Source organism: Microcoleus sp. S1D4, from assembly GCF_036700765.1.
Lineage (GTDB): Bacteria > Cyanobacteriota > Cyanobacteriia > Cyanobacteriales > Microcoleaceae > Microcoleus.
The window spans coordinates 115,343-219,517 of the sequence record NZ_JAUBPP010000010.1 but is presented as its reverse complement, the minus strand read 5'-3'; the positions used below and the strand labels follow the sequence as shown (position 1 = coordinate 219,517).

The window sequence follows — 104,175 nt, the reverse complement described above, 5'->3', positions numbered from 1 at the left end:
AATGGTTATTAAATGGGATCGAAAAATCAAAAATAAAGGCAATGCTATTTTATCCGGTTTAGCTGCGTAGCAGCTTAGTAATGCTGAGACTGAGGTTTCTGATTCTGAGTGAGTTAGCGGCAGCCACAATCCCGATACAAAAATTCCCCCTTTAATCAACAATCCTAGAAATATCAGGGCTAAAGCTTCTGGCGGCGCACCCTTTAAACCCTCAAAACGAAAGGAATTATGAGTTTGATAGACTAGTACCGCGCCCACCAGATAAAATAGCATGGCGGTGTTGGTGATAAATAGATAGCGCAAAGCTACCCATAAAGAGCGATCGGTGCGAGGATAGGCAATTAACAGAAAAGCAGCAATCCCGCTGACTTCTAAGGCGACATATAAACTGACAAAATCTGCACAGACAAAGGGAGCATTTATGCTGCCGTGCAAAATAATCATCATAGAGTAAAAAAAAGCTGTTTTACCGCTGTCCCAACAGTAGAAAATTACCGCAGCAGTTACGATCGCATTTGTCAAGATAAAGTAGGCGCTTAAATTATCTGCGACTAATTCGACACCGAAATTATCTAGTAATTTTAGCGTTAAGGGTGACTTTTCCAGAAATAGCAGCAGCGCGTAGCCAGCCGAAACAAAGGTGATACCCAAGGCAAGATATTTGTCAAGCTTTGGGATGAGAGCAATCACGAACCCAATAAAAAATGGTAGTGTCAGCCAAGCGATCGTCAGGATATTCATTAATGGGTTTTAGGGCGTGTTATTTTTTTCAATCGCATCAAAAACTGAATCAAAAAGTCGATCGGGGATGGAAATATGTTTGCCGGCGAGTTATATCATATCCGATCGATTAACCAGGTTCGTAGTGCGAACTTTATTTATTGTGGCTAATCCACCAGACAGGATCTTAGTCGATCGCCCTTTGATGAGAATGGTTTTACACTGTTGACAACAGACAACTCCAATAATTGTTGTGGAGCAGGCAGGATGCCTGCTCTTTACAGGCTTTTGAGGAGAAGTTTAATAGAGATTTCTATTTTTCAAGTAGCCAGCATTTTAATCGCTCCTGCTAAGCAATTATGAATGCTACAATCCATCACAACAAGCCGCGATAATGAATAAAAACTAACACCACCGCCCACGAACCCAAGGCAACTTTCAGCGCCACCAAAATATTCAACAAAGGAAGCAACCCACCACTAATTAATGCTCCAAACTCTCCATGCGGCAACTCTATCCCACATAAAGTTATCGCAGACAAAAGAATAAAAACTAGCACCGAAATCTTCTCCCATGTCGCCGCGTGCCATTTTTCATAAATCCGCTGCATCCACTCGGATGATGAAGTAATTGCTACCAAGCCGATCGCAGTTCCGCCCGCTACACCCGCCGCAAAACCGCCCCCCGGAGTCAAATGCCCGCGCAGTGACAATTCAATACTCACCAAAGCCGCAATAGTTGCTCCTAAACGGGATAAAATAATAGATGGTTGATCCGTAAACTGATAAATTGTGCAGGACGGGTTTTCTGTAGCCAACAGAAATTTAGCTCCCATAATGGCGATCGTAAATACCACCACTTCAAAAATCGTGTCATAGAGCCGATTTCTGAAAATAATCGCCGATACTGCATTCGGAATCCCGCTATCCTTGACAATCAATTCTACTATTGCCAATCCCGATACACCTGACGTTGGGTTCGCAAAAAACAGCATTTTGATGTAAAGCAATATCCCCGCCCCAATGTAAACCCATTTCATTGATAATCCTCCCCTGAACCTGAAGCAAGTTTATAATCGAGACTCGTGTTTATTGATGAAATTTCCGGCTGCATGATGTCATACAGCCGTTGGATTCTCGTGACAGTTTTATAATGTTTGGTTTCTGCCACACCTGCGCTATCGCTATCTACCACAGGCACACAAGTTGCATGAATTTCTTTCTCCATCAGGGCGCGGTGTAAAGCCTCCGCACAGGTGAAAGGTACTACCTCAATACGGAGATAATATTGACCAAAAATTCGCCGAAACTCCTGCATCAAGGAGTTAAAATCGCGGGGACTTTTTACGCTCATTACTACTTTCAAAACATCGCCCTGAGACTCGACTTTCTCCTCTTCCAACACGCCCAAACGCATCACCAAGGACGATCGCACCGCCACGGCATAAAGCGTTATTGCCAGCATCGTACCCATCAATGCTTCTGTCAAGGCCACATCCGCAGCCCCAAACACTGAATAGATCAACGCTGCGATCGCACCTAATATGCCGCGAATGACTAGGGCATGGTAGGGATTCACCTGAACTACCACCATGCAAGCAGCCAAGGGCAACAGTGCAGTTAAAATATAAATGTAGCTATCATCATTCATAATATCTCCGGTGGAAACTCCGTCTGATTTTCTTCCCCGTCACTGGAACAGTGTGCAAAAACATACCCCAGCATTGTATTCCAAATTGCTAAGGAAATAATCGCCAAAATTAGCAGGGGCCATTCACTGGGTATTTGTAGCAGCAGCGCCACGAGGATCGCCATCGATCCCAAGGTATCGGAAACTGAAAGACTGTGTAACTTAAATAATACCGATCGCTTGCCCAGTAGGTGAGAAGTTCCCCAAAACCAGAAGAATACTCCTACAACCATCAAAAAATAACTCAAAACATCAATACTCATAGGTTGTCAAGTCGTTTTATGATATGTGCCAACAGCATTAATCCCGCATTTCCTACGGTGAGGATAATCGCCCCCACAGCGCCAATCATCCAATCATCGCGCAAGACAGATATGAACAAAGTCATAATTCCTGCCTTTGTGGAAATACTGGCCAATGCCAACATTTTCTGCCAAATATCATCATCCTTCCATGCTTCGTACATGGGGATGAGCATAGCTGCAATCATTGCAATTAGTACCAAGTTCATGGATTTTTCCTCGTCGGCAGAACCCTGTGGACTTCGTAGGAACCTGCGTGGTTGTGTCTCACAACAATTGTTTTGGGTGTAAAGGTAATCACAAATACATCCAAAAATATCATGATCGGCGACCTTTTGAGTTTTACCCGTTCCAGAATCATGTCTTCTCCGTTGTGGGGATTGACAATAATTTCAAAGGCTTCAATGTATGCTACCGGAATCGCAATCATAATTTTTTTAATCATTTTTAGCCAATCCTTAAACCTTTCCGGGGATGTATAGCCACGGGGGAGGAGAAATGCAATCAGCACACCAATGATGATATTTGCTACGCTCAGATCGGAAGTTAGCAAAAACCAAATCGTCAATCGTAATATCAAAGTTCCAATCATGCTAATGCCATCCAAAAGAGTACGATCAAACTTAGACTCATCACACCGATCAGATGATCGAATTCCTCAACTACACGCGGCAGTGCGATCGCCAACCGTTTAATAACTAAAACATAAATCAGCCACCCGATCGCGATCGTGCCAATTGCTTTGATGATGCTCTCAACCGTATAAGCATCTAAGTACACCACATTTGCGATAATTAGCCCGCTCGTTAAAAGTGCGATCGCTAGCCACAAACCGATTTTGATTTCTTGTTTGTCTCCACGGGGCAGAAAGATGAATTTAGCGAAGGCTATGGCTGTGCCAAGTGCGGCGATATTCATCGGGATCGCCTGCCAAGGTGCTAAACTTTTTAATGTCAACACTTTAGACCCAAATCCTGCCAACAAAGGAAAGCCAGAAATCGAGAGACTAGCGATAATTAGGGCAATCCAAAGATTTCGCTCTATCGGCTTAGATTGCAGTTCTTTGAAGTCTCTACTTGGTAATGAGCCGGCAATTAAAAATAAATTTGATTTCACTAAACCGTGAGCCAGAGCATAAAATCCCCCTACTGCAGGTGCTGCGAGAATAAAGCCTAACTGGGAAATTGTGCTGAAGGCTAACATCCGTTTTGTATCTTTTTCAAAGATGGCATAAAGTACCCCCATCAAGGCTGTTCCTACGCCAAAAATCCTGACAATATTACCAAGCTCGTCGGAAATTAAAGCACAGCGCAAGAGAGGTAAAATACTGGCTTTGATGACAATTCCTGATAGTAATGCTGAGACTGAGGTTTCTGATTCTGAGTGAGTTAGCGGCAGCCACAATCCCGATACAAAAATCCCCCCTTTAATCAACAATCCTAGAAATATCAGGGCTAAAGCTTCCGGCGGCGCACCTTTTAAACCCTCAAACAGAAAGGAATTATGGGTTTGATATACTAGCACCGCGCCCACCAGATAAAATAGCATGGCGGTGTTGCTGATAAATAGATAGCGCAAAGCTACCCATAAAGAGCGATCGGTGCGAGGATAGGCAATTAACAGAAAAGCAGCAATCCCGCTGACTTCTAAGGCGACATATAAACTGACAAAATCTGCACAAACAAACGGAGAATTTATACTCCCGTGCAGAATAATCATTTGAGAGTAAAAGAAAGCTGTTTTACCGCTGTCCCAACAGTAGAAAATTACTGCAGCAGTTACGATCGCATTTGTCAAGATAAAGTAGGCGCTTAAATTATCTGCGACTAATTCGACACCGAAATTATCTAGTAACTGTAGTTTAACGGGTGACTGTTCGAGAAATAGCAGCAGCGCGTAGCCAGCCGAAACAAAGGTGATCCCCAAGGCGAGATATTTGTCAAGCTTTGGGATGAGAGCAATCACGAACCCGATCAAAAATGGTAGTGTCAGCCAAGCGATCGTCAGGATATTCATTGATTGGTTTTAGGGCGTGTTATTTTTTTCAATCTCGCTGGTTTCCAACGTGGGATTGTCTCGTGCTAACTTCATCACACCCACCAGCATCAGGGCTTGAATTGAAAAGCCTATGACGATCGCCGTTAAGATGATCCCCTGGGGGACTGGATCGGCGTAAGCTCTATTTTTGACTTCTCCCATAATTGGGGTATACAAGCCATTGAGGGATGCAATCACGACATAATAGGCAATTACACCGGTACTCATCACGTCCATAGAGACGATTTTCATTACCAGGTTCTTTTTGAGGATGATACCAAAAAATCCGCACAGTATGGTGGCAAATACGAAGGCTTCTAACACAGAAGTTTTTGTGGCTTAAGGTTTGGTGATCATCATACATTATTTAGGTCTACTAATGGGAAAAGCGTGTTAAATTGGAGTAGCGATTACAATCAGGGCGATCGCGCTGGTGATGCAGCGAAAGGGCGATCGCAATTTTTTCTTTTCTCGCCAGACAGCGGGTGTTCTTTGTGTATCGCGATCGACTACCGCTCCAAACTCACACCGCGATATAGCTCCTCGATCGACACATCAAGCTGTATACTCTGAAATATCGCTCTATCTCCCGCACCATAAACTACCGTTTCCCAACGTTCCCCGTTCTCATCTTGCACCTGACGGCGACATTCTACCCGCATCTCATCCTGGGAGATTAAAACATATTCTTCCAAGGATTTAAGCTGTTGATAATCTGCAAACTTATCGCTACAATCGAAGTTTTTAGTGGAAGGGGATAGCACTTCCGCAATTAATTTAGGATAGCGCTTCACATAACGATCGCGCGGATCGCAGGTGACAAAGGCATCTGGATAGTAGAAAAACGCATCGGCATAATTCACCTTGACATCACTGGAAAAAAACTGACAGTCGCCATCACGCAGGTGAAGATTAATTGCGGTTAAAAAATTAATACTGAGACGGCTATGATTATCGCTACTTCGGGCCATTGCGTAGACTAAACCGTGCCGATATTCATGTCCGATGATATTATCGCGTTCGAGGGAAAGGTAATCTTGGGGGCTAAATCCAGACGGAATCGCAATTATGATGTGGGAGAGCAAATCAATAGTGTAATTGTAGCGAGTTGGGTTTTTGAAACTGCTGACAATGGATTTAATGGTACAGCCAGTTGTTCGGGCGCTGACGCTCGCGACTATTTGACATAGATAGTTTGAGCGGTAGAGAGAATTTATTGACGACGAATCCAGTTGGAACTGCGCTCGATCGCCTGTTTACTGATTAAATCAACTGGTCTGCTTAGCAGTGCTTCGAGTTCTTCCTGCATTTGGGCGCGATCGAGTAGACTCCAGTTGGCTGTGGGGGCAAAAGCAACTAGGATATCGATGTCGCTTTCTGCATGAAAGTCATCATTTGGTAATTAGTAATTGGTAATTGGTAAGACGGAGAATGAGCGTTAAACTCCCCCTAATATTCTTCACGAAGTCAGTATCTTCTCAATACGCCGATCGGGGATCAGCCACACGATCGCAACTAAAACATACAGCATGAAAGCAAACAACGAGTTCACAAAGGAAAGCAGGATTGCTGCTGCATAAATCACTACTGATACCTTACCCTTAAAGTCTCGCCCAAGTGCAATTGCCAGAGTAGAATCTTTACCGTGGTAAGAAATAAGGACACGAGTAAGAATGAAGTAAGCGATCGCAGCCAACAACAGCACAGTGCCATAAAGCGCAACTGGCCAGGCCGCGAAGTGATTCTCGCCTGTCCAGGCAGTGACAAAGGGAATCAGTGACAACCAGAACAGCAGATGCAGATTAGCCCACAAAACATTACCATTGACGTGCCGAGTCGCCTGTAACAAGTGATGGTGGTTGTTCCAGTAGATACCCAGATAAATAAAACTGAGTACATAGCTCAGAAATACTGGAACTAGCGGACGCAGCGCAGCTAAATCAGCTTGATGGGGCACTTTCAATTCGAGCACCATAATGGTGATGAGGATGGCGATTACACCGTCGCTGAACGCTTCTAACCTGCCTTTACCCATTTTTGTATATCCTCCTTTTCTGCTTGCGCTGCCAATCGCTTGTACTTCCAACAATAATTTAGCATAAGGTCGGTTGCAGTGATGTGTGATACCTCGATCGGCGATCGCTTGCACTTACCCACAAAGCCCACCATTTTGCTTGCCTAATCTCGGCTGAAAACAGATAACCTTAACGGACTTTTCGCTCATCTGTGGTTTAAGCAGTCGATCGGCACGACTTCTTATAAATACCCGATCGAGCAACGAGTAGAACGGGAGAAGCAGTCGTTGAAAAAAAAGCGATCGATTAAGGAAGTGCGATCGCGGTTATTTGACATAAATAGTTTGAGCAGTAGAGAGAATTTATTGACGGCGAATCCAGTTGGAACTGCGATCGATCGCCCTTTTAGTGATTAAATTAATCACTTTTGTTGCTGGGCTGACTAACTCGCCCTCACGGTTCATACGCCTCACTGCGATGAGCGATCGCGCCATAACAAATACCTGCACCACTTCATCGTCGATCGAGTAAATGACTCTGCAGTCCCCAATTCGGTAGCGATAGTACCCTGCATAATCTCCTTTGAGGGCTTTAATATTAGGGTGTAACCGAGGAGTTTGCTCGCTTCTGCTCCAGACATCGGGCAATTTTTTTCGCTAGCGCTTTGTCAGCATTGACATAAACCTTTTGAGCATCAGGATGGAGAACAACTTCATACATCAGATCGAAGACTTCTCCAGTTTGTGCAATCAGTTTTAGGGGTTGCTTGATTTTGCTTAACTCGCTCTAGCAATCCAGAAATTTCCAAAAGTTCTTGAGTTGCAGCTTCGCTTTCAGCATTTGCTAAGTAAGCCGCAAAATCAGCAAGCACTTGTAATCGTTCTGGTGATAGTTGCTTGAGTAAGTCATTAAGCTGGCGGTGTAATTCTGCGGGTGATATCAAATCTGCTGAGGATCGATCGTTCATTTGGGAATTATCCGTGCTTTTTCCTCATTTTACCGCAGAGGATTTTTGTTTGTCAATCTCCACTGGCTATCGCGATCTAGCCAAAGTTTACTCATCAAAATCGACTGCTAGATTCTGTATTTCTTCTTCTCAATGTAATCATCAATATTATTCAGCAGATGAGTTAGATATTTTACCAATTTATCTTTGTCATCAACTAACTTGCTCCAAAGTATTTGACTCGAAGCATCACAAAACGAAACATTTCCATGTGCCAAATCACATCGAATCTTAACCACAAAATTCAGAATGTCATCTATTTTTCTACTCGCAACTCCTAAATTTCCAAAGAAGCCATACATATCTATGAGTTCTTTGATAGTTTTAGCATCCAAATTTCCCGATATGGGAATATTAGATGGATCTAACAAAACCATCTCATCATCCAAAACCGATTTAATTAATTCCTGAAGATTGTCAGCTACGTTATCCTTTTTGATATATGAGTCTCTGAAACTTTTACTTTTATCGTTCAGCAACCACAATCTCTTTATTTTCGGACTTAAATCTTTATAAGTTAATTGCTCGACTAAAATAACATCATGAATTGCAGTTATACCATTTCTGATAGAAGATTCGACAAGATTGTATAATAGCAAGTAACAATGAGACTGCAAGATTTTTTGAATCTCGCTATCAACAATATATTCACCTGATGGGAAGATGATTGATTTAGAAGATAATGCACCAATTTGTTCAATTTTATCTACTAATTCAAAATATTTCTGGATTTCTGCCACTCGCCTTTTAAAGTCTTTAATGAACTCTTTCATAGGCTTTGACTTAAAAGCTTATCCTTAGCACAGTCAATTCTTGGTTTCATATTCTCAGGCTTATGAGTTTGGTAGCAGACTATTAGAATTAGGAGTTAGATCGAGATTACTGGTGTTGATGCGATAGAAAATATCATTCTTTACTTTTTCATCAGCTTTGTCTGAGAGAACTATCATTCTAAGCGAAGTATATTTAAACTTTCTTTGCCGTGAGGGTGCGAGAACGTTAAAATAGGAACCATTTAGAGAATCTAATGTTTGGAGATTACTCAATTGCAACTGATTTGTCAGAAAAGCTGCCAGAGTCATCACCCTCTGAGCTCCATCCACAATTTCTAGTCTTCCAGTTTCATAGATTTCTACGACAATCATGGCCGGAATAGGAACACCAATAATAATGGATTCAATGAATCGAGATTGACGATCTATATCCCATATCAATTCTCTTTGATATTCAGGGATATAAATCTCACTGAACCCTCCATCATCTTGTTCCACGTATTTATCGACTATGAATTCGATGGTGTATTCTGTGGTATGGTAGTCAATCTTTTGCCTTATTTCGTCAATCTGCTCTTCGGCGATATTGATGATGTCTTGCCTAATTGCTTGAGACATAAGCACCTGCGTCTATAATAACAAGGATATAAAAAGATACTCCAACTTTTGTTGGTATCTATATTATAGTACATTGCGAAGACTTTTCCAGTTTGTGCAATCAGTTTTAGGGGTTGCTTGATTTTGCTTAACTCGCTCTAGCAATCCAGAAATTTCCAAAAGTTCTTGAGTTGCAGCTTCGCTTTCAGCATTTGCTAAGTAAGCCGCAAAATCAGCAAGCACCTGTAATCGTTCTGGTGATAGTTGCTGGAGTAGGTCATTAAGCTGGCGGTGTAACTCTGCGGGTGATATCAAATCTGCTGAGGAGCGATCGTTCATCTGGGAATTATCCGTGCTTTATTTCTAATTTTACCGCAGAGGATTTTTGTTTTTAAATCCCACGGGCGGTCGCTATTTCAATCAATCAAATCTTTGTGTATTACAATATTACCTCAGTATTATATTAATTTGTTTCATAAAGAACATAACGAACAACGGCCCCTTCATACTCAATTTTTACAGCAGATTGCCATAGCATTTCTTCTGACCAGAAAGGTTCATCATAGTAAACTATCTCTAATGACAGGCAGGACAAATTCTCTGCGAGGATTGCTTCAGGCGATAAAGGTTCGTCGTATGATATATCGTTAGAAATATCTCTAGACCAAGGAGGCGGAGGCTCACCTGTAATGTATTGATAGTCCTGATTGGTGAATTGTTTTTCTCTCCATTTCACTGCTCGATCGGAGAACAAATCTGTTGCGCCGATAAACTCACCTCGCTCGGAAAAAATTTCGATAAAGCTAGTATTGTTTTCCCAACCATCATCACACAAGCCTGCAACGAACAAAAAAAATGTGTCTTGTCCAGCGATCGGAATCTTTACCAGACATAATTCACTAAGCGTCCACTGGGAATACCAGAAGTGACGCTCGAAAGCATCAGAAACAGCTTGAGGAATATTCTGCTGCGCTCTTTGGATTTCTACACAATCAAAACCTGAACTAACAAACTTTGCCAACAATTTAAGACTGGCAATTTTTTGATAAATCGGGCAAACGTCAGGGCATTTATTACAAACTACTGTCTCGTATAAAGTCACTTCAGGGTTCGCTTTCCAAAACTGCTCGTAAAACTGCCTGACGGCAAACTTTCTTTCATCTAAATCCATAACCATGACTATTTTTACTCTCCGATCGATCGAAAGACAGGCGCGGCGAAGATGGGATGAGAATTGGAAAAATGGGTGTGCGTGCGATCGCCTTGAGCGACTGCAATGAGCCCAGCGGAATTACGATCCGGTACAGCGCCCTATTATTCCCTGATAGTTTATTGAGAGAGTTTTGCTTGAAGAGCCTGAAATATTTGTTCTAGCTCAACCCTTGCTTCAAGTTGAAGTCGATACTACCACAAGTAAGCTTAAATCCCCATCAGCGCTAAACTAAGTTAGGTAAACGATCTTATATACTCATGACTATTTTTACTCTGCGATCGATCAAAAAAGACTTCGGCATCAAGGAACTCTTGACAGATGCCAGTTTCAGCCTCGATGAAGGCGATAAAGTCGGACTCATCGGCACCAACGGTTCCGGGAAATCCACCCTGCTGAAAATGATTGCCGGTATGGAGTCGATCGACTCTGGCGATCGCTGGGTCAATCCAGGGTCTACAATTGTCTATCTCCCGCAACAGCCCGATTTAGACGAAAATCATACGGTTTTAGAGCAAGTATTTGCCGACAGCGGCGAACAAATGGCTTTAGTGCGCGAATATGAGGAAATTTCGGATCAATTGTCCCACGGAAAAGGCGATACCGACAAGTTAATGGCGCGCCTGTCTGCGGTGTCCGAACGCATTGATCAGGTGGATGCGTGGGATTTGGAAACCAAGGCGAAATTGATTTTGACTAAGCTGGGAATTGAGGATTTTCATGCGAAAATTTCCGATTTGTCCGGCGGCTACCGCAAGCGAATTGCTTTAGCAACGGCTTTACTTTCCGAACCCGATGTGTTGCTGATGGATGAACCGACAAACCACTTGGATGCGCTGTCTGTGGAGTGGTTGCAGAACTATTTGAACGGCTATCGCGGTGCACTGCTGCTGATTACCCACGATCGCTATTTTCTCGATCGCGTCACCAATCGCATCCTAGAGATCGATCGCGGCGACCTTTACAATTATGCTGGAAATTACGCTTATTACTTGGAGAAAAAAGCCCTAGCTGAAGAATCCGCCGCCAGCACTCAGCGCAAATTCTCGGGAGTATTGCGGCGCGAGTTAGAATGGCTCAAAAAAGGGCCGAAGGCGCGCAGTACCAAGCAAAAAGCCCGGATAGATCGCATTAAAGACATGAGAGCAGAGGAATTCAAAACAGCCAACGGCAAAGTCGAAATTGCCACAGCGGGCCGCCGGATTGGTAAGAAGGTGATTGAGTTACTGAATATCAGTAAAGCTTACGACGATCGCACTTTAATTAAAGATTTTACCTACAATTTCACTCCCGAAGACCGGATTGGAATTATTGGCTGCAACGGTGCGGGAAAATCGACATTGATGGATATCATCACCGGACGCATTCAGCCGGATTCGGGTACTGTCGAAATTGGCACAACCATTCATATCGGTTATTTTGACCAGCATTCAGAGGATTTGACACCGAATGAAGACCAGCGAGTTATTGAATATTTGAAAAGTGTGGCGGAGTTGGTGCAAACGGCGGACGGGGAAATCATTACCGCTTCTCAAATGTTGGAAAAGTTTCTGTTTCCGCCGATTCAACAGTATGCACCGATTAACAAACTTTCCGGCGGGGAAAAGCGCCGGTTATTTCTGTTGAAGGTGCTGATGAGCGCGCCCAACGTGCTGATTCTGGACGAACCGACAAACGACTTGGACGTGCAGACTTTGGCGGTTTTGGAGGATTATCTCGAAGATTTTAACGGCTGCGTGATTGTGGTGTCCCACGATCGCTATTTTCTCGATCGCACGATCGACATGGTTTTCGCCTTGGAACCAGGAGGCAATTTGCGTTTGTATCCCGGCAATTACTCGGTGTATTTGGACTATAAAAAAGCCGAAGAAGCCAAGGAAGTGCAAGAACAAAAAGAAAAAGAAAAACTTGCACGCACCGCAGCATCTAACAACTCAAAACCCAAAGCTGTTACTTCAAAGTCTACCAAAGTTTCGTTTAATGATAAGCGGGAATACGAGCAGTTAGAGACTAAAATTCCGCAGTTGGAATCTGAGAAAGCAGAGATTGAGAAGATTTTGTCTAACAATGCTCCGAGCGGGTTTGCTGAGGTGAAGAAATTATCCGATCGTTTGGCGAAATTGACTCAAGAGATCGATCGGGCGACGGAGCGCTGGTTGGAATTGGCGGAACTGGTGAGTTAATTTTGGGCAGTGCTACTATAGATACAAAACCGATCGCAATCCTTAGCCTGTTTGTGCTTGTCAAGATTTTGGTAGCACTTCCGCACGCTCCCCTAAAAACGTTTTTTCCGCAGTCAAAATTTGAGATAGATTAGCAACAGAATCTTTGATCAAACCAGTAGCTTGACTTGGTAACAAGACATGATATCGTGTCCCCACGCACAACCCGGTTCTTAGTGCGGACTGAAGTCCGCAACATGAGGGCGGACTGAAGTCCGCACTACGAGCCTCTATCATCAAATTCAAGTTTTATGTCAAAATCGGCGAATTACCGCTAAACGGGGTTGACAAATATGGTAAAAAGTGTATAAGCAGTCATTTTGAGTAAGCTCGGTAGCAAAAAAGCGTCAAAAAGCCCAAAAGTAAGTACAACAAAAGTCGATCGGGCAAAGTAAATTGATTGACCACTAAAATATGGTGAGGTTAAGCTACAATTGACCTGTTCTGAGCAAAGAATTGGTCAACATCACAAGTATCTTGTAGAAGTCTGAACCAGACAATCTCAGGGTTGTCGAGCGGGAGCAAACAGAAAACTATGTCTCAAAAAGTAATCGCCAAACAGATGCCTTTGGAATCAACGTCAGATCCGATCGCCGTAGTGGCGACAGTCGAAAAAGTTCCAGCCGAAGCAGTGGCAGTTGAGTCCTACGCCGATCGGTTGATGGACGAACTGTTTGAAGGAGTCGATCGAGCCTGCGACGGCAGCGGCGGACTGCCAGCCGAGCCGACACGGCCAGAATTCGTGGCGCTCAAATCGATCTCGGTACCTCAAATAGTTTTGTCGCAGTTGACACCCCAGTCTCCGCAAGCTAGCGAAAAAGACGTAGAAGCGCTCGCCCGCCAAGTCGCTCTAGAAACAACCAAAAAACAGCAGTCTAAACAATCATTCGACAAAATCCTGCTGGGAGCAGCATTTGGATCGCTGCTATTAGTCATGGGATTGTGGCTCGCCAGCAGATCTGGACTGGTACGCTTGCCCGCCGCCGTCGCCCCCGCACCAGAAACGCCAACTGCAAGCGGGAAAACAACACCAGACACGCAGTTTGTAGAATACGCGCAGCGCTCGCTAGTATCGATCGAACAAAACAAAGCACCCCAGTCCAAATCGCAACTTGCCGGACTTCCTGGAGCCGCCACACCAGGGACGCTGCCGAGCATTGCAATTTCCGGCGCGCCGCCACCAACCGCAGGTCTTTCCACAGCAGTCAACCGCATCGCTGATGCCCTAGAACAAGTCGCCGCGCAGCCGGGAGCACCCGCGCCCCAAGTCGTAGTCATCCCTCCCCCCGCTCAGGTGACGGTGGCTCCGGCTCCTCCAGCTCAGGTGACGGTGACTCAGGCTCCTCAAACCGTCGCAGGTTCTCCCTCGTCGGCTGCTTCAGTCTCGGGTAGGGCGATCGCAGCAGCCGGGAATCGAAGTCCCGTGGCCGCTGCCCCCGCCCAGTCGGAGGCTCCCCAGCCGAAGATTTTGGCTCGCGAAACCGAACCGGCACCAGCAGCAGGCCAATCTGCGCCGGCACCAGCAGCGAGGGAATCGGCACCTGCCGTCAGCAGCGCCTCGACTTCCGCGCACACGCTGGTGGGAATTTTGGAGTTGGGCGATCGATCTGCTGCTTTGTTTGAAGTAGACGGCGTAGCCCGCAGAATTTATGTGGGCGAAAGCATCGGCGCTAGCGGTTGGACTCTGGCAGAAATCAAAAATCAAGAAGCTGTGATCCGCAAGGGCGGAGATGTGCGATCGGTTTTTGTCGGTCAAAAGTTCTAATAGGTCATTAGTCATTAGTCATCAGTCATCCGTCATTAGTCATTAGTCATTAGTCATTAGTCATCTGTTACGGGTTGGTGATCGGTAATTGGGTAATCGGTAATTGGTAATTGGCAATTATGAGGCTGTACTTCACAAAGGTTGAAAAGAGTTATATATAGCCTTTCTCAAAAAAGTGAGGTATGTAATAAGGCTTTAAAGTCCCGATATTCAGGGAATAGGAGTGCACCTCATCTTTTTAAGAAAAGCTATAATAAGCCACAACAAATGATTGATGACTAATGACTAATGACTAATAACCAATAACCAATAACCAATAACCAATAACTAATAACCAATAACTAATAACCAATAACTAATAACCAATAACTAATAACCAATAACCAATAACTGAGGAATTATAAAAAAAATGGGCTTATTTGACGATTTCAGCCGCTTTCTAGAGACCAAATTAGAAGAATTTTTACGCAGCAATCCCCATCTGGAATTGCAAGCAATAGAAGAACAACTCAAGGAACAAGAAGAAGATACTCTGCGGCTGATTCTCGAAATCCAGAAACAAGAAAAAACACTGCAAGCAGAAATTCTCTCTGCCGCCCAAGAAATTCAACGCTGGAACGATCGAGCAAACAAAGCTAAAGCAGCTCAAAGGCTGGATTTAGCTCAAGCAGCCCAAGAGCGACAAGCGGCTTTGCTGCGTCAGGGAAATCAGCGCTGGGGACAAATGCAGGGCTGCAAAGAACGAATTGAAAGAGCAAAAGAACTGTACCGCCAAATTCAATTGCGGCGAAAAGAAGTTCGCTCAAAAGCAGCGGAAGCGGCTGTGGCCGCGGCCGCTCAAACTACTACTAAAGCAGAGCAGAATTGGGATACCAAGGGTTGGAATCAAACCTATAATTATAACAGTTTTAATGCTGCAGACCCTCTCGAAGACAAGTTTCAACACTGGGAAGCTCAGGAAGAACTCGATCGCATGAAGCGCAACATAGGCAGATAATTATCTATAGCGATCCGACTAAACGAACAGACCATTGTCACAAAAAAGGTTTGTAGTGCGGACTTGCATACGCTTGCTTGGCGGAGGACTTAAGTCCGCACTACGAACGAATCTGATTGCGGTCAATGGGACATCATATGACCGATAGATCAAAAATTTATGCAGCAAGTCTATTTGAGATTAAATAGCATTCTCAGATTGTAGGGACGATTTTGGCAAATCCAGCCTGTCACCCATAACATAGAGAAATAGTCGCCTTTATGGCATCATAGAAACTTGTCCCTCACATAACTGAAATTGATGACCGCTCAAAACTCCCCGGTTTCCCCCATCACTTGGAAAGAAGACAGAGTTCTGCTAATTGACCAAAACCGACTGCCTCAAGAATACGGCACTGTCGAAATTCGCCACTCTCAAGATATGGCTGAGGCGATTAAAACTATGATAGTCCGAGGTGCTCCGGCGATCGGCGTAGCGGCAGCCTACGGGATGTATTTGGGCGCGAGAGAAATTGAAACGGGCGATCGCACCGAATTTCTCGCTAAACTAGAACAAGTTGGTGAATTATTGCGATCGACTCGTCCCACAGCCGTTAATTTGTTTTGGGCGATATCCCGAATGCTCAAAACAGCCGAAAAAACTAGCGGTTCCGTCGAACAAATCCAAAAAACTTTGTTAGAAATGGCAAAAACCATTCAAGCCGAAGACTTGCAAACTTGCAAAGATATCGGCGACAAAGGCTTAGAAGTTCTGCCAGCAACACCCGAAAAATTGAACTTACTAACTCACTGCAACGCCGGTGCCTTAGCTACAGCAGGCTACGGAACAGCATTAGGTGTAATTCGTTCTGCTTGGCGAGAAGGCAGACTCGGTAGAGTATTTGCAGACGAAACTCGTCCCCGTCTCCAAGGTGCAAAACTCACAACTTGGGAATGCGTGCAAGAAGGAATTCCCGTCACATTAATAGCCGACAATATGGCTGCCCACTGCATGAAACTCGGCATGATTCACGCAGTAGTTGTCGGTGCAGACAGAATCGCTGCTAACGGCGACGCAGCCAATAAAATTGGTACTTACAGTTTAGCAATTGTTGCCAAAGCTCACAACGTCCCCTTCTTTGTCGCCGCACCTTTATCAACAATTGATTTTGAACTTTCAGACGGCCGCAAAATCCCCATTGAAGAACGCAATGCTGTGGAAATGTATCAAGTTGGAACTACGCGAATTTGTCCAGAGGGTGTAGAATTTTACAATCCCGCTTTTGACGTGACTCCGGCCGAATTAATTTCAGGAATTATCACGGAACACGGCACGGTTGCTCCTGGAAAATTGAAACAGTTTCAAGCAAAACAATTAGTTTAATTGTATGTTACTCACCCGCTCTATTCACGCAAAGTTGTTGCAAATAATCCCGCTTTTGTCAAGTAGGTTTGCCGATAAATTTCAGGGAAAGATTGAGGGAGAATTTTTAGAGGAACGCCAAACAACTGTTAGGACAAAGCAGTTCTGTTTTCCTAGCGCGACTCAAATTTGCAGCAATGCTACAAGCCGGATTCGTAGCTGTCGCAATCGGCAGAGGAAAGTTGCGATCGCAGCTATAACTTTGCCAGTAGTTTTTGCTACAGTCGCTCAGGCTCAATTGTCGCCAACCTTGAAAGCTCAGGAATCAGCAGCTAAACAATATGTGGCAGCGATGAATAAAGGTCAGCAAGCCTACTATGCAAACAATACGGGTTTTACAAGTTCTGTTGCCAATCTAGGTCTAGGTCGCATTAAAGCTGACACAGTTAATTACAAATATTCAATTAATACCGGCAACAAAGCTGTATTTAATTATGCAGTGTCGAATCAAGCTAATCTCAAAAGTTTTGTGGGAGGAGTTTTTTTAGTAGGCAACAAGAGGCAAACAATTTTGTGCGTAAATGTAGCTTCCGGCAAGATTAAACCAGCTAATCCCATTAATACTAATGGGGTTTTAAACTGCGCTGCTAAAACAGCAAAAATTGTTAAATAAACTATCTTTAATTTATGTGTAATTTGGCAGACAATTGGATTGTCAGCGCAGATATTGCTAAGCAATTGCTATTAGGAGGGGCGACTCTGCTTGATGCTCGCGAACCTGTTTTAAAGTGGTTTTGCCGTCTGCCGCCAGCTATTCCCGTAACTTGGCAGCAATTTGCCTGTTCCGACTTTCCGCAGCAAGGTAAAATTCTCGAAGATGATGCAGTTTTAACAGAAAAATTGCAAGCATTGGGGATTTGTCAAGACCAACCAGTCATTGTCATTGCGGATTCCGCGAAAGGCTGGGGCGAAGACGGGCGGATTGTTTGGATGCTGCGAACTTTGGGACACGAAAAAGCTGTGTTTGTCGATGGAGGATATCGAGCTTTTGTTAAAGCTGGAATCGATCGCACAAACCGCACAAATCATCCATCGCAGCCAGGAGATTTTATTGTATCTCGCCGCTCGAATTGGGAAATTAATCGGGATGATTTAAAAGCTATTTTAGGCAATGCTAATTTAGCAGTGATTGATGCGAGGGAACCGCGAGAATACGCAGGTAAAACGCCTTACGGAGAAACCAGGGGCGGTCACATTCCCGGTGCGGTGCATCTCTACTACAAAGAGTTAATGGACAAACAGGGAAAACTGCTGGAACGCCAGGAAATTGTCGCTATGTTGCAGCAGAAAGGAGTTTCGCAGTCAACTGAAATTGTGAGTTATTGTACTGGGGGAATTAGGTCTGCATGGTTAACTTGTGTCTTGACAAGTTTGGGATTTAATGCTAAGAATTATGCAGGTTCAATGTGGGAATGGTCGGCTGCGCCGGCGGATAGCTATCCTTTGGAAAAAAAACCTAGGGCGCGTTAGTTTGGAGCTTTTAATTTATAGTTGAAATAACGATAGGTGACGCACTTTAGAGTTTCAGTGGTAGGGAGCATCTCAGTTTTACAACAAGCATTTTTTTATTTATTATAGTGCGATCGTCCCTCCGAGCGAGTAGAATCCGCTCGCGGGGACGATCGCACTATAAATGCTTGCACACAGATGCTCCCCCGATCGCGATCGCAAGTTGTACAATACGCTCGCGGGGACGATCGCACTATATAATGCAAAACACCAGATGATCCCGGTGCGTCAGCTTGGAGTTTCTCAACTAACTCCTGCACCCTACAACTGACTTACCCTATTTTCGCTGTGACAAAACCGGCTAATTTATCGGGCATTTAACCTTGACAAACCGGCGGGTTTCACGTTGCAGCATCTCAACCGACTTGTTCGATATACTGAGCGAGATCGTCGCGCAGGCGGCTGAGTTCGGCTTCGGTGGTGACGCGCACGCGATCGTCCCTAACCGTAATCAGCACTTTCGCAGCAAAAGGAGTTGGCCAGATATTCGGGTTGCAAAAAACCTCCAAAAATACATCCCCCGCATACCGATATTCCATCGGTTTTTGGGGAGAAGCTTTAGCGCCAGCGGTTTTGGCTGCTACGGCTTTTAAGCTGTCCATCAAAGCTGCAATCTCGCTTTGCAAATCCCGCGCGGCTTGCGGGGAAAAGCTAAAGGAAACAGAACCTTCAATTAAATTCAGTGTCAGGGGAGAAAGAGACATGGGCAATGAAATTTAACATACAATTGTTAATGATAAAAGATATAGTAACCCAAAAGAAGTACCCGCCAGCTAAATTGGACTGCAAGAATGCTATTAATTACAATTTGTCTCAAGAAGCTGGGCAAAATTAATGAATGTAAATCTAACCGCAACCTAGATTCTACAATACTTTTAATTTGCGATCGCTCGATCGGCTTTAAACTAGAAGCAATAACACTTGATGGCCGATCGAGGAGATTTTATGGTTGCCGATAACCGTTCCGAAATCCGCAAGGTTTTAATAATTACCTTATTGCTAAATTTGCTGGTGATGGCAATTAAAGCAGCCGTGGGATGGCTGACTGGTTCCCTCAGTTTGCTGGCAGATGCTTTGCACAGCGTCACGGACAGCGCTAATAATATTTTAGGATTGGTAACTAATCATTATGCCAATCCGCAGCCCGATCGCGATCATCCCTACGGACACCAGAAATTTGACGCTCTCGGAGCTCTGGGAATAGCTGTTTTTCTGGGAATTGCCTGTTTTGAAATTCTCAGCGGCGCTGTTGAAAGGTTGCTCAAAGGTGGCACAGTTGTCAAAATATCCCCAAATGAACTGTGGATATTGCTGCTCGTACTGGGGATTAATATTTTTGTCACTTTTTACGAGCGCAGGGTTGGGAAACGTCTCGGTAGCGCGATTTTGGTGGCTGACGCTCAGCACACGATGAGCGATGTTTGGGTGACAATTATGGTAATTGCTGGGTTGATTGGTGTTTGGCAAGGGCAGGTTTGGAATATACCTCAATTGCAATCCCTAGACGTGTTTTTGTCTTTTCCTGTGGCTGTTTTGGTATTTAGCAGCGGTTGGAAAGTTTTAAGGGAAAATCTGCCTTGGTTGGTGGATGAAATGGCGATCGCCCCGGAAGCGATCCACGCGATCGCAATGGATGTACCGGGTGTTGTCAACTGTCACTCGATCGCCTCTCGCGGTGCGATCGGGCGTCAAGTGTTTATTGATATGCACATGATTGTGAATGCGGCTGATGTAGAAACTGCTCACCAGATTACAGAAGAAGTAGAAGCCCGTTTGGAAGAACGTTTCAGCCCTGTACGCATCTTAATTCACGTCGAGCCTCCGGCTTACGAGTCCGATCGAATTAGCTACGATTCTCAAGAGAATGAAGCAGGAAAGAGGATGCAGGAAGGAGGAAATATCTAGGCTGTACCGGCAGCAAACAGCAGACTCTGGGATTGAGCAAGAAAGCCTTTTTGGGCGATCGGCATTCCTAGATTTTTTGAAATTTTATCAATCGGATTCAAGCGAGCACACTTAATTTTGTGGCGCTTTTCCACAGGAAAAGGGGGGTTTTCCACAGGAAAAGGCAAGTTTTCCACAATAAATTTGATAATTATCGATCAAAAGACTATGGTAAGTAATTGGACAGAATTAATTACACACTGATTTTTTGCTGATTCTTTACTAGACAAGGCTTGTAGCCCAGAGTTTTGTGTAATTAATTGTGTCTTACTACTTACAAGTTGGTAGTTTTTTGGATTTATACGGCCATTTTCTGTCGCAAGTCCCAAGGTAGCAGAATTTCGACTTGGGAGCCCAAAGCTCCCAACCACCTCCGGGTCAGGCGTTGCTGATTTACGGTATGAAAGGCTAAATATGCAAGTCATAGAAACCAGAATCCACAAAACTTCTGAATTTTCAACTTATTTTTTTCATACCCTGATTAAGCAACGCCCCGGGTCAATTGTTGATCTATTTGCTATGGAAGGTTCCGGTAAATTGAAAAAGGGGGAAACTGCTAGGGTTTGTGGTCTGCCCATAGGTCGTGCGGAAGTCACGAATGCCGTCGGCGGTAAGTTCACCCATCTAACTTTGGTAAGTTTCATCCCATAACCAAGTCTAAATCACCAACCGCATTAGCCCCGGATCAATGACCTCCCGTTAGTCTAAAATCTCCTGATTTGTTTTTGGGCTATATCAGGCATATATTCCGCATTTATCTATAAAATAGTACATAGACACCTCTAATTATTCAGGTTGAGCTATGGATGATGCGTACAATATCCGAGAGGCTAGAAAGGGGTTTGGTAGGATGCAGAAACTCATTCTTCAATCGCTATATTTATCCTCTGAACCCATCAAAAAATTTACCTCTGTCAAAAGCACATTACTCAGTCTTCAGGATAGAGGTCTTGTTCAATTAAAAGAGGATCGATCGGGTTTCTCTAACCAATTTAGGGCAGGCTGTTTGTCAAATTTGGCAAGGGCAGAATGATGATGGAGGAGTAGATTTTTCACCAGAAGCAGAAAGTGAAAGCAAAAAATAATCATCTAAATTAACTAAAATTAGAGAGGCAAAACTTGAGAAAAGTAATCAGTTTCTATAACTCTACAAACAAGGACTCAGTTATCAAGAGATAGGTGATCAGCATGGACTAAGCAGAGAAAGAGTCCGGCAAGTTCTGAATATTAATCCTGCATTCCATGAGTATTTGGAAGAACGCAAGAAAGACAAACTTGCTGAAGAGAGAGTGAAAGCACTTGCTGAACAAGAGAAAGAAGAACGGTTAAAGAAAGAACTCTATTCAAGAAGCTTGGCTGTCCTCTATCCAGAACGAGTTGCAAAATTATGGGACTATGATAAAAATGGAGATCTAAAGCCTGAAGATGTTGTTTCTAGAACTTTACTCCAGGATATATGGCTTAAATGTCCTCTTGATGGACACTCTTGGAAAAAGAAAGTTGGTGATATTGCCGCCATCTGGAAAGATAAGGGAACAAGTGGATGCCCAATGTGTGCAGGTAGAAAAAAGAAGGCTGAAAAACAGGCTAGTTTAATAGAAGTTTATCCTGAACTTGTTAGTCAATACTGGGATTACGAAAAAAATAAAGGACTTAATTTAGACCCTGCAACCCTTTCTTTAGGTAGTAATAAAAAAGCTTGGCTTAAATGCCCCCATGATGGCAATGAATGGCAAACAAAAATTTCCATAACAATCAATCAACAATGGTCAAAGGGTAATCCCGGATGCCGAGTTTGCAATGGAACTGATGAGCGCAAGCGTGGTGAATGGCACCGTAGAGAGCCAATAGCAGTTGAATTTCCTGATGAAGTTGCGAAGTATTGGTTTTACGACGCAAATCATGAACTAGGACTTGATCCCATGAAATTAACAATGGGATCAGCAAAAGAAGCTTGGTTTAAATGTCCTATAGATGATTATGGGTGGGTAGCTCCTCTTTCTCAAATCAAAGTATCTTGGAAAAAAGGAAATAGTGGTTGTCCTAAATGTTCAGGAAGAACTGATAAATATAAAAAACAATCCAGTCTGATAAAAACCTATGCAGAATTGGTGGATAATTATTGGAATTACACAAAGAATAATGAATTAGCACTAGATCCAGCTAAAATTACTACTGGTAGTAGCAAAGAAGCTTGGTTTAAATGTCCTATAGATGGATATGAATGGAAAACTAAGATTAATAGTATTACGAGAGCTTCTTGGAGTCGAGGTAATAGCGGATGCGCTCGTTGTTTTGGCTGGTCTTTAGAAGCAATTCGTCAGTTTGTAGCTAGTTTAGAAGTTCACATTCCCAACCTAACCCAAGCAGAACTGTACAAAATATTTGAGCAATCAGGTGTTTTAAATACGCAGAATTCTGAAGGACTCAAGATTGTAAAAAATATTATCAAAGGTAAACTAGCAGGGCAAAAACTTCGAGATGTAATTCAAGGTAAGACCATCAAAACCTCAGAAGTCGAGAGTGTCTCAAATGATGATTTAAAAGCTGATTCTGAACTTAAAATTGTTGATAAAGCCTCTCAAACTTTTGAAACAAACAGTGATTCCACAGAACAACTTAATGAATCTAATCAACTGCCAAAAGTAAAAGTACAAAAAAGTCTAGAATTTCTAAGTAGTCAAGTTGTTGCTTCAGCAGATCAAGAGGCGATTGATTTCTTTATTGCTTCTAGGCTTAATCGGATTTGGGCAGAAGTTTTTGAGGATGAATCTGCTGTTGAAGGTGTAGAAGCATTTACTGATGAGGGTTATGGTCGTCAGGTGAGAGATCTATTTCTTGACGAATACAACCAAGCGCGGGATATGCAAATTCCGTCAGGTTGGGCATTCCGCATTAATGGCAAAATTACCCCTCCAAACTTAATGCAGAAGTTGACGGCGGTACAGCTACGCAATCGAAAGCGAATGTTAAATCTTTCGTTAACAGGAACAGGTAAAACAATTGGTGGTATTCTGAGCAGCCGTATTATTGATGCTCATCTCACAATAATTATTTGTCCATTAGACACAATTCCAAACTGGCATGGAGAAATCAAGCACGTTTTTCCTGATAGTCGAGTAACAATAAAAAATTTCAATCCTCATTGGTTAGAGATTGAGGAGGGACATCACTACATTCTGCTGAATCATGAAATGTTCCAGCAACCCTCAACACCTGGTCACATTCGACAACTGCTAGAACGATACAAAATTGACCTGATTATTGTAGATGAGATTCATCGTTGTAAACATCGTAGTGACGATCCATCTAAACGGCGACAGATGGTTCTTGCACTGATTACGAATGCAACTGAGAACAATCCTGAACTTCATGTGCTGGGAATGAGTGCAACTCCTGTAATTAATAATCTAAAAGAAGGTAAAAGTTTAGTTGAATTAGTAACAGGTATAGAACGATCTGATTTAGGTGAAAAAGCTACGCTTAACAACTGTATGCGTTTACATCAGGCACTTGTTACTCTGGGAATTCGTTCCAGAGTCAAGCCTAAGATCAAAATCAACAGGGTTACGATTCCAGTTAATTGTACTCACTTGGTTGATGAAATGCGAGAAAAAGCTACATCTCTTCTAAAGATGGAGCAAATCCTTACCCGCGCCAGAATTCCAGCGATTTTGAAGGAACTTCAACCAAAAACAATTGTTTATACTCATTACGTTGAGGGCATTGTCGATCAGCTAAAAGAGGCGATCGAGGGAGAAGGATGGACTGTCGGTTTTCACATGGGGGGAGATAAGAGTGGCCGTAACAATTTTATTGATGGCTCTACAGACATTTTGATTGCTAGTAGTGCAATGGCTACTGGTGTCGATGGATTTCAACGAGTTTGCGATCGCCTAATTCTGAATATTCCACCCTGGACAAGTGCTGAATTAGAGCAGCTAGAAGGGCGATTGAATCGTCAGGGGCAAATTCACGATACTCTCACTATCCTCATGCCTGTAACTTATGGTTTAGACAACGGAGAACGCTGGAGTTGGGATGAGGGGCGATTAGCTCGGTTACAAAACAAACAAACAGTTGCCGATGCTGCGGTTGATGGTGTGATGCCTCAAGGTCAGCTACGTACAGAATCTCAAGCATTTCGAGACTTGCGGCAGTGGTTAGAACGATTGAAAACAGGCGAACAAAAATCAATTATTCGCCCTAGAATCTTTGTTCCACTTCCAGATGTTGACCCTATAGATGTGCAGCGACGCAATTTTCAGTATGGTGATTTTAGCCGTATGAATGCTCGTTGGAATAGCAGCTACAGTCACACTACCTACGAACGCTTACAAGGCAATCCTGAAGAGTGGATGCAATACCATACGCTTTATCAAGAAGCTCGAAAAACCTGGTCAGTTACTCCTTATGAGGAGGCTATCAAGTGGCTTCAGAAGCGCTCGGATTTAGTAGTGGCTGATTTTGGTTGTGGGGAAGCACTGATAGCTAAAACTCTTACTGGTAAGCATACAGTTCACAGTTTTGATTTCATTGCTATCAATGATTCAGTCATCGAGTGCGATATGACTCGTGTGCCTTTAGAGGATAGCTGTCTGGACGTTGCTATGTTTAATTTGTCACTTATAGGTTTGAATATCTCTGATTATATTCGAGAAGCAGCCCGGACACTCAAACTTGATGGACAACTCTGGATTTATGAAGTAACTTCCCACATTAAAGATATTCAAAGGTTTGTAAGAGGGCTTGAACTAGCAGGTTTTAGAATAATTGAAAATACCGAGGTATGGAAATTCCGGTATATTCAAGCAATCAAATCAGAAGAGGTTGAACTCTCACAAATTAGAGTACAACTCTAGTGTACCGAGCGGGCTAACAAATCGTTGTCGCGCAATTTTGAGGGCGGATTTGCAAATTTCGCTTGAGTTTCAAGTTTTCTGGGGCCATACGGGCGATCGACTTTCACGAAAAAACTGCGGTAATCTAGAACCATAACAGATGCTTGCTAATATAGAAGTAGTAACTTGGTAGAGCCTATGACATTAGCAATTGCGATCGATTATTCAGCAAACCCTAAATATATTTAGAATACTTTCATCAAGATATCGGAATCAAAGAAGACGCTTCTGATTAAGATTTAATTTGATTGCTGGTATTTATAATTATGAATTTTCTTTGAAGATAAATTAGCCATCGCCTGAGACTTTCGCAAGAGGTCTATTGACGCTGTTGGCAACTACAGGAAAAGGTCAACAGCTCCAATGACATCAATTACTGTTGGAACAGGTGGCAACTAATTTACTCACGATTCGACATGAGCGTTATGAACAAGGAGTGTTGAAACGCAGACCGAAACCGTATTCTCGAATGCAGGAACCTCGCTCTCTCTTGAAAGCTAAGCTGACTGAGGGCGTAATTAAGCCTTTTTCAGTGCCATTTCACTTAAGTCCTCACTACAAATCTATATTGTCGTAGTTGGAGCGGGCGTCAGATTAATAGCGTGGCACGGTGCGATCGACTACCATTGAGTAAGCATCGATGCCGCCAACGATATTTTTAACGTTGGTAAATCCTCGATCGGTTAACCACTGGCACATTTGAGCCGATCGCACTCCGTGATGACACAGGACGAGGGTTTCTGTGTCGCGATCGAGTCTAGTGTCAATTTCACCAGACCATTCGGCAAACTCGCTAAGCGGAAAAACTACAAATCCCGGCAGGGCCGCGAGTTCAATTTCGTGAGGTTCCCGAACGTCCACAAGCTGAAATTTCTCAGCATCGGTCGTTTTTTCTGCTAAGTAGCGACCTAATTCTTCGACGGTAATTTGAGCAAAATTTTGTGACATTTGATTATTTAAAAAAGTCATTAATCAGTAGTCAGTAGTCAGTAGTCAGCAGTCAGTAGTCAGCAGTCATTAGTCATTAGTCATTAGTCATTTAACAGCTAACAGCTAACAGCTAACAGTTAACAGCTAACAGCTAACAGCTAACTGTCAACAGCTAACAGTTAACTGTTCGGACAGTTTCAGGGTTCACATACAAAAGCTCGAAACCGAGTTTCTGAGGTTGCAAGTGCGCCCGCAGATTGTGATGAGGACGATCGCACTCACTACAATTAGCAATTACTAATTACCAATTAGCAATTACCATTTCCCAATAAATAATTAATTGAGCCGCGAAGGCGGTGGCATTAGCTCGACGGGAGGAGTAGGTGCAGGACGCCCGTCCAACTGGCTCACTTTTTCCCTTGGATCGAGACAAGTTGCCAGCAACCTGTCAGTGGGAAAGTCGAGCCTGCCGCTCAACCCGACGACGCATTCAGCAAACTGTTCTGGTAATAAACTGCGGCGGCACCCATCAAGCACTAACAGGGGAGCTGCAGGTTGAGTTTTTGTTTTGGTGTGAATATTCACTACGCAAGTAGTCAATTCGTCTGGCCGCCTCACCTGCCGACAGGTAGAGAGGGCTTCGAGACCAGAAATATTTGTTTTGCGGTTGATTTGGAGGGCGCATCTAGATATGTCGCGGGGGTGGAGCGCGTCGGCACAAGCTGCTGCAGCTGCCTCGGCCCCTACTCCGGCTTCGATTAATTCTTTAGCGCAGACGCGATAGGAATTTTGAGTTCGGGGAAATCTCAGAGTGATGGCTGATGCTGGGGAGATTGGCAGTGCTACTGCCAACAAACTCAGGGCGACTAGGGGAGTGCCGAGAGCTAACATCCAGCGCGGTGCTGGCTTTGGGGCAGAAGTTAGGGAAAAATTGCGCTTTTGCATGGCTGATCGAGTTGTGAGTTTTTGGGCTGATTGGGGCGATCGAGCGATCGGCTTTTCCTTCAGAATTTACCGCACATTACGGTTCGCTGCGGTCGATCAATTTTTTTATTGATATTTGTGAGAATTTTGAGCGTTATAAACATATAATATAGAGTCTGCATAAAATTGCATACAGAGATTAGAGAGGAAAATAAATGTCTCGATATCGAGGCCCCCGATTAAGAATCGTTCGTCGCCTGAAAGAGTTGCCCGGTTTAACCCGCAAAACGCCCAGACGCGATTACCCGCCTGGGCAGCACGGTCAAAACCGCAAAAAGCTCTCTGAGTATGCGGTTCGTTTGCAAGAAAAGCAAAAACTCCGTTTCAATTACGGTGTGACGGAACGCCAATTGCTCCGTTACGTCCGCAAAGCCCGCCGTGCCACGGGCTCCACAGGTCAAGTGTTACTGCAATTTTTGGAAATGCGCTTGGACAATACTGTGTTTCGGATGGGAATGGCTCCAACCATTCCGTCCGCTAGACAATTGGTAAATCACGGTCACATCACTGTTAACGATCGTGAAGTCAATATCGCCAGCTATCAGTGCAAGCCTGGTGAAGTGATTGCAGTGAAAAATAGAGAGCGATCGCGCACGATGGTGGAAACCAATCTCAAAGATCCAGGCTTGGCTCACTTGCCCAGTCACTTGGAATTTGATAAGCAAAAACTGGTCGGCAAAGTCAACGGCGTTGTCGAACGCGAGTGGATTGCTCTTCAGATTAATGAACTGCTAGTGGTTGAATACTACTCGCGTCAAGCTTAATTTATTAGTCATCAGTCGTTGGTCATTAGTCATCAGTTAGTTGCTAGCAAAGAATTAAAAATTGGGTACGCACTCTGTGATTAGTTAATTGCTACTGAATAACTAGGGCTAAGGACTGAAGACTGATTTTTTAGACACAGCTATGCTGAAGGCTGAAAAAAGCTTTTTGACGGTCAACAATTAAGTGTTAATAGTTAACAGTTAATTGTTGGCCGTTAAATTATATCCCGATTGTTCGATGTTCGGGCTTTAGCTTGTAAGGAAGGAAAATTTAATAATTTAAACATCTGCCACACTCGTCTCTATACCCTTTCTCAAAAAGGTGAGGTACAGGTTGAGATTTGAGATTTGAGATTCTTCGGCTTCGCGAGCGTACAAGTTTTAGACTGGGGAATTGAGGGATTCAGGGATATATCGATCAATATAGCGGTTCTCAAAAAAGTGAGGATAGCCCGGTTTGGCCTATGCCCGGTTTGGCCTATGCCCGGTTTGGCCTATGCCCGGTTTGGCCTATGCCGGATAGTACCTCATGTGAGAGCACAGAAAGGCTATACCTCATCTTTTTTATGATAACTACTATATACCTCTTGCAAAAATTACAAATTATCTGAAATTATCTGCGTCGAACCGTGTTGCATCTGCTTTTTATCTGCGGTTTATGTATCGATTCCGTGACTTGTGCAATGCCAGTTTTTTCTCCCGAAGCCCAGGCCTCAAGAGAGGCAGAGCCTCCGGATATGCATTACCAGGCAGAGCCTGGTAAAGAGCAAAAATATTAATTTGCCGATTTAAAAACCTAGGTTTTAGGGCTTAACAAGGAAACGATGGCAGCATTTAGCCCGCCAAAAATTGCTCGAATTCCCGATCGAATAAATCGCCCCAAGGGCCAAAACAAATTTCGCGCGAACTCATCCACTCGGCTCTCAAATCTCTAGAGCTAGCTAAATCCATAGCATTAAAGACGATCGACTTGCCGAGTATAGCGGCTAACTCCAATCCTCGGGCGAGGGCGGCAATTCCCTCTGGCGCGACAGCATCCACTTGCTGCAGATCCACGACAACTCTCAGGGTGGCCGTTTCCAAAGCTTGCTCCAAATTAATTTGGAAATCTAGGACAGAGATGCCGCCGAGACAGCCCTTGAGTTGCAAAATAATGGTGTTGCATGGGGTGGTTCGGTGAGCTAGTTGAGAGGTTGAATCCGAAACAAATGCAGGCGTGAGGTTAGTAGCGGTCTTCATATTTCTTCCCCCTGCGAGACCGCAACATAACTCTACTCAATACGGGGTAAATGGGGGGAAAAAGGATGCAAGGTGTCTGGAAGATAGCTATAACCATCTGGTTTTAAAAATTTGTTTACAGTATTTGTACTTAATTCCTGGAATTTGTTTGTTACTCTTGGACGCGCTGGCGATTGGGCCCGCGAGGGATAGCTTCGCCGCGGCTGCGGGTGTTTTGTGAACATCTGCGGGCCAGTAAGGCTTCGGAGTCGGTGGTGGGCGATTCTGGAAGGTGGATAGTTATCCTACTCTTCACCGAACCGCTGCGGGGAACGGGAACGCGAGAGCGAACGATCGCCCGTTATTCTCAAAAAGTGTTGCTGGCTTCAAGGCAACTGGTAAAATAAAATTATCGCTTGACAAAAATCACCTGAACTGCATATCCTAGTAAACTCTAAAAACAAGCTTAAATGTTTGAGGGCGATCGCTGCTAGTAGGTGATGTCGATCGTCGGCAAATTTACGGATCTATGCACTCCATCGTGACACAAACTCAACCTTTATCCGGGTATACCCTGCCAGTATTTGCCTGTGCAGCAGCACTTGCAGCTTTGCGGTGCTTGCGTGGAGGTATTCAGTATGTAGATACTGTATCAGTAGATTTACTGGAACCGCAAGTAACTGCAGAAATTCCGATCGAACAAGCATCTGTACTCAAAACGGATACTGCTCTAGGCGTGACTCGCTCCGAGCCGGGAGACAACCTCGATTTGACTCGCAATACCCCCGTTTGGGCAATGGTGGAATTGCACAGAGGGGAGGGGGAGAGGGAGAGAGGGAGAGGGGGAGAGGGGGAGAATGGGGGAGAGAGGGGGAGAGGGGGAGAGGGGGAGAATGGGGGAGAGAGGGGGAGAGAGGGAGAGGGGGAGAATGGGGGAGAGATGAGGAGAGAGGGAGAGGGGGAGAATGGAAGAGAGGGAGAGCAGATTGTGATTGTTGGGGGTGAGGGAATTGGACATCACAAAGCAGGTGGAGGAGCGGCAATCTATGATTATGCGATGCGGCTGCTGCGATCGAATCTGAGCAGAGAACTCGCACGGGGAGAAAAAATTACTGTCACCCTGATTTTGCCTTCAGGGCGCAAACTGGCGGCCCGCACTTCTAACGCAGCTTTCGGTGTCGTAGAAGGACTTTCGCTGCTGGGTACAACGGGCATTTCTCAACCGCTGAGCGCCCCCGGACAGTTGGAAGTTTATCGCGAACAACTGCAACAAAAAGCCGAACTGTTTGACACTTTAGTTTTCTGCATTGGCGAAAATGGCTTGGATTTGGCGCGACAACTGGGGATCGATCCGCAGCGGCTGGTGAAAACTGCTAACTGGCTGGGCCCGCTGCTGGTAGAGGCTGGATTTCAGGGCGTGCGATCGATTTTGCTGTTTGGCTATCACGGTAAATTGATGAAATTGGCGGCGGGGATTTTTCACACTCACCACCACCTCGCCGATGGGCGCAGGGAAATTCTCACAGCTTACTGTGCTAAAGCTGGAATGCCCGCCGATGCCTGTTCCGCGATTTTTTCAGCAGCGACGGCCGAAGAGGCTCTCGGGCAACTGCGGGCTTTGGATGCGGCAACTGGTAGCAATTGGGTCGATCGAATTTACGGTGAGATTAGCCGAGAAATAGACTTGCGATCGGCGGATTGCATTTTTACTCACACCAACCAGCGTATTCCCGTGGGCTCAGTGATGTTTGGGCGCGATCGCAAAATTATTGTTAAAAGTGACATAGGAGATACATTTTTGACACAAATTTGTTAATGTAGTGTGAATATCCCGTAATTCTTTGTAAAAGATAGCTCAGGGATAATATTTAACAAGTAATAATTCTCAGTCCCTAGACCTTGATTATACTGGGTTGCGTCCTGAATAAATTTCTGATGCAATAGTTTAATTAATTAGGGTAAGGCTAGAAGTAAATTTATGCTTGTCGCAGACCCTATTAATTGACTGAGATCGCTGACAGCAATCTAGTATAAATCTTATTTATTCCTAGCGACTAAGGGTAGCTCGCTTCCATCAATTTTGGACTCAAGCAGCGACCAATACCTCCGCTACATTCTGCCCAACTAGCAATTAGCAATTACGCAATCACCGTGACTACTCAAATAGAAACTGACTCTGACCTCACAAACTCTTCTCTGGGGCAAATAGACCGCCAAATGATCGTGATTCTCGACTTCGGTTCGCAATATTCCGAACTGATTGCTCGCCGCATTCGCGAAACTCAAGTATATTCAGAAGTTATTTCTTACCGCACTACTGCAGAACAGTTAAAAGCGATCGCACCTAAAGGAATTATTCTGTCAGGAGGGCCGAGTTCTGTATACGATGAAAGAGCTCCCCAATGCGACCCGGAAATTTGGAATTTGGGAATCCCTGTGCTGGGTGTTTGCTACGGGATGCAGTTGATGGTAAAGCAACTCGGCGGGACAGTTGAGCGGGCTAAGTTGGCGGAATACGGCAAGGCATCGCTATTTATTGACGATCCTACGGATTTGCTGACAAATGTCGAGGAGGGCAGCACGATGTGGATGAGCCACGGAGACTCCTGTAGCGAGTTGCCGTCGGGTTTTGAGATCCTCGCTCACACGGACAATACTCCGTCTGCTGCTGTGGCTAACCATGAGAAAAGTTTGTACGGCGTTCAGTTTCACCCAGAAGTGGTTCACTCGATCGGCGGACAAGCTTTGATTCGCAATTTTGTTTACCATATTTGCGAGTGCGAACCGACTTGGACGACAGCTACTTTTGTCGAAGAAACTATTCGCGAAATTCGTGCCAGGGTGGGAGATCAACGAGTTTTGTTGGCTCTATCCGGTGGGGTTGATTCTTCGACTTTGGCTTTCTTGCTGCACCAGGCGATCGGCGACCAACTTACTTGTATGTTTATCGACCAAGGGTTTATGCGGAAGCAGGAACCGGAACGGTTGGTGAAATTATTTCAAGAGCAATTCCACATTCCGGTGCAGTACGTTCAAGCTCGCAGTCGCTTTTTGGCTAAGCTTGAAGGTGTTACCGATCCTGAAGTAAAACGCAAGCGGATCGGTCACGAATTTATCAGTGTATTTGAAGAAGAATCGAAGCGTCTGGGCCCTTTTGATTACCTAGCCCAAGGCACTCTTTACCCGGATGTGATTGAATCTGCTGACACGAATGTAGACCCGAAAAGCGGCGAACGAGTTGCTGTTAAAATTAAAAGTCACCACAATGTGGGCGGGTTGCCTAAAGATTTGTGCTTTAAGTTGATCGAACCGCTGCGAAAGTTGTTCAAGGATGAGGTGCGAAAAGTCGGCCGGTCGATCGGGCTTCCCGAAGAAATCGTCAACCGACAACCTTTCCCCGGCCCGGGATTGGCCATTCGGATTACGGGAGAAGTTACCGCAGAGAGACTAAATATTCTGCGGGATGCTGATTTTATAGTTCGCCAAGAAATTAACCGGCACGGATTGTACGGGGAACTTTGGCAAGCTTTTGCTGTTTTGCTGCCGATTCGCAGTGTTGGGGTGATGGGCGATCAGCGCACCTATGCTTACCCGATCGTTCTACGATTTATCACAAGTGAAGACGGGATGACGGCTGATTGGGCACGGGTTCCTTACGATTTGTTGGAACTGATCTCGAACCGGATTGTGAATGAGGTTAAGGGGGTAAACCGGGTGGTTTACGATATTACTTCTAAGCCGCCTGGTACGATCGAGTGGGAGTGATTTTCGCTTAGGACGGGTGGGCGGACAATTCTTTTGTCCGTCTCCTGGATTTGCGGGCGTTGCTTAATCAGGGTATGAAAAAAATAACTTGAAAATCCCGAAGTTTTGTAGATACTGGTTTCTCTGACTTGCATATTGAGCCAGTCATACCCTAAATCAGCAACGCCGACATTTGAACCATTATGGGACCAAGTAAGTGCATGGAAATGCTATTTTTATGTAACTGATGGATGGTCTGTATATCCCATGTTTATTCCTGATGGGGATCAGATTATTAGCAAGACTTATATGACCCGAGTTGAAGGGAAAAATACCAGACTAAGACATTATTTGGCTAGGCTACATCGTAAGACTCTTTGTTATTCTAAATGTGAGGAAATGCTCAAGCATTCTATTAAGTTATTAATAGATTACTTGAAGTTTGACGATATTCCCATGACCGGGGCATTCATACCTTGATTCAGCAACGCCGAAACCCGGTTTCTGGGATTTTGGTGGATTTAATTTGATCGCTGCGTGGCGATAAACCGGGTTTATATGAAGATTTAGGTTGAGTGGGAGAGCTCGGGGAAGAAACCCGGTTTCTGGGATTTTAGTGGATTTAATTTTATCGCTGTGTGTCTGGTAACGAGTAATTTAATTAATGTCTCAGCAACCGCAAACCACTCAATGTTACCAAAACTGTAGATCCTTCATGACCGATAACGCCGATCGGCATTGTGATATTTCCTAAAAAATTAGCAGCCAACAATAGTATAATGCAGCTTAGCGCAAAAACAATGTTTTGTTTGACTACATTTTGAGCGCGGCGGCCCAAACTAATTGCTTTACCTAGTTGTTCTAGTTTATCTGCCATTAATACGATATCAGCAGTTTCTAAAGCGACATCGCTACCGGAAATTCCCATCGCAATTCCCACGGAAGCTTGGGCGAGGGCTGGTGCGTCGTTGATGCCGTCTCCTACCATTGCGACGGTTTGATACTGGGTTTGCAGCTTTTTAATTAGGTGCACTTTGTCTTCCGGCAAAAGTTCGGCGTACACTTCGTTAATGCCTAGTTGTTGGGCGATGTATTGAGCGGTTTGTTCGTTGTCGCCTGTCAGCATTATGATATGTTCTACACCTAAATTTTGCAAGCGTTTTACTGTGGCTGCCGCTTCCGGGCGGACTGTATCTGCGACTGCAATGATGCCCAAAAGTTCATCGCCCTTTGCTACCCAAACAACTGTTTTTCCCTCTGCTTGCAATTGTTGGCTGATGTGAGTCAACTCCGAAGTTGCTCGCACAAAATCGGCTTTACCAATGGTAATCGTTTGATTGTTAACTTTGCCGACTATTCCGCGACCTATTTTTGCTTGTACGTCGATCGCGCTTGACAATTGTAACTTTTGCTGCTGGGCGGCTTGGACAATTGCTTGGGCGATCGCGTGTTCGGAATGAGTTTCGAGGGCTGCAGCCAATTGCAGAACTTCTGTTTCAGTATATCCGGTTGCTGGTACAATTTGGATAACTTCAGGTTTTCCCGTGGTGAGGGTTCCGGTTTTGTCAAAGGCGATCGCCCGGACTTTACCAACTATCTCCAATTGCGCGCCGCTTTTAAACAAAATTCCCTGTTTCGCCCCGTTAGCCATACCCGAAAGCAGCGCCGGCATAATCGAAGCCATCAGCGCGCAGGGGGATGCGACTACTAGGAAAATCAGCGCTCGATAGATGGTATCTTCCCAATTCCAGTTTAAAATAAAAGGCGGCAAAATTGCCAACAACAAGCCTAGACCGACAATTAATTTAGCATAACCGCGCTCGAACTTTTCCACAAATTGCTGAGAAGGAGGCGCTTCTGTTTGTGCTTGTTGTACCAGCCGAATCACTCGCTGAATCAAACTGCTTTCGGGAGTTTTGTGAACTTCTAATTGTAGCGCGCCGGCACCGTTAATCGTGCCTGCAAAGACTTCATCGCCAGCAACTTTTTCCACGGGCATCGATTCGCCGGTAATCGAGGCTTGATTGAGGGTGCTGTAGCCTTCGATAATTATCGCATCTGTAGGAATAATTTCTCCGGGCTTGACTAAAAGCCGATCGCCAATTGCCAATTTGTCGATCGCAACCAACCGTTCCCCATCGTACATTATCACCCTAGCAGTATCCGCCGTCAAACTCATCAAACTGCGGATGCTGCGTTCAGTCCGCTGCATCGCATAACCTTCCAGCGCGCCGCTAATTGCAAAGATTAAAATCAACACAGCGCCGTCAACAATTAAATGATATTCTTGCCGCCACAGCCCCAAACCAGCCGCACCTAAAGCAGCAACAATCATCAACAAATCTACATCTAATTCGCGTTCTTGAAAAAGCGTAGTCAAGCCTTCGCGGGTGCTGGAATAGCCGCCGATCACGTAAGCAGCGGGCAATATTAACACCGCTAAGCCCAGCCAACCGACTTGTAGGGCGATCGAACCCAAAATTACCAGAATTCCGCACAGGGCGGCAGTCACAGCATCTGGATGTTCTGCGGCGAGGCGCGACAGGCGCGAGGTGGGGAGGGAATTGGGAGTCATGGGAAAATTTGACTTGGTAGAATGACTCCTGCATCGTAAACCTTGACATTAATGTCAATGTCAAGCTTTTGGTCTAAATTCCCTGCGGGTAGGGAAACGGAACTGCCGTTTCCTGTATTTCGGGCGATCGCAAACCGCGATAAACTGTCGGTAAATCTGGTAAGAAAACAGCATTGCCATGTCCTGCACAAACAAACATAGTCCTGGACACATCAAGCCAAATAAACCCGGTTTTTCACCCAATCTGTCGGCTACAATCAAGTATTTTCCTAAAAACCAGGTTTCTGACCACCCGTGCGTCCAAGACTATATCTATCCCAATCTGGAAATCAATTCATCAGCCGATAACTGAGGCAATTGTTCCAACAACAATGTCAACTCTGCGACAGGTAAAGCCAACAAATTAGCAACCAGTGTAGGTAAACTATCGCCAAATTCATTTAAGCGCAGTGCCAAGACATTTTCTGCTAACAATCTCACCGCTTCTTGCCTGCCTGCTGCATCCACCGCGAGCATAGATATCGCCAGCAAAATTACCGTAAACTCGGCAGCAGGTATCCTGGACACGGGAGAGAGAAACGCTATCATCAACGAGTCTAGTTCTCCAAATCTCACTCGCAGAAAATTCTCTAAAATTAAGCGCTGTTGTTCTTGTCTTCCTTGTTCTAATCCTTGTTCTAATCCTTGTTCTAATCCTTGCTCTAATCCTTGCTCTAATCCTTGTTCCTGTGCTGCTTGTAACTGTTCTTGAAAGAGAGGTGCGATAGTCATAATTAACTCCCGGTCTTCTGTTTCTATGGGCTGTTCTAAATTTGCTACTAAGTTTGATTGCAGTCGATACAGCAATTCTAACGCATTAGTTCGCAGGGGGTTGTCTGTAGCCAAGGCGATCAACTCGGCCACTGCTTTTTCCTGCACCTTTCCTCTGCCCAAAATCCTCAGCCACAAGGTTTCGGGAGTTTTTGGCAACTGATGGATTACCACAATTGCCGATCGCAAATATTCCCCCAAAAAATAGATACCGGGCATCCAATTGGGTTCGTCTGGTTGTGCGCGAAACCCGTTTAACAGCGATTCTGAGGCTGTGGGAGTGAGAATCCACAATTTCGGAAAATCATTTTCGTTAAGTCGAATATTGTCTCTTCTGGCTTCTCGCTCTAATTCGCTCTGAATATCAAACAATTTGCTGATGCAACCGACAACTTCCCTGATAGTTGCCGGGTTGCGGAACGGTTCAAAAATTGCCGTCGCAGTTGCTAGTTGCCCCAACAATCCTAAGTTTTTGATATGTTCTGGGACTGTGGCTTCATGAGTAAAGTAAACATCGATTTCTTGCACTTCGGAAGTGACATCGCGACCGATATTGACTGTTCCTAATGGAGACAGCATTTCTTCTAGGTATTCTTTGGCAAAGCGATCGTGAATTAATCGAGTCATTCGATTTTATATTTAAGATTTTGGATTCACTGCATCAGTTAATTCTATCATGTTTTAAAGCGATATTTTCAATTTTAAATTAGAGTAAAATAGAAAGATATCACAAAATATAAATTACTTTTTTATCGCAATAACACTTCTAAAAATTGAGTATTTTAAAAATTAAACGCTATTCAATAAGAACATTAATTATAAAAATTGCATAGTCCCGCGCCGGACACGGCATTGCCGTTTACCTACAGATATCGGATATAATTTAGAAGATTTAGTCCTAGTTTGCAGAATTGGTGTTGTGCAACAAGAATACCTGACAATCAAACAACTTACTGAAGCGGTAAAAGGCACAATTACGCCTCGGATGGTGCGGCATTATCACGCTTTGGGGCTGCTATCTCCGGCCGTGCGATCGACCTCTAACTACAGACTTTACACCCGCAGCGACGTGCAAAGACTTCAAAGAATAGTCGCACTCAAGCAACAAGGCTTTCAACTGTCTCACATTCGCAAATTGCTAGAAACTGATGCGGATGCTTCTCCTGACGCGCTGGTGGCGGCTTTGCAACAGCAATATCTGTCGGTAATTCAGCAGATTGTTCGCCTCCGAGAAACGGCTTGTGCACTGGAAGGATTGCTGGGGCGGGATCTTTCCTGTCAAGCGGTGCAAGCGGGCGCACTGGCGCAATTGAGGCTGTTGCAGGCGCAAACTGACGGGGAGTTGGGACAGTTGGAACAACTTTGGGAGGGTTGGGATGCGGGGGCGCACACTCACCCGGAGGCGTTTGGGGAGTCGTTGCAGCATTTGTTGCCGGATTTGAGCGATCGCTCGGAAATTGAGGTAGACTTGCTTTCTAAACTGGTTTTAGCCTGCGGTGATTGTTCGCTGTTGCCGTTTGTGAAGTTGAGCCAAACGGCGATTAAATCGGCGCGGGAAGCTTTGAAAAATCAATGTCAAATTGTCGCTGATGTGCCGCCTGTGTTTGCGGCTTTGGATCACACAAGATTGGCGCATTTGGGAATAAGTATTGCAACTTTAATTGACGATCCGCACATCAATGCTGCGGCGGAAGCTGAACAGGAATTTTGGGCTGAGCGTGAGTGGTTTGAAAAGTTGTTGAAATTGGAAAAAAAATGTATATTGGTGATAGGATATGCGCCGTCTGTGCTGATGGCGGTGTGCGAGGCGATCGAGAACGGGCAACTGCAACCGGCTTTGGTGATTGGAATGCCGATCGGGTTTAGTCATTCTCCGGTGGCGAAACGGCGGTTAGTGCGATCGGGCGTTCCTTATATTACGACGGTGGGAACTTTTGGCGGTGGTTTATTGGCGGCGGTGGCTTTGAATGCTTTGGTTGAGTCTTTGATTGAAAAGCCGAATTGCCACTGTCATCTCAAGTGACTAAGGCAACAAATATAACTCACACAGCAACAAAGTTACATTAAAGAGTTTGTTCAGATTTATGTTAGATCAATTTGAAAGTTGGATTCAGGACAAACGTCAGGAAATTGAAAACTGGGGTTATCAATTAGAGATCGTAAAATCTCCGTCAGATGTAGCTCAACAAAGTCTACGCTTGGACTTAGATTCTGATAATTATATCGCTCGAATAACACTATGGGAATCGGGAGATTCTCAACTAGAAATTATAGATGTTGTTTCAGAAAAAATGGTGTTTGATGAATATTTAAAGATTCAGGCGAATTTTAACTTCAGCAAAGCTTGTGAAAACTTCTTCAATATTTTGAATTTAAACATTTGTTGAAAAGGAGTTAAATATATACATATTGAAACTCATTTGTATAAAAATATTGTAACTGGTCAAAAACTCGCACCCAAAATTACGATCTATCCAGATGTGAGGAATTAAAAAAATGGAAGAAATAAAGGCTAAAATCATCAAAATTGCTACCAATATCATTAACCAAGAAATAGATTTATTAGATGGATGTCGTACATTAGTGCATCTTCAACGTGAATTAGCAGAGCCACCTGAAGCCTTCTTTGTATTAAGAGGAATAGATTCCGAGACAGATATTTTTCCTATTGTCCCCGCAGAAAGAAAACAATGGGCTTCAGAAGCGTTGTCAAGATTAGATACAGAAAAAAATGAATATATTTCTTTAGTAAAAGAGGAAATAATAGAAGCCTGTAGGGAAATAATACAGCAGATTCCACATTTATGAAGTACACCGCGCGATCGTTAGCTCACCGTAGGGACACGGCATTGCCGTGTCCCTACATTTCATAAACTGGAATACGCTGTAACTAGCCTTAGCACTGAACAGACGCCGAATGGCAGCTCATTCAACCACTAAATCGCGAACAACAGCGTACAAATCAAATTCTCCTTTCTGCGGTTGCAAATTTACATCGTTGCTTCTTCCTTCACCATTTTCCCAACGCCCCCCAAACAGCACCCGAAACCACACCCCAAATCGCCCCCAAACCAGCCCCCACGATCGCCCCCGCGACAGGCGCAAACTGCATCGGCACCCCAGCGCCCAAAGCCGGAAACATCGCAGACACCCCCGCCCCCAACACAGCACCCGCAAAAGTCCCCAAAAAACTGCCCCAAATCGCCCCCAAAGTTCCACCCCTCCAACCCGAAGGCTGAAACGACACCGGCAGCTTCGGCGAAAACCCGCAAACACCCAACAAACTACCAGAAACCACACCCCCAACAGCACCCACACCCGCCGCCACGATCGCCACAGCCAGCAACAAACTCGCAAACTCGTTCACCGGCCGCATCTGCCCGCTATATTGCTGCCAAACCACCAGGCCGGCCCCCAACAAAATACCAGCCACAGTACCCGCAAACGCTCCCCAAACCGCTCCTAAATACGCTCCCCGCCGGCCCCACGTCCTCCCCACAGGCATCGCCAGAGGAGGCTTGCAAACAGCCCAAACAAAGCCCCACACCATACCAACCCCCGCGCCGGACAAAATTCCCTGCCCGATCGCCGGATTTTCACTCATCACCCCAAACACCGCACCGCCGATCGCAGCCAAAAAGAAAGCCCCCCACAGAGTCCCCACCAAAACCCCTCCCCACTTCCGCCAAATCTGGTTCGGCGGCAAAGTAAAAATCCCCCAAATCATCCCAAAAAAACTTCCCCAAATCGAACCGACAAAAATCGCCCCCAAAATCGCGCCGCCGCCCTGGGCCACAGCCGAAAAAACCCCCGCCGCCGCCGCCAAACACAAAGTACCCCAAACACCGCCCCAACCAGCATCCCGAACAATGCGCTCCAACTTGCCCACCGGAGCCCTCGCCCCAGGAGTCCGACTCCGAGAAGACATCGGCATCGGTAACAGCGGCACTGCGTACTGGCCTAGTTGGCGCGGCAGCCCCGTTGAGGAGTATTGACGGCGCGGTGCGGTGTCCCTCACAGGCGCTGTGGGTTGGGGCTTTTTACGCTTGGTTTTGGCTGGCTGCAAGTGCAATCCGTTGTTGACTGCTTGTCGCGAAGGAAACGGATCGCGGCCTTTGAGGAGTTTTGCCCGATCGCACCAAGGACACCGACTCAAATGATTTCCGTATTTATGCTGAGAGTTTTTGCTGCAAGTAACTAAAGCATCTTCCGCTTCCCGAATCGCATTCACCCAAGTTTTCGCATCCGGGCGCGCCGCCGGATTGAGGTGTCCTTCCTCAAAACAGCGGATAAACATCTGTCGCAGCCTCGGCTGCAGCATATCGAAGGGCGGCGCTGCGGGCATCGGGCGGTAGGGTATCCGTTTGGTACCGCTGGGGAAATGGCCCGATCGAATTCTCGCTTCCAAAGGCGGCGGTTCATCGCTACCGAGATAAACCCCCGAAAACGGGTGCGTACCTTCCATCAGCAATTGAAAAATTAGCACCGCTAAACCGAACAAATCGTGCTCTGGGGCTCGATCAATATCCCGAAAAGTCTGTCCCTGCAATTCCGGCGGCGTAAACTCCGGCTTCCCCACGGGACACCGATAAACGTAACCCGTATAAGGATCGCGCACTTGAAACGAATCGGTGTCTACCAGCGTTACCAAAGCCGTATCCGTCACGAGAATGTTCGACTCGTTCACATCGCCGATGACGTAACCCCTGACGTGGAGGGCGTTTACCGCCGAGGCGAGATTTCGGGCGGTGCGGTGGAGGTAAAGATAGCTAAATAGCGGTTTTTGTTCGCGCCTGGTTTTGGGAGTGTAGAAAGTGTGTATTGGCATCACTTTCTTGACGCGCGGCATCACAAAACCGACGATTTTTTCGCGCCCGCCGACAGTATGCAGCAAATCGACTGGCCAAGCTATTGAGGCGTGTCCCGGTTCGGCGATCGGCGCATCCGGCGGCATACTGAACATGACTGTGAGTTTGTCGCCGTCTTCGTCTGTCGGTTTGTGGTAGATTTTTGCTACTAGGGATGGATCTTGGGCGATCGGGTAGATGCGACCTTCACCGCCGCTGGCGATCGCGCTGTTGCTGTCGATCGCAATCAGTTGTCCGCTAAATTGGCGCTGCAACTGCATAGAATTCCGTTAGGGGATAGAGGATTAGTAGATTTTAGATTTTAGATTTTAGATTTTAGATTTGCGGTAGTGGTACAGAAGCGTCCTTGGATCCGGACTGAAGTCCGAACGATCGAACCAATTTTATTGTGGTTGTTCGTGGGAAGGGTGTCTCGCCCCTCCCATGCAAATTAGACGTGAATCAGCTTCAAATCCACGGACAATAACATCTTATCCTCAATTTTTTGTTTGACGGCGGGTGTCACCTGACAATTATCGGTGTTGAGGCATTCCACCAGCAAGTTGTAGGCGTAGTAATACTGTTTCAGCAAGGTTTTTTGTTGGGGGCGAAAATCTAAATTGTAGCCGATCGCGCTCTTAAATTTTGCCAGCCAACTTTTGCCGTACTCTTTCCGCCACTTTTTCCAATTTTGCAAATCTGGCATCTGATGCTGAAATTGTTGCAGCAGTTGTTTGAGTTCCGGTTCAATATTCAGCCCCAATATCCCCACCAATACACCAGTCAAATCCTCGTCAAATTCCAGTTTTCGCATCCCGATATTCTCCGCAAATTCCACATCTTGTCCCGCTTTTGCCAAACAATTTCGCAACTTGCAAAATTTCGATTTATCAAAATCGAGACTTGGTTCGAGGACGCGAGTCAAAGTCAAATCTAAGACACAAACCAAGGCTACATAAAAAGCCCGAATTTCCCCTTTATTCAAATTATTTCCCACTAACACCGACTTCTGATTAGCCCAGATTAGCAACTGCTGCAAGGTTTGATCTTTCGCTGCCATACTGTCAATTTTTTCTTGCATTAGCAGCACAAGTTCGTCAGCAGGTTGCAAAATGCCGGCGACTCTCAAAAATTCATTTTTCCACTTTTTGTCTGCAATGCGGCTGACAAATTCTGGTAGCGATTCCGGGTTGGCACTGTCAATCAGATATTCTGGTTGAGTGTCGGTTTCCTCTATTAGTTCGTCAACTGCAGTTTTGATAAAATTATCCACCAACCAGTCGCGGGTACGCGAGAAATTGCTGTCCAATTCCAAGTAATGACTGCCTAATTTTGCCTTAAAGTCTTTGGGGAAAATCTCTTTGGCGGCTAACAGATTTTTCCAGTGAGTTAGCTGGCTGCTGTTACGTTCGGGAAAGCGGTTGTACAGATAGTCGATCGCGATCGCCTCTAGAATCGCCGCACCCAGGATTTCCCGCCGCTTTAGTTCGTTCTCTGGCGCGCTTTCGGGGCGCTGAGTTAGGTCGATATGCTGGCTGAGAGTTGTTTCGATCGATCGTTCAATCAGCCATTTACCCGCACGGTAAAAATTGCGATCGAACTCCAAGTAAATCGCCCCAAACAATGCCTCAAAAGTCTGAGACAAAAAATTATTATACTCGCCATTGTCTGTTTCTTTCCAGTTACCGACAGGCCGACCAAATTCGCTCAATTTTAAATTTTGTGCTAATTCGGCAATTTTTTTTTGGTCTGCTAAACGACTTTTTAGCGTTGCTATATAATCGCAGTTCAGATCGGGATAGGTGCGGTACAGGTAGTCGGTAACAACAGCATCAAAAATCGCTCCGCCTAGGAGTGACAGCCGTTGCTGCTTCACCTCTTTCCCTGTTTGGCGATCGCACTTGTTGCCTAGCTGCCAGCGGCTAGTCAAGGCAATTTCCAGCAGTTCGGTTTGCCCGAAGTCCTGCAGGTCGATCGCTGCTTTGACTGCTTCAACATCTACCTTTTGAATTTTTATCTGCTTTAATTCTTTTTCACATTCATCCCATTTTTCCAACCAATCACTGCCTGCATCTTCCACGTACAAATCAACAAAATCTACCCCGCGATCCATCCAATCATCCTGCATTTTCCTCGCTGCTTCCAGTTCTTCCAAGACTTTTTGCAAGTTGCTTTCAACGGTGCTTGTACCTTGTACTGTCATAGTATTGATTTTGATGTAATTTGATTTTATTTCCAACAATTTCACTGCGATACAATCAAATCTCTATCTTTCTTAGGGTGCAAATTAGGAACCTTACCGCTATTGATTGCTGCGGTAAATCTTCCCGTTGCTTAGCATTCGTATCGATCGCCTGTTGCCCTTCATGATGTCAACAATCGCTTAAAAACCTTTGTATTTTTCGTTTATACCCGAATCTCGATCCCCCTCAATCCCCCTTAAGTGGAGGACGCAATAAAAAACTCTTGTCCCCCCGATAGATTGGAGGGGCCAGGGCGATCCAAGGCCTAATAATCAAACAGCAGACCCATACTAAGTTTGACATTAAATTGACAGCTATGCCTGTGGCCGCAGTCTGGCAGAATACCCCTCCCGGAAACAGAAAATGGGAGGAAAAATCTTGGCGCAGTCTTCCCGGACAAGAGAAGCGAACTGAGGCTTAGATTTTGACCGTCTAGAGTTGTGGAATATATGAGGCAATTCAAAATTTCTTCTTCACCGAGTTTTTAGGAGTCGAACTATTCTCAGCAGCAGATTTGGTAGATTTACGGGAACTTCAGGTAACGACCTGGGGGCAAATTATCACTATTATATAATGCAATGTTAACTAACTGGTTCAGGAAATTTGCATCGTTTCTATCATAACTTAAAAATAATCCTCTGTCAATCCCCCAATCTTGAAGAGTCTGTTGCCATTTTTGATATTTTTGTTCGGAAAACTCATCAGAAAGAGTAGTGACTTGAATGCAGAGGGGCTGCTGTTGGCGGTTGCTAACGATCGAATCAGTTGCCATAGAAAGATCGGCAACATAGCGATACAAAAAACTGCCTTGGCGTTCCACAATCCGGGATGCGATCGCCCGAATCACTATATCGTCAGCCGGATCGAATTCACCAGCCTTGAGTTTTTGTTTCCAGATGTAAAATTTGCGATCGTTTTCGTTCAGCCATTTAGGAAATAAATAGCCGTACCAATACCTTTCTCCCGGAGTCATTAACTCAAACGCCGCTTGTTTTTCTATTTCCGAAGGTAGAGATTGAACCGCCAGCCAAACCTGAGAATCTCGGATAAGCTGCAGCAAAAAAGCCATCACAAATTTCTTAGCAGTTAGCGAACCGGGTTTAAGATCCTTTACCCAGCGATTGATTTCCTCCAATCTTCTCGCCAAACTCGGATCTATTCGATCTGCTGCGCTAATTAGGGAGTTGAGCTTATCCTTAATATCTTGTGCTTGCAAGTGACGACCTACTGTACAGATTAAACCAGAATTGTTTACACCTCGATTTTATTATAGAACAGCGCCAAATTTTCATATCTCGTTAGACATCTCGAACAATTGTTGTGGGGTAGGTATCCTGACAGCCCTTAACTTGATTTTTAGGAGATGTCTATTTAATAGTTGCTGCCGATTCCCGCAGGCGCAGGTACAATAAAATTCCAAAAACATTTATCAACGGCGCAACTAAAAAGAGAGCTGCTTTACCTGCGAGATTAGATGCTAGGGATATTCCTGTCGGATCAATTGATATGGGTATCAATACTCCTGGAATAAAATACACAAATGACACCAAGCAGCTCGATCGAAATAGCAACCACTCGCGTCCTTTAGTTAATTGCCAACTGCTGTTAAGACTGTCCACATCCGCGCAGTTGTCAATGACGGTAGCGCAAGGTGCAAATAGTAAGCGACAGGCTAAATAAACTCCTGGAATTATTAGTGCAAGGGAGGCTGCAAAAACCATCACCGCCGACTTACCAAAAACCAATATGAGGGGCAACAACCTCCTGTTTGCTTGTTGGAAAGCCTCGTTCACAGTTACTTGATTCCCTGTGAAACTTCTGTAAAGGTAGAAAATCAAGGCTCCCCTCACTAAAGGAATTAAAACACATAAGTAGATAATATTCAAAGCAACACTTGTTGAACCTAGTTTTCCTGAAAGTTTCAGCACGCTAAATATGAACAGGGGAGAGCCGATAATCAAGTGGGGAACGTATATAGTTCCCATACTAGCAAATGCTTCTCGTAACAAACTTCTGGCACTAATTAGTGGAGCAGTCATATTTTTTATCTGGCTTTTTTTAAGTAGATTTGAATATGTTAGACATCACCAGAAAGACTTGCTAACAATAATGTTAAGTCATCATCGGTGCGTTGGGAAACTCTGGGCGATCGCAAAAATGACTCTAACTGCTCTTTTGCATCCGACTCTTCCTTCGGTTCGCCCGAAAACCGAAACAACGGCGTAAAAAACGGCTTGTGGGGCGTACCTTCGGGGATTTTGAGAGCTAGCATTTGCAAGCCGTCGGAAAACACGGCCAAGTGCCGCAGCGGTTGCCGCATTACCTGAAATTGCGCTGTTTCGATCGCATTTGGCGAAACCAAAAAGATGGTTTCGTTGATATATTCGCCGCAAGGGGGTACAGTAAGGGCGATCGCATTTCCCTCACTATCGCCCGCAACCGCAGCACCATCACCAATTTGAGCAACTGCGATTAATTCCGGTGTCGCCACAACCGCAATTAAAGTGCAAGCCAAATCCCTCGCCGGCACTTCCCGCACAGCCGCTTCTGCTTCCACCTGGGCCCGCGCGACTTGCAGAGAAGCTGTCAAAAATACCTGCCATTCGCCGTCATTCTCAGGCTGCAAATCCTGTTGACACATCATTTCGACAACCGCTTCTACAGCAATTTTTGCCCCAACTTCTGCCAGTGCAGCCGAACCCGCGCCGTCAGCCACTGCTGCTACCAAAACACCGTTGGCCAAGACGCGCCAGCAGTGGGCATCTTGACAGGGCTGCGATCGTTTTTCGTGGCTAGTACCCGTCACGGATGCCGCTACAACTTGCCAATTACTCAATAGTTCAGATTCGTTAGTCATCAGTCATTAGTTATTAATCTGTGGTCATTAGTCAACAGTCATTAGTCAACAGTTATTGGTTATTGGTTATTGGTTATTGGTTATTGGTTATTGGTTATTGGTTATTGGTTATTGGTTATTAGTCAACAGTTATTGGTTATTGGTTATTGGTTATTGGTTATTGGTTATGAGACTCAAGAAACAATTTAGACTTAACTATTCCCTAAAGGAATCAAGAAAAATCCTTAGTTCGGGTCTCTGCTTTACAATCTCTATCATCAATTATTAGTTTGTGTTCATTTTGTAGAGAGAGTTCTTAAGAATTCATTCTTATTAATAACAACTAACAACTAGGAACCAACAACCAACAACTAACCAATAACAACTAACTAACTAAACAGTTCCCCATCCGGGCGGCGGCAGTGCTACTTGTTCGTCAATTTTTGAGTGAGAAACTCTCTGCATACTAGCCGACAGCCAAATGAACATCTCTCGAAAGTCTAATCCTTTCAATTTTACAGGAGTGCGATCGACAATTTCTGCGAGACGGGAGATATTAGCACCTTCAACTCCGACAGCAAAAAATGCCACGCGCTTGTTCGTTTCTTCCTCTTTAATTCGCTGTGCTGCTATTTCCACAACATCATCTGATTCGCCTTGAGGTTCGCCGTCGGTAATCATAAATACCCACGGGCGGTAGTAAGTGATGCCGTTGTTGCGGTATTCGGATTTGCGGGCGGCAATGGTATCTAGTGCGAGCTGAATGCCCGCGCCCATGTGGGTTTGTCCTTGGGCTGTCAGCAGCGGTGTCTCGAACTGGTCGGCGGTCACGAAGTCTTGCACGACTTTGATATTATTGTCAAAGGAAATAATCGCGACTTCAACTCGCTTTTTAGCTAGTTCGTCTTTAATTAGGTCATTCCTAAAAACTTCCAGCCCCTCATTCAAGGCATCTATGGCTGCGCCTTGCATGGAGCCGGAGGTGTCCAGCAGCAAAACGCAGGGACAGCGCGGCTCTGGGTTTTCGGCAAATTCAACGGCTTCGTCTAGTCTCATGGTTCGGGGTTGACCTTGGAGTGGCTTGATTTCTAGGTTTGTTACTTTCTACCCTAGCCAGTAGGTGACATATTTAACTCAATCTGCCGGCTGGCGATCGTATTTTACCATTTACCTGAATCGATTTGAGATTTTTGATTGTATATTTTTGATTGTAAAATTAGATATCTGCGGTCAAAAAAACAAATTCATTCCTGCCTGTGGTAATGTAGACTAATAGTATTACTGCAAAATAAGGGAAAATCTTATGATTGCAACAGCCACGAAAAAATTAACCTTTGACCAATTCCTTGTAGAATGTCCAGAAGATGGACGCTATGAACTGGTAAATGGAGAAATTGTAGAGATGAATTCCACCAGAAATCATGATGATGTTGCTGATTTTACATCGGACTCATTTAAAGATGAAATTAAACGGCTAAACTTAAATTATGTTGTCAGGCTCACGCCAGTTATCAAAACTGTAAATAAAGCCGGCGTTGAACAAGGGCGGAGACCGGATGTCAGCGTAATCGATCGCGATTTATGGCGATCGAACCGTTCTGCTTATGCTGCGTTGCGAGAACCAATTCAATTGGCGGTGGAGGTAACATCAACAAATTGGGATGACGATTATATCGACAAACTGGACGAGTACCAGCGCCTCGGAATTCCTGAGTATTGGATTGTCGATTACTTAGCAATTGGTAGCAGGGAATTTCTGGGAAATCCCAAAGTTCCAACTATATTTGTTCACCTTTTGGATGCAGAGGGCAACTATCAAAGAAGCGCGTTCAAAGGCAGCGAACGAATTGTATCGCGGACTTTTCCTGAATTAACGCTGACAGCCGAAGAGGTGATGAACGTTTAAATTGGTTTCCTCTAGATAGCCCGATCGCCAATCTATACAAAATTACTGAAAATATGAAATCTGTTTCTGAAAAAAAAGCTATTAGTGCTTGGGACTACAAACCTTGGTGGTGTCAGCCTTGGTCAATTCTTTTGACTGGCACGAGTCTGATTGGCGGTAGTTGGTTTGTGTTAAAAACTGTTTGGATAACTGTTTTAGTCGCGATTCCTTTATTGGCTTGGATGGGGTTTTTCTTGTTGGTTTGGCCGAAGTTGATGGTGTCTAGCGGTGCTTTAGATTCTCATTCAGATTAGGTTTTGGTGGTGCGCTGTTTGTGGGTGCGCCATAAGTATCCTAGGTTTATAGCAAAGTCTCGATCCCCCTAAATCCCCCTTAAAAAGGGGGACTTTGAAAAGTGGACGGTTTCGCCCTTAACAAAAGGGGCTTTGACGCTCTTGTCCCCCCCTTGTTAAGGGGGGCTAGGGGGGATCGATAGCCTAACGATCGAACAGTGTTTCGCGCCCTACAATAACTCTACGCTTGCGGGTAATAGTCTTGAATTGCTTTCACTTTCATCGGGTTGGATTTGAGCGATCGAATTCCCGCTGCTGTGGCTTTGGCACCGGCGATTGTGGTAATAATCGGGATTTTGTAACTCAAAGCTGTGCGGCGGATAAAGGTTCCGTCGGCGCGGGATTCTTCGCCAGAAGGTGTGGTGATAATTAGTTGGATTTTTTCATTTTTGATCGAATCCAACAAATTTGGCCGCCCTTCGTGCAGTTTCAATTCCAAATATACATCTAAACCTTGCTCTCGCAAAACTTTGCGCGTTCCGTGAGTTGCTACTACTTTGAAACCTAATTCTAAGAATTCCTTCACAACCGGTACAACTGCTAGTTTATCGCGATCGCGCATGGAAACTAGCACGACTCCGAACAACGGCATCACTTGTCCCGCGCCGAGTTGAGCTTTGGCATATGCTTTGCCAAAATCTGTGTCAATTCCCATGACTTCGCCAGTCGATCGCATTTCTGGCCCTAACAAAGTATCTGTTCCCGGAAACTTAGCAAACGGTAGCACGGCTTCTTTCACGGAAACCTGAATTGGTATAATCTCTTTAGTAAAACCTAAAGCTTCTAGAGTTTGACCCGACATGACTCGCGATGCGATTTTTGCTAGGGGAACTCCGATCGCTTTTGACACAAAAGGTACTGTGCGAGAAGCCCGTGGATTAGCTTCTAAAATGAAAACTTCTTCGCCTTGGACAGCAAATTGAATGTTCATCAACCCGATCACTTTCAGGGCTTTTGCTAGTTCCACTGTCTGGCGGCGAATTGTTTCTACCGCTTTCTCAGAAAGGGTTTGGTAAGGGATGGAACAAGCCGAGTCGCCGGAGTGAATTCCCGCTTCTTCGATGTGTTCCATAATACCGCCGATCGTCACATTGCCGGTCATATCGGCGATCGCATCTACATCGACCTCGATCGCATTTTCCAAGAACTTGTCAATTAAAATCGGATGCTCCGGTTCTACCAGCACCGCGTAGGTCATGTAACGTTCCAATTCCGTATCGGAATAAACAATTTCCATTGCTCGCCCGCCCAACACGTAACTAGGCCGCACCACCACCGGATAACCGATGCGTTGAGCGACGATTAAAGCATCCTCAAAACTGCGCGCCAAACCGTTAGCGGCTTGCTGAATATCCAACTGTCGCAGAATTTTTTCAAATCGCTCCCTATCTTCAGCAGTATCGATGGAATCCGGCGAAGTTCCCCAGATTTTTGTTTGTACGTCGGGATGATTTTCGAGAGCTTTTTGTAAAGGAATCGCCAATTTTAACGGCGTTTGTCCGCCAAATTGAATGATTACTCCTTCGGGATTTTCCGCCTCAATAATATTAAGAACATCCTCTTTAGTTAGCGGTTCAAAATACAGGCGATCGCTCGTATCGTAATCTGTAGAAACTGTCTCAGGGTTCGAGTTGACCATAATTGTCTCAAACCCGTCCTCGCCTAGGGAATAAGCAGCGTGACAGCAACAGTAATCAAACTCAATTCCCTGTCCGATGCGGTTCGGCCCGCCGCCTAAAATCATCACTTTTCGCTTAGTAGAAGGCAAAACTTCCGACTCCGGTGCGAGACTGTGACCGACAGGCGAAATTTTCTTTTCTTCATCGCCCTGTTCCCAAATTGCCGCTCCTGCTTCGTAGGTGGAATAGTAATAAGGTGTGAATGCTTCAAATTCAGCGGCGCAGGTATCGACTGTTTTGTAAATCGGCACTACGCCCAATTCTTTGCGGTAGGCGCGGACTTGATCTTCCGATGTTTTGGTGGCGTAAGCAATTTGGCGATCGCTAAATCCCAACTGCTTTACTTCAAACATTGTCTCTTTTGTCAACTGCTTGAGCGTTGTTCGTTTCAAGAACTTCTCTGCTTCCAACAATTCCTGCATTTTATCCAAAAACCAGGGATCGATTGCTGTGAGTTCAAAGATATCTTCCACCGACATTCCCATCATCATCGCATGGCGAACTGTAAAAATGCGATCGGGATTTGGTGTCCGCAATCCGGCGCGAATTTGTTCCAAACTCGGCAATTTTTCCGGTTTGTCGCACCCGAAGCCTGCGCGGCCGGTTTCTAGTCCCCGCAGCGCTTTTTGGAAAGATTCGTTGAAGCTGCGCCCGATCGCCATTACCTCTCCCACTGACTTCATTTGCGTTGTCAGAGTCGGTTCCGAACCGGGGAATTTTTCAAAAGCAAATCGGGGAATTTTCGTCACTACGTAGTCAATTGTCGGCTCAAAAGACGCGGGAGTTTTCTTGGTGATATCGTTGGAAATTTCGTCTAGGGTGTAACCTACGGCTAATTTTGCCGCCATTTTGGCGATCGGGAAACCGGTTGCTTTTGAGGCCAAGGCGGAGGAACGGGAAACCCGGGGGTTCATTTCAATGACGATGAAATCTCCGTTGACTGGATTGACGGCAAATTGAATGTTAGAACCGCCAGTTTCAACTCCGATTTCGCGGATAATTTTAATCGAAGCATCCCGCAGGCGCTGATATTCTTTGTCGGTGAGAGTTTGAGCCGGTGCGACGGTGATTGAATCGCCAGTGTGCACGCCCATCGGGTCGAGATTTTCGATCGAGCAAATAATCACTACATTATCTGCCAAATCCCGCATCACTTCCAGTTCGTACTCTTTCCAACCGATCAAAGATTGTTCGATCAAAATTTGCGACACCGGACTCGCATCAATACCACCTTGGGCCATTTCTTCAAACTCTTCTTGATTGTAAGAAATGCCGCCTCCCGTGCCGCCCATTGTAAAAGCCGGACGGATAATTAACGGATAACTGCCGATTTGGTGGCCGATTGCTTTGGCTTCGTCGAGATTGTTGGCAATTCCCGAAGGACAAACTGCGACACCGATTCGCGCCATCGCTTCCTTAAATAACAGCCTGTCTTCTGCCATTTCAATGGCTGGCAATTTAGCACCAATTAACTCGACGCTGTATTTTTCCAAAACGCCATTTTTAGCGACGGCAACGGCTAAATTTAGTGCAGTTTGACCGCCCATTGTCGGTAAAATTGCTTGGGGTCTTTCTTGGGCGATGATTTGTTCTAGGATGGCTGGGGTTAGAGGTTCGATGTAAATGCGATCGGCCGTTTCGGGATCGGTCATAATTGTGGCCGGGTTGGAATTCACCAACACTACTTCATAACCTTCTTCTCGCAAAGCTTTGCAAGCTTGCGTCCCCGAATAGTCAAATTCGCACGCTTGGCCAATGACAATTGGGCCGGAACCAATGAGAAGAATCTTTTTTAAGTCTTGGCGACGGGGCATAGGTTCGTAATTGGTAATTGGACGAGATTGAGGATACATTTGATATTTTGCATCGCTCTTAGAAACAGGCTTTTTGAGCTGTTCCACCAAAAGCTTACTCAAAACAGCGCAAGTTTTGTTGTTAATTTGAAATTGTGCACCATTATCAGCATTTTGGAAGCGGAACCTCGCGACTGCGGTTGGCTGATACTGCCAGCTAACGAGAAATATTGATGGGAAAATGGTGCAGTCGATCGCTAAATCCAGACTATTTTAAGTGTTGCGGTCGAATCGTGTTCTAAAATACACAATCGGTTTCTGGTGCGAGATCGATCGCGCGAGTTGCGCCAGCAGGGCTAGTCAGAAACCAGGTTTCGGTGTGCAAGGCGTCCTGAATTATTAAATTTTGCTGACACCTTAATCGGCGCAGCCTACAAATTTCACCGATGCTAGTAGGGTGTGCGGGCGCACCGCTATCACTCTCCAGGTACACAGTCAATCGGTATGCGGGCGCACCCTACCAGTTGGCCATCTCTCTAGCCTCGGCCGCGACTTGTACCGCGCAACCGAAGGCAGGAAGCCGCCGCCAGCCGTCTCCTCTGGCTCCATCGAATCTGCTTAGATCGGGGAATGCGCCGAGTAAGAGGTAAAATATAAAATCGTTCCCAAAGCTTGAAATCTAAAATCTCAAACACAGATATGCCTAGAACTCCTAGCGAATATTCAGTGCACCTGCTGCTTGAGGGCGGCCACCGCGAAGAAATCCGTTTTGCAACCCTGCAAGATTTTCAACAGTGGTATAAAACTCTGGTTCCCAAACAAGATTCGTCAGAATTTGTTAATGTCCCGATCAAAAATATTCAAGGCGAATACATGGTAATTCGGCCTAGCAGCATTCTCGGAATTCGGGTAGAACCGCTATTTAGTTCTAGTATCGAACGATACGAGGAATAAGCAAAATTATTAAATGATTGGGGAAAATTGGAAATTGATCAAGATTGTTCGCTATCAATTATTGACGATCGCGTGTTGTATTTTGGCGATCGCTTTTTCGGTGCCCGCCGTTGCAGTTCCGTCGCTGCAACCAGTTAGTATAAATCAATTGCAGGCGACCGAGTTGGAGTCGATCGGGCTTGACGCTCAAATCTGGGGCGAAAATGGCCAACCGGGCGATCGCCAATTGCTGTTAAAGTCGATCGACAACAGCCTCCGCTATCTCAATACATCAGCCGCTGCAAGTGCTTACAGCCGCTATCCAGTCGCAGGAATTACGCGCGATCGAGTCCGCCGTTCCCTCGATCGGTTCCGCCAATTAGTAGTCAGTTCCACTACACCTGCACAACTCCAAGAATCTGTCAAGCGAGAATTTGTTTTTTACAAATCGATCGGCAAAGACGGCAAAGGAACAGTGGCATTTACAGGTTATTTCGAACCGACTTATGCAGCATCTCGCACGCCTAATTCCGAATACCGTTATCCCCTGTACCGAGTGCCGCCAAACCTCGGTTCTTGGTCGAAACCTCACCCGACTAGATTGGAATTGGAAGGTGCAGATGCTTTGCAGGGAAGCAAAGGATTGCTGCGGGGATTAGAATTAGTTTGGTTGCGCGATCGATTCCAAGCATTTCTCGTGCAAGTCCAAGGTTCAGCAAGATTGCAGCTAGCAGAAGGCGGCGAGATGACAGTCGGTTTCGCAGGTAAAACCAGTCGCAATTATACAGGAGTAGGGCGAGAATTAGTTAAGGACGGCAAGTTTACTTTAGAGGAGTTAACATTGCCGAAACTAACCGCATATTTCACCAGTTTTCCGGCAGAGATGGACAAGTATTTGCCGAAAAATCAAAGCTTTGTGTTCTTCCGGGACACTAACGGAGCACTGCCGACGGGCAGCATCGGAGTGCCGGTAACTGCCGAAAGGTCGATCGCCACAGATAAAGCTTTAATGCCCCCCGGCGCGCTAGCATTAATTAGCACCAAATTGCCTTATCCCAATGCGGCGGGAAAACTCGAACAAAATGCCGTGAATCGGTATGTTTTGGATCAGGATACCGGCGGTGCAATTAAAGGCGCGGGGAGAGTTGATGTATTTATGGGAACCGGAAATTTGGCGGGCGATCGCGCGGGTTATATCAACTCAACAGGAGAACTGTACTATCCGCTTTTAAAGTAGATTAATAGTGTTTTGCTGTGTCGGGGCGATCGTTCCTCCCGATGCTAACAAAAAACCCGGTTTCTGACTGCGCCGCGCGAGGCAAAAACCCAAGAAACCGGGTTTTTCACGAGTTTTTCTGGCTGTCACGAATCTTGATTGCTCGTTATATCAAATCCGTCAGCATTGGAATAGTAAATTCACTGTTGACTGTTGACGGTTGACTGTTGACTGTTAACAGTTAACATCATGAGGAGTGCAACCGGAATTTATATTACCAGACTCTGCCTGGTAATGCAGAGCCAGAGGCTTTACCTCCTTCTATCTCGCCACTTACACGAGAGAGGAGTGTAGGAAGTGGTTAAGTTATTAAGTTTTAGATCCTCAAACAGTCACGGACTTTTCTGTAAATACGTCACTTTATTATTTTCATCAATGCGTATGTATTGTAACCGTTGAAGTTCCACGATAATTCTTTCTTGTTCAACCTCAGAAATACCACCTTGAAACTGAAACATAGCATCGATCGCATTCTGAAGGGTACTTCTTCTGGTTGGCTTTAACTTGATACAGCACTTTGCGTGACTAAGAGGTACAGTAACAGCAGTGAGCAAAATAATTTTCGATTTGCTCGACGGGAACATAATTTCGCTCCCAATTCCAAGAGTTTTTCCACAATCTGTACACTTCGAGGTACAAATCTCCTGAGCCATGCCTTTAATTCCCATCATAAATGTTCGATTGGGTTAAATTCCGGTGAGTTGGCGTGATAAATACACCACACTTGCTCCTACTGCTTCGATCATTTCTTCTATCCCCTCTACCTTATGTACCTTCAAATTATCCATGACTAATACCGCTCCTTTCCATAATTTGGAAGTTGTTCTTGCACAAATTTATTGAACTTCTCTCCATTCAGAGATTTTTCCATTGTCTTCAGGGCGATTACCTTCTTATTGCTTATTGCACCAACTACTGTCACCCTACTTTCTCTATAAAATGGCTTAATATCATAGCTTCTTTCTCCCTTTTTACTTCTATCTCTGGGCCTCATTATCCAAGCAATACGCCCATTTTGTCCAAAAATATCAGATTTTATGGTTCGACATCTCGGATTTTTTTCCAATATTCTATGCGCTTCTTTTGATTAATTTCTTTATGGGCTTGACTGCTCCGTAGTGTTTTTTTTCAAAGTGAGTTCCTGCTTTTTGAGGAGTCGGCACATGGCACTCTCGCTCAACCATACTCCTGTTTTTTCGTGGCAATACTCACAGTATTCTGAAGCGTGTGTAATCTGAATACTGAGCTACCATCTCTTCAATCTGTTGTTCGTGACCAAACAGTAGGCTCGGTTTACCACCCTTTGCCTGACTAGGGAGTAATTTTCCTGTCTCTTTTTTTCGCTTTAGTATTGCTTGTACGGTACTTTTGCTGACTTGAAATCTTTCTGCTACTTTCCCAATAGAGGTGTTACCTGCTTCTCCTTGTGTCAACGATCTTTTGACGCATATCCAGGAAGTAGGGTTTGATTTTTCTCTTTTTTACCACCTCTACCATTGTACCTAATCGTCAAGCAAAGTGCTGTAACTAATAACTAATAACTAATCTAAAAAAAATGAATTTTCCGAAACAACCGCAGAATTGGTCGATCGCCCTATTGTTAATTATCGGCGTTTTGGCAGTCTCAACTTCTTCGATTTTAATTCGGCTGGCGAACATGGAAGCAGGCGCGGGCGGCCTCGGTTTCAGTCTGATACTCGCCGCTTCTCGCTTGAGTTTGTCTTCCTTAATTCTGCTTCCGGCTTGGCAGAAAATTCAGTGGAACTCTTTGCAACCGGGAGCTCGGCGCTATGCTGCGGCGGCTGGTTTGTGTCTCGCCCTGCACTTTGCTCTCTGGATTACCTCACTTTCTTATACTTCGATTGCGGCTTCGACAGCCCTCGTCACCACAACTCCGGTTTGGATAGCGCTGTTGTCGCGCTTCTGGTTTGGCGAAAAACTCACCAAAATGTCGATCGCTGGCATTACTATAGCCCTTGCAGGGGGAATGGCGATCGCTCTGGGGAGTGCGGGCGCAGAAAGTGCCGGTAGCAGCAAACTCCTAGGCGATTTCCTGGCTCTGGCTGGTTCCTGGGTTGTCAGCTTGTACCTGCTGTTGGGGCGGGAAGCTCAGCGGCGGGGACTGGGAATTGGCGGTTATATTGCGATCGCCTATACTGTTGCTGCGATCGTCCTGCTGCCTCTCCCCCTCGCCTTGGGCACCCGTTATACCGATTATTCGCACATTGTATATTTTTATATTTTGTTGACGGCTGTCTTGCCTCAATTAATCGGTCACACCATTTTAAACTGGGCCGTAGTGCAAATTTCCCCAACTATAGTAACTCTTGCCGTATTGTTTGAACCGGTGGCGGCGAGTTTTTTGGGTTATTTGGTGTTTCGGGAAGTGCCCGCGCCGGCGGTACTCGCAGGTGCTGCGATACTGCTATTTGGCGTAGCAACCGCTACAGTCGGAGCAAAAAAAAGCACAGTCAACAGTTAAGAATTCTCAGCCTTGCCACTACAGTTGGCGCGAGTCAGAATAAAAAAGATTAGAGCTACAAAATACAAATAAGTGGGGAGCACATCAATGAGTTTCCACAGTTTACAGCATACAGGTTGATAGTTACCTCGGACTTACGCGCCAGGAGATTGCCAGCGAGGGCAATTAATTTTTCCTTTCCCTCCTACAAGGGCTTGTGATTAATCACATTTTGGATTTTTCGTTTACCGACTAGCTCGCATTGGGTAAAAAAAAACTAAAAAACCCAGAAAATGGGTTGGTTTTAACCGACTTATACGCCTGCTCTCAGGGAATAAATTCCCTGGCAGAATTGGTTGGTAGTGTGGACTAAAATCCGCAATCCGGGAGCGGAATTTAGTCCGCACTAGGAACCTTTTTTGTTACGATCGTAGACCGAACATGATATGACCAATGACGAATGACTAGCCTTCGACTTCGCGAGCAGCTAAAATGACTAATGACTAATGACTAATGACTAATAATTAATGACTAATAATATTTCGGTGCAATTCGGAGAATAAAATTATGCTGCCAGAACAATTACAGCGCGTCATCGGCTACTTTCTCGAAGAAGCCACAGAACACATCCAAATTATCGAACAAGGCTTGCTTGGCCTGCAAAACACTGTGCAAGCTCCCCAAAGAATACACCAGCTTATCCGAGCCTCGCACTCGCTCAAAGGGGGAGCTGCTATGCTCGGATTTAGCAGCATTCAGCGAATTTCCCATCGCTTGGAAGATTATTTAAAAGTGCTTAGAGAATGTCCGATCGCCGTTGATAACAGGCTGCAATCGCTGTTAACTGAAGTATCTGATATTTTAGCAGCCCTCGTGCACAAGGTTTCTAAAGTTTTTGGTCTCAACCACGAAGATGCAAACCAAATGCTCTCCCTCGCTGAACCGGTTTTTGACGAACTCGACGTTTATTTGAGAGTGCTGATTCCCACTCGCCTGACTGTGAGAGTTACTACCGACGAACACATTCACATTTTCTCCGGTTACTGCACGTCATTGGATGAATTTTCCTCCGCCATTGCGTCGCGCGTCGGTTTGCTCCGAGGTACTATTACTCGCCACGAGCAAGAAGGCGATGGCATTCGCCTTTATATTGACATTTACCTGCCTCCTTACACCAGGATCGAAAACATCCGCCAAGCTGTGGAACTCTCGGGCGCTATTATCGGGACTTTTCAGACTCAGCGAGACTTTTCGTTACTGGTGACGGATTATCCGCTTTACCAAAGTGCGATCGAGCCTCCCGCAATTTGCAACGGATGTCGCTACTATTACGGCAGAAGCGACGGCGGCCATGTGCTCAACTGCACGATCCATCCCCGCGGCCCGGAAGATGAAGATTGTCGCGATCGCGAACCAGAATAAGGGTTATAAACATCAGATTGCGAACCAGGATTAGCCACCAAGGAATATTTTAGAAAAAATCAATATTCTCCATCAAACTTTTGACATAGCTCGCTATCAAATTCTTCTTTCTTCCTTGTTAATACTATCCAATGCCAAGTTCTTTCTTCTTCCTTATTCCTTCTTCTTAATGACGTTGTAGGTTCGCTCGGATGCGACAGCACTGAGGACTAATGACTAATGACTTATTCCTTCTTCCTTATTCCTTCTACCTTCTTCTAAAATCCCCCTAAAAGCTGATATCGCAAATTTAATTAATTGCATCATGCTGGAAGGATGCGCCACTGCCCAGATATTGATAGTCAGACAAGCGATCGCCATAGCTAGCAAGATGTATGTCGGAGGCATTACAACCCCGATCGCGAACCAGGTAAAAACGTGAAATAACATTGCTGCAGCCCAAACTCCGGCCACAACTGCAGACGCCAAAACCTGCATTCGAGGTCGGTTTAGTCCGATCAAAATCCCTGTTTGCAAAGTAGTCAGCAAGTTTGCCGGAACTAAAAAAGCACAGATACCTATGCAGTAGGTATGGGAAAACTCAGTAACTGTATTGAAGTCGAGCATTAGTCTAATTGTCGGGCCTGTTGGGTATACTTAGAGAGCTTAACGTAACTTGACTTTCAGATCCTGTCATCATTAGCTTAACTTAATATTTTCCTCCCCGGGCCGGTCGGAAGACACATCTCTCTCCCCCTTCCAGCGCGCCATATTTTACCACAAAATTAACTTTGTGGAAAATTATTAAAAGTTCTTGAAGAATAGCAAGAAGTGCTGGCATAATTAACAGGGGGGATCGATCGCAACTGAAGAGCCAAGTCTGCAAAAATATCTAGAATGCCCGGGCCGGTGGAGCAGCAACACAACTGCTGGCTGATTTTTGACGAGATCGTTTTCGACTAGCGGACGATCGGATGATTCATTGTCAGTGTCAGTCAAGGAATCGAGCCGTTACGCGATCGAACACTTCTGGAGATGATTGCAAAACCTATTTGATAGCAACTACCAAGGTAACGCCGGACAAATTGTAGTAGGGGCTCCCCTCACCAACAAATCAATCTACCAGTTTAGAGATATCAACCCGCCCCCACGACTCAAATCTCAAATCTATAGAACCCTCTCAAAATTTTACAGAACCAAATAGAGAAAATGAATCGACAAATCACAATCCCAGCACTCGAAGAAGTTGACTTGACAAACTGCGACAAAGAGCCCATTCACCTATCGGGACACATTCAGCCACACGGCGTGCTAATTGTTGTGCGAGAACCTGAACTAGAAATACTGCAAGTTAGCGAAAATGCACAAGAGTTGTTGGGATTCGATGCCAAAAGTGCGATCGGTCAAAATTTGAGCTTATTATTCGATCGCGCTCAGCTAGAAAAATTCAACGCCTGTTTGGAAAAGGAAAACTTAAAAACTGTCAATCCCATTAAAGTTTCCGTCGAAAAAGCAGGAAAATCATTAGATTTTGACTGCATACTCCACCGAATAGAAGGAGTTTTGATGGTCGAATTAGAATTAGCCACTACCACAGAAAGTCTTTCGGTCTTTAGCTTTTATCATTCAGTGAGATCCACTATCAGCCAAATTCAAAACGCCACAAATCTCCAAAATTTATGTCAGCAAACTGTAAAAGAAATCAGAAAAATTTCCAAATTTGATAGAGTAATGGTCTATCAATTTGACCCCGACGGGAACGGCGCTGTCATCGCCGAAGACAAAGCAGAAAATCTGACTCCTTTCTTAGGATTAAACTACCCCAATACAGATATTCCCAAACAAGCCCGAAAACTGTATTCGTTAAATTGGTTGAGGTTGATTCCCGATATTAATTATCAACCAGTTCCCCTCATCTCCGGCAACAATTCTATTCCCAACGAACCTGCAGACCTCAGTTTTTGCGTATTGAGAAGCGTTTCTCCCATTCACATAGAATACCTGCAAAATATGGGTGTGACAGCTTCGATGTCAATTTCATTAATCAAAGATCAAAAACTGTGGGGATTGATTGCTTGCCACAACTATACACCAAAATATCTCAACTATGAAGTGCGCGCAGCCTGCGAATTTATCGGACAAGTAATGTCCTTAGAACTGCAATCAAAAGAAGGAAACGAAGACTATGACTACAAACTTTATTTAAGATCCATTCAAAGCAAGATTTTTGAAGACATATCAACCGCCGAAAACTTGTCAGAAGTGTTCGGTAAATGCCAGCACAATTTGCTGGAAGCAGTCAACGCCCAGGGAGCAGCAATAATGTTTGGAGACAATTGCTATCGAATCGGACAAACACCTCAAGGAGAATCTCTTAAATACTTAACTAAGTGGGTGCAAAAAAACCTCAAAAAAGAAATATTTTATACAGACTCGTTGACTAAATTATATCCAGAAGCTGAGGCTTTTAAAGATACAGTCAGCGGGTGTTTAGCCGTAGCAATATCGCCCATTCAAAAAATATACGTTTTGTGGTTTCGCCCAGAAGTAATTCAGACAGTCAATTGGGCGGGAAACCCCAACAAAAAACTTGAAATAGATGAAGATGGCAGCCCCAGACTGTCTCCTCGCAAATCCTTCGAGCTGTGGAAAGAAAATGTTAGTTGCCAATCATTGCCTTGGAAACAATGCGAAATAGAGGCAGCATTGGAATTAAAAAAAGCAATGATTAATATAGTGCTGCGCCAAGCCGAAAAACTCAACAAATTAAATACAGCATTAGAAGCATCAGTCGCCAGAGAACGCGAAAAAACCGCTCATTTAAAAATAGCGATGTCTGAGCTTAAGCGCGCTCAAACTCAATTGGTGCAAAGCGAAAGAATGTCGAGTTTGGGACAGTTGGTGGCGGCGGTAGCCTATGAAGTCACTAACCCGATTAATTTCATTTACGGAAATCTTACCTATGCCAACGAATACAGCGAAAAACTCATCAATTTATTGCAACTTTACGAACAGCACTATCCCTCACCTTCGCCAGAAATCAAAGTAGAAATAGAAGCAGCAGAAGTAGAGTTTATAGTTGAAGACTTACCGAAGTTGCTGGGTTCAATGAAAGTAGGAGCTAACCGCATCCGCGAGATAGTTCAGTCGCTGCGAAATTTCTCTAGAATTGACGAAGCAGAAATTAAACCAGTTGACATTCACGATGGATTGGACAGCGCTTTGTTGATTTTGAGCAACCGACTTAAGCCGAAGCCCGTGAAGCAAAGCTATCCCGTAGGGAATCGCCCTGCAATTCATCTCATCAAAGAATATGGCTCTCTGCCTTTGGTTGAGTGTTACGCAGTTGAGATTAACCAAGTGTTTATGAATGTGCTGACAAATGCAATTGATGCCCTAGAAGATGCCTTTGTCAACAAGCACTTATCGTCGCAGCGCAGCGGCAAAGAAGAGCCAGCCAAGAGCGGACAAATTCGGATCGTGACAGAAGTTTGTATGGAAGAAAAAGCCGTAAAAGTTCGGATCGAGGACAACGGTTGGGGTATGGAAGAAACAGTCCGCCATAAAATATTTGAGCCGTTTTTTTCCACGAAACCGGTGGGTAAAGGTGCAGGAATAGGTTTGGCAATTTCCTGGGAAATTGTGGTGAAACAACACGGCGGCAAATTGAGCTGCATTTCTGCCCCCGGAGAGGGAACCGAGTTGATTATTGAGATTCCGCTGAGACAAATTTATCCGAAACCGATTGTCAAATGAAAAAAAGTGCGATCGCCCCCCAAATCCACAAATCGAAAATTCGACTAAAATACAAAAGCAGCTAAGTAGATTTGAGCCAAATTTGAGGAAGCGACTGTGACAGAAAAAAATACCGCCCAATGGGATGCCGGCAGATTTGTCAAAACCTTGGCTTATTTCGGCGTTATTCCCTTCATTGGCAGCATTAGCTGGCTGCAACAACTGTTCGGAAGCAGCAGCAACCAGAAAAAAGACGAACCCAAACTCGTACTCGTAGCCGGTGCGACTGGCGGGGTGGGAAAGCGAGTTGTCAAGCGGCTGCAACAGCGGGGATATAAAGTCCGCTGTCTCGTCAGAGATACTAAAAGAGCAACAGAAATTCTCGGCAAAAATGTCGAATTAGTCGAAGCAGATATCACTCTCGCCGAGACGCTAACGCCCTTAGTAACCGAGGGAGTAGATGCAGTTATCTGCTGCACCGGCACCAAAGTTCAACCTGTAGAAGGAGACACCCCAAACAGGGAAAAATACTATCAAGGCATCAAGTTTTATATGCCGGAAGTTGTGGATGTTCCCGAAATAGTTGAATACAAAGGCATCAATAATTTAGTGCAAGCTGTTCGCAGCCAGCTCGTTAAAGCAGGCGAAAAAATAATTTTTGACTTCACAAAACCTACCCAAGATTTAAAAGAAACTTGGGGCGCTCTCGACGATGTTGTGATGGGCGGCACTAGCGAAAGTTCGATCGTCCTTACAGACTGTACAGCTATCTTCACCGGCAATGTTTCCACCGCAAACTCCGGCGGCTTTGCTTCCGTCCGCACGCGAAACTTCGATTCTCCCCTTAATCTCACAGGATTTAGCGGCCTCCAACTGCGGGTAAAAGGGGATGGTAAGCGCTACAAGTTGATTGTCCGCAGCGAGGCTAAATGGGATGGTATTGGCTATAGCTATTCGTTTGATACTGTTTACAATACTTGGATTACTGTCACCGTTGCCTTCGATCAGTTAATTCCAGTATTCCGGGCGAAAACTGTGAAAGATGGCTCGAAATTAGATCCGAGCAATATTTATTCTTTTCAGTTAATGCTGAGCAAATTTGAATACGACGGCGGGCTGAATCCCAAATTTACACCGGGCGTTTTTCAACTGGAATTAGAATCTATTAAAGCTGATGGCGGGCAGAATTTGCCGCGATTTGTGATGGTGAGTTCGGCTGGAGTGACGCGCCCGGGCCGCCCTGGACTTAATTTGGAAGAGGAACCGCCGGCTGTCAGGATGAATGATATGTTGGGGGGGATTTTGACTTGGAAGTTGAAAGGTGAGGATTGCGTGCGATCGAGCGGCATACCTTATACTGTTGTCAGACCTTGTGCTTTGACTGAAGAAGCGGGCGGCAAAGCTTTGATATTCGAGCAAGGAGACAATATTCGAGGTAAAGTTAGTCGGGAAGATATTGCAGAATTGTGCGTGCAAGCTTTGTCAGAACCGCAGGCTTGTAAGGTTACTTTTGAGGTGAAAGAGGGGGAAAATTCTCGTTCTCCGGGAGATTGGGAGGGTTTGTTTTCTGGAGTGAAATAACAATCATGGAATAAGATTAAACGAACCGCGAAGACGCAAAGAACACGAAGGAAGAGGAAGAAGAAGATGCAGTTCTTCCTTCGCGCTTTTCGCGTCTTCGCGGTTTAATCATTCCGATGAAACTAGATTTGGTATGATGAGTAAAATAATAACTAATAACTAATAACCAATAACAACTAATTTATGCATTTGAATTTTTCCCGACGAAATCTGACGCCTTATTTGTTTTTGTTTCCGGCTTTATTTATTTTGACTTTAACGGTTTTGTGGCCGGCGGTGCAAGCTTTTTATTTGAGTTTTACTAATTACGAATACGATTTAACTCAAATGCCTCAGTGGGTGGGTTTGAAGAATTTCGATCGGTTGTGGCGCGATCGCACTTTTTGGCAAACTTTGACCAATACGCTGCTGTATCTGATCTGTGTAGTGCCTGTATTGGTTGTTCTACCGCTGGGAATGGCCATTTTGTGCAATCAAAAGCTGCGGGGGATGAACTGGTTCCGCGCAGCATACTACACGCCTGCGGTGATTTCGATGGTTGTCGCCGGGATTGCTTGGAAGTGGCTGTTTGCTGAAACTGGATTGCTGAATCAGTTCGGGGAAATGTTGGGTTTGCCTCCGGTTTCTTGGCTGGCAAACCCCAAGGTGGTACTCTTTAGCGTGATGGCAGTTACTATCTGGAAAGGGTTGGGTTATTACATGGTGATTTATTTGGCGGGGCTGCAATCTATTCCGGCAGAACTTTACGAAGCTGCTGCGATTGATGGTTCGGAAGGTTTGCGGAAACACTGGGATATTACTGTGCCGCTGATGAAGCCTTATTTAGTTTTGGTGGCGGTGATTTCGGCGATTTCTGCTACTAAGGTTTTTGAAGAAGTTTATATTATGACTCAGGGCGGCCCTCGCAATAGTTCTAAGACTGTTGTTTATTATCTTTACGAACGGGCTTTTAAGGATTTGGAAATTGGTTATGCTTGTACCATCGCCCTAGTGTTATTTTTGCTGATTTTAGGTTTGTCGGTTTTGCAAGTTAGCCTTCAGGGTTTGACTCGCAATGATTGAGGAGTCATTAGTCATTAGTCATTAGTCATTAGTCATTGGTCATTGGTCATGAGTCATTAGTCATTGGTCATTAGTCATTGGTCATTGGTCATTGGTCATTGGTCATTGGTCATTGGTCATTAGTCATTAGGAAGAAGATAAGACGGCGGTTGAAACCGCCGAATCTCATTTAAGTAAAATTTAGCACATTACTTGTTCCCAATTATACGCCAGTCCCAAGCCTGTTTAAAGATTAAGTTAAATAGCCAATGACAAAGCTGTAAGACTTAGACTAAGCTTGAGTATATCTCGGACGTTTTGCGATCGACCGCGCCGACCACCCCTCTCACACAACTACTTAACTTTCGTCAACAGTACAACGCGTGCAAATTGGCTGCAAACCCTTTAAATTCAAATGTATTAAACTATGATTTTACTGACAGGCTATCAAATCACAGAAAAAATTTACTCTGGTGTCAATACTGTGATTTATCGGGGAATCTGGCAAAAACACAATTTGCCAGTAATCATCAAAACCCTGAAAAGCGAGTATCCAACTCTGGAAGAGATTACCCGCTTGAGGCACGAATATCAAATCCGAAACTATCTGAAAAACCTCGAAGAAATTGTTAATTGCTACCGCACAGAAACCAATCACAATGGTGTGGCGCTGATATTAGAAGACTTGGGCGGATTAGCTTTATCTGATTTTTTAATCTCAACCAAACTCAACTTAAAACATTTCCTCGAAATAGCCGTGGCGCTGGCAAAAAGTTTGGGTAAAATTCATCAAAACCAAATAATACACAAAGATATTAAACCGCAGAATATCATCATCAATCCAGAAAGCGATCGGGTCAAAATTACTGACTTCAGCATCTCCTCGCGCTTGGTTAGAGAAAACGCAACGGCTAGTTATCCCAATTTGCTCGAAGGTACGTTAGCTTATATTTCGCCGGAACAAACTGGCAGAATGAATCGCGCTATTGATTACCGCAGCGATTTCTATTCCTTGGGTGTTACTTTTTACGAGATGCTGACTGGTGAATTGCCGTTTAGGGCGATCGACCCTTTAGAATTAGTTCACTGTCACATCGCTAAAATCCCCCCCACTCCCCGCAGTTTGAAGCCGGAAATCCCCGAAGCAATCTCTGCCATCGTGATGAAGCTGTTGGCGAAGATGGCGGAAGATAGGTATCAAAGCGCTGACGGGCTGAGATTTGACCTCGAAACTTGTCTGGTGCAACTACAAGCTACTGGCAATATATCTGATTTTACTGCCGGAAATGCCGATCGCGCCGGTCAACTCCTCATCCCCCAAAAACTCTACGGTAGAGAAGCTGAAGTCGCCGCTTTACTAGCCGCCTTTAACCGAGTTAGCGGTGTAGAAAACAATACAAATTCCCATGCTGGCGTAGAAATAATCCTCGTTTCCGGTTATTCCGGTATCGGCAAATCTTGCTTAGTAAATGAAGTTCAAAAACCCATTGTTCGGCAGCGAGGCTATTTCATTTCTGGTAAATTTGACCAATTCAAGCGCAACATTCCCTACGCTTCTCTGATTCAAGCATTCCAGTCATTGATTCGGCAATTGCTAACAGAAAGTGCAGCATCTATCCAAGCTTGGAAACAAAAATTGCTAGCCGCTTTGGGAACTAACGGCAAAGTTGTCATAGACGTGATTCCCGAAGTCGAACTAATTATCGGGAAACAGCCGGAAGTCCCGCAATTGGGGCCGACAGAATCGCAAAACCGATTTAATCTGGTGTTTAAACAATTCATTAGCGTTTTTACTGCCAAACAACACCCGCTAGTTGTTTTTCTCGACGATTTGCAGTGGGCAGATTCCGCATCGCTGAAATTCATTGAACTGCTAGTGACCGATTCAGAAAGCAAATATTTGCTGCTAATTGGAGCCTATCGAGATAACGAAGTCAGCGCCACCCATCCGCTGACTCAAACCATCGAAAACATCCAAAAAACTGAGGCAGGACTTCCAGAAAAAGTCAGCAATATTGTTTTGAATTCCTTAGATTTGAGTCATGTAGAGCAATTAATTTCCGAAACTTTAGAAAGCCAAATTTCCCCAAACATCAAAGTTTTAGCAGAGCTACTTTTTAACAAAACTCAAGGAAATCCCTTCTTTCTGACTCAGTTAATCAGAACTCTTTATCAAGAAACACTGTTAGTTTACGATTTTCCATCGAGTAGGTGGCAGTGGGATATCGGGCACATCCAAGCAATCGGGATTACTGACTGCAATGTCGTAGAGTTAATCGCTCTAAATATTCGGAAGTTGTCCGCTGCAGCGCAGTCAGCCTTAAAATTAGCGGCCTGTATTGGCAACCGGTTTAATTTAGAAGTCCTGGCAATTGTCAGCCAAAAATCTCAAAAAGAAACAGCATTAAGTCTCTGGGATGCTCTTCAGGCAGGGCTAATTTTGCCGCTGAGCAACGATTACAAAATTCCCTTGGTTTTTGAAGGTTCGGAAACGGGGCTGTCGGGGCTGCAAGATGTTAAGGTTGGCTACAAGTTTTTGCACGACAGAGTGCAGCAAGCAGCTTATTCTTTGATTCCCGATGAGGCCAAGCAAGCAACGCACCTAAAAATCGGTCAACTGCTGCTGGAGAATACTCCCGTCTCCGAGATTGAAGAAAATGTCTTTGATATTGTCAATCAACTGAATTTTGGTGTTGAATTACTCACAGAAAAATCCGCAAAAGATGAACTGGCAAAACTGAATCTGATTGCTGGTAAAAAAGCTAAAGCATCCAATGCTTACGAAGCTGCTGTCAGATATTTGAATGTCGGTTTGGAACTGATTAATTCTCCTCAGTCCCCCGTAAGTATAGGGTCAAGTTGGCAGACGGATTATGACTTGACGCTGAACCTGCACGTAGAAGCAGCGGAGGCTGAATATCTCAATACTAACTTTGGGCGATCGCAAGAATTAGCAGATATCGTGTTGCAACACGCGACAAACCGGCTCGACCAAGTTAAGGTTTACGAACTCCAAATCCAGTCTTATATGTCTCAAAACCAGATGATTGAAGCCATTGATACTGGTTTAAAAGCTTTGAAAATATTGGGGTTTTTCCTGTCAGAAATCCCCCCCAAAGGTCTGACTGGGATTAAATTACCTCAGCTTGAGGAACTAGAAAATGTTCCGATAATGACTGATAGCTATCAGTTGGCCGCAATGCGGATACTTTCGGCTGTTATTTCTCCTGTTTTTGTCGCCAAACCAGAACTCTTGTCACAGATAATCTTCACAATGGTGGATTTTTCGATTAAACGGGGTCATTCAGCACTTGGGGCGATCGCATATAGTTGGTATGGCTTGTTGCTGGCTGGCGCATTGGGAGAGATAGACAGTGGATATCATTCTGGACAACTAGGTTTGAAGTTATTAGAGCAATTCAATGCTAAAGAACTGAAATGCAAAGTTTATAATATGTTTAACACTTTTGTGCGGCACTGGAAAGACCACGCCAGGGAGACAATCGCACCTTTGATCGAGGCGGTACAAAGCGGTCTAGCAACAGGAGATTTAGAATATACTTCTTATTGTACGAACAGCATTTTTTGGTGTTTATTTTTAATTGGAGAACCATTAGACAATGTAGCAGAAAAACAAGCAAATAACTTTAATTTAGTCCAAAATTTAAAACAAGAAGTTGCAAAAGAGTTTCTGGAGATTTCGGGTCAACTAATTTTAAATTTGCGAAACAAACCAGAAAATAGTTGTCGCTTGATAGGTGAAAATTTCAGTAGAACAGAAATGTTGCCTAGGCTGCAAAGAACTAATAACAAAATGGCACTTTTTAAGTTTTATTTGGCTAAACTGCTGCTTAATTACTTATTTAAAAATCCAGAAGAAGCCGTTGCTGACGCATCTTTGGCGGCAGAATATGCACCAGCAGTAATTGGCTTCATGATGATCGGTACGCACAATTTTTATTATTCGCTAGCACTCCTCGCTGTGTATCCAACGGCTGACAGTGCAGAACAAGAAAAACACTTGATGCAGGTAGCAGCGAATCAGGAAAAAATGCAGAAATGGGCGCACCACGCACCCATGAATTACCAGCATAAATACGAATTAGTTGAGGCCGAAAAGGCGCGGGTGTTGGGAGAAAAAGACCGGGCGATGGATTATTACGATCGCGCAATTCAACATTCCGGCGAACAGGGATACATTCAGGAAGAAGCTTTAGCGAATGAATTAGCCGCCGAGTTTTATCTCTCTCTCGGTAGGGAGAAAGTTGCTAAGGTTTACATGACTGACGCTTACTACGGTTATATCCGCTGGGGTGCGAATGCTAAGGTTGCTGATTTGGAGGAACGATATCCGCAGTTAATTGTACGGATGCCGGAAAGTGAAAGTTTAACAATGAGTAACCAGACTGTGAATGCAACTTTGGCAACCGTTATTGGCAGTCACAAAGCTTTAGATTTCGCGACAGTTATGAAAGCATCTCTTGCCATCTCCGGTGAAATTGTTCTTGATGCTTTGCTGGCAAAATTGATGCGGATTTTGCTGGAAAATGCTGGGGCGCAAACGGGGTGTCTGATCGCGCCGAAAAATGGTGATTTTGTGATTGAGGCTGCGGGAGAAGCGGGCGCAGATGTGCGGGTGCTCTCAAGCGCGGGCTTGGATTGTGCGTATCCGCGATCGGTAATCAATTTGGTCGATCGCACTCTCGAAGATATTGTCCTCCACGATGCCAGCAGCGAAGCAATTTTCAACAACGACCCCTACATTATCGAACACCAGCCGAAATCGGTGTTATGCGTGGCGATCGTCTATCAAGGCAAATTAACAGCCATCCTTTATTTAGAAAATAATTTAATCGCCGGCGCTTTTACTCCCGATCGCTTGGAAGTATTAAAACTGCTTTCTTCCCAAGCTGCGATCGCCCTGGAAAATGCCCGCCTTTACACAAACTTAGCAACGGCGAACCAACAACTAGCAGAATACAACCTTACCCTAGAAGCAAAAGTCAAAGAACGCACCCAAGAATTAAACGAAAAAAATGCCCTGCTTTCCGAAGAAATTCAAGAACGCCAAAAAGCAGAAGCCAACGCGCGAGATGCCAGCCGCGCCAAAAGCGAATTTTTAGCTAACATGAGCCACGAATTGCGAACGCCCCTCAACGGCATTTTAGGTTACGCTCAAATCTTTAAGCGCGACAAACATTTCTCAGCCCAACAACAGGAGGGAATTGGCGTTATTCACCGCTGTGGCGAACACTTGCTCGCTTTGATAGAGGATATTTTAGACCTTTCTAAAATCGAAGCTAGAAGAATGGAACTCGTGCCAACAGAATTTAATTTTCCCGATTTTATTCAAAGCATAACTGCCATTTTTAGCATCCGAGCCGGTCAAAAAAATATAGCTTTTAATTGCGAATATCTTTCATCTCTTCCCGCTATAATCTTGGCTGATGAAAAGAAGTTACGGCAAATTTTAATTAATTTAATTGGCAATGCAGTTAAATTTACTGAAAGGGGTGGAGTTACTTTTAAGGTCTCCGCAGTCGATTGTGTAAAGGATGGAACTCAGACTGAAGTCCTTACTGCGAACGTGAAGATTCGGTTTCAAGTAGAAGACACGGGAATTGGCATCGCTGCCGATGAATTGCTAAAGATATTTGCACCTTTTGAACAGGTAGGTAATAGTCCGCGCCATACTGAGGGGACAGGCTTAGGATTGGCGATTAGCAGCCAATTAGTGGAGATTATGAGCGGTGAATTGAAAGTAGAAAGCACTTTAGGCAGAGGTAGCATTTTCTCCTTTGAATTGGAGTTGCTGGCAGTTGAAAACCCAGCTAAAAATAATAAGTATTCTCCCAAAAATATTAAGGGTTTCAAGGGTGCTCATAAGAAAATTTTAGTAGCGGACGATAGGTGGGAAAATCGCTCGGTTTTAATTCATCTGCTGGCACCGTTGGGTTTTGAAATAATTGAGGCGACCAACGGTCAAGATTGTGTGAATAAAGCTCTAGAATTTCAACCGGATTGTATTTTGATTGATTTGGTGATGCCGGTGATGGACGGATTTGAAGCGATGCGCCAAATTCGCAAGTTTCCCCAACTACAAAATGTGGTAGCAATCGGCACTTCTGCTAGTATTATGGAAGCGGAAAAGCAGGAAAGTCTAGCAGCAGGATGCAATGCTTTTATTCCCAAGCCTATCCGGGCTGAGGAACTTTTAAATTGCTTGCAAGTTCATTTGGGCTTAGAATGGATTTGTGAGGAGCTGCAATACCCGAACGCAGAATCTGAAGTTTTTCACAACCAATCTCAAATTCAGCGTGAAGAAATCATTGCTCCTCCGGCAGAGCAAATGGATTTACTCTTTGAATTAGCCATGATGGGTGACTTAGGAGGTATTCAAAAACAAGCAGAAAAATTGGCAAAACTTGATATTAAATATGTCTCTTTCGCCAACCATCTCAATCAATTAGCTAAAAGTTTTGAAGAAGAAAAAATTTTAGAATTTGTAGAAAAATACAGGAATTAGTGAAATATGAGTATTTTATCTTGGGAAGAAAGCGCAATTTTGATCGTTGATGATAACCCGAATAATTTGGCAGTGCTGTTTGATTTTTTGACGGAATCGGGGTTTAAAGTATTGGTGGCGCGGACGGGAGAGAGCGCTATCAAAAAAGCTGAATACTCGCTGCCGGATTTGATTTTGTTGGACGTGCTAATGCCGGGAATTGACGGTTTTGAAACTTGCCGGCGTTTGAAGGCTAGCGATTTGACAAAAGAGATTCCGGTGATTTTTATGACCGCGCTGAATGAGACGGAAGATAAGGTAAAAGGATTTAGTTTAGGGGCCGTTGATTACGTTACCAAGCCGATTCAAAATGAAGAAGTTTTAGCTCGCGCTAAAGCGCATTTGAGCGTCTGCAAGCTGACTCAAAAATTTCAGCAGCAAAATGTGCAGATGGAGCAGGAAATTGTCGATCGCAAACAAGCTCAAATTAACTTGGAACAACTGGCTGCTGAGTTGGAACAACGGGTGGACGATCGCACTGTGCAACTTTCTCAAGCCAACCTGCAGCTACAAGCAGAGGTTAACCACAGGCAACAAATACAGGAAAATTTGCAGAAGTCCCTGCACGATCTCAAGCACGCTCAATCGCTACTAATTCAAAGCGAAAAAATGTCGGCTTTGGGGCAAATGGTAGCAGGAATTGCTCACGAAATTAACAATCCGGTGAATTTTATCTGCGGCAATCTCAATTACGTTCGCGATTATGCTGAAGATCTTCTCAAGGTTCTCGAACTTTACCAACAGCACTATCCCGATCCGGTACCGGAAATAACATCAACAGCAGAAGCCGTGGAGCTAGAATTCATTCAGCAAGATTTGATGAAAATACTAAGCTCGATGCAGATAGGCGGCGATCGCATTCGCGAGATAATTCTGTCTCTGCGGTATTTTTCGCGGCAAGAAGGGCGAGAAATGGAGTTGATTGATATTCATGAAGGTATCGACAGCACGCTGATGATTTTGCACAATCGGCTAAAATTTAAGGCGAACCGTCCCGCGATTGAAGTTATTAAAGAGTATGACCCCAATTTAAAAAATGTAGAGTGCTGCGGCGGGGAAATCAATCAGGTATTTATGAATATTTTAGCTAATGCGATCGATGCGATAGAAGAATCCTGCAGTGAAAAAAAATTCGAGGAAATTAAAGCAAATCCCTACGTGATTCGGATTTGTACGAAAGTCAGCAACTCCAACACAGCAATTATTAAAATTTATGACAGCGGGCCGGGAATGACCAAGGAGTTGTGCGATCGTATTTTTGACCCATTTTTTACCACAAAGCCGATCGGCAAAGGTACCGGAATCGGCTTGTCAATTAGCTGGCACATTGTCACAGAAAAGCACGGCGGCAGTTTGCAGTGTTGTTCGATACCAGGCCAAGAAACCGAATTTGCGATCGAACTTCCAATCCGACAAAAAGCGCGACAAATGGTGGCCTCCGGTGTCCAAATTGGAGGCCGTTAACCAATCGCAGATTAGACATCTTGCATTCATACCATATCCGGTCAATTACCATAACAAAAGCCGTTCGTAGTGCGGACAGTCATCCACATTACGAACCTTGACAAGATCGGCATTAAAAGAGCATTGCGTCGGCCTTCAATCTGCGTTTTACGTAGTAATCAAATATTTAGGCAATTGCTCCCCTAAAGTAACAACAAATAAACCTATAAATCCGGCCTATCCTGATAATCTTCCGCAGAACTTGGGTCTAATTCCCACCGACTTTCATCTCGATGTTCCAGCATATCTGTTGTGTGCAAAATAGCTCCGTCGGCCATTTCAATGCCCGCCGCAGCTCCGAGTTCGTCAACCATATCTTGGTCGGGAGTTGGAGCGCTTCCCCCCACCAATTCCTCGCCAGTAGCACGTTCTTGTTCCGCCGCAGCAACCTCGCCATCGTCGCCGCTGAGTTGGGAACTGCTCGAACCGTATTCCGAACCGCTGTCGTTCAAGGTTGTGATTTCATATTGGTTCAATCCCGGTTCAACGATAACGCCGGTGCCGTAAGATTCGGTAATTTCTTGAGGCAAATCGCTGGAATTCTCGCGCTCTTCTGTTATTTTTTCAGCTCGTTTCTTTGGCTGTACCACGATATTTTCTCCTAATTTCTTTTGATTTTATTCAATAGTTCGTAATTTAGCTATTGGCTTTATCTAAATATTCATTAATTGCCAAATGCTTTAATTAATTGTCAGTATAACTGCTTTTATTTTTTTTAGCTTCTATCCCAAGAAATATCTTGATTTGGATCTGCTACAGCGGTTCGATCGCGTTGTGAGATATGCCTTATGCCCCATGCCCTATGCCCCATCCCTCCACTTCGCTCCGCCCCAGGCCCGATGGCACCTTATCTTTCTGAGAAATGTTATATTTCATTGGGAATACAAAAAACATCGCCCATTTGAAAGGGCGATGCTTTTTCTAAGTAGCGCTAACTCTATTCGGGAAAATCAGGAATTACCCATTTGGGAGGTTCCGTCCGTTTCCTTCTGATCGCTTCCTCTGCCATTTCCAGCATTTTGTCGAGAGAGGTATTTTCAATAAAGTTTGACGTTGCCGCCGCGTATTCTCGCTTCGGGCATTTGTCGCCCAAAACGCAGCCATTGACGCAAGCTACAGCACAATCGACAGTGTTCTCCACCATAACTTTTTTCCTTTCACAGTTCCAACAACAAGCAGGCAGATGCTCTTGGTGAATTTGTCAAGAGACTGCCCTTTGTCTTCATTTTACTTTACAAATAGTCGTTAATGTCGATCGCCCGGACAAAACTGTTATAAAATCAAAGCAACCTACCGAATCTGCCGATCGTGAGTAATTCTCTGCGCCGCTTAAAACTTTTACCTTGGCGAGAAATGCTGCAAATTGCCGCCCTCGTCAACTCAATCGTGATTGGAGTTGAGCTATTTTTAGCCTGGGGTTTCACGCAATCGCGCGCAATCCGCAACGTCGTGACGCTTCTCTACGGCTCCTCCCTAGGGATATTGATACCTTTCGTTGCCGCAGTGGGAATGGGAGCTTTAGCAGTGTACTTTTTAGAGCATTGGCATCAGCAATATTTGCTCAATAAAATTAATTTGTGGGTTTTAGTTTTGTGCGTGCTATTGGGTTTGGTGTTAAAGTCATTTCTGCCCATACCTCCTTTGTTAGCAAGTTTATCGGAAGCCGCACTAATCGGAATTACGGTAGGAGTTTTTTGGAAAGGCAGGCCTTATTGGCGATAGTTGTCAGTTGTCAGTTGTCAGTTGGCAGTTGTTAGTTGTTAGTAGTCATTAGTCAGTAGTCAATAGTCATCAGGAAGAGGGACTTTATTGCTTTAAGCAGTTATTGTAAAGTGTGCATTTAGCACCCTACAATAACTGTCAATATCGGTAATAACCCCGGTTTTTTTGATATCATTAATAGGGTGCGTCATCAGAGAAAACTATAGCTTTTTGTACTAAATCTAAAAAATACGCACCCTACAATGACAACTGACAACGGACTTCTTCCTTCTCATTACGGCAGCCAAAAATCGGGAATAAAAGTATTAGTCAAACTGCGAGCAAACTGATTAATCTGTCTCCCGATTTGAATGTGCGGTTCATCAGCCTCTACAGGAATAACTGCCGCTCTGCTGCCAATTCCGAAACGCGAAATTACCAAATTTGCCGCCTCCAAACCAGTAACATAAGCCTTTTCTTGCGACCAAGAACCGTGACGGGTAACAACCCAATCGCCGCTCATCAATACATTATCATAACTTGTTACCGCAGGCAACAAATACTGATAACTTCCCGGTGCAAAATGCGTCACCGCCCGCGACAAGCGAATCGCGCTGCTGTCAATTACTTTAGCATCCCGAAAAGCGGGAATACAAGTCGCTAAATCTCGCTGCACTAAAGCAACAATTTCCTCATCTTTCAAGGGAATCAATTGATTGGCGTGATAAAAGTCAGCTTCGACAACTGTTCCCGGTTCCGCTCGGAATTCGTCGTGCAAAGCATTCAAATCAAAAAATGTCCAACCCGTAGTCGAACTAAATCCAAAACAGGCATTTGAAGGCAGCGGAATGTTAACTTTTCTGTCAAACCAGAGACGAACAGCTAACACGTCAACAGCACCCAAATTCATTACGTCCCTAAATTCTTGGCGGCTTTGCAAAGCGGGGCTGCTGCTAATAATTTTTTGCATTCCAGTAACGCCAACTGCAAAAATAACTGCATCTGCCTCGAAGGTTTTATGGCCACAAACCACGCCAGTAGCTCGGTTGTTGCTGTCCAAAATTAAATCAGTAACTCGTTGATTTGTCAAGACTTTAGCGCCAATTTTTTCCAGGCGATCGACCCAGGGGCGAAAGATTTTTTCTCCGACAGTGCCCCGACACCAAACGACATCAAAATCTGGTTGGTGTGCTAAGATGAAATAATAAAGCATTCCCAAAGCTGCGGCGGCAGAACATTGTTCTCCTGGTGCAAATAAACCTACTAATAACATCGGCTCAAAAGCATCGCGGTACAGCCTCGCAGATACGCCAAATTGTTTGAACAATTCGCGGGCTGTAACGCGATCGTACCTGCGCCAAGCTGCGTCGGAGTTGTCGAAATCTAGGACGGCGTAGAGTAAAGGTAAGGCTGAAAGTCGATCGACTAATGGCAGTCTTTTAAATTTGGTGTAGAGAAAGGTTCCTAACGGTGTGGGAAGTCGCGGCTCGTCCTGAAATATTGGCGATTCTACTTCCAAGCCGGCGGGGGAATACTGACAGGAACGAGTCCAAGGCGTAAACGGATCGAGTCCTAATTCCTTGACTAATGAAAAGATATTTTTGTAGGGATACCAGAAGCCGTGAATGCCTGCTTCTACGGAACGCCCACCGGCGGTTTTCCACCCCGCAACTAAGCCTCCCGGCTGAGGGCCTGCTTCTAACAAAGTTACGTCGTAGCCTTGCTGGGCCAGGTGATAGGTGGCTCCTAAACCGGCCCATCCTGCGCCGACGACGACTATTTTTGGGGCTGGCGATTCTGCTGACATTTTGTACCTCTTCATTTTTGATTTATGATGACATAATTTATGAATAAAAGTGAAATATGCGATCGATTAGCTGAAAGTTATAGTGTTTTTTTGACGGTGGGAAATGTTATATTAAAACGTTAATGTTGGTTTTTTTGATAATTGAGATTCGAGTAAAATACACAAATTAAACGGGTTGTCAATATGCAATTAATTAATTATTTGACTGCTATTTTTGGGGTAATTTGGCAGAACAGCATTTTTCACTGGGCGGCGCTAATTTTGCTGGGCGTGGCTGTTTGGGGCGAGTATACTTCTGTGAAGCAATATCAGCGGTATCTGGGGGCGAAAAGCCGATCGACTTCTGATGCGATCGACTATTTGAGCTCGAAGTCAGACAGCGGTACATCAGGGGCGATCGCACTGCAGCAGCGGGAAACACCTGCAGATACCTGGAAACTGCTGCTAGACTGGTTTAGCGAGCACTTGGCGGGCGAAATTACCGCAGGCGGCGATGCTTACAGGGCGCAGGTAAAATCCGGGCGGTTTGTGTTGTTTCAGTATCCCGCAATTTTAGGGCGATCGGCACCTCGAAGTCAGTGGCGGTTTGTACCGAGTACCTTAGTCGCGCTGGGGGTTTTAGGTACATTTTACGGCATTCAAACCGGCTTGCAAGATGTTAATTTGGGTTCTTTGCAAGATACCAAAGAATTGCTACCATCGATCGGCACCTTGCTGGAGGGAATGAAAACAGCGTTTTCGACTTCTTTGATGGGTTTGGGCTCTTCTAGCATATTTACGCTTGTCTTGGCTTGGGGCGATCGCGCGCGCATTGCTAATCGCGATAATTTACGCAATAAATTAGATAAAATCGCCAAATTACAAACCCCAGAACAAATATTTTCCCGCGCCAATTCTAGCGGCGATGTTGAAAGTGCGATCGCCCTTGCAACCGAAACAATGAAAACCGGCTTTGCTCAAATCGTCGAAGCTCAAAGCAATGTCAACCCCCAGGAACTCGGACAGCAAATCGGTTTAGCAATGGCCCCAGTTTTTCAAGACATCCGCCAAGAGTTATCCTTACTCAAACAAATTAAAGCCGACCAAGGCGAAGAGATATTAAACAACCTACTTTCAGGACTCCGCACCGAAGTAATCGAACCAGTAGTCGGGCGGTTAGATCAAAGCGCCCAGTTAACTCAATCAGCATCCGAAGCTGTCAGAGAACTCAAGAACGAATTGGGCGGAATATCTTCTAGTTTAGCACAATCTATCCTGACAATTCAAACTTTCCAGCAAGATACATTAGTGCAGTTGCAGGAATTTGCCACCAACTTGCAGCAGATTTTAGGACAGTTTCAGACAGACACCCACGGCGTTTTGCAAGAAATGGCTACCGAAATGCGATCGGGAGTTGGAGAAAGTATTGAAGGCATGAAAGCCCAAAGAACAGCATTCCAAGAAAGCGCCCAAGAAGCCGCCAACACCTTTAGAGGAATCCAAGATAACTTGCAAGCATCTCTCCACACTCAAGCAGCACAAGAAAAGGAAATGCTAGAAGGAGTTGAAGCCAGAATGACCAATATTTTAAATGCCACCCACGCAGCTTTTCAAACTCAGTCAGATACCATTAAAGCAGTTGGCGATGAAGCTTCCGGACTGATGGACAAAGCGCGAGAAAATCTGGTTGGTAGTTTGCAAAATGTTGACACTATGCTGCAAAATACCCGCGTTACAGTCCAGGAAGAATTAGACAACTTCCGGGTTACATATCAATCCTCTCTCCAGCAATTCTTTACCGCACAAAACAACTTATTAGAAGGTACTTTAGGTAAACAGCAAAAAGGTTTAGCGCAGGTTGTACTGGGCTTGCAAAAAGTTTTTCAAGAAGAATCGCAGAAGCGCAAATTGATGTCGCAGCAAGTTGACGAAAGTATGGACAAAATTTTGACAACAGCTGCAGAAGTGAGCCAGTTTGCTAATTCTGTGGGGTTGAATTCCAGCCAGCGATTGGCACAGTTGCAGGAACTAGCCAAGATAACCGGACAAGAAGTGTTGCGGGTAGAAAGCGTGTATGAAAAAATGGCAAATCAGTTCAATGTCGAAGGGGAAAGGTTGCAAACTACCTATACAAGTTTGGTGAATCAATTAAATGCAGCTTTGCAAGCGGAACAAGAACAAGTGCGGCGGGTTGAGAGTGCGTATCAAAATATGAGCGATCAGTTCGATCGCGCGCTGCAGTCTGGTAACAATCAATTAATTGGCTATTTGGAAAAAACTACGTCATCCCAGCACAAGTTTTTTGAACAAGCAGATTCTTCGATGGCGAAAGTGTGCAGCGGATTGCAAGAAAGTTCTGACGGTTTAATGCAGGTTGCTCATTATTTGGTGGCTGCTGCTGATAATTTGGGAACGAAGAAATAAGCTATCAACAGTGAGGTTTGTATTTAGGACTTTACTCCTGATAAAGAAGGACTTCAGTCCTCATCCAGTTAGAGAATATGGTCGCGTTTGGGATGATATTTAGAAATAGGTTGAGGGCTGAAGTCCTCACGACAAACTAATTAACAGTGCAAAAATGAAAGATTTATCAGATTTAGACAACGTACCGGAAATAGAAGAAGAGGAAGATTCCAGCGTCTTGCTGTCCATCGGCGATTTAATGTCCGGCTTGCTGATGTTGTTCGCCCTCCTGTTCATCACTGTGCAAATTCAACTCAGCGAAAAGGTGAAAATGCTCGATGAAAAAATCCTTCAGGTGGAAAAACTGCGACAGGAATTGCAGCAATATCAAAACGCATTTAAAGGACTGCCGCAGATTATTGTCAATGCTTTAGAAGGGAAAGTTGGAAACAAAGATATTTTTACAGTTGACCCCGGAACCGGAGATGTCAGTATTCGCGATCGCATTTTGTTTGATAATAACAGTTCTGTGCTTAAACCAGAAGGGAAAAAGTTTTTGCAAGCCTTCATTCCCATTTACAGCCAAGTGCTTTTTGCTAACCAACAGTTTGAAAAACAAATTTCTCGTGTTGTCATTGAAGGACATACCAGTTCTGCCGGTGCAGAACCAAAAAATCTGGAACTGAGTTTGCGAAGGGCTTTAGCTGTTTCTAATTATATGTTTTCCGAGGAGGTAAATTTTCCTAAAAAAGCCCAATTGCAACAGAAAGTATTAGTTTCTGGGCGGGGAGAATTAGATGCGAATCCGAATCAAAATGCAGCGGGCGATCGCAAAGTAGTCTTCCGCTTCCAATTCCGCCGCGAAAACTTGAATGTTGACTTAAACCGCCAATTACCATCCTCCGAAGGTAAAAAATGAAAATTCCCGATCGCAATTTACCGCTGAAACCGCTACCGCACAACTCTCGTTTGCCTCCGCAGACTGAGAAATCAAGAAAGTATTTAAGCCTGATTTGATATAAAATGTGTTGCATCATTATTAGCCAGAACACGCGCGGGTAGCCACAAACCCTTATGAAATCGATCCTTCCCAATCGAAAATCGAAAATCGAAAATCGAAAATTGTATAGCCTGTTACTGCTATTATTCCCCGCCACTGCATGGCTGATTGTTTTCTTCATTTTGCCAGTGCTAATTGTACTTTTGTACAGTTTCTTAGAACGCGGTACTTACGGCGGCGTTACTGCGATATTTACTCTCAGCAACTACCAGCGTTTGTTCAGCGGACTTTTTTTAGGAGTAATTGGCCGATCGCTCTTTTTAGCTTTTTTAACAACCGCAGCTTGCCTTTTAGTTGGCTATCCCCTAGCATTTTTCATCGCCACCCGTCCTCCCCGCTGGCGAAATGCCTTGCTTTTGCTAGTAATTATTCCATTTTGGACTAACTTTTTGGTAAGAACCTACGCCTGGATAATTTTGCTGCGTAGCGAAGGAGTAGTTAACACAGCCCTGCAAAGCCTGCAAATTATTAGCGAACCGTTAAACTTGCTTTTTACACCTTTCGCTGTGGCGATCGGTCTGATTTACGGCTATTTACCTTTCATGGTTCTACCTTTATATTCTAGCATAGAACGCTTCAATTTTTCATTAGTAGAAGCAGCTCAAGATTTAGGAGCAAATGATATTAGAACATTCTGGCGCGTATTTTTCCCATTGACAACTCGCGGAATAGTTGCAGGTTCAATCTTAGTGTTTGTCCCCTCAGTTGGCGCTTTTATTACTCCCGATATATTGGGCGGATCTAAAACAGTAATGGTGGGAAACTTGATTCAAAATCAGTTTATGAAAGCCCGCGATTGGCCCTTTGGTTCCGCCCTTTCTATGTTATTAACAGTAATCATATTGATTCCTGTTTTGGTTTACTTCCACGTCTCTGATGAAACTTAAAGAGGTATAGCCTTTCGAGCCTAACATGAGGTGCTAGGAGTGGGCATAGGGCATAGGATATAGGGCATTGGGCATACCTCACTAAGCTTGAGAACCGCTATAAATTGAGATTTACAGTTAGGTGAGGGCGGGTTTATGAGATTATTTATTTGAGGCGATGGTTTTTGGTAATTGGTTGTTGGTGGCAGTTGTTATACCAAATCCGAGTAACATACCCCCTTTACGATCCGGCGGTTGAAACCGCGTCTACACAAACGATGTCGGCCGGAGGCCACTGGTTCATAAAGGGGAACCCAAACCCGGATTTGGTATTATTTGTTATTTGTTGATTCTAATTCCGAATTACCAATGACTGTTGATTGTTGACTGTTGACTGTTGACAACTAAGAGGGTGGGCACGCACCATCCACCGCCCCTACCAACTAACAAATAACCACCGCCCCTACCAACTAACTACTAACCACTAACTAATAACCACTAACTACTAACCACTAACTAATGACTAAAACAAAACTAGATTTGCTCGTGCGGGCGACGGGGAAAAAGTGGCTATGGGTACAAGCTATACTAGCATTTGCCTTTCTTTACTTGCCAATTCTCATCTTAATTATTTACTCCTTCAACACCTCCAGATTCAATGCCGTTTGGCGCGGTTTTACCCTCGATTGGTATCGCAGCTTATTTAGCAATACAGGTGCGACGATTGCTAGCAGCAGCAGCAGCGGAATTTTGCCCGCACTCAACAACAGCTTGCTGATTGCAGCTATTTCCACTGTGGTAGCGACAATTTTCGGTACAATGCTGGCGCTAGCGTTGGAACGCTTTCATTTTCCGGGACGGAAAGCCGTAGAAGTTTTACTGTTTTTGCCGATTATTATGCCCGAAATTACGATCGGCATTTCGCTGCTAGTTTTCTTTACTCTCGCATTTCGGATCGTAGAAAATCTCACCGGAATTCGCCTCAATCTCGGCTTACCTACAGTAATTATCGGTCACGTTGTCTTTAATATTTCATTTGTGACGATTACTGTCAGGGCGCGTTTGGCGGAACTCGATCCTCAATTAGAACAAGCAGCTTTTGACTTGGGCGCTAACGAATGGCGGACTTTTTGGCGCATCACTTTTCCGCTGATTTGGCCCGCTATTTTTAGCGCAGCATTGCTAGCTTTTACTTTGTCCCTAGATGATTTTGTCGTGACATTCTTCACCACTGGCATCGGTTCCATGACTCTGCCACTATTTGTTTACGGCATGATAAAATTTTCAGTAACGCCAGCGATTAATGCTATTTCAACTTTGATGTTGCTGGCTTCCTTGTTGCTGGTTGTATCGTCGCTAAAAGTTCAAAAAAGTTAAATAAATGTTTTTTGTGTCATAATTATTGTTCGATATAACTCACCAAACCTATGAAACGCCTGCTGAAATTTTTACTTTTGTTTGTGATGAGTGCAACGGTAGCTTTCGGCTGCAGCCCCACAGGTGGCAACCAACAGCAAGTCCTCAACATTTACAATTATGCAAGTTATATCGCCCCAGAAGCGATCGCCCAATTCGAGAAAGAGAACAATGTTAAAATTCAATACGACACTTTCGAGAACAGCGACGCACTCTACGCCAAACTCAAACAGGGAAACCCCGGTTACGACTTAATATTTCCCGCCGATTACATGGTAAAAGTCATGGCAGCGGAGAATATGATTGAGCCGCTAAATTTGCAGAACATCCCCAACAATATCCACCTTGATGCTAAGTTTATTAATCAATCTTTCGATCCCCAAAATAAGTATTCTCTACCCTACCAGTGGGGAACAATGGGAATTGGCTACAACTTGAAAGCCACCAAGGGCGATATCAACAGTTGGGCGGCGATGTTCGACCCCAAATATAACGGAAAAGTCGCATGGCAAGATGATGCCAGATACACTTTTGCAGGAGTTTTAATGTATTTAGGATTTGATCCAAATACCACAAATCCCGAAGAAATTAACAAAGCCCGCGATTTGCTGATTAAAAATAAAAATATCATTGCCGCTTTTGTCCCAGACACTGGTCAAACTCTGCTGGAGCAAGGAGAAGTAAATTTGACAATGGAATGGAGCGGCGATATTTTTCAGGTGATGAAAGAGAGCCCAAATCTCCGTTACGCTATTCCCAAAGAAGGAACCATTGTGTTTTCTGACAATATGGCAATTCCCAAAGGTGCAGCCAACAAAGAGTTAGCCGAGAAATTTATCAACTTCACTTTGGAACCAGAGATAGGAGCAAAAATTTCTAATTTTACCCACTTTGGCTCGCCGAATAAAGCAGCCCTCGATCGAGGTTTAATCGATCCTAAAGATTTGAAAAATCCTCAAATTTATCCGCCGGCTGAGGTGCTTGCTAAAATGAAGTTTTTGCAGGATGTCGGGAAAACAACTGCATTGTACGATCGAGCTTGGACGGAAGTTAAAGCAGGATCTGGAAAGTAGATATCAAACAGGTGGCGGGCTGGTTTGCTTAAATTTTTAGTTTGTATTGGAGTTGCGCCATCGTTAAGAACGGGCTCTCCGGCCCGTTCCACAATAAAATTAAGTTTTGTGGAACAAGCATCTTGCCCGTTCCTAAACAAGTAATTAAGAATAGTAAAATATATCAGTTTAACCGGACTATAACTCATATTTTTTATTGCTCATATAGCAGTTCGATCGCGTTGTGAGGTAATGCCCAGCGGCACCTCATCTTTCGCTCGAAATGCTATAACTCATAGATACTAACACAATGCACGCAGTCGAACTTGTCAACATTTCCAAAATATTTAAAAGTGTCCGCAGTCAAGATTTCTTAGCTGTAGATAACATCAACCTGCAAATTTTCGATCGCGAATTTTTTTCTTTGCTCGGCCCTTCCGGCTGTGGCAAAACTACAACTTTGCGAACGATCGCAGGTTTTGAAACTCCCACAGCAGGCGAAATTTACATTCACGGCCAACCGATGCAAAATCGCCCGCCATTTCACCGCCCAGTGAATACGGTATTTCAAAATTATGCTTTATTTCCGCACATGACAGTAGCACAAAATGCTGCATTTGGGTTGGAAATGGAGAATTTGCCTCAGCCAAAAATTCGCGATCGCGTGGCGGCAGCCTTAGCATTAGTACAGTTGACAGATGTAGAAAAACGCTATCCCCGCCAACTGTCAGGGGGACAGCAGCAGCGAGTAGCGCTGGCGAGGGCATTGGTCAAAGAGCCTTCTGTTTTGCTATTAGATGAACCCCTGGGAGCGCTGGATTTAAAATTGCGTAAAGAGATGCAATTAGAATTAAAAAAAATGCAGCGCAAATTGGGAATTACATTTATTTATGTAACTCACGACCAAGAAGAAGCGCTCACAATGTCGGACAGAATTGCAGTGATGGAAGGAGGAAAACTGCAACAAGTCGGGACACCTGTTGATATTTATGAATATCCGAAAACGCGGTTTGTTGCTGATTTTATTGGCGACAGCAATTTTTTGACCGGGCGAGTAGTAGAAAGGCAACAGGGTCAAGTAGTCGTGTTGGTTGACCAAGAGTTGCCCGTGTTAGTTGCGACTGCAGAAGATTTGCCGGCCGGGAAAACTGTTACCTTGGTGTTGCGGCCGGAAAAAGCTGCTATTTATCCGGCTAATTACGATGCTGAAAATAGCTGGCCGGGAACAGTAGAAGAGGCGATTTATATTGGCACTGATACGCGCTATAGGGTGCGCTTGACTGCTAAAAGCTCGATCGCCCTTCGCCGACAAAACTTGCACCGAGATGACTTACAGCGGCACCAAATTGGCGATCGAGTTCGAGTTACCGTGCCGCCGGAAAGTATCTGCATTCTTTAAAACGTCCCGCTGATTGAAATCTCCTTTATTGCGGTGAAGGCGAAGGAGTTTCCGCTTCCGGCGCGGGAATTTCGGCAGGAGTTGATTCGGGCGACGGCGAGGGACTTTCGCCAGAAGTTGATTCGGGCGACGGCGATGGACTTTCGCCAGAAGTTGATTCTGGCGACGGCGCGGGAATTTCGGCAGGAGTTGATTCTGGCGACGGCGAGGAACTTTCAGCACCGGGCGAGGGACTCTGTGAACCGGGCGAGGGATTTTCTGCAGGACTCGGGACGGAAGTTTCCGGCGGTGGCGGAAGTTGTTCGGGCTCTGGCTGAGGGCTTTGGAGGCTGCGTACCCACAAACCTAAACCTGTAAAGGCTAACATCAGCCCCAACAGCCCCAGCAGCGGCAACCAACGTTTGGACTGTTGTTTTTGAACTGGTTCCGGGGCGGGGGCTGTTTCGGGATACAGCAACTGTTTGGACGATTCTGAAAGCTGAGATTCTGGGATCTTCCCGGTCTTCTGGAGAGATGCTGACCCTGACATTGGCAGGGACACCGACTGGAGAGACACTGGCGCTGACACTGCTGCTGAGGTTGGCGCTGAGGCGGGAGGAAACAGTACCAATTTCTCCGGCGAAGTCCGACAGTAAGTCGCCACGACAGAGGTGTTATCGTAACCGTTTTTCTCGTTGGCGAGGCTAATCCAAGACTGAACAGCAGCTTCCAAAGACATTTGACCCTCTAGCACCGGAGGGCCGTAATTCTCCCAAGATTGCTCTACCCAGTCGTTGTCGGCCAAACCGTCGGAACACAGCAGCAGTAAGCCTTCCTCTTCGAGAATAAATCGCTGAATCGTCGGGCGCAGGAAATCGCCGTCTCGCGTGCCCAAAGCTTGAGTCAGGGCTCCTGCATCCGATCGCAATTGAGTCTCCCAGTATAAACTGTGTCCTAGCTTGACCTCCCTTGACGCTACGTCATCGTCCACAGTCAGCCGCTGACAGTAATTTTTGCCAATCCAATAAGCGCGGCTGTCTCCAACATTGATCAAATAAAGTTCGTGACTGTTATTCGACGGTAAATCATCGGAAACTTTAATTTTTTGAGGCAACTGGAGGGCCATCACCAAAGTCGTGCCCATCCGCTGCCGCAACTCTTTTCCCTGCTCGTTATTTTGATTGGAAATAACATTGTTCACAACTCTGACTATTTCTTCGAGTTGTTTAATTACCATTTCTGGCGTCATCAACTCTTCTTGTTCAGCGATTTCTGCGAGCAAATTTTGAACTAAAGCTTTCAGGGACTGCACCGCTAATTGACTGGCAACTTCTCCTCCTTCGTGGCCTCCAACCCCATCGCAAACCATTGTTAAGTAAGGAATTAGTTTGTCGCCATCTGAAGTTTTGCTAAATTGTAAATCCGCAGCAACGGGATAGCAACTGTCTTCATTTTTGGCGCGCTGCGGCCCGGTATCAGTCATGCCTACTACTTCTAAGTGCAGGGGCAATAAAGCCGCTTGTTCTAATAATAAATCGTTGAGTTCTAGGGCGATCGCCTCTAAATTCATGCTGCTGCGGCGCATAAACAGACAAATCTCTCCGAGTCTCGACTGCACCTCTGGCGCGGCAGATTCCACCAAACCAGACCAAACATCTCCCAAATCCTTAACCGTCGGTACAAAATTTCCAGGGTGCAGTTGCAGCAGGCGTACCCGCCAACCTTCCACCCGCAAATTTTCCGGTACCAGCAAACTCGCAGCGACTCCTTGTTCCGAAAGCGGTGTCCACAGTTGAAGCATTTGCCACAGCCAGTAAACTTGGCGCGCCGCACCGGTGTGAGCCCAAGCTTCTAAAATAGAAGGATGCAGGCTACCAAAATTATTAACTGGCACATTTTCCAGCAACAGCACCTCAGTGGCTTCGGGTTCTTCCCCCACGGAACAAAAACCGTATACTTCCGGCGTATGCAGCCGTTGGGGATACAAATGCAGGTATGGCGCGATGCTATCGGGCAGTTGTTCGGGGACGCTAGGAGGAATAGATGGACGGCTTTCTAGCCAGAGTTGGGGTGCAATGACAAAATATCGATCGGCTATTACCTTACCCGCCGGCACTTCCTCGGCTGCTGGGCCCACAGCCCACAAATACCGATAAATTAAATTGGTTTCGCAAGCTGCACAGTGCTGGCGGCCAAAGGTATTGCGGGGTTCGGGACAGCTCAGATTCGGGCAATAAATGGGTTCTGAGAAACTACTAATCATATCGAAAGAGTTTGTGTAAAAACATTCTGAAGATATTTGATTCTCCAGCTCCAATTCACGAGCTTGAGAATAAACTGATTTTAGCCCCTATCAATTTTTTAACTGCCTTTGGGGCGCTAGAAATTGTAGTTGCTGCCAATGGAGATCGGCTAGAATTGTAATCTAAGTTACTAAAACTTTAACTTTGAGTACGATCGAACCCTGACTGGGGCCGGAGCAGCCTCAACCCGATACCGCGATCGGGCCAGCAATTCGCAAACCCTTGCAGAGTCTGTTGTTGGCACTTTTAAAATCTCAAATTTCCAATCTAAGATATTTCATAGTATCACCAATTCTTTTATGATCTTGACTCCCACGCTTCTTTGGCTGCTAGCTGGGACTTTGCTCTGTTTGGCAGAGTTATTTCTCCCGACTGCTTTTGTGGCTTTTATGATGGGGCTGAGCGCCTTCGCTGTAGCTGGATGCTCTCTAGTTTTACCTTATGTTAATTTACAGATATTCCTGTGGATGGTATTTTCGACAGTTTTTGTGCTGGTCTCCCGGCGCTTGATACCAAAAGGCAAGGTAAGGGCGATCGCAGATTCTCACGAAGCTAAAACTTTAACAGAAATTCCCCCCGGCGAAGCTGGACGGGTGATTTATGAGGGGAATTCTTGGCAAGCTCGTTGCGAAGACACCAAGGCCACCATCCCTCCCAACCAAAACGTCATTGTCGTGGGACGAAAAGGCACTACTTTGATAGTTTTACCAGAAAACTTATTGCATTCTTAAACCAAATGCGTAATTAGTCAGTAGTCAGTAGTCAGTAGTCAGTAGTCAGTAGTCAGTAGTCAGTAGTCAGTAGTCAGTAGTCAGTAGTCATTAGTCAGTAGTCATTAGTGAACAACAGTCAACAGTTAACAATCAACAGTCAACAGTTAACATTCAACATTCAACATTCAAAATTGATAGGAGGCAACTGTGGAACAATTATTTTTACTCGTGTTTTTAGCATTAGGCGGTTCAGCCCTCGCAGGTTCCGTCAAGATTATCAATCAGGGAAATCAAGCATTAGTAGAGACTTTAGGTAAATATAATGGCAAGAAACTCGAACCTGGTTTGAATTTTGTGACACCGTTTTTCGATCGCGTAGTTTACGAGCAAACTATTCGGGAAAAAGTCTTAGATGTTCCCCCGCAAGCTTGTATTACCCGCGACAACGTTTCGATCACGGTTGATGCTGTGGTTTACTGGCGAATTGTAGACTTGGACAAAGCCTGTTACAAAGTTGAGAATCTTCAGTCAGCAATGGTAAATATGGTGCTGACTCAAATTCGCGCGGAAATGGGTCAACTGGATCTCGAACAAACTTTTACGGCTCGTTCTCAAATTAATGAAATCTTGCTCAAAGATTTAGATATTGTTACCGATCCTTGGGGAGTGAAAGTAACGCGGGTAGAATTGCGCGATATTATCCCTTCTAAAACTGTACAGGAATCGATGGAATTGCAGATGGCAGCCGATCGCCGGAAGCGGGCGTCGATTTTGACATCCGAGGGCGAACGCGAGTCAGCAGTTAACAGCGCCAAAGGTAAGGCGGAAGCGCAGGTTTTGGATGCAGAAGCGCGCCAAAAAGCTACTATTTTGGAGGCGGAAGCTCAACAAAAGGCGATCGTCCTGAAAGCCCAAGCAGAACGCCAAAGTCAGGTTTTGAAAGCACAAGCTACTTCTGAGGCCTTGCAAATTATCGGCAAAACCCTGCAAAACGACCCCAATGCGCGGGAAGCTTTACAGTTTTTGTTAGCTCAAAACTATCTGGATATGGGCTTAAAAATTGGCAGCAGCGACAGCAGCAAGGTGATGTTTATGGATCCGCGCAGCATCCCCGCTACGATGGAAGGATTGCGATCGATTGTGAGCGATCCTGTTACTAACAATGAGTTGAAGAATTTGTCTTAGTGGGTTAAAATAGGCGATTAAAATTGCTTTTTTTTAAATAAAGTCCGCCGCAGGCTAAGAGTTAATTCAACTCGCTTGGAGTGGTATTGTCTGACAAGAAGCGATTTCAATCGCCGAGCAACCAATAAGATGATTCGGCGGTTGAAATCGCCAGAAAGTCAAACAAAGTCGGCCGGCCCCGACTGGTTCATAAAGGGTATCCCAAACCCGGATTTGGTATAACTAACAACCAATTACTAATAACTAATGACTCATGACTAATGACTAATGACTAATGACTAATGACTAATGACTTATTTAAGATTCTTGAGCCAAAGTACACCGATCGCACAATCCGAAAAATTCCAATGTGTGATAATAAATTTTGAAAGAATGAGATTGTTGTAATTGGCTTTCTAAGTGATGAACCGGGCACTCATCGATCGTGATGGATGCGCCGCATTCGAGACAAGTGAGGTGATGTTGGTCTTGATGGGCGGCACCGTAGAGAGATTCGCCGCTAGCAAGGGTTCTGACGTGAACGAACCCCTCTCGCTTTAAACCGTCGAGGGAGCGGTAAACGGTTGCTAAGCCCATGCTTTGGTCGCTGTTACGCAGTTCTAAGTAGATATCTTGCGCTGAGAGCGATCGATTCATGACTTTGAGCAAGTTTAAAATACGCTCCTGACTGCGGGTGCGGTTGGTTCTCATAATTTTTTTGTGTAATCTGCTGGAATCACATTTGTCCCTGCTTCTAGGCTATCTTACTCGGGAGAGTCAGTTGGTTTTAGATTTTAGATTTTAGATTTACTTGCTGCAGATTAATCTGGGAACACCAACAGCAGTCTAAAATTTTGGGTACTCCACGACGATTTTCGGGGAGCATCTGGTGGCGTTGATAGTGCGATCGTCCCCGAAGAGCGAGTACAATACGGGAGCGGGAAGGCTCGCACGCTCAATAAAAAAATGCTTTTTGGCAAACTGAGATGCTCCCTATTTTCCGGGGATGGTAGCAGTTTATTGGAGTTCCAAGGTCGATCGCGCGCAACCTGGTTGTAGAATACAAGGGCGCTAACTTGCACATCACCCACCGCAACATTCCCGTGACTCAGAAATATCTTGCCCAAATCTATGTTACCCTCCGCCCTTCGGTTTTAGACCCGGCCGGCACTGCCGTACAGTCCGGTTTGCAACACATGGGATACGACAATGTTGAGGGCGTCCGCATCGGAAAGTACGTTGAATTGACGCTGACTGCTGCGGGCGAATCGGAGGCCCACGAACAACTCGATCGCGTTTGCGACCAACTTTTGGCAAATCCAGTTATTGAGAATTATCGCTTTGATTTGACTGCAATTCCTGTTGCTGTGGAGACAGTGGCGGCATAAATGCGATCGTCCCTAGCGTGTTTTTAAACCCGGAGACCCCCCCTAACCCCCCTTAGTAAGGGGGGGATAAGAGGGTTCTCAAATTCTTTGTTAAAAACACGAAAACTACGAGCACTCAAACTCCCCCTTCTTAAGGGATTTAGAGGGATCTAGACTTTGATACAAGCGAGAGAAACCTAAGATTTCAGTCTTAAGTTAACACCTCTTCCCTCGGACTGATGACGTTGGACGGAAAACTCGGGCGGGACAGCAAAACATGACGTTGGACTAATGACTACTGACTACTGACTACTGACTACTGACTACTGACTTCTTCCTTCAACATCTGCTTATGAAATTTGGAGTTATTGTTTTTCCCGGTTCAAATTGTGATCGCGATGTGGTGTGGGTAACTCAAGGGTTGCTGCACCAACCGACGCGGATGATTTGGCACGAAGATACCGATATTTCGGATATTGACATCATTGTAATTCCCGGCGGTTTCAGTTACGGAGATTATTTGCGGTGCGGCGCGATCGCCCGTTTTTCTCCGGCAATGCGAGCTACGGCAGAACACGCCAAACAAGGTAAACTTGTACTCGGCATCTGCAACGGTTTTCAGGTGTTGACAGAAGCTGGTTTGCTCCCCGGTGCTCTGGTGCGGAATGCGGGATTGAATTTTATTTGCGATCGGGCTTCCTTGAAAGTCGAACGCGGTAATACTCGTTGGACTGCGGCTTATACTACGGGTGAAATCATCGATTTGCCGATCGCCCACGGCGAAGGAAATTATTATGCTGATCCGCATACATTAGCAGAGTTAGAAGAGCACAATCAAGTGCTATTTCGCTACTGCACAGAGGCGGGAAAAATTAACGATGCTGGCAATCCCAACGGTTCGTTAAATAATATTGCGGGCATTTGCAATCGGGCTGGCAATGTGTTAGGAATGATGCCGCATCCTGAGAGGGCTTCCGATCCGATGTTGGGCGAAACTGATGGAATCAAATTGTTTCAAGGGTTGCTGATGGCAACTGTGGCGGCTGTTTTGTAGTCCATCTTTGCCTATAAAAAAAACTGTTTGTAGTAAGGACTTTAGTCCTTCTCGATATGTTAAGAAAGCAAGGAGTACGGAAAACACATCGAAACTCAGCAAAAACTAATACAGATTTTGATGGGATTCGGGGTGATGTGCGGTTTCTGGAGTTGTTGGGATAAAGGCGTGTCAGTAGTTACCCACTCCGACAAAGAAACCGGGTTTTTACCTAATTTTTGGACGAGAATCAAGTATTGTCGTAAAAAACCCGGTTTCTGGCGCCGCGCCACCTAGCAAAGAAACCGGGTTTTTACCTAATTTTTGGATTTTAATGAGATATTGTCGTAAAAAACCCGGTTTCTGGCGCCGCGCCACCTAGCAAAGAAACCGGGTTCTTACCTAATTTTTGGATTTTAACGAGATATTGTCGTAAAAAACCCGGTTTCTGGCGCCGCGCCACCTAGCAAAGAAATGGTTGAGGGGCGATCGGGTTTCTCACCGCCGGGAATCTAATCATTTTGATCCAATCCTAACGGCACAAAATACTGGCTGTAAACCACACTATCAGGCTCCCAAAGAGGCCGCCAATAGACATTCTGGATCACGGCCTTCTCCCCATCACCCTCAGCCGGCCACTGAAAACTGACGATCGCAATATTACTGTATCCCACAATCTCATCACCCTCTTGTAGCCAGCGATTCCGCCACAACAGCGCTATAAAATTCCACCACCTATGCAGCCACGACAATTGTTTATTTTTGTGAGTTCTAGTTGACATCTCACCATTTTCATGAGGCAAAAATACCCTAGCTTTTTGTCGTTTCATCCAGTCAATTCGATAGCCCCAATCAGGAAAAGATTGCCTATTCCTCACAGCAGCAGCCACAGCCTTCTTTCTGCTACCTCTCGAAATTTTCACCAACTCCAGCGGCTCGTTCCATCCCAAACATTCGTGCGATCGCTCTGGCAATAGCGACTTAACCTTAGTATGAATCACATGAGTTTTCCACTCTTCATTAATCAAAGCACTAGCCGTTAACTGCGCCAATACAGAATATTTTCTACCGGCGATTTGAGATTTTATATCCAACTCAGATCCAGGTGGCAAACACTCAACATCCGGGCGAGAAATGCCAAAATGCTTGTCAGACCAATAACTCAGCCGCACAGCAGCAGCATAGTGAATATCCCCCGTCAAAACAATCACCCGATCGCGCTGCTTAAAAAACTCCGACAACAGCTTCATAAAAGCCAATTCATGAAAATTCCAAGCATCCCCCGCATCACTATTAAAAACCTTTCCCTGTTTCAAATCTAACTTTTGCACCGCATCAATAATCCACAAACCCACCAAATTAGTCGGCAAAACTACCAGCGTCGCCTCAATCTTAAACTCCCCAGTTTTATTCAACAAATCAGTCTCCCGCAAAGGCTGCTGAATTTGCTCTTCAAAACCCTTGTGAGTCAAAAGCATCGGTGGATCGATCGCACTTTTCACCGGATATCCCCGCCAAGTCCGCGTATCCAGCACAATCACCTCATGCTTAAAACTTCTCACAGTAAAATGCCAACTCAAAACCTCACTTACGCCGTCACAATCGCGATCCAAAATCAAAACATCATCATCTAACTTTAACTTCGGCAAACCAGTCTCAATATCAACCGCCGGAATCCCCAAATACGAAGCCGCCTCTTCCCAAACAGCAACATCAGTCCCCGCCGAATTCGACCACTTTTGGGCAGCCTTTAATAACTTATCTCCGACATTTTCGCGATCGAACTGTGCGGGCGTATTTCCCCAAGCCTGAAACACAGCATAAGCCAGCAAAGCATTCTGCACCACCCGGCGGCCAAGCGGCTTACCCAGCACCCGGTAACACCACTCCCGATTCAAATACCAATCATCACTAACATCATGATCGTCACAAATCATATAAGTCGGAATATTAGCCAGCGCCCGCCTCACCCTCCACAAATTGCCAGCAAAACCGCCAAGTTCAACAACTTCTCTATCCCAGACTTTTGCCAGCTTAGAATCTAGACAAATATCCTTACCCTTCGGAAAATTATCGCACCAAAGTACAGGCGACCAAACTAACAAATACATCGCGCAATATTCGCCCAAACCGAACAAATGACTTTTCGCCTTGTCCGGTTTATTCACCAACATCGCCGTAAAGCCGCCAAAATCTCTGGCAATATCGCTGCGAGTCCCCGGCTTTAACTCAATTGGCTTTTTGTAGTCAGACTCAGCCTTAGACTGTTTCCCAATAGGCGACTCTCTAAAAATTTCCCTTTTTTGGCCAACTACATTTTCGTTTTCTGAATTTTTAGGTATACTGATACACAAATTCAAATTCTTTTTTATTTGGGCATCATTCATCAGGGGCATATTTTCTTCCCAGCCCAAAAGTGTATCGCCAGCATCCGTCAAAGCCCACAGCAGGGGATCTGCAACGTCATCCCCGTAAATTTGGTCGCCTGTTAAAAACAGTTGGTGGGGACGGAAATTTGCCATTCCTGCAAACTGTGCGATCGAATTATCCAAGATTGGCAGCGCATCTCTGCCGTCTCCCTGGGGCTTGCGACAAGAACCGTGAACAATACGCAAATAGTTTAAATCTTGCGGTGGCAGGGCAAAAGTCGGCAACCCGTGAGGGAAATAACCGATCGTCTCCGGCGAGGAAACTGACAAATTAGGGGATGCAGGCCACAAGCAAGAAAGGAGATTTTCTTTCTCTTTGTCTGGAAGTGCAACCTCCGAGGGCGAATCAGGACTTGCAGCAAACTCTATGTCATAAGCATAAATTTTTCCGTATGTCAAGACTTTGCTGTCGATCGATTTAGCCGTCACGGCCACTACGTGCAGGTATTTCCCGATCGCCACGGTAGTGTTCGTACCTTGGAGTAGCGGTGCACCGAGAATTTCGCCGGTGCCGCCCTCAGTCGCATAAACCTTGAGTTCTACTTCGCGGGGTGCTTTCAGAGCCAGCCAAACTGTCACCGCCCCTGTTTCAGTCCGGCGCAAAATCGGGCCGGCCAGGATGAGCGGCAAGTGATGAATTCGATGATTTAATGGTGTCCACGACATAGGATTAAAAAAAAATAAAATAAAATTAGGGGTTTTCTAGCAATTCAGATGTGAGGCGATCGATCGACCGCAAGTCAATTTTCCATTTTCTATTTTTTATTCACTCCATTTACTTCACAGATCGATCGCCAGAGTCCGAACATCAGTCGAAAATTGGGGGCTTTCCACCACAGCCAGGGGGAGGGTTGTATCTGTTTATCGGTCGGGTAAACCGCTTAATTAATGCTAATTCTGGCAACCCGCGCGCGCAAAATTGTAACAAGTCATTAAGAAAAATTAATAATCACCATGCTACAAGAAGAACATTTACAGCATTTCCTAGATTCAGTCCCGCAACAAGTAATTAAACCATCAGAATCCCCTGTAGAGCGCAACAGCCCACCGCTCTACTTCTCACCTTTAGATCGGGCGATCGACCGCCACCCCCTCACAGTGGCTCCAGAAACCCCGATCGCCCAAGTGTTAGCTCTCATGAACCCGATGCGCGTCTCGTGTCAGCTTTGTAGCGAAAAACAAAAAGCTCTTCCGGGCCCGGCAAAGCGCAGTTGCGTCATAGTTGTGGAGGACGATCGCCCGATCGGCATTTTTACAGAAAGGGATATCGTCAAGCTAACAACCGTCGAAGCTTGCGCCATCAAACTGACAATTGCTGATGTCATGACTCGATCGCCAATTACCCTCAAACAATCCGAGTCTCAAGACATCTTCACAGCTATGTTCACCTTGCGCCAGTACCAAATCCGGCACTTACCCGTAGTGGATGACGGCGATCGACTCGTGGGCATCATCACCCGCGAAGCCATTCACGAAGCCCTGCAACCGGTCAACTTACTCACGAATTTACGCAGTGCAGAAGATGTAATGACTAAGGAAGTCATTTGTGCCCCAGAAACTGCCTCAGCCCTCGATTTAGCCCTGCTAATGGTCAAACATCGAGTTAGTTGTATCGTCATTGTCGAAAAACCAATTCAGCATCCACAGCGGGCGATCGTACCAATAGAAAATTACCTTATTCCCGTCGGCATTGTCACCGAACGCGACATCGTGCAGTTTCACGCCCTCGAATTAAACCTCTCCCAAATTTCCGCCGCTGAGGTGATGAGTGCACCTTTATTTTGTATATCTCCTGTCGATTCCCTCTTCCGGGCCCACCAAGAAATGCAGCGACACGGAGTCCGCCGTTTGGTAGTAGTTGGCAGTCAGAGAGAACTTTTGGGTGTCATCTCTCTCACAAGTTTGCCGCAAGTTTTTAACCAATCTGAAATGTACGGGACGATCGAGCTTTTGCAGCAAGCAGTAGACGATCGAGCCGCCCAATTGCAGAAAACAAACCAACTTTTGCAGCAAGAAATTTTAGAGAAGCAGCGCGCCCAAGAAGCCCTGCGCCAAGCCCACGACGACTTAAAAAAACAAGTTGAAGAACGCACGGCCCAACTTTTAGAATCAAACGAATTATTGAGACGAGATATTATTAAGCGCCAGCGAGTCGAAGAAGTGCTGCGGACAAAGCAAACTTGCTTGAAAAATCAAGCACAGCAATTAGAAGAAACAGTGCGGAAATTGCAGCAAACTCAAAGTCAATTAGTCCAAACCGAAAAAATGTCTTCTTTGGGACAAATGATTGCCGGTATCGCCCACGAAATTAACAATCCCGTGAATTTTATCTACGGCAATCTTTCCCACACCAATCATTACATCAAAGAATTGATCAAACTCTTGGATCTTTACCAGCAGCACTATCCCGAACCAGCCTCGGAAATTCGGGAAGCAGCAGCAGAGATGGAAATCGATTTTTTGGTGGAAGACTTAGCTAAGATGCTGTCTTCAATGCAAGTAGGAACCGAACGCATCCGCCAAATAGTTTTGTCCATGCGTAATTTTTCGCGATCGGATCAATCTAACGTCAAACCCGTTGACATTCACGAAGGACTCGACAGCACTTTGTTGATTTTGCAGCACCGACTCAAAGCTCAAGGCAGACATCCAGGAATTCACATTATTAAGGAATACGGCGATTTGCCCCGCGTCGAGTGCTGTGGCAGTCAAATAAATCAAGTCTTTATGAATATTCTCGGTAATGCGATTGATGCCTTAGATGAAGAAATCTATAACGGGGAGTGGGCGAAGAGAAACGGGGAAAATCCACCACCGTCAATTCCTAGTTCTCCATTGACTATTCCCGCTATTACCATTCGCACTGAAGTTGTTGGCGATTCTGTAACGATCCGGATTTCTGACAACGGGCGGGGCATACCGGATGACATTCGCAGCCAATTATTTGACCCATTTTTTACTACCAAACCAGTCGGTAAGGGTACGGGTTTGGGGCTGTCTATTTCTTACCACTTAGTTGTAGAAAAGCACCGAGGGCGGCTTGAATGCGTTTCCGAAGCCGGACTCGGTACTGAATTTGCGATCGAAATTCCGATCGCCAGCACTCATTAGTTGTTAGTTGTTTGTTGGCAGTTGTTTGTTGGCAGTTGTTTGTTGGCAGTTGTTAGTCATTAGTCATCAGTCATTAGTCTGATTTTGGAGGAAGAAGGAAGATTTTCCTCATCTCCCACTCTCCAGCAATCTGCCAAATCTCCCAAATCTGCCAAATCTCCCAATCTCGCCCAAATCTCCCAGTCCCCCAGCCCGTCGTGCTAAATCCTAAAAATTCACAATTTTTTACATAACACCAGAAACCCTAGCAAAATCAATCTTTCCCAATCTCAAATCGAAAAATGCAAAATCTCAAATCGTCTAACTTTGGCATCCCCATACCCAATTAATCGAACTCACTCTCCCCTTTGGCTCATCTACCAGCGCCTTTGTGCGCGTTCCCCTCGCGCCGTACAAGTCATCAACTGCCCGCATCAGAGCCCCGAAGCCAAAAGCCCAGATTGTTGGAGAAGTTAATTTTTGTTTTATTTTTGTTACTCTTTAACCAAAAAAAGTATTATAAAATTAACTTAGAATCTAAAAAAAAGCTAAAAATTGATTTGTAAATCAAAAAAACAGCTAAGATTCCTGAAGATGCAAAATAAATCAAATTACTAGCATTTTCATTTGTCAGCCCCCTTTCTTTTCCTCGCAAGTTAGCTAATAATGCTTTCAACGAGCTAAGACACGGCCGACCCCCAAATAGACAAAAATGGCATAGCAGTAGGGGCATTGGAGGAAAGGCTATTTCATTTGGGCGATCGCAACATCAAAGTGCGAAACCCCAGCCCCGATCGTTTTGATAGAAACCTATAGGAGAACAAAGAGTGAAACTCGCAGTTTACGGAAAAGGTGGAATTGGCAAATCGACAACAAGCTGCAACATCTCCGTTGCCCTAGCCAAGCGCGGCAAGAAAGTTTTGCAAATCGGTTGCGATCCAAAACACGACAGCACATTTACCCTCACAGGGTTTTTAATACCCACAATTATCGACACCCTTCAGGAAAAGGACTATCACTACGAAGACGTTTGGCCTGAAGATGTCATCTACAAAGGCTACGGCGGCGTTGACTGCGTAGAAGCAGGCGGCCCCCCGGCAGGAGCTGGTTGCGGCGGCTACGTAGTCGGAGAGACCGTTAAACTGCTCAAAGAACTCAATGCCTTCGACGAATACGACATCATCCTGTTTGACGTGCTCGGCGACGTAGTGTGCGGCGGTTTTGCCGCCCCGTTGAACTACGCCGACTACTGCATGATCGTCACCGACAACGGGTTCGACGCATTATTCGCAGCCAACCGCATCGCCGCCTCAGTCCGCGAAAAAGCCCGCACTCACCCGTTGCGACTCGCCGGTTTAATTGGCAACCGCACATCCAAGCGCGACTTGATTGACAAGTACATAGACACCGTACCCATGCCGGTGCTAGAAGTGCTGCCCCTGATTGAAGACATCCGCGTTTCTCGCGTCAAAGGTAAAACATTGTTTGAGATGGCCGAAAGCGATCCATCCCTAAACTACGTCTGCGATTACTACCTCAACATCGCCGACCAGATTTTGGCAATGCCTGAAGGAGTAGTGCCCAACGACACGCCCGATCGCGAATTATTCTCCTTGCTGTCAGATTTTTATCTAAATCCTGTGCAACCAGTGGTCAAGAAGGAGGAAGATGAGCTAGACCTGATGATGGTTTAATACGTCTAGCGATCAGGATGAGGATGAGGTTATGGCTTTTTTTGATACTTTTTCAGTTGCTCTCAAACAGAAGTGGTTGGACTACTACCAGACGAATCGCGCTTGGCTGCTCCTGCACATGACGGCTGACAACACGGTCGCTACACCCGACGGCGGGAAAAGGCCTGTTTCTTACCTCATCCTGGGAATTGCGGCTGCCCTGGAGCCGGAACTCCAGCAACTAATGCTGCCCTTCTCAAAACTAAAGCCGGATGCAGACAGTCTGATAGAAGTGTTGGGGCTAAATTTTGACCCAGACATAGCGCTGGGTATGCCCTCAATTACCGGACTGCAGACTGCAGGCGAATCTCCCGCACCCACAGCAACTCCAACAGCAACTGCTGCACCCGCAGCAACTCCAACAGCAACTGCTGCACCCACAGCAACTCCAACAGCAACTGCTGCACCCACAGCAACTCCAACAGCAACTGCTGCACCCGCAGCAACTCCAACAGCAACTGCTGCACCCACTGATGCGAAATCGAATCAATTGGGCGGTGCGGTATTAGCAGCCGGAGTAGTCGCGGGAGTAGCCGGAGTCGCCGGTCTGGTGGCTGCTAATGCACTCAGTTCCGAGGATGAATCCTTCGATGAGTTTGAGGAAGAAGCTGTCTCTGACTTCGACCTGGGCGATGACGAGGAAGAAGCTGTCTCTGACTTCGACTTGGGCGATGACGAGGAAGAAGCTGTCTCTGACTTCGACTTGGGCGATGACGAGGAAGAAGCCTCGGCTTTGGACGGTCTCGACCTCGGCGACGATGAGGAAGACGCCTTATCTGACTTCGATATGGGCGATGACGAGGAAGATGCCGTATCTGGCTTCGATATGGGCGATGACGAGGAAGAAGAAGCCTCGGCTTTGGGCGGTCTCGACCTCGGCGATGACGAGGAAGAAGAAGAAGAAGTCTTGGCTTTGGGCGGTTTCGACCTCGGCGATGACGAGGAAGAAGAAGAAGTCTTGGCTTTGGGCGGTCTCGACCTCGGCGATGACGAACTCGACCTCGGCGATGACGAGGAAGAAGAAGAAGCCTTGGCTTTGGGCGGTCTCGACCTCGGCGATGACGAACTCGACCTCGGCGATGACGAGGAAGAAGAAGCCTTGGCTTTGGGCGGTCTCGACCTCGGTGATGACGATGAGGAAGAATCCTCGGCTTTGGGCGGTTTCGACCTCGGCGATGACGATGAGGAAGAAGCCTCGGCTTTGGACGGTTTCGACCTCGGCGATGACGATGAGGAAGAAGCCTCATCACAATTTGGGACTTTGACCTCTGGAGACCTCGAAGCGGCGATATCCGATCCGTTTGGGGAAGAAGAGCCAAATTTTGTCGCCGAAGAAATACCCGATCCGTTTGGGGCATCGACTTCAGATGACCTAGACCTAGACCTGGATCTGGGCGACTTGGACGATGACGGTATGGACGATTTCTCTCTGTCTGATGATGATGATGACCTCGACGATCTCGGACTGGACGATCTGGGAGAAGCAACTACCGGAGATCCTGATGAAGATGACTTAGATGCTCTAGGTCTCGGCGATTTGGATGTCGATGATGAAGATGAAGAAATTTCGGGTTTTTTGTCTGATTTTAAATGAGGTTGTTGCGATCGCCCAAGGCTATCTTAGTCTGAAATTTGTCCGCTCTATTTGTGAGTTGTGAGTTGCGAGTTGTTAATTTTTAATTAACTCAAACTCACAACTATCAAAAGGGTTTTTAGCTTAGCGAGTTGAAAAACAAGGCTCTCCCCGCAGTGAGAGATTGTAGACCCTCGTACCGAATTTTTGAAGTTCAATTTGGGATGCTGCGGCTGCATAAATATTCAGTTTGCTGCATCTATATTGTCAGAGGACTTGCGCCAAAACCAGGTATTTCTATTATTGTTCGCTGCAATTCGAGCGCGATCGCACAAAACAGCTATTTTCTCGCCGCTGCACCTTTTATCCTTAGAGATGAAAAAAACCTATGCTTTTCCGCAGCAAGAGATGCGATCGCACAAAACAAGTATTTACTCGATCGCGCGCCTGTCCAGTTCGAGACTAAAAACAATTTAAAGGGAGAACACTTGAAATATGACTGCTATTACTACTACCGAACCCGAAGCTTTAAACTTTGAATGCGAAACAGGCAATTATCACACATTTTGTCCCATTAGCTGCGTAGCTTGGCTTTACCAAAAAATTGAAGACAGCTTTTTCCTAGTCATCGGTACCAAGACTTGTGGCTATTTCTTGCAAAATGCAATGGGCGTGATGATTTTTGCTGAGCCTCGCTATGCGATGGCTGAGTTGGAAGAAGGCGATATTTCCGCTCAGTTAAACGATTTTGATGAGTTGAAGCGGCTGTGCTTGCAAATTAAGCGCGATCGTAACCCCAGCGTCATTGTCTGGATCGGCACCTGCACCACCGAAATCATCAAAATGGACTTGGAAGGCTTAGCGCCTAAGCTGGAAGCCGAAATCGGCATTCCCATCGTCACAGCCCGCGCTAACGGCTTGGATTACGCCTTTACCCAAGGGGAAGATACCGTTTTAGCAGCAATGGCCGCTAAATGCCCTGACAAAGCTCCTGTAGTAGAATCTCAGAAGCAGGAAAGAAACGCCATCTCTCAACTGCTAAACTTCGGCAAGAAAAAAGAAGAAGTTGCAGCCGATGAATCCGAATATGTCAAGCACACACCGCTGGTACTTTTCGGTTCTTTGCCCGATCCGGTTGTTACTCAGCTAACTCTAGAATTGAAGAAGCAAGGAATCAAAGTTTCTGGTTGGCTTCCTTCCAAGCGTTACACTGAATTGCCAGTATTGGAAGAAGGCTATTATGTATCTGGCATGAATCCGTTCTTGTCGCGTACTGCTTCTACGTTGATGCGCCGCCGCAAGTGCAAGCTAATTGGTGCGCCATTCCCGATCGGGCCAGACGGCACTCGCGCGTGGATTGAAAAGATTTGCTCAGTGTTGGGAATTGAACCCAAAGGTTTAGACGAACGGGAAGCACAAATCTGGGCCGGCTTAGAAGATTACCTGCAAATAATTCGCGGCAAATCTGTCTTCTTCATGGGCGACAATTTGCTAGAGATTTCTTTAGCGCGTTTCTTGATTCGCTGCGGCATGACTTGTCCCGAAATCGGCATTCCTTACATGGACAAACGCTATCAAGCCGCCGAGTTGGCTTTGTTAGAAAAGACTTGTCACGAGATGGGAGTTCCTACTCCTCGGATTGTGGAGAAACCGGACAATTACAATCAGCTTCAGCGGATTTACGAGCAGAATATTGATTTGGTGATTACTGGTATGGCTCACGCTAATCCTTTGGAAGCGCGGGGAATTAATACTAAGTGGTCTGTTGAGTTTACTTTTGCTCAGATTCACGGCTTTGGGAATGCGCGGGATATTTTGGAGTTGGTGACTCGTCCGCTGCGCCGGAATAATTCGCTGAAGGATTTGGGTTGGGGTAATTTGGTGAAGAATGAAGCGAAGGTCTAATCGTTTTTTGTAAGATGGTAAGGTGGGCGTTGCTCACCTTATTTTTTTGAACCGCTGATGTAGGCGGATGAACGCGGATGAACGCGGATGAAAGTCAATTCACATCTCTGGATTATTATTTGAGTCTGAAATATCCTATTACTTTTTATCCAGAATCGGAAGGTTATACGGTGATAATTAAAGACCTTCCGGGTTGTATGTCTGTGGGTGAAACTTTGTCGGAAGCGATGGAGAATATTAAGGAGGCTAGGAAATTGTGGGTAGAGACTGCTTGTGAGTGCGGTGATGAGATTCCTTTACCTGCTAAAAGTTAAAGTAGGGTGCGTCGCTTCAAAAATTATCGCCCTTGGCATTTATCCCATAGCGACGCACCCTACAGCTATGAGATTCCTTTACCTTCAATTGTCTAGACTCGCGGGTTACAAAATATTGTGTATGCTCTCAACAACTTGTTCGAGAAAATCAACCGCTTCATTAACTAATAGTTCGTCAATAGGCCAGCGATTCCCTAACGATAAAGTAGGATCTATATCTGCTTCATGTGCAATCTTATTTCGGCGATCGACAATCAGACTTAGTTGTGTTTTTATATCTTTAGCATCTTTAGCCGACCTACCCATGTTAGTAGAGACTTCTTCCCACAACTTTTTATCGCAAATCAGCCGGACAGCATCGGCTATAGCTTTTGGCTGCTGAAAACTTTTGTAGCTGTGGCGTTGGCGAATTTCATCTTCTAGCCAAGAATCTATATTTTGTCCTGCGTTTATACCTGCACGAGCGTTACCCAGTGAAATTTGAAACCCCGAAAATGCTGGCGGTTCAGTACGTTGTCCTCGGTGAATCTCTAACATTCCTATCCTGACAACTTCGTGAATATAGTAGTCCAAAGCACTAACTGCTAAAACAAGTGCAGCTCTCAGCATATCTGAAAGATCCAGAACACTGCTAGCTTGAGCTTTTAGAGAATTATGCACAGCAATTAAATCGCGAACGCGGGTAATACTGATGCGAAATAGATCAATTGCTGACTGCATGGCACGTTAACCCAATAACTCTGTCTGCTAGTTTGGAAAAAGCTTCTCTGAAGGGTTCTTGTGCTTTTTGAGCATCTGTTAAAACTTTACCTTTCTGTTCTATTTGCTCAGAGGTGAGGGCAAAAACTGGTGTTTGATGCTCTTGAGACTTAGCAATAAGGCTGTTAAAGTCAGAAATTTTTGCAAGGCAGAAATCACTGCCAATTCCTTGAGAATTGTACATCTGATTATTTAGTAGCATATTATTTATTTGCAAAGATGGTACTAATCTAGTAGAAACAGCTTCTTCAATGGCATTTATCCAATTCTGAAAAGCAGCGGCGGGTTCTTGACGTATTATTCGATAGTTTTGAACTACAGTCCCAAGCAAGCGCGGTGTAACTTTGGGAAATGGATAGTCGGCATCTTTCAAAATCCTCATTTCTGAAGCTTTCTGAGCCCAAGCATACCATTTTGGCAAAATTGTTGCCAAAGAGTCGATCGCCATTACTGAAAAGAAGTCAGGACTTGTGGGAACTATAAAAAAATCACTGGTCATTAGCAGATTCTGATTAATTGAGCTTAAACTTGGACTCATATCAATCAAAATATAATCAGCCTCAAATTTATCTGCTGTTTTTTGCAAAAGATACGAAATTGAACCAGGTAAGTTTTGCAGTGCTTGAATTGAACCGCTTAACTCTTGTGCAATGCCTAATGTTACCTCATATTCAGCAAATCCCACATGACCTGGCAACAAAAATAAACCATCGCACCCTTCTACTGGCAAACAATCTACAGCCTCAATTAGCTTAGGCCTTGATTCAAATGCAGGGGCTAAGCCTGATTTAATATTCTGTTCTTTTTTATATACTTCCTCTAGCTCTTCCTTAGTTGAAGACCCCAGAACCATCCCTGTCAAGTTACATTGCGGATCGGCATCCACTATGATTACTTTTTTCCCCTTGGTGGCTAACATCCATCCTAGATTGAATGTAGTAGTTGTTTTGCTAACGCCGCCTTTGTGATTAAATAGAGCTATTTTTTGAACCATCTTTTTTATACTTTTGGAAAAGTCAGTACCTGAGCATTATAACTAAGCCTGTAACTATTATTATAGAGCTATACAGCCAGGGATGAAAAGGCGCACTTTTTCCCCAACCCTTCCAGAATCCCAGGCTACTCCCCCGCAACACAATTCAGGAAACGCCGCCTATAATCGAAACTAGCCCCCATTCTCATCACTTGCAGAACCGCCATGAGTCGAGAAAACGAAAGAATCAGCTATTCAGAAAAAACAGAACGCCTCAAGGTGCTCGCTCAGTTTATCAAAACCGTGACACCGATGGTTTGGACAGTTGTCATTCTAGTAGTCATCATTCCCCTATTAGGTAACTTTCTAATTTCCCAGTCACTAACAAATACCGGAACCACAGCAGTTGTAGTCTCGCCGCCACACGATTTTAGCAAAGTCAACCAAGACATTAAAAACGCCATCCAAAAATCCCATATAACAGCAGAAACTTTTGCCTCAAAAGAGTTGGACAAATGGGAAAGCGAAGTAATTGCACGAGTAGACAACAGTTTCCTCGATTGGTACTTCGATTACTTCAATCAAAAAAAGATGGAGTTTACAGTCCCTTTCACTTTCGTCAAATCCGCCGTATTCAACAAATTTGACATGACAGCAGCATCTCAATCTGTTGCTGAAAAATTAACCGAAGACTTCCAAAGAGAATTTGCTAACCGCGTGCTGGTTCCCAAAAATGCTCAAATGCGATTTCAATTAATCACTCAAGATACTGCTAACTTGTACATAGCCGAAGTTAGCAAAAATGTCAAAGTAGTTCAAAACAACTATAACATACCGCAGGTACATTGGGACAAATATCTTAACGATATTGCCACCACAATTAATGACCAAGGAAACATTTCTAATTTATCA

The 104,175-nt window shown here is 45.0% G+C and carries 88 protein-coding genes and 1 pseudogene (1 of these 89 running past the window's edge); 48 read left to right on the top strand and 41 right to left on the bottom strand.

The window, feature by feature from the left end; genetic code table 11:
* The 17 genes and pseudogenes from QT998_RS13320 to QT998_RS13240 all read right to left on the bottom strand — a co-directional run.
* Positions 1-741 (bottom strand): proton-conducting transporter transmembrane domain-containing protein (locus QT998_RS13320; RefSeq protein WP_333218039.1); only part of this gene is annotated, 741 nt, incomplete at its 3' end.
* A gap of 355 nt (positions 742-1,096) precedes the next feature.
* Positions 1,097-1,759 (bottom strand): Na(+)/H(+) antiporter subunit B, encoded by a 663-nt coding sequence (locus tag QT998_RS13315; RefSeq protein ID WP_333118698.1) that lies wholly within the window; start codon positions 1,757-1,759, stop codon positions 1,097-1,099.
* The gene (locus tag QT998_RS13310; RefSeq protein ID WP_333087242.1) at positions 1,756-2,370 is read right to left on the bottom strand and encodes a DUF4040 domain-containing protein; all 615 of its coding nucleotides are present in this window, start codon (positions 2,368-2,370) and stop codon (positions 1,756-1,758) included. The genes QT998_RS13315 and QT998_RS13310 overlap by 4 nt, the downstream gene beginning before the upstream one ends.
* On the bottom strand, positions 2,367-2,672 hold the full coding sequence (locus QT998_RS13305) for a monovalent cation/H(+) antiporter subunit G (RefSeq protein ID WP_333087243.1): 306 nt from the start codon (positions 2,670-2,672) through the stop codon (positions 2,367-2,369). Before QT998_RS13305 ends, QT998_RS13310 begins: the two co-directional genes overlap by 4 nt.
* A complete protein-coding gene (locus QT998_RS13300) occupies positions 2,669-2,920 on the bottom strand; it encodes a hypothetical protein (RefSeq protein WP_333087244.1) in 252 nt (83 codons plus the stop codon). Before QT998_RS13300 ends, QT998_RS13305 begins: the two co-directional genes overlap by 4 nt.
* Positions 2,917-3,303 (bottom strand): Na+/H+ antiporter subunit E, encoded by a 387-nt coding sequence (locus QT998_RS13295; RefSeq protein WP_333118696.1) that lies wholly within the window; start codon positions 3,301-3,303, stop codon positions 2,917-2,919. The genes QT998_RS13300 and QT998_RS13295 overlap by 4 nt, the downstream gene beginning before the upstream one ends.
* A complete protein-coding gene (locus QT998_RS13290) occupies positions 3,300-4,727 on the bottom strand; it encodes a cation:proton antiporter (protein WP_333118694.1) in 1,428 nt (475 codons plus the stop codon). The genes QT998_RS13295 and QT998_RS13290 overlap by 4 nt, the downstream gene beginning before the upstream one ends.
* Positions 4,728-4,736: 9 nt before the next feature.
* A complete protein-coding gene (locus tag QT998_RS13285; protein ID WP_194009618.1) occupies positions 4,737-5,072 on the bottom strand; it encodes an NADH-quinone oxidoreductase subunit K in 336 nt (111 codons plus the stop codon).
* 185 nt (positions 5,073-5,257) lie between these two features.
* The gene (locus QT998_RS13280) at positions 5,258-5,833 is read right to left on the bottom strand and encodes a Uma2 family endonuclease (protein WP_333118692.1); all 576 of its coding nucleotides are present in this window, start codon (positions 5,831-5,833) and stop codon (positions 5,258-5,260) included.
* A 128-nt stretch (positions 5,834-5,961) separates the two neighbouring features.
* Positions 5,962-6,129: pseudogene (locus QT998_RS13275) on the bottom strand (nucleotidyltransferase family protein); the annotation flags it as partial.
* 78 nt (positions 6,130-6,207) lie between these two features.
* Positions 6,208-6,897, bottom strand: coding sequence for a TMEM175 family protein (locus QT998_RS13270; RefSeq protein WP_333218037.1), 690 nt, complete (start codon positions 6,895-6,897; stop codon positions 6,208-6,210).
* 228 nt (positions 6,898-7,125) lie between these two features.
* On the bottom strand, positions 7,126-7,410 hold the full coding sequence (locus tag QT998_RS13265) for a type II toxin-antitoxin system RelE family toxin (RefSeq protein ID WP_333118690.1): 285 nt from the start codon (positions 7,408-7,410) through the stop codon (positions 7,126-7,128).
* 65 nt (positions 7,411-7,475) lie between these two features.
* Positions 7,476-7,730: a hypothetical protein gene (locus QT998_RS13260; RefSeq protein WP_333087250.1), complete on the bottom strand. Its 255-nt coding sequence runs from the start codon at positions 7,728-7,730 to the stop codon at positions 7,476-7,478.
* 107 nt (positions 7,731-7,837) lie between these two features.
* Positions 7,838-8,542 carry an MAE_28990/MAE_18760 family HEPN-like nuclease gene (locus tag QT998_RS13255; protein WP_333118688.1) on the bottom strand — a complete coding sequence of 235 codons (705 nt, stop codon included), beginning with the start codon at positions 8,540-8,542 and terminating at the stop codon, positions 7,838-7,840.
* A gap of 60 nt (positions 8,543-8,602) precedes the next feature.
* Positions 8,603-9,160 (bottom strand): DUF262 domain-containing protein, encoded by a 558-nt coding sequence (locus tag QT998_RS13250; protein ID WP_333118687.1) that lies wholly within the window; start codon positions 9,158-9,160, stop codon positions 8,603-8,605.
* A 63-nt stretch (positions 9,161-9,223) separates the two neighbouring features.
* Entirely contained in the window at positions 9,224-9,478 is a 255-nt protein-coding gene (locus QT998_RS13245) for a hypothetical protein (protein WP_333118685.1), read from the bottom strand.
* Between the two features lie 124 nt (positions 9,479-9,602).
* A complete protein-coding gene (locus QT998_RS13240) occupies positions 9,603-10,310 on the bottom strand; it encodes a hypothetical protein (RefSeq protein ID WP_333218035.1) in 708 nt (235 codons plus the stop codon).
* 299 nt (positions 10,311-10,609) lie between these two features.
* On the opposite strand from QT998_RS13240, the gene QT998_RS13235 reads away from it, so the two are divergent.
* From QT998_RS13235 to QT998_RS13205, 7 genes are all read left to right on the top strand, one after another.
* Positions 10,610-12,532 (top strand): ABC-F family ATP-binding cassette domain-containing protein, encoded by a 1,923-nt coding sequence (locus QT998_RS13235; RefSeq protein ID WP_333118682.1) that lies wholly within the window; start codon positions 10,610-10,612, stop codon positions 12,530-12,532.
* 574 nt (positions 12,533-13,106) lie between these two features.
* Positions 13,107-14,336, top strand: a complete 1,230-nt coding sequence (locus QT998_RS13230; protein ID WP_333087259.1) for a hypothetical protein — start codon at positions 13,107-13,109, stop codon at positions 14,334-14,336.
* Positions 14,337-14,745: 409 nt separating this feature from the next.
* On the top strand, positions 14,746-15,333 hold the full coding sequence (locus QT998_RS13225) for a TIGR04376 family protein (protein WP_333087261.1): 588 nt from the start codon (positions 14,746-14,748) through the stop codon (positions 15,331-15,333).
* A 300-nt stretch (positions 15,334-15,633) separates the two neighbouring features.
* Positions 15,634-16,695, top strand: a complete 1,062-nt coding sequence (gene mtnA, locus QT998_RS13220) for an S-methyl-5-thioribose-1-phosphate isomerase (RefSeq protein WP_333087262.1) — start codon at positions 15,634-15,636, stop codon at positions 16,693-16,695.
* Positions 16,696-16,699: 4 nt separating this feature from the next.
* Positions 16,700-17,347, top strand: coding sequence for a type IV pilin-like G/H family protein (locus QT998_RS13215; RefSeq protein WP_333087263.1), 648 nt, complete (start codon positions 16,700-16,702; stop codon positions 17,345-17,347).
* A 14-nt stretch (positions 17,348-17,361) separates the two neighbouring features.
* Entirely contained in the window at positions 17,362-18,204 is an 843-nt protein-coding gene (locus QT998_RS13210) for a sulfurtransferase (RefSeq protein ID WP_333087264.1), read from the top strand.
* 163 nt (positions 18,205-18,367) lie between these two features.
* The gene (locus QT998_RS13205) at positions 18,368-18,514 is read left to right on the top strand and encodes a hypothetical protein (protein WP_333118681.1); all 147 of its coding nucleotides are present in this window, start codon (positions 18,368-18,370) and stop codon (positions 18,512-18,514) included.
* 85 nt (positions 18,515-18,599) lie between these two features.
* On the opposite strand, the gene QT998_RS13200 is transcribed toward QT998_RS13205, so the two are convergent.
* Positions 18,600-18,947, bottom strand: a complete 348-nt coding sequence (locus QT998_RS13200) for a hypothetical protein (RefSeq protein ID WP_193974387.1) — start codon at positions 18,945-18,947, stop codon at positions 18,600-18,602.
* 241 nt (positions 18,948-19,188) lie between these two features.
* On the opposite strand from QT998_RS13200, the gene QT998_RS13195 reads away from it, so the two are divergent.
* A complete protein-coding gene (locus tag QT998_RS13195) occupies positions 19,189-20,148 on the top strand; it encodes a cation diffusion facilitator family transporter (RefSeq protein WP_333118680.1) in 960 nt (319 codons plus the stop codon).
* On the opposite strand, the gene QT998_RS13190 is transcribed toward QT998_RS13195, so the two are convergent.
* Complete coding sequence (locus QT998_RS13190; RefSeq protein ID WP_333118678.1) at positions 20,145-20,324, bottom strand: hypothetical protein; 180 nt, start codon at positions 20,322-20,324, stop codon at positions 20,145-20,147. The two genes, QT998_RS13195 and QT998_RS13190, sit on opposite strands and share 4 nt — an antisense overlap.
* A gap of 277 nt (positions 20,325-20,601) precedes the next feature.
* On the opposite strand from QT998_RS13190, the gene QT998_RS13185 reads away from it, so the two are divergent.
* Positions 20,602-20,838 (top strand): hypothetical protein, encoded by a 237-nt coding sequence (locus QT998_RS13185; RefSeq protein WP_333087268.1) that lies wholly within the window; start codon positions 20,602-20,604, stop codon positions 20,836-20,838.
* Between the two features lie 599 nt (positions 20,839-21,437).
* Positions 21,438-25,049: a zinc-ribbon domain-containing protein gene (locus tag QT998_RS13180; RefSeq protein WP_333118676.1), complete on the top strand. Its 3,612-nt coding sequence runs from the start codon at positions 21,438-21,440 to the stop codon at positions 25,047-25,049.
* 633 nt (positions 25,050-25,682) lie between these two features.
* Here the strand turns inward: QT998_RS13180 and QT998_RS13175 are convergent.
* A complete protein-coding gene (locus QT998_RS13175) occupies positions 25,683-26,036 on the bottom strand; it encodes a rhodanese-like domain-containing protein (protein ID WP_333087270.1) in 354 nt (117 codons plus the stop codon).
* Positions 26,037-26,354: 318 nt separating this feature from the next.
* Positions 26,355-26,963 carry a hypothetical protein gene (locus QT998_RS13170; protein ID WP_333087271.1) on the bottom strand — a complete coding sequence of 203 codons (609 nt, stop codon included), beginning with the start codon at positions 26,961-26,963 and terminating at the stop codon, positions 26,355-26,357.
* 194 nt (positions 26,964-27,157) lie between these two features.
* Between QT998_RS13170 and rpsD the strand changes: the two genes are divergently transcribed.
* Positions 27,158-27,766 carry a 30S ribosomal protein S4 gene (gene rpsD / locus QT998_RS13165; RefSeq protein WP_194071088.1) on the top strand — a complete coding sequence of 203 codons (609 nt, stop codon included), beginning with the start codon at positions 27,158-27,160 and terminating at the stop codon, positions 27,764-27,766.
* A gap of 834 nt (positions 27,767-28,600) precedes the next feature.
* Here the strand turns inward: rpsD and QT998_RS13160 are convergent.
* Positions 28,601-29,005, bottom strand: coding sequence for an STAS domain-containing protein (locus QT998_RS13160; protein WP_333087272.1), 405 nt, complete (start codon positions 29,003-29,005; stop codon positions 28,601-28,603).
* Between the two features lie 209 nt (positions 29,006-29,214).
* Between QT998_RS13160 and QT998_RS13155 the strand changes: the two genes are divergently transcribed.
* From QT998_RS13155 to QT998_RS13140, 4 genes are all read left to right on the top strand, one after another.
* Positions 29,215-29,391, top strand: a complete 177-nt coding sequence (locus QT998_RS13155) for a hypothetical protein (RefSeq protein ID WP_333087273.1) — start codon at positions 29,215-29,217, stop codon at positions 29,389-29,391.
* A gap of 122 nt (positions 29,392-29,513) precedes the next feature.
* Positions 29,514-30,800, top strand: coding sequence for a cobalt-precorrin-5B (C(1))-methyltransferase CbiD (cbiD, locus tag QT998_RS13150; protein ID WP_442921507.1), 1,287 nt, complete (start codon positions 29,514-29,516; stop codon positions 30,798-30,800).
* 335 nt (positions 30,801-31,135) lie between these two features.
* Positions 31,136-32,749 carry a glutamine-hydrolyzing GMP synthase gene (guaA, locus tag QT998_RS13145; RefSeq protein ID WP_333087274.1) on the top strand — a complete coding sequence of 538 codons (1,614 nt, stop codon included), beginning with the start codon at positions 31,136-31,138 and terminating at the stop codon, positions 32,747-32,749.
* 111 nt (positions 32,750-32,860) lie between these two features.
* The gene (locus QT998_RS13140) at positions 32,861-33,208 is read left to right on the top strand and encodes an IS1 family transposase (RefSeq protein ID WP_333087490.1); all 348 of its coding nucleotides are present in this window, start codon (positions 32,861-32,863) and stop codon (positions 33,206-33,208) included.
* Positions 33,209-33,389: 181 nt separating this feature from the next.
* On the opposite strand, the gene QT998_RS13135 is transcribed toward QT998_RS13140, so the two are convergent.
* The 3 genes from QT998_RS13135 to QT998_RS13125 all read right to left on the bottom strand — a co-directional run bounded on the left by QT998_RS13135 (position 33,390) and on the right by QT998_RS13125 (position 36,740).
* The gene (locus QT998_RS13135; protein WP_333115344.1) at positions 33,390-35,303 is read right to left on the bottom strand and encodes a heavy metal translocating P-type ATPase; all 1,914 of its coding nucleotides are present in this window, start codon (positions 35,301-35,303) and stop codon (positions 33,390-33,392) included.
* 73 nt (positions 35,304-35,376) lie between these two features.
* Complete coding sequence (locus QT998_RS13130) at positions 35,377-35,502, bottom strand: hypothetical protein (protein ID WP_333087277.1); 126 nt, start codon at positions 35,500-35,502, stop codon at positions 35,377-35,379.
* A gap of 113 nt (positions 35,503-35,615) precedes the next feature.
* Entirely contained in the window at positions 35,616-36,740 is a 1,125-nt protein-coding gene (locus QT998_RS13125; RefSeq protein ID WP_333115347.1) for a flagellar assembly protein H, read from the bottom strand.
* A gap of 292 nt (positions 36,741-37,032) precedes the next feature.
* On the opposite strand from QT998_RS13125, the gene QT998_RS13120 reads away from it, so the two are divergent.
* From QT998_RS13120 to QT998_RS13110, 3 genes are all read left to right on the top strand, one after another.
* A complete protein-coding gene (locus QT998_RS13120) occupies positions 37,033-38,136 on the top strand; it encodes a precorrin-8X methylmutase (RefSeq protein WP_333087279.1) in 1,104 nt (367 codons plus the stop codon).
* A gap of 61 nt (positions 38,137-38,197) precedes the next feature.
* The gene (locus QT998_RS13115; RefSeq protein WP_333087280.1) at positions 38,198-38,500 is read left to right on the top strand and encodes an immunity protein TriTu family protein; all 303 of its coding nucleotides are present in this window, start codon (positions 38,198-38,200) and stop codon (positions 38,498-38,500) included.
* A gap of 109 nt (positions 38,501-38,609) precedes the next feature.
* A complete protein-coding gene (locus tag QT998_RS13110; protein ID WP_333087281.1) occupies positions 38,610-38,921 on the top strand; it encodes a hypothetical protein in 312 nt (103 codons plus the stop codon).
* A 202-nt stretch (positions 38,922-39,123) separates the two neighbouring features.
* Here QT998_RS13110 and QT998_RS13105 read toward each other — a convergent pair whose 3' ends face one another.
* From QT998_RS13105 to QT998_RS13085, 5 genes are all read right to left on the bottom strand, one after another.
* Positions 39,124-41,241: a DNA-binding protein gene (locus tag QT998_RS13105; protein WP_333115350.1), complete on the bottom strand. Its 2,118-nt coding sequence runs from the start codon at positions 41,239-41,241 to the stop codon at positions 39,124-39,126.
* 170 nt (positions 41,242-41,411) lie between these two features.
* On the bottom strand, positions 41,412-43,163 hold the full coding sequence (locus tag QT998_RS13100) for an NACHT C-terminal helical domain 2-containing protein (protein ID WP_333115353.1): 1,752 nt from the start codon (positions 43,161-43,163) through the stop codon (positions 41,412-41,414).
* A gap of 563 nt (positions 43,164-43,726) precedes the next feature.
* Positions 43,727-44,419 carry a hypothetical protein gene (locus QT998_RS13095; RefSeq protein WP_333087284.1) on the bottom strand — a complete coding sequence of 231 codons (693 nt, stop codon included), beginning with the start codon at positions 44,417-44,419 and terminating at the stop codon, positions 43,727-43,729.
* Positions 44,420-44,570: 151 nt separating this feature from the next.
* On the bottom strand, positions 44,571-45,242 hold the full coding sequence (locus tag QT998_RS13090; protein WP_333087285.1) for a hypothetical protein: 672 nt from the start codon (positions 45,240-45,242) through the stop codon (positions 44,571-44,573).
* A gap of 38 nt (positions 45,243-45,280) precedes the next feature.
* The gene (locus QT998_RS13085; RefSeq protein WP_333115356.1) at positions 45,281-46,060 is read right to left on the bottom strand and encodes a PP2C family serine/threonine-protein phosphatase; all 780 of its coding nucleotides are present in this window, start codon (positions 46,058-46,060) and stop codon (positions 45,281-45,283) included.
* A gap of 55 nt (positions 46,061-46,115) precedes the next feature.
* Between QT998_RS13085 and QT998_RS13080 the strand changes: the two genes are divergently transcribed.
* On the top strand, positions 46,116-46,328 hold the full coding sequence (locus tag QT998_RS13080) for a hypothetical protein (protein ID WP_442921967.1): 213 nt from the start codon (positions 46,116-46,118) through the stop codon (positions 46,326-46,328).
* A gap of 104 nt (positions 46,329-46,432) precedes the next feature.
* On the opposite strand, the gene QT998_RS13075 is transcribed toward QT998_RS13080, so the two are convergent.
* The gene (locus QT998_RS13075) at positions 46,433-47,095 is read right to left on the bottom strand and encodes a vWA domain-containing protein (protein WP_194009233.1); all 663 of its coding nucleotides are present in this window, start codon (positions 47,093-47,095) and stop codon (positions 46,433-46,435) included.
* A gap of 247 nt (positions 47,096-47,342) precedes the next feature.
* Between QT998_RS13075 and QT998_RS13070 the strand changes: the two genes are divergently transcribed.
* Both QT998_RS13070 and QT998_RS13065 read left to right on the top strand, forming a co-directional pair.
* The gene (locus QT998_RS13070) at positions 47,343-47,945 is read left to right on the top strand and encodes a Uma2 family endonuclease (protein WP_333115358.1); all 603 of its coding nucleotides are present in this window, start codon (positions 47,343-47,345) and stop codon (positions 47,943-47,945) included.
* Positions 47,946-47,998: 53 nt separating this feature from the next.
* Complete coding sequence (locus QT998_RS13065) at positions 47,999-48,238, top strand: DUF6737 family protein (RefSeq protein ID WP_194009231.1); 240 nt, start codon at positions 47,999-48,001, stop codon at positions 48,236-48,238.
* Positions 48,239-48,458: 220 nt separating this feature from the next.
* Here the strand turns inward: QT998_RS13065 and carB are convergent, their stop codons facing one another.
* Complete coding sequence (gene carB / locus QT998_RS13060; protein WP_333115554.1) at positions 48,459-51,770, bottom strand: carbamoyl-phosphate synthase large subunit; 3,312 nt, start codon at positions 51,768-51,770, stop codon at positions 48,459-48,461.
* Positions 51,771-52,448: 678 nt separating this feature from the next.
* Here carB and QT998_RS13055 point away from each other — a divergent pair.
* From QT998_RS13055 to QT998_RS13040, 4 genes are all read left to right on the top strand, one after another.
* On the top strand, positions 52,449-52,703 hold the full coding sequence (locus QT998_RS13055) for a hypothetical protein (RefSeq protein ID WP_194009230.1): 255 nt from the start codon (positions 52,449-52,451) through the stop codon (positions 52,701-52,703).
* 13 nt (positions 52,704-52,716) lie between these two features.
* Positions 52,717-53,919: a murein transglycosylase A gene (mltA, locus tag QT998_RS13050; RefSeq protein ID WP_333115362.1), complete on the top strand. Its 1,203-nt coding sequence runs from the start codon at positions 52,717-52,719 to the stop codon at positions 53,917-53,919.
* Between the two features lie 1,594 nt (positions 53,920-55,513).
* Positions 55,514-56,440 (top strand): DMT family transporter, encoded by a 927-nt coding sequence (locus tag QT998_RS13045; protein ID WP_333087291.1) that lies wholly within the window; start codon positions 55,514-55,516, stop codon positions 56,438-56,440.
* Between the two features lie 546 nt (positions 56,441-56,986).
* Positions 56,987-57,841, top strand: coding sequence for an Hpt domain-containing protein (locus QT998_RS13040; protein WP_333087292.1), 855 nt, complete (start codon positions 56,987-56,989; stop codon positions 57,839-57,841).
* A 216-nt stretch (positions 57,842-58,057) separates the two neighbouring features.
* On the opposite strand, the gene QT998_RS13035 is transcribed toward QT998_RS13040, so the two are convergent.
* Positions 58,058-58,447, bottom strand: coding sequence for a hypothetical protein (locus tag QT998_RS13035; RefSeq protein ID WP_333087293.1), 390 nt, complete (start codon positions 58,445-58,447; stop codon positions 58,058-58,060).
* A gap of 582 nt (positions 58,448-59,029) precedes the next feature.
* Here QT998_RS13035 and QT998_RS13030 point away from each other — a divergent pair.
* The 5 genes from QT998_RS13030 to QT998_RS13010 all read left to right on the top strand — a co-directional run bounded on the left by QT998_RS13030 (position 59,030) and on the right by QT998_RS13010 (position 72,206).
* Positions 59,030-61,576 (top strand): ATP-binding protein, encoded by a 2,547-nt coding sequence (locus tag QT998_RS13030; protein WP_333087295.1) that lies wholly within the window; start codon positions 59,030-59,032, stop codon positions 61,574-61,576.
* A gap of 96 nt (positions 61,577-61,672) precedes the next feature.
* Positions 61,673-63,136: a CIA30 family protein gene (locus QT998_RS13025; RefSeq protein ID WP_333115372.1), complete on the top strand. Its 1,464-nt coding sequence runs from the start codon at positions 61,673-61,675 to the stop codon at positions 63,134-63,136.
* A 183-nt stretch (positions 63,137-63,319) separates the two neighbouring features.
* On the top strand, positions 63,320-64,198 hold the full coding sequence (locus QT998_RS13020) for a carbohydrate ABC transporter permease (protein ID WP_333115375.1): 879 nt from the start codon (positions 63,320-63,322) through the stop codon (positions 64,196-64,198).
* A 406-nt stretch (positions 64,199-64,604) separates the two neighbouring features.
* On the top strand, positions 64,605-70,703 hold the full coding sequence (locus tag QT998_RS13015) for a hybrid sensor histidine kinase/response regulator (protein ID WP_333115378.1): 6,099 nt from the start codon (positions 64,605-64,607) through the stop codon (positions 70,701-70,703).
* A 6-nt stretch (positions 70,704-70,709) separates the two neighbouring features.
* Complete coding sequence (locus tag QT998_RS13010; protein WP_333087300.1) at positions 70,710-72,206, top strand: hybrid sensor histidine kinase/response regulator; 1,497 nt, start codon at positions 70,710-70,712, stop codon at positions 72,204-72,206.
* A 203-nt stretch (positions 72,207-72,409) separates the two neighbouring features.
* Here the strand turns inward: QT998_RS13010 and QT998_RS13005 are convergent, their stop codons facing one another.
* Both QT998_RS13005 and QT998_RS13000 read right to left on the bottom strand, forming a co-directional pair.
* Positions 72,410-72,835 carry a DUF6335 family protein gene (locus tag QT998_RS13005; protein WP_333087301.1) on the bottom strand — a complete coding sequence of 142 codons (426 nt, stop codon included), beginning with the start codon at positions 72,833-72,835 and terminating at the stop codon, positions 72,410-72,412.
* A gap of 347 nt (positions 72,836-73,182) precedes the next feature.
* On the bottom strand, positions 73,183-73,389 hold the full coding sequence (locus QT998_RS13000; protein WP_194009348.1) for a hypothetical protein: 207 nt from the start codon (positions 73,387-73,389) through the stop codon (positions 73,183-73,185).
* Between the two features lie 164 nt (positions 73,390-73,553).
* Between QT998_RS13000 and QT998_RS12995 the strand changes: the two genes are divergently transcribed.
* On the top strand, positions 73,554-73,967 hold the full coding sequence (locus tag QT998_RS12995) for a peptide chain release factor 1 (RefSeq protein ID WP_333087303.1): 414 nt from the start codon (positions 73,554-73,556) through the stop codon (positions 73,965-73,967).
* A 274-nt stretch (positions 73,968-74,241) separates the two neighbouring features.
* On the opposite strand, the gene QT998_RS12990 is transcribed toward QT998_RS12995, so the two are convergent.
* Positions 74,242-75,753, bottom strand: a complete 1,512-nt coding sequence (locus QT998_RS12990) for a hydroxysqualene dehydroxylase (RefSeq protein ID WP_333115381.1) — start codon at positions 75,751-75,753, stop codon at positions 74,242-74,244.
* 183 nt (positions 75,754-75,936) lie between these two features.
* Here QT998_RS12990 and QT998_RS12985 point away from each other — a divergent pair, with 183 nt between their 5' ends.
* From QT998_RS12985 to QT998_RS12960, 6 genes are all read left to right on the top strand, one after another.
* Positions 75,937-78,156 carry a hypothetical protein gene (locus QT998_RS12985; RefSeq protein WP_333115383.1) on the top strand — a complete coding sequence of 740 codons (2,220 nt, stop codon included), beginning with the start codon at positions 75,937-75,939 and terminating at the stop codon, positions 78,154-78,156.
* Between the two features lie 154 nt (positions 78,157-78,310).
* Positions 78,311-79,054 (top strand): OmpA family protein, encoded by a 744-nt coding sequence (locus QT998_RS12980; RefSeq protein WP_333115385.1) that lies wholly within the window; start codon positions 78,311-78,313, stop codon positions 79,052-79,054.
* 155 nt (positions 79,055-79,209) lie between these two features.
* Positions 79,210-80,082, top strand: coding sequence for an ABC transporter permease (locus QT998_RS12975; protein WP_333115386.1), 873 nt, complete (start codon positions 79,210-79,212; stop codon positions 80,080-80,082).
* A gap of 498 nt (positions 80,083-80,580) precedes the next feature.
* Positions 80,581-81,438 carry an ABC transporter permease gene (locus tag QT998_RS12970; protein WP_194065925.1) on the top strand — a complete coding sequence of 286 codons (858 nt, stop codon included), beginning with the start codon at positions 80,581-80,583 and terminating at the stop codon, positions 81,436-81,438.
* A gap of 50 nt (positions 81,439-81,488) precedes the next feature.
* Positions 81,489-82,550, top strand: coding sequence for an ABC transporter substrate-binding protein (locus QT998_RS12965; protein ID WP_194065926.1), 1,062 nt, complete (start codon positions 81,489-81,491; stop codon positions 82,548-82,550).
* 289 nt (positions 82,551-82,839) lie between these two features.
* The gene (locus QT998_RS12960) at positions 82,840-83,928 is read left to right on the top strand and encodes an ABC transporter ATP-binding protein (protein WP_194065927.1); all 1,089 of its coding nucleotides are present in this window, start codon (positions 82,840-82,842) and stop codon (positions 83,926-83,928) included.
* Positions 83,929-83,953: 25 nt separating this feature from the next.
* Here the strand turns inward: QT998_RS12960 and QT998_RS12955 are convergent, their stop codons facing one another.
* Complete coding sequence (locus QT998_RS12955) at positions 83,954-86,170, bottom strand: protein phosphatase 2C domain-containing protein (protein ID WP_333115390.1); 2,217 nt, start codon at positions 86,168-86,170, stop codon at positions 83,954-83,956.
* A 339-nt stretch (positions 86,171-86,509) separates the two neighbouring features.
* Between QT998_RS12955 and QT998_RS12950 the strand changes: the two genes are divergently transcribed.
* Both QT998_RS12950 and QT998_RS12945 read left to right on the top strand, forming a co-directional pair.
* Positions 86,510-86,941, top strand: coding sequence for an NfeD family protein (locus tag QT998_RS12950; RefSeq protein ID WP_194065929.1), 432 nt, complete (start codon positions 86,510-86,512; stop codon positions 86,939-86,941).
* Positions 86,942-87,130: 189 nt separating this feature from the next.
* Complete coding sequence (locus QT998_RS12945; RefSeq protein WP_333087312.1) at positions 87,131-88,108, top strand: SPFH domain-containing protein; 978 nt, start codon at positions 87,131-87,133, stop codon at positions 88,106-88,108.
* Positions 88,109-88,405: 297 nt separating this feature from the next.
* On the opposite strand, the gene QT998_RS12940 is transcribed toward QT998_RS12945, so the two are convergent.
* A complete protein-coding gene (locus tag QT998_RS12940; RefSeq protein ID WP_194009360.1) occupies positions 88,406-88,798 on the bottom strand; it encodes a Fur family transcriptional regulator in 393 nt (130 codons plus the stop codon).
* Between the two features lie 392 nt (positions 88,799-89,190).
* On the opposite strand from QT998_RS12940, the gene purS reads away from it, so the two are divergent.
* Together purS and purQ are read left to right on the top strand one after the other, a co-directional pair.
* Positions 89,191-89,475, top strand: a complete 285-nt coding sequence (gene purS, locus QT998_RS12935; RefSeq protein ID WP_333087492.1) for a phosphoribosylformylglycinamidine synthase subunit PurS — start codon at positions 89,191-89,193, stop codon at positions 89,473-89,475.
* A gap of 331 nt (positions 89,476-89,806) precedes the next feature.
* Positions 89,807-90,508: a phosphoribosylformylglycinamidine synthase subunit PurQ gene (gene purQ / locus QT998_RS12930; protein WP_333115392.1), complete on the top strand. Its 702-nt coding sequence runs from the start codon at positions 89,807-89,809 to the stop codon at positions 90,506-90,508.
* 491 nt (positions 90,509-90,999) lie between these two features.
* Here purQ and QT998_RS12925 read toward each other — a convergent pair whose 3' ends face one another.
* The gene (locus QT998_RS12925) at positions 91,000-93,546 is read right to left on the bottom strand and encodes a PhoD-like phosphatase (protein WP_333218032.1); all 2,547 of its coding nucleotides are present in this window, start codon (positions 93,544-93,546) and stop codon (positions 91,000-91,002) included.
* A gap of 324 nt (positions 93,547-93,870) precedes the next feature.
* Here QT998_RS12925 and QT998_RS12920 point away from each other — a divergent pair, with 324 nt between their 5' ends.
* From QT998_RS12920 to QT998_RS12895, 6 genes are all read left to right on the top strand, one after another.
* On the top strand, positions 93,871-96,027 hold the full coding sequence (locus QT998_RS12920; protein ID WP_333087315.1) for a CBS domain-containing protein: 2,157 nt from the start codon (positions 93,871-93,873) through the stop codon (positions 96,025-96,027).
* Between the two features lie 806 nt (positions 96,028-96,833).
* Positions 96,834-97,700 (top strand): ferredoxin:protochlorophyllide reductase (ATP-dependent) iron-sulfur ATP-binding protein, encoded by an 867-nt coding sequence (gene bchL / locus QT998_RS12915; RefSeq protein WP_333087316.1) that lies wholly within the window; start codon positions 96,834-96,836, stop codon positions 97,698-97,700.
* A 31-nt stretch (positions 97,701-97,731) separates the two neighbouring features.
* Positions 97,732-99,333, top strand: coding sequence for a DUF5331 domain-containing protein (locus QT998_RS12910; protein ID WP_333115396.1), 1,602 nt, complete (start codon positions 97,732-97,734; stop codon positions 99,331-99,333).
* A 186-nt stretch (positions 99,334-99,519) separates the two neighbouring features.
* A complete protein-coding gene (locus QT998_RS12905) occupies positions 99,520-99,789 on the top strand; it encodes a hypothetical protein (protein ID WP_333218030.1) in 270 nt (89 codons plus the stop codon).
* Between the two features lie 18 nt (positions 99,790-99,807).
* The gene (locus QT998_RS12900; RefSeq protein WP_333115400.1) at positions 99,808-101,217 is read left to right on the top strand and encodes a ferredoxin:protochlorophyllide reductase (ATP-dependent) subunit N; all 1,410 of its coding nucleotides are present in this window, start codon (positions 99,808-99,810) and stop codon (positions 101,215-101,217) included.
* 77 nt (positions 101,218-101,294) lie between these two features.
* On the top strand, positions 101,295-101,531 hold the full coding sequence (locus tag QT998_RS12895) for a type II toxin-antitoxin system HicB family antitoxin (RefSeq protein WP_333115401.1): 237 nt from the start codon (positions 101,295-101,297) through the stop codon (positions 101,529-101,531).
* 105 nt (positions 101,532-101,636) lie between these two features.
* Here QT998_RS12895 and QT998_RS12890 read toward each other — a convergent pair whose 3' ends face one another.
* Together QT998_RS12890 and QT998_RS12885 are read right to left on the bottom strand one after the other, a co-directional pair.
* Entirely contained in the window at positions 101,637-102,251 is a 615-nt protein-coding gene (locus QT998_RS12890) for a HEPN domain-containing protein (RefSeq protein ID WP_333115403.1), read from the bottom strand.
* Entirely contained in the window at positions 102,235-103,284 is a 1,050-nt protein-coding gene (locus QT998_RS12885) for a ParA family protein (RefSeq protein WP_333115405.1), read from the bottom strand. The genes QT998_RS12890 and QT998_RS12885 overlap by 17 nt, the downstream gene beginning before the upstream one ends.
* Before the next feature lie 204 nt (positions 103,285-103,488).
* Between QT998_RS12885 and QT998_RS12880 the strand changes: the two genes are divergently transcribed.
* Positions 103,489-104,175, top strand: the 5' portion of a protein-coding gene (locus QT998_RS12880; protein WP_333115407.1) for a hypothetical protein. 372 nt of this gene lie beyond the right edge of the window; 687 of the gene's 1,059 nt are visible here — the first part of the coding sequence; its start codon is at positions 103,489-103,491; its stop codon lies off the right edge, out of view.

What these genes read in the sequence shown, in the direction of transcription:
- QT998_RS13235 (WP_333118682.1), top strand. Translation starts at nt 10,610, where the DNA reads ATGACTATTTTTACTCTGCGATCGATCAAAAAAGACTTCGGCATCAAG.
- QT998_RS12890 (WP_333115403.1), bottom strand. Translation starts at nt 102,251, where the DNA reads ATGCAGTCAGCAATTGATCTATTTCGCATCAGTATTACCCGCGTTCGC.
- QT998_RS13230 (WP_333087259.1), top strand. Translation starts at nt 13,107, where the DNA reads ATGTCTCAAAAAGTAATCGCCAAACAGATGCCTTTGGAATCAACGTCA.
- QT998_RS13020 (WP_333115375.1), top strand. Translation starts at nt 63,320, where the DNA reads ATGCATTTGAATTTTTCCCGACGAAATCTGACGCCTTATTTGTTTTTG.
- QT998_RS13170 (WP_333087271.1), bottom strand. Translation starts at nt 26,963, where the DNA reads ATGCAAAAGCGCAATTTTTCCCTAACTTCTGCCCCAAAGCCAGCACCG.
- QT998_RS13210 (WP_333087264.1), top strand. Translation starts at nt 17,362, where the DNA reads ATGTGTAATTTGGCAGACAATTGGATTGTCAGCGCAGATATTGCTAAG.
- QT998_RS12940 (WP_194009360.1), bottom strand. Translation starts at nt 88,798, where the DNA reads ATGAGAACCAACCGCACCCGCAGTCAGGAGCGTATTTTAAACTTGCTC.
- cbiD (WP_442921507.1), top strand. Translation starts at nt 29,514, where the DNA reads ATGCACTCCATCGTGACACAAACTCAACCTTTATCCGGGTATACCCTG.
- QT998_RS13045 (WP_333087291.1), top strand. Translation starts at nt 55,514, where the DNA reads ATGAATTTTCCGAAACAACCGCAGAATTGGTCGATCGCCCTATTGTTA.
- QT998_RS12970 (WP_194065925.1), top strand. Translation starts at nt 80,581, where the DNA reads ATGACTAAAACAAAACTAGATTTGCTCGTGCGGGCGACGGGGAAAAAG.
- QT998_RS12950 (WP_194065929.1), top strand. Translation starts at nt 86,510, where the DNA reads ATGATCTTGACTCCCACGCTTCTTTGGCTGCTAGCTGGGACTTTGCTC.
- QT998_RS13125 (WP_333115347.1), bottom strand. Translation starts at nt 36,740, where the DNA reads ATGACTCGATTAATTCACGATCGCTTTGCCAAAGAATACCTAGAAGAA.
- QT998_RS13035 (WP_333087293.1), bottom strand. Translation starts at nt 58,447, where the DNA reads ATGCTCGACTTCAATACAGTTACTGAGTTTTCCCATACCTACTGCATA.
- QT998_RS13110 (WP_333087281.1), top strand. Translation starts at nt 38,610, where the DNA reads ATGGAAGAAATAAAGGCTAAAATCATCAAAATTGCTACCAATATCATT.
- QT998_RS13160 (WP_333087272.1), bottom strand. Translation starts at nt 29,005, where the DNA reads ATGAAGACCGCTACTAACCTCACGCCTGCATTTGTTTCGGATTCAACC.
- QT998_RS13290 (WP_333118694.1), bottom strand. Translation starts at nt 4,727, where the DNA reads ATGAATATCCTGACGATCGCTTGGCTGACACTACCATTTTTGATCGGG.
- mtnA (WP_333087262.1), top strand. Translation starts at nt 15,634, where the DNA reads ATGACCGCTCAAAACTCCCCGGTTTCCCCCATCACTTGGAAAGAAGAC.
- QT998_RS13075 (WP_194009233.1), bottom strand. Translation starts at nt 47,095, where the DNA reads ATGAGACTAGACGAAGCCGTTGAATTTGCCGAAAACCCAGAGCCGCGC.
- QT998_RS12895 (WP_333115401.1), top strand. Translation starts at nt 101,295, where the DNA reads ATGAACGCGGATGAAAGTCAATTCACATCTCTGGATTATTATTTGAGT.
- QT998_RS12985 (WP_333115383.1), top strand. Translation starts at nt 75,937, where the DNA reads ATGCAATTAATTAATTATTTGACTGCTATTTTTGGGGTAATTTGGCAG.
- QT998_RS12910 (WP_333115396.1), top strand. Translation starts at nt 97,732, where the DNA reads ATGGCTTTTTTTGATACTTTTTCAGTTGCTCTCAAACAGAAGTGGTTG.
- QT998_RS13030 (WP_333087295.1), top strand. Translation starts at nt 59,030, where the DNA reads ATGAATCGACAAATCACAATCCCAGCACTCGAAGAAGTTGACTTGACA.
- QT998_RS13065 (WP_194009231.1), top strand. Translation starts at nt 47,999, where the DNA reads ATGAAATCTGTTTCTGAAAAAAAAGCTATTAGTGCTTGGGACTACAAA.
- QT998_RS12955 (WP_333115390.1), bottom strand. Translation starts at nt 86,170, where the DNA reads ATGATTAGTAGTTTCTCAGAACCCATTTATTGCCCGAATCTGAGCTGT.
- QT998_RS13300 (WP_333087244.1), bottom strand. Translation starts at nt 2,920, where the DNA reads ATGAACTTGGTACTAATTGCAATGATTGCAGCTATGCTCATCCCCATG.
- QT998_RS13260 (WP_333087250.1), bottom strand. Translation starts at nt 7,730, where the DNA reads ATGAACGATCGATCCTCAGCAGATTTGATATCACCCGCAGAATTACAC.
- mltA (WP_333115362.1), top strand. Translation starts at nt 52,717, where the DNA reads ATGATTGGGGAAAATTGGAAATTGATCAAGATTGTTCGCTATCAATTA.
- QT998_RS13085 (WP_333115356.1), bottom strand. Translation starts at nt 46,060, where the DNA reads ATGACTAACGAATCTGAACTATTGAGTAATTGGCAAGTTGTAGCGGCA.
- QT998_RS13070 (WP_333115358.1), top strand. Translation starts at nt 47,343, where the DNA reads ATGATTGCAACAGCCACGAAAAAATTAACCTTTGACCAATTCCTTGTA.
- QT998_RS13195 (WP_333118680.1), top strand. Translation starts at nt 19,189, where the DNA reads ATGGTTGCCGATAACCGTTCCGAAATCCGCAAGGTTTTAATAATTACC.
- QT998_RS13015 (WP_333115378.1), top strand. Translation starts at nt 64,605, where the DNA reads ATGATTTTACTGACAGGCTATCAAATCACAGAAAAAATTTACTCTGGT.
- QT998_RS13040 (WP_333087292.1), top strand. Translation starts at nt 56,987, where the DNA reads ATGCTGCCAGAACAATTACAGCGCGTCATCGGCTACTTTCTCGAAGAA.
- QT998_RS13135 (WP_333115344.1), bottom strand. Translation starts at nt 35,303, where the DNA reads ATGACTCCCAATTCCCTCCCCACCTCGCGCCTGTCGCGCCTCGCCGCA.
- QT998_RS13115 (WP_333087280.1), top strand. Translation starts at nt 38,198, where the DNA reads ATGTTAGATCAATTTGAAAGTTGGATTCAGGACAAACGTCAGGAAATT.
- QT998_RS13215 (WP_333087263.1), top strand. Translation starts at nt 16,700, where the DNA reads ATGTTACTCACCCGCTCTATTCACGCAAAGTTGTTGCAAATAATCCCG.
- QT998_RS13305 (WP_333087243.1), bottom strand. Translation starts at nt 2,672, where the DNA reads ATGAGTATTGATGTTTTGAGTTATTTTTTGATGGTTGTAGGAGTATTC.
- QT998_RS13000 (WP_194009348.1), bottom strand. Translation starts at nt 73,389, where the DNA reads ATGGTGGAGAACACTGTCGATTGTGCTGTAGCTTGCGTCAATGGCTGC.
- rpsD (WP_194071088.1), top strand. Translation starts at nt 27,158, where the DNA reads ATGTCTCGATATCGAGGCCCCCGATTAAGAATCGTTCGTCGCCTGAAA.
- QT998_RS12960 (WP_194065927.1), top strand. Translation starts at nt 82,840, where the DNA reads ATGCACGCAGTCGAACTTGTCAACATTTCCAAAATATTTAAAAGTGTC.
- QT998_RS13240 (WP_333218035.1), bottom strand. Translation starts at nt 10,310, where the DNA reads ATGGATTTAGATGAAAGAAAGTTTGCCGTCAGGCAGTTTTACGAGCAG.
- QT998_RS13010 (WP_333087300.1), top strand. Translation starts at nt 70,710, where the DNA reads ATGAGTATTTTATCTTGGGAAGAAAGCGCAATTTTGATCGTTGATGAT.
- QT998_RS13130 (WP_333087277.1), bottom strand. Translation starts at nt 35,502, where the DNA reads ATGTTTGTTTGTGCAGGACATGGCAATGCTGTTTTCTTACCAGATTTA.
- QT998_RS13205 (WP_333118681.1), top strand. Translation starts at nt 18,368, where the DNA reads ATGCTTGCACACAGATGCTCCCCCGATCGCGATCGCAAGTTGTACAAT.
- QT998_RS12885 (WP_333115405.1), bottom strand. Translation starts at nt 103,284, where the DNA reads ATGGTTCAAAAAATAGCTCTATTTAATCACAAAGGCGGCGTTAGCAAA.
- QT998_RS13100 (WP_333115353.1), bottom strand. Translation starts at nt 43,163, where the DNA reads ATGACAGTACAAGGTACAAGCACCGTTGAAAGCAACTTGCAAAAAGTC.
- QT998_RS13225 (WP_333087261.1), top strand. Translation starts at nt 14,746, where the DNA reads ATGGGCTTATTTGACGATTTCAGCCGCTTTCTAGAGACCAAATTAGAA.
- QT998_RS12900 (WP_333115400.1), top strand. Translation starts at nt 99,808, where the DNA reads ATGACTGCTATTACTACTACCGAACCCGAAGCTTTAAACTTTGAATGC.
- QT998_RS13315 (WP_333118698.1), bottom strand. Translation starts at nt 1,759, where the DNA reads ATGAAATGGGTTTACATTGGGGCGGGGATATTGCTTTACATCAAAATG.
- QT998_RS13245 (WP_333118685.1), bottom strand. Translation starts at nt 9,478, where the DNA reads ATGAACGATCGCTCCTCAGCAGATTTGATATCACCCGCAGAGTTACAC.
- QT998_RS13090 (WP_333087285.1), bottom strand. Translation starts at nt 45,242, where the DNA reads ATGACTGCTCCACTAATTAGTGCCAGAAGTTTGTTACGAGAAGCATTT.
- QT998_RS12980 (WP_333115385.1), top strand. Translation starts at nt 78,311, where the DNA reads ATGAAAGATTTATCAGATTTAGACAACGTACCGGAAATAGAAGAAGAG.
- carB (WP_333115554.1), bottom strand. Translation starts at nt 51,770, where the DNA reads ATGCCCCGTCGCCAAGACTTAAAAAAGATTCTTCTCATTGGTTCCGGC.
- purQ (WP_333115392.1), top strand. Translation starts at nt 89,807, where the DNA reads ATGAAATTTGGAGTTATTGTTTTTCCCGGTTCAAATTGTGATCGCGAT.
- QT998_RS12920 (WP_333087315.1), top strand. Translation starts at nt 93,871, where the DNA reads ATGCTACAAGAAGAACATTTACAGCATTTCCTAGATTCAGTCCCGCAA.
- QT998_RS12965 (WP_194065926.1), top strand. Translation starts at nt 81,489, where the DNA reads ATGAAACGCCTGCTGAAATTTTTACTTTTGTTTGTGATGAGTGCAACG.
- QT998_RS13200 (WP_193974387.1), bottom strand. Translation starts at nt 18,947, where the DNA reads ATGTCTCTTTCTCCCCTGACACTGAATTTAATTGAAGGTTCTGTTTCC.
- QT998_RS12990 (WP_333115381.1), bottom strand. Translation starts at nt 75,753, where the DNA reads ATGTCAGCAGAATCGCCAGCCCCAAAAATAGTCGTCGTCGGCGCAGGA.
- QT998_RS13310 (WP_333087242.1), bottom strand. Translation starts at nt 2,370, where the DNA reads ATGAATGATGATAGCTACATTTATATTTTAACTGCACTGTTGCCCTTG.
- QT998_RS13185 (WP_333087268.1), top strand. Translation starts at nt 20,602, where the DNA reads ATGCAAGTCATAGAAACCAGAATCCACAAAACTTCTGAATTTTCAACT.
- QT998_RS13105 (WP_333115350.1), bottom strand. Translation starts at nt 41,241, where the DNA reads ATGCAGTTGCAGCGCCAATTTAGCGGACAACTGATTGCGATCGACAGC.
- QT998_RS13175 (WP_333087270.1), bottom strand. Translation starts at nt 26,036, where the DNA reads ATGTCACAAAATTTTGCTCAAATTACCGTCGAAGAATTAGGTCGCTAC.
- QT998_RS13255 (WP_333118688.1), bottom strand. Translation starts at nt 8,542, where the DNA reads ATGAAAGAGTTCATTAAAGACTTTAAAAGGCGAGTGGCAGAAATCCAG.
- QT998_RS13295 (WP_333118696.1), bottom strand. Translation starts at nt 3,303, where the DNA reads ATGATTGGAACTTTGATATTACGATTGACGATTTGGTTTTTGCTAACT.
- QT998_RS13055 (WP_194009230.1), top strand. Translation starts at nt 52,449, where the DNA reads ATGCCTAGAACTCCTAGCGAATATTCAGTGCACCTGCTGCTTGAGGGC.
- QT998_RS12975 (WP_333115386.1), top strand. Translation starts at nt 79,210, where the DNA reads ATGAAATCGATCCTTCCCAATCGAAAATCGAAAATCGAAAATCGAAAA.
- QT998_RS13250 (WP_333118687.1), bottom strand. Translation starts at nt 9,160, where the DNA reads ATGTCTCAAGCAATTAGGCAAGACATCATCAATATCGCCGAAGAGCAG.